116 protein-coding genes, 2 riboswitches and 1 other annotated feature (1 of these 119 only partly in view) are annotated in these 115343 nt (G+C 53.8%); of the genes, 45 read left to right on the forward strand and 71 right to left on the reverse strand.

Annotation, left to right across the window (positions count from 1 at the left end; all coding sequences use genetic code 11):
- Positions 1-35: 35 nt before the first annotated feature.
- The gene (locus ACAF76_RS17175) at positions 36-905 is read right to left on the reverse strand and encodes a hypothetical protein (protein ID WP_400164695.1); all 870 of its coding nucleotides are present in this window, start codon (positions 903-905) and stop codon (positions 36-38) included.
- 125 nt (positions 906-1030) lie between these two features.
- On the opposite strand from ACAF76_RS17175, the gene ACAF76_RS17180 reads away from it, so the two are divergent.
- Entirely contained in the window at positions 1031-1402 is a 372-nt protein-coding gene (locus ACAF76_RS17180; RefSeq protein ID WP_400164696.1) for a YgzB family protein, read from the forward strand.
- Positions 1403-1509: 107 nt separating this feature from the next.
- Here ACAF76_RS17180 and ACAF76_RS17185 read toward each other — a convergent pair whose 3' ends face one another.
- From ACAF76_RS17185 to nth, 3 genes are all read right to left on the reverse strand, one after another.
- A complete protein-coding gene (locus ACAF76_RS17185) occupies positions 1510-3246 on the reverse strand; it encodes a glycosyl hydrolase family 18 protein (RefSeq protein WP_400164697.1) in 1737 nt (578 codons plus the stop codon).
- A gap of 211 nt (positions 3247-3457) precedes the next feature.
- Positions 3458-3892, reverse strand: a complete 435-nt coding sequence (gene perR, locus ACAF76_RS17190) for a peroxide-responsive transcriptional repressor PerR (protein WP_400164698.1) — start codon at positions 3890-3892, stop codon at positions 3458-3460.
- Between the two features lie 132 nt (positions 3893-4024).
- Positions 4025-4729, reverse strand: a complete 705-nt coding sequence (nth, locus tag ACAF76_RS17195; protein WP_400164699.1) for an endonuclease III — start codon at positions 4727-4729, stop codon at positions 4025-4027.
- A 149-nt stretch (positions 4730-4878) separates the two neighbouring features.
- Here nth and ACAF76_RS17200 point away from each other — a divergent pair, with 149 nt between their 5' ends.
- Entirely contained in the window at positions 4879-5787 is a 909-nt protein-coding gene (locus ACAF76_RS17200) for a complex I NDUFA9 subunit family protein (RefSeq protein WP_400164700.1), read from the forward strand.
- 73 nt (positions 5788-5860) lie between these two features.
- Here ACAF76_RS17200 and ACAF76_RS17205 read toward each other — a convergent pair whose 3' ends face one another.
- The 5 genes from ACAF76_RS17205 to bcp are packed head-to-tail and all read right to left on the reverse strand — an operon-like array spanning position 5861 to position 9590.
- A complete protein-coding gene (locus tag ACAF76_RS17205) occupies positions 5861-6670 on the reverse strand; it encodes a GNAT family N-acetyltransferase (RefSeq protein WP_400164701.1) in 810 nt (269 codons plus the stop codon).
- The gene (locus ACAF76_RS17210; RefSeq protein ID WP_400164702.1) at positions 6663-7214 is read right to left on the reverse strand and encodes a cob(I)yrinic acid a,c-diamide adenosyltransferase; all 552 of its coding nucleotides are present in this window, start codon (positions 7212-7214) and stop codon (positions 6663-6665) included. The genes ACAF76_RS17205 and ACAF76_RS17210 overlap by 8 nt, the downstream gene beginning before the upstream one ends.
- A 40-nt stretch (positions 7215-7254) precedes the next feature.
- Positions 7255-8019 (reverse strand): class I SAM-dependent methyltransferase, encoded by a 765-nt coding sequence (locus ACAF76_RS17215; RefSeq protein ID WP_400164703.1) that lies wholly within the window; start codon positions 8017-8019, stop codon positions 7255-7257.
- A gap of 13 nt (positions 8020-8032) precedes the next feature.
- Positions 8033-9082 carry a M42 family metallopeptidase gene (locus ACAF76_RS17220; protein ID WP_400164704.1) on the reverse strand — a complete coding sequence of 350 codons (1050 nt, stop codon included), beginning with the start codon at positions 9080-9082 and terminating at the stop codon, positions 8033-8035.
- Positions 9083-9125: 43 nt separating this feature from the next.
- Positions 9126-9590: a thioredoxin-dependent thiol peroxidase gene (gene bcp, locus ACAF76_RS17225; protein ID WP_400164705.1), complete on the reverse strand. Its 465-nt coding sequence runs from the start codon at positions 9588-9590 to the stop codon at positions 9126-9128.
- A 166-nt stretch (positions 9591-9756) separates the two neighbouring features.
- On the opposite strand from bcp, the gene ACAF76_RS17230 reads away from it, so the two are divergent.
- Positions 9757-10377 carry a helix-turn-helix domain-containing protein gene (locus ACAF76_RS17230; protein WP_400164706.1) on the forward strand — a complete coding sequence of 207 codons (621 nt, stop codon included), beginning with the start codon at positions 9757-9759 and terminating at the stop codon, positions 10375-10377.
- Between the two features lie 99 nt (positions 10378-10476).
- Complete coding sequence (locus ACAF76_RS17235; protein ID WP_400164707.1) at positions 10477-11130, forward strand: HAD family hydrolase; 654 nt, start codon at positions 10477-10479, stop codon at positions 11128-11130.
- Between the two features lie 353 nt (positions 11131-11483).
- Here the strand turns inward: ACAF76_RS17235 and ACAF76_RS17240 are convergent, their stop codons facing one another.
- The 9 genes from ACAF76_RS17240 to ACAF76_RS17280 form a co-directional block, all read right to left on the reverse strand.
- Entirely contained in the window at positions 11484-12881 is a 1398-nt protein-coding gene (locus tag ACAF76_RS17240; RefSeq protein WP_400164708.1) for a sodium:solute symporter family transporter, read from the reverse strand.
- Positions 12865-13857 (reverse strand): agmatinase, encoded by a 993-nt coding sequence (gene speB / locus ACAF76_RS17245; protein WP_400164709.1) that lies wholly within the window; start codon positions 13855-13857, stop codon positions 12865-12867. Before speB ends, ACAF76_RS17240 begins: the two co-directional genes overlap by 17 nt.
- An 86-nt stretch (positions 13858-13943) precedes the next feature.
- Positions 13944-15311, reverse strand: a complete 1368-nt coding sequence (locus tag ACAF76_RS17250) for a sigma-54 interaction domain-containing protein (RefSeq protein ID WP_400164710.1) — start codon at positions 15309-15311, stop codon at positions 13944-13946.
- A 155-nt stretch (positions 15312-15466) separates the two neighbouring features.
- Positions 15467-16933, reverse strand: a complete 1467-nt coding sequence (gene proS, locus ACAF76_RS17255) for a proline--tRNA ligase (RefSeq protein WP_400164711.1) — start codon at positions 16931-16933, stop codon at positions 15467-15469.
- 299 nt (positions 16934-17232) lie between these two features.
- A complete protein-coding gene (locus ACAF76_RS17260) occupies positions 17233-17838 on the reverse strand; it encodes an ECF transporter S component (RefSeq protein WP_400164712.1) in 606 nt (201 codons plus the stop codon).
- 227 nt (positions 17839-18065) lie between these two features.
- Positions 18066-18216: riboswitch (FMN riboswitch) on the reverse strand.
- Positions 18217-18243: 27 nt separating this feature from the next.
- A complete protein-coding gene (locus ACAF76_RS17265; RefSeq protein ID WP_400164713.1) occupies positions 18244-20319 on the reverse strand; it encodes a molybdopterin-dependent oxidoreductase in 2076 nt (691 codons plus the stop codon).
- 121 nt (positions 20320-20440) lie between these two features.
- Positions 20441-21247, reverse strand: a complete 807-nt coding sequence (locus ACAF76_RS17270) for an ABC transporter permease (RefSeq protein ID WP_400164714.1) — start codon at positions 21245-21247, stop codon at positions 20441-20443.
- A gap of 3 nt (positions 21248-21250) precedes the next feature.
- On the reverse strand, positions 21251-22045 hold the full coding sequence (locus ACAF76_RS17275; RefSeq protein WP_400164715.1) for an ABC transporter permease: 795 nt from the start codon (positions 22043-22045) through the stop codon (positions 21251-21253).
- Positions 22038-23048 (reverse strand): ATP-binding cassette domain-containing protein, encoded by a 1011-nt coding sequence (locus ACAF76_RS17280; protein WP_400164716.1) that lies wholly within the window; start codon positions 23046-23048, stop codon positions 22038-22040. Before ACAF76_RS17280 ends, ACAF76_RS17275 begins: the two co-directional genes overlap by 8 nt.
- A 158-nt stretch (positions 23049-23206) precedes the next feature.
- Between ACAF76_RS17280 and ACAF76_RS17285 the strand changes: the two genes are divergently transcribed.
- From ACAF76_RS17285 to ACAF76_RS17300, 4 genes are all read left to right on the forward strand, one after another.
- Entirely contained in the window at positions 23207-24499 is a 1293-nt protein-coding gene (locus ACAF76_RS17285) for a glutamate-1-semialdehyde 2,1-aminomutase (RefSeq protein WP_400164717.1), read from the forward strand.
- Between the two features lie 87 nt (positions 24500-24586).
- Positions 24587-24727, forward strand: a complete 141-nt coding sequence (locus tag ACAF76_RS17290; RefSeq protein WP_400164718.1) for a hypothetical protein — start codon at positions 24587-24589, stop codon at positions 24725-24727.
- A 241-nt stretch (positions 24728-24968) separates the two neighbouring features.
- Positions 24969-29495: a glutamate synthase-related protein gene (locus tag ACAF76_RS17295; RefSeq protein ID WP_400164758.1), complete on the forward strand. Its 4527-nt coding sequence runs from the start codon at positions 24969-24971 to the stop codon at positions 29493-29495.
- 226 nt (positions 29496-29721) lie between these two features.
- Positions 29722-30402, forward strand: coding sequence for a zinc metallopeptidase (locus ACAF76_RS17300; protein WP_400164759.1), 681 nt, complete (start codon positions 29722-29724; stop codon positions 30400-30402).
- A gap of 95 nt (positions 30403-30497) precedes the next feature.
- On the opposite strand, the gene ACAF76_RS17305 is transcribed toward ACAF76_RS17300, so the two are convergent.
- Positions 30498-31034, reverse strand: a complete 537-nt coding sequence (locus tag ACAF76_RS17305; protein WP_400164719.1) for a sugar O-acetyltransferase — start codon at positions 31032-31034, stop codon at positions 30498-30500.
- Between the two features lie 202 nt (positions 31035-31236).
- Between ACAF76_RS17305 and ACAF76_RS17310 the strand changes: the two genes are divergently transcribed.
- Both ACAF76_RS17310 and ACAF76_RS17315 read left to right on the forward strand, forming a co-directional pair.
- Positions 31237-32058: a pyrroline-5-carboxylate reductase dimerization domain-containing protein gene (locus ACAF76_RS17310; protein ID WP_400164720.1), complete on the forward strand. Its 822-nt coding sequence runs from the start codon at positions 31237-31239 to the stop codon at positions 32056-32058.
- Between the two features lie 23 nt (positions 32059-32081).
- A complete protein-coding gene (locus ACAF76_RS17315) occupies positions 32082-32939 on the forward strand; it encodes an NAD(P)-dependent oxidoreductase (protein ID WP_400164721.1) in 858 nt (285 codons plus the stop codon).
- Between the two features lie 94 nt (positions 32940-33033).
- Here ACAF76_RS17315 and ACAF76_RS17320 read toward each other — a convergent pair whose 3' ends face one another.
- The 5 genes from ACAF76_RS17320 to fabL form a co-directional block, all read right to left on the reverse strand.
- A complete protein-coding gene (locus ACAF76_RS17320) occupies positions 33034-34248 on the reverse strand; it encodes an MFS transporter (protein ID WP_400164722.1) in 1215 nt (404 codons plus the stop codon).
- Between the two features lie 72 nt (positions 34249-34320).
- Positions 34321-36096, reverse strand: coding sequence for an ABC transporter ATP-binding protein (locus ACAF76_RS17325; RefSeq protein ID WP_400164723.1), 1776 nt, complete (start codon positions 36094-36096; stop codon positions 34321-34323).
- 60 nt (positions 36097-36156) lie between these two features.
- Positions 36157-36693 (reverse strand): DUF402 domain-containing protein, encoded by a 537-nt coding sequence (locus ACAF76_RS17330; RefSeq protein WP_400164724.1) that lies wholly within the window; start codon positions 36691-36693, stop codon positions 36157-36159.
- A 48-nt stretch (positions 36694-36741) separates the two neighbouring features.
- Positions 36742-37155, reverse strand: coding sequence for a GNAT family N-acetyltransferase (locus ACAF76_RS17335; RefSeq protein ID WP_400164725.1), 414 nt, complete (start codon positions 37153-37155; stop codon positions 36742-36744).
- A 103-nt stretch (positions 37156-37258) separates the two neighbouring features.
- Positions 37259-38017, reverse strand: a complete 759-nt coding sequence (gene fabL / locus ACAF76_RS17340) for an enoyl-[acyl-carrier-protein] reductase FabL (RefSeq protein ID WP_400164726.1) — start codon at positions 38015-38017, stop codon at positions 37259-37261.
- Positions 38018-38229: 212 nt separating this feature from the next.
- Here fabL and ACAF76_RS17345 point away from each other — a divergent pair, with 212 nt between their 5' ends.
- The 3 genes from ACAF76_RS17345 (at position 38230) to ACAF76_RS17355 (ending at position 39451) form a co-directional block, all read left to right on the forward strand.
- Positions 38230-38454 carry a hypothetical protein gene (locus tag ACAF76_RS17345; protein ID WP_400164727.1) on the forward strand — a complete coding sequence of 75 codons (225 nt, stop codon included), beginning with the start codon at positions 38230-38232 and terminating at the stop codon, positions 38452-38454.
- A 550-nt stretch (positions 38455-39004) separates the two neighbouring features.
- Positions 39005-39157, forward strand: a complete 153-nt coding sequence (locus ACAF76_RS17350; protein WP_400164728.1) for a hypothetical protein — start codon at positions 39005-39007, stop codon at positions 39155-39157.
- A 135-nt stretch (positions 39158-39292) separates the two neighbouring features.
- Positions 39293-39451 (forward strand): YrzI family small protein, encoded by a 159-nt coding sequence (locus ACAF76_RS17355; RefSeq protein ID WP_400164729.1) that lies wholly within the window; start codon positions 39293-39295, stop codon positions 39449-39451.
- 113 nt (positions 39452-39564) lie between these two features.
- Here the strand turns inward: ACAF76_RS17355 and mutY are convergent, their stop codons facing one another.
- Both mutY and ACAF76_RS17365 read right to left on the reverse strand, forming a co-directional pair.
- Positions 39565-40650: an A/G-specific adenine glycosylase gene (mutY, locus tag ACAF76_RS17360; RefSeq protein ID WP_400164730.1), complete on the reverse strand. Its 1086-nt coding sequence runs from the start codon at positions 40648-40650 to the stop codon at positions 39565-39567.
- Between the two features lie 17 nt (positions 40651-40667).
- A complete protein-coding gene (locus tag ACAF76_RS17365) occupies positions 40668-40955 on the reverse strand; it encodes a hypothetical protein (RefSeq protein WP_400164731.1) in 288 nt (95 codons plus the stop codon).
- 193 nt (positions 40956-41148) lie between these two features.
- Between ACAF76_RS17365 and ACAF76_RS17370 the strand changes: the two genes are divergently transcribed.
- A complete protein-coding gene (locus ACAF76_RS17370) occupies positions 41149-42138 on the forward strand; it encodes a metal-dependent hydrolase (RefSeq protein WP_400164732.1) in 990 nt (329 codons plus the stop codon).
- 181 nt (positions 42139-42319) lie between these two features.
- Positions 42320-42865 (forward strand): pyridoxamine 5'-phosphate oxidase family protein, encoded by a 546-nt coding sequence (locus tag ACAF76_RS17375; RefSeq protein ID WP_400164733.1) that lies wholly within the window; start codon positions 42320-42322, stop codon positions 42863-42865.
- Positions 42866-42917: 52 nt separating this feature from the next.
- Here the strand turns inward: ACAF76_RS17375 and ACAF76_RS17380 are convergent, their stop codons facing one another.
- The 5 genes from ACAF76_RS17380 to ACAF76_RS17400 all read right to left on the reverse strand — a co-directional run bounded on the left by ACAF76_RS17380 (position 42918) and on the right by ACAF76_RS17400 (position 49166).
- Positions 42918-43718, reverse strand: coding sequence for a dioxygenase (locus tag ACAF76_RS17380; RefSeq protein ID WP_400164760.1), 801 nt, complete (start codon positions 43716-43718; stop codon positions 42918-42920).
- A 160-nt stretch (positions 43719-43878) separates the two neighbouring features.
- Entirely contained in the window at positions 43879-44472 is a 594-nt protein-coding gene (locus ACAF76_RS17385; protein WP_400164734.1) for a YdeI family protein, read from the reverse strand.
- Positions 44473-44697: 225 nt separating this feature from the next.
- Entirely contained in the window at positions 44698-46827 is a 2130-nt protein-coding gene (locus tag ACAF76_RS17390; protein ID WP_400164735.1) for an RNA degradosome polyphosphate kinase, read from the reverse strand.
- 58 nt (positions 46828-46885) lie between these two features.
- Positions 46886-48403 (reverse strand): exopolyphosphatase, encoded by a 1518-nt coding sequence (ppx, locus tag ACAF76_RS17395; protein WP_400164736.1) that lies wholly within the window; start codon positions 48401-48403, stop codon positions 46886-46888.
- Positions 48404-48557: 154 nt separating this feature from the next.
- Positions 48558-49166: a superoxide dismutase gene (locus tag ACAF76_RS17400; RefSeq protein WP_400164737.1), complete on the reverse strand. Its 609-nt coding sequence runs from the start codon at positions 49164-49166 to the stop codon at positions 48558-48560.
- Between the two features lie 207 nt (positions 49167-49373).
- Between ACAF76_RS17400 and ACAF76_RS17405 the strand changes: the two genes are divergently transcribed.
- A complete protein-coding gene (locus ACAF76_RS17405; protein ID WP_400164738.1) occupies positions 49374-50141 on the forward strand; it encodes a sulfite exporter TauE/SafE family protein in 768 nt (255 codons plus the stop codon).
- Positions 50142-50207: 66 nt separating this feature from the next.
- On the opposite strand, the gene ACAF76_RS17410 is transcribed toward ACAF76_RS17405, so the two are convergent.
- The 11 genes from ACAF76_RS17410 to ACAF76_RS17460 all read right to left on the reverse strand — a co-directional run bounded on the left by ACAF76_RS17410 (position 50208) and on the right by ACAF76_RS17460 (position 60377).
- Positions 50208-52244 carry an ABC transporter ATP-binding protein gene (locus ACAF76_RS17410; RefSeq protein ID WP_400164739.1) on the reverse strand — a complete coding sequence of 679 codons (2037 nt, stop codon included), beginning with the start codon at positions 52242-52244 and terminating at the stop codon, positions 50208-50210.
- Positions 52241-54004, reverse strand: a complete 1764-nt coding sequence (locus ACAF76_RS17415; protein WP_400164740.1) for an ABC transporter ATP-binding protein — start codon at positions 54002-54004, stop codon at positions 52241-52243. Before ACAF76_RS17415 ends, ACAF76_RS17410 begins: the two co-directional genes overlap by 4 nt.
- A 379-nt stretch (positions 54005-54383) precedes the next feature.
- Positions 54384-54569 (reverse strand): hypothetical protein, encoded by a 186-nt coding sequence (locus ACAF76_RS17420; protein WP_400164741.1) that lies wholly within the window; start codon positions 54567-54569, stop codon positions 54384-54386.
- Positions 54570-54589: 20 nt separating this feature from the next.
- Positions 54590-54820: a YneF family protein gene (locus ACAF76_RS17425; RefSeq protein WP_400164742.1), complete on the reverse strand. Its 231-nt coding sequence runs from the start codon at positions 54818-54820 to the stop codon at positions 54590-54592.
- A 94-nt stretch (positions 54821-54914) separates the two neighbouring features.
- Positions 54915-55736 (reverse strand): metallophosphoesterase, encoded by an 822-nt coding sequence (locus ACAF76_RS17430; RefSeq protein WP_400164743.1) that lies wholly within the window; start codon positions 55734-55736, stop codon positions 54915-54917.
- 97 nt (positions 55737-55833) lie between these two features.
- Positions 55834-56463: a response regulator gene (locus ACAF76_RS17435; RefSeq protein ID WP_400164744.1), complete on the reverse strand. Its 630-nt coding sequence runs from the start codon at positions 56461-56463 to the stop codon at positions 55834-55836.
- Positions 56460-57623: a histidine kinase gene (locus ACAF76_RS17440; protein ID WP_400164745.1), complete on the reverse strand. Its 1164-nt coding sequence runs from the start codon at positions 57621-57623 to the stop codon at positions 56460-56462. The genes ACAF76_RS17435 and ACAF76_RS17440 overlap by 4 nt, the downstream gene beginning before the upstream one ends.
- A gap of 15 nt (positions 57624-57638) precedes the next feature.
- Positions 57639-58520: a cell wall-active antibiotics response protein LiaF gene (gene liaF / locus ACAF76_RS17445; protein ID WP_400164746.1), complete on the reverse strand. Its 882-nt coding sequence runs from the start codon at positions 58518-58520 to the stop codon at positions 57639-57641.
- 34 nt (positions 58521-58554) lie between these two features.
- A complete protein-coding gene (locus ACAF76_RS17450) occupies positions 58555-59112 on the reverse strand; it encodes a class I SAM-dependent methyltransferase (protein ID WP_400164747.1) in 558 nt (185 codons plus the stop codon).
- A gap of 95 nt (positions 59113-59207) precedes the next feature.
- A complete protein-coding gene (locus ACAF76_RS17455; RefSeq protein ID WP_400164748.1) occupies positions 59208-59903 on the reverse strand; it encodes a PspA/IM30 family protein in 696 nt (231 codons plus the stop codon).
- Between the two features lie 66 nt (positions 59904-59969).
- Positions 59970-60377: a LiaF transmembrane domain-containing protein gene (locus ACAF76_RS17460; protein WP_400164749.1), complete on the reverse strand. Its 408-nt coding sequence runs from the start codon at positions 60375-60377 to the stop codon at positions 59970-59972.
- A gap of 311 nt (positions 60378-60688) precedes the next feature.
- A riboswitch (cyclic di-AMP (ydaO/yuaA leader) is annotated at positions 60689-60834 on the forward strand.
- Positions 60835-60838: 4 nt separating this feature from the next.
- Between ACAF76_RS17460 and ACAF76_RS17465 the strand changes: the two genes are divergently transcribed.
- The 3 genes from ACAF76_RS17465 (at position 60839) to ACAF76_RS17475 (ending at position 63686) form a co-directional block, all read left to right on the forward strand.
- Positions 60839-61339, forward strand: a complete 501-nt coding sequence (locus tag ACAF76_RS17465) for a C40 family peptidase (protein ID WP_400164750.1) — start codon at positions 60839-60841, stop codon at positions 61337-61339.
- 256 nt (positions 61340-61595) lie between these two features.
- A complete protein-coding gene (locus tag ACAF76_RS17470; protein ID WP_400164751.1) occupies positions 61596-62315 on the forward strand; it encodes a response regulator transcription factor in 720 nt (239 codons plus the stop codon).
- On the forward strand, positions 62316-63686 hold the full coding sequence (locus ACAF76_RS17475; RefSeq protein WP_400164752.1) for a sensor histidine kinase: 1371 nt from the start codon (positions 62316-62318) through the stop codon (positions 63684-63686).
- Between the two features lie 198 nt (positions 63687-63884).
- Here the strand turns inward: ACAF76_RS17475 and ACAF76_RS17480 are convergent, their stop codons facing one another.
- The 3 genes from ACAF76_RS17480 to ACAF76_RS17490 all read right to left on the reverse strand — a co-directional run bounded on the left by ACAF76_RS17480 (position 63885) and on the right by ACAF76_RS17490 (position 66520).
- The gene (locus ACAF76_RS17480) at positions 63885-65228 is read right to left on the reverse strand and encodes a cytochrome P450 (RefSeq protein WP_400164753.1); all 1344 of its coding nucleotides are present in this window, start codon (positions 65226-65228) and stop codon (positions 63885-63887) included.
- A gap of 65 nt (positions 65229-65293) precedes the next feature.
- Complete coding sequence (locus tag ACAF76_RS17485; protein WP_400164754.1) at positions 65294-65863, reverse strand: biotin transporter BioY; 570 nt, start codon at positions 65861-65863, stop codon at positions 65294-65296.
- A gap of 87 nt (positions 65864-65950) precedes the next feature.
- Positions 65951-66520 (reverse strand): hypothetical protein, encoded by a 570-nt coding sequence (locus ACAF76_RS17490; protein ID WP_400164755.1) that lies wholly within the window; start codon positions 66518-66520, stop codon positions 65951-65953.
- A gap of 143 nt (positions 66521-66663) precedes the next feature.
- Between ACAF76_RS17490 and ACAF76_RS17495 the strand changes: the two genes are divergently transcribed.
- Positions 66664-66963, forward strand: coding sequence for a hypothetical protein (locus ACAF76_RS17495; RefSeq protein WP_400164756.1), 300 nt, complete (start codon positions 66664-66666; stop codon positions 66961-66963).
- 111 nt (positions 66964-67074) lie between these two features.
- Here the strand turns inward: ACAF76_RS17495 and yhfH are convergent, their stop codons facing one another.
- From yhfH to ACAF76_RS17510, 3 genes are all read right to left on the reverse strand, one after another.
- On the reverse strand, positions 67075-67239 hold the full coding sequence (yhfH, locus tag ACAF76_RS17500) for a protein YhfH (RefSeq protein WP_400164757.1): 165 nt from the start codon (positions 67237-67239) through the stop codon (positions 67075-67077).
- Positions 67240-67423: 184 nt separating this feature from the next.
- Positions 67424-68671, reverse strand: a complete 1248-nt coding sequence (ilvA, locus tag ACAF76_RS17505; RefSeq protein WP_400164761.1) for a threonine ammonia-lyase IlvA — start codon at positions 68669-68671, stop codon at positions 67424-67426.
- Between the two features lie 85 nt (positions 68672-68756).
- Positions 68757-69037: a binding site (T-box leader), on the reverse strand.
- Positions 69038-69248: 211 nt separating this feature from the next.
- The gene (locus ACAF76_RS17510) at positions 69249-69590 is read right to left on the reverse strand and encodes a hypothetical protein (RefSeq protein WP_421616965.1); all 342 of its coding nucleotides are present in this window, start codon (positions 69588-69590) and stop codon (positions 69249-69251) included.
- Positions 69591-69747: 157 nt separating this feature from the next.
- On the opposite strand from ACAF76_RS17510, the gene rlmD reads away from it, so the two are divergent.
- Positions 69748-71148 (forward strand): 23S rRNA (uracil(1939)-C(5))-methyltransferase RlmD, encoded by a 1401-nt coding sequence (gene rlmD / locus ACAF76_RS17515; RefSeq protein ID WP_421616966.1) that lies wholly within the window; start codon positions 69748-69750, stop codon positions 71146-71148.
- 249 nt (positions 71149-71397) lie between these two features.
- A complete protein-coding gene (locus ACAF76_RS17520) occupies positions 71398-71913 on the forward strand; it encodes a VanZ family protein (RefSeq protein ID WP_421616967.1) in 516 nt (171 codons plus the stop codon).
- Between the two features lie 215 nt (positions 71914-72128).
- On the opposite strand, the gene ACAF76_RS17525 is transcribed toward ACAF76_RS17520, so the two are convergent.
- A complete protein-coding gene (locus ACAF76_RS17525; RefSeq protein WP_421616968.1) occupies positions 72129-73040 on the reverse strand; it encodes a helix-turn-helix transcriptional regulator in 912 nt (303 codons plus the stop codon).
- A 100-nt stretch (positions 73041-73140) separates the two neighbouring features.
- Here ACAF76_RS17525 and ACAF76_RS17530 point away from each other — a divergent pair, with 100 nt between their 5' ends.
- Together ACAF76_RS17530 and ACAF76_RS17535 are read left to right on the forward strand one after the other, a co-directional pair.
- Positions 73141-73611 (forward strand): VOC family protein, encoded by a 471-nt coding sequence (locus ACAF76_RS17530; RefSeq protein ID WP_421616969.1) that lies wholly within the window; start codon positions 73141-73143, stop codon positions 73609-73611.
- A 213-nt stretch (positions 73612-73824) separates the two neighbouring features.
- Entirely contained in the window at positions 73825-74373 is a 549-nt protein-coding gene (locus ACAF76_RS17535) for a cupin domain-containing protein (protein WP_421617924.1), read from the forward strand.
- A gap of 91 nt (positions 74374-74464) precedes the next feature.
- Here the strand turns inward: ACAF76_RS17535 and ACAF76_RS17540 are convergent, their stop codons facing one another.
- Complete coding sequence (locus ACAF76_RS17540; protein WP_421616970.1) at positions 74465-74875, reverse strand: GNAT family N-acetyltransferase; 411 nt, start codon at positions 74873-74875, stop codon at positions 74465-74467.
- A 50-nt stretch (positions 74876-74925) separates the two neighbouring features.
- Entirely contained in the window at positions 74926-76047 is a 1122-nt protein-coding gene (locus ACAF76_RS17545; RefSeq protein WP_421616971.1) for an NAD(P)/FAD-dependent oxidoreductase, read from the reverse strand.
- A gap of 181 nt (positions 76048-76228) precedes the next feature.
- Here ACAF76_RS17545 and ACAF76_RS17550 point away from each other — a divergent pair, with 181 nt between their 5' ends.
- On the forward strand, positions 76229-76729 hold the full coding sequence (locus ACAF76_RS17550; protein WP_421616972.1) for an RNA polymerase sigma factor: 501 nt from the start codon (positions 76229-76231) through the stop codon (positions 76727-76729).
- Positions 76726-77772, forward strand: a complete 1047-nt coding sequence (locus ACAF76_RS17555) for a hypothetical protein (RefSeq protein ID WP_421616973.1) — start codon at positions 76726-76728, stop codon at positions 77770-77772. Before ACAF76_RS17550 ends, ACAF76_RS17555 begins: the two co-directional genes overlap by 4 nt.
- Positions 77773-77899: 127 nt before the next feature.
- On the opposite strand, the gene ACAF76_RS17560 is transcribed toward ACAF76_RS17555, so the two are convergent.
- A complete protein-coding gene (locus tag ACAF76_RS17560; protein ID WP_421616974.1) occupies positions 77900-79360 on the reverse strand; it encodes a copper amine oxidase N-terminal domain-containing protein in 1461 nt (486 codons plus the stop codon).
- A gap of 214 nt (positions 79361-79574) precedes the next feature.
- Here ACAF76_RS17560 and ACAF76_RS17565 point away from each other — a divergent pair, with 214 nt between their 5' ends.
- The 5 genes from ACAF76_RS17565 (at position 79575) to ACAF76_RS17585 (ending at position 83589) form a co-directional block, all read left to right on the forward strand.
- A complete protein-coding gene (locus tag ACAF76_RS17565) occupies positions 79575-80210 on the forward strand; it encodes a restriction endonuclease (RefSeq protein ID WP_421616975.1) in 636 nt (211 codons plus the stop codon).
- Between the two features lie 173 nt (positions 80211-80383).
- Complete coding sequence (locus ACAF76_RS17570) at positions 80384-81274, forward strand: hypothetical protein (protein WP_421616976.1); 891 nt, start codon at positions 80384-80386, stop codon at positions 81272-81274.
- A gap of 33 nt (positions 81275-81307) precedes the next feature.
- The gene (locus ACAF76_RS17575) at positions 81308-81766 is read left to right on the forward strand and encodes a GNAT family N-acetyltransferase (RefSeq protein WP_421616977.1); all 459 of its coding nucleotides are present in this window, start codon (positions 81308-81310) and stop codon (positions 81764-81766) included.
- A 66-nt stretch (positions 81767-81832) separates the two neighbouring features.
- Positions 81833-82828, forward strand: a complete 996-nt coding sequence (locus tag ACAF76_RS17580; protein ID WP_421616978.1) for a MerR family transcriptional regulator — start codon at positions 81833-81835, stop codon at positions 82826-82828.
- A gap of 74 nt (positions 82829-82902) precedes the next feature.
- The gene (locus tag ACAF76_RS17585; protein ID WP_421616979.1) at positions 82903-83589 is read left to right on the forward strand and encodes a class I SAM-dependent methyltransferase; all 687 of its coding nucleotides are present in this window, start codon (positions 82903-82905) and stop codon (positions 83587-83589) included.
- 98 nt (positions 83590-83687) lie between these two features.
- On the opposite strand, the gene ACAF76_RS17590 is transcribed toward ACAF76_RS17585, so the two are convergent.
- The 3 genes from ACAF76_RS17590 to ACAF76_RS17600 all read right to left on the reverse strand — a co-directional run bounded on the left by ACAF76_RS17590 (position 83688) and on the right by ACAF76_RS17600 (position 86465).
- A complete protein-coding gene (locus ACAF76_RS17590) occupies positions 83688-84425 on the reverse strand; it encodes a GNAT family N-acetyltransferase (protein ID WP_421616980.1) in 738 nt (245 codons plus the stop codon).
- A 73-nt stretch (positions 84426-84498) separates the two neighbouring features.
- Positions 84499-85500, reverse strand: a complete 1002-nt coding sequence (locus ACAF76_RS17595) for a zinc-dependent alcohol dehydrogenase family protein (RefSeq protein ID WP_421616981.1) — start codon at positions 85498-85500, stop codon at positions 84499-84501.
- Positions 85501-85553: 53 nt separating this feature from the next.
- Positions 85554-86465 (reverse strand): GNAT family N-acetyltransferase, encoded by a 912-nt coding sequence (locus ACAF76_RS17600; protein ID WP_421616982.1) that lies wholly within the window; start codon positions 86463-86465, stop codon positions 85554-85556.
- Between the two features lie 129 nt (positions 86466-86594).
- Between ACAF76_RS17600 and ACAF76_RS17605 the strand changes: the two genes are divergently transcribed.
- From ACAF76_RS17605 to ACAF76_RS17615, 3 genes are all read left to right on the forward strand, one after another.
- Positions 86595-88301, forward strand: a complete 1707-nt coding sequence (locus ACAF76_RS17605; RefSeq protein WP_421616983.1) for a methyl-accepting chemotaxis protein — start codon at positions 86595-86597, stop codon at positions 88299-88301.
- Positions 88302-88402: 101 nt separating this feature from the next.
- Complete coding sequence (locus ACAF76_RS17610) at positions 88403-89296, forward strand: putative RNA methyltransferase (protein ID WP_421616984.1); 894 nt, start codon at positions 88403-88405, stop codon at positions 89294-89296.
- 94 nt (positions 89297-89390) lie between these two features.
- Positions 89391-89933: a superoxide dismutase family protein gene (locus tag ACAF76_RS17615; protein ID WP_421616985.1), complete on the forward strand. Its 543-nt coding sequence runs from the start codon at positions 89391-89393 to the stop codon at positions 89931-89933.
- A gap of 47 nt (positions 89934-89980) precedes the next feature.
- Here the strand turns inward: ACAF76_RS17615 and ACAF76_RS17620 are convergent, their stop codons facing one another.
- Entirely contained in the window at positions 89981-90823 is an 843-nt protein-coding gene (locus ACAF76_RS17620; protein WP_421617925.1) for a 1,4-dihydroxy-6-naphthoate synthase, read from the reverse strand.
- Positions 90824-90825: 2 nt separating this feature from the next.
- On the reverse strand, positions 90826-91485 hold the full coding sequence (locus ACAF76_RS17625) for a futalosine hydrolase (RefSeq protein WP_421616986.1): 660 nt from the start codon (positions 91483-91485) through the stop codon (positions 90826-90828).
- Between the two features lie 203 nt (positions 91486-91688).
- Here ACAF76_RS17625 and ACAF76_RS17630 point away from each other — a divergent pair, with 203 nt between their 5' ends.
- The 3 genes from ACAF76_RS17630 (at position 91689) to ACAF76_RS17640 (ending at position 93743) form a co-directional block, all read left to right on the forward strand.
- On the forward strand, positions 91689-92288 hold the full coding sequence (locus ACAF76_RS17630; protein ID WP_421617926.1) for a nitroreductase family protein: 600 nt from the start codon (positions 91689-91691) through the stop codon (positions 92286-92288).
- A 234-nt stretch (positions 92289-92522) separates the two neighbouring features.
- Positions 92523-92723 carry a cold-shock protein gene (locus ACAF76_RS17635; RefSeq protein ID WP_421616987.1) on the forward strand — a complete coding sequence of 67 codons (201 nt, stop codon included), beginning with the start codon at positions 92523-92525 and terminating at the stop codon, positions 92721-92723.
- 138 nt (positions 92724-92861) lie between these two features.
- Positions 92862-93743 carry a YitT family protein gene (locus ACAF76_RS17640; RefSeq protein WP_421616988.1) on the forward strand — a complete coding sequence of 294 codons (882 nt, stop codon included), beginning with the start codon at positions 92862-92864 and terminating at the stop codon, positions 93741-93743.
- 140 nt (positions 93744-93883) lie between these two features.
- On the opposite strand, the gene ACAF76_RS17645 is transcribed toward ACAF76_RS17640, so the two are convergent.
- Positions 93884-94285: an acyl-CoA thioesterase gene (locus tag ACAF76_RS17645; protein ID WP_421616989.1), complete on the reverse strand. Its 402-nt coding sequence runs from the start codon at positions 94283-94285 to the stop codon at positions 93884-93886.
- Positions 94286-94565: 280 nt separating this feature from the next.
- Between ACAF76_RS17645 and ACAF76_RS17650 the strand changes: the two genes are divergently transcribed.
- Entirely contained in the window at positions 94566-95486 is a 921-nt protein-coding gene (locus ACAF76_RS17650; protein WP_421616990.1) for a DMT family transporter, read from the forward strand.
- Positions 95487-95589: 103 nt separating this feature from the next.
- Here ACAF76_RS17650 and ACAF76_RS17655 read toward each other — a convergent pair whose 3' ends face one another.
- The 6 genes from ACAF76_RS17655 to ACAF76_RS17680 all read right to left on the reverse strand — a co-directional run bounded on the left by ACAF76_RS17655 (position 95590) and on the right by ACAF76_RS17680 (position 101740).
- A complete protein-coding gene (locus ACAF76_RS17655; protein ID WP_421616991.1) occupies positions 95590-95904 on the reverse strand; it encodes a hypothetical protein in 315 nt (104 codons plus the stop codon).
- Positions 95905-96050: 146 nt separating this feature from the next.
- Positions 96051-97499, reverse strand: coding sequence for an ATP-binding protein (locus ACAF76_RS17660; RefSeq protein WP_421616992.1), 1449 nt, complete (start codon positions 97497-97499; stop codon positions 96051-96053).
- Positions 97499-98194 carry a response regulator transcription factor gene (locus ACAF76_RS17665; RefSeq protein ID WP_421616993.1) on the reverse strand — a complete coding sequence of 232 codons (696 nt, stop codon included), beginning with the start codon at positions 98192-98194 and terminating at the stop codon, positions 97499-97501. Before ACAF76_RS17665 ends, ACAF76_RS17660 begins: the two co-directional genes overlap by 1 nt.
- A gap of 179 nt (positions 98195-98373) precedes the next feature.
- A complete protein-coding gene (gene brnQ, locus ACAF76_RS17670) occupies positions 98374-99699 on the reverse strand; it encodes a branched-chain amino acid transport system II carrier protein (RefSeq protein ID WP_421616994.1) in 1326 nt (441 codons plus the stop codon).
- An 88-nt stretch (positions 99700-99787) separates the two neighbouring features.
- On the reverse strand, positions 99788-100717 hold the full coding sequence (locus ACAF76_RS17675; protein WP_421616995.1) for a DNA-3-methyladenine glycosylase family protein: 930 nt from the start codon (positions 100715-100717) through the stop codon (positions 99788-99790).
- A gap of 102 nt (positions 100718-100819) precedes the next feature.
- On the reverse strand, positions 100820-101740 hold the full coding sequence (locus ACAF76_RS17680; protein WP_421616996.1) for a proline dehydrogenase family protein: 921 nt from the start codon (positions 101738-101740) through the stop codon (positions 100820-100822).
- 213 nt (positions 101741-101953) lie between these two features.
- On the opposite strand from ACAF76_RS17680, the gene ACAF76_RS17685 reads away from it, so the two are divergent.
- The gene (locus ACAF76_RS17685) at positions 101954-103642 is read left to right on the forward strand and encodes a sigma-54 interaction domain-containing protein (protein WP_421616997.1); all 1689 of its coding nucleotides are present in this window, start codon (positions 101954-101956) and stop codon (positions 103640-103642) included.
- A gap of 78 nt (positions 103643-103720) precedes the next feature.
- On the opposite strand, the gene ACAF76_RS17690 is transcribed toward ACAF76_RS17685, so the two are convergent.
- Positions 103721-104341: a PilZ domain-containing protein gene (locus ACAF76_RS17690; protein ID WP_421616998.1), complete on the reverse strand. Its 621-nt coding sequence runs from the start codon at positions 104339-104341 to the stop codon at positions 103721-103723.
- A 116-nt stretch (positions 104342-104457) separates the two neighbouring features.
- On the opposite strand from ACAF76_RS17690, the gene ACAF76_RS17695 reads away from it, so the two are divergent.
- Positions 104458-104631: a DUF5325 family protein gene (locus tag ACAF76_RS17695; RefSeq protein ID WP_421616999.1), complete on the forward strand. Its 174-nt coding sequence runs from the start codon at positions 104458-104460 to the stop codon at positions 104629-104631.
- A gap of 14 nt (positions 104632-104645) precedes the next feature.
- Here the strand turns inward: ACAF76_RS17695 and ACAF76_RS17700 are convergent, their stop codons facing one another.
- From ACAF76_RS17700 to ACAF76_RS17710, 3 genes are all read right to left on the reverse strand, one after another.
- Positions 104646-105701, reverse strand: a complete 1056-nt coding sequence (locus ACAF76_RS17700) for a tetraprenyl-beta-curcumene synthase family protein (protein WP_421617000.1) — start codon at positions 105699-105701, stop codon at positions 104646-104648.
- Between the two features lie 77 nt (positions 105702-105778).
- Complete coding sequence (locus ACAF76_RS17705; protein WP_421617001.1) at positions 105779-106693, reverse strand: response regulator; 915 nt, start codon at positions 106691-106693, stop codon at positions 105779-105781.
- An 8-nt stretch (positions 106694-106701) separates the two neighbouring features.
- Positions 106702-107988 (reverse strand): ATP-binding protein, encoded by a 1287-nt coding sequence (locus ACAF76_RS17710; protein WP_421617002.1) that lies wholly within the window; start codon positions 107986-107988, stop codon positions 106702-106704.
- Between the two features lie 136 nt (positions 107989-108124).
- Here ACAF76_RS17710 and ACAF76_RS17715 point away from each other — a divergent pair, with 136 nt between their 5' ends.
- The 3 genes from ACAF76_RS17715 to ACAF76_RS17725 all read left to right on the forward strand — a co-directional run bounded on the left by ACAF76_RS17715 (position 108125) and on the right by ACAF76_RS17725 (position 111643).
- Positions 108125-109156 (forward strand): TAXI family TRAP transporter solute-binding subunit, encoded by a 1032-nt coding sequence (locus ACAF76_RS17715; protein ID WP_421617003.1) that lies wholly within the window; start codon positions 108125-108127, stop codon positions 109154-109156.
- Positions 109157-109279: 123 nt separating this feature from the next.
- Positions 109280-109696: a DUF1850 domain-containing protein gene (locus tag ACAF76_RS17720; RefSeq protein WP_421617004.1), complete on the forward strand. Its 417-nt coding sequence runs from the start codon at positions 109280-109282 to the stop codon at positions 109694-109696.
- Positions 109697-111643 carry a TRAP transporter permease gene (locus ACAF76_RS17725; protein WP_421617005.1) on the forward strand — a complete coding sequence of 649 codons (1947 nt, stop codon included), beginning with the start codon at positions 109697-109699 and terminating at the stop codon, positions 111641-111643.
- Positions 111644-111706: 63 nt separating this feature from the next.
- Here the strand turns inward: ACAF76_RS17725 and ACAF76_RS17730 are convergent, their stop codons facing one another.
- Positions 111707-112549 carry a S1 RNA-binding domain-containing protein gene (locus ACAF76_RS17730; protein ID WP_421617927.1) on the reverse strand — a complete coding sequence of 281 codons (843 nt, stop codon included), beginning with the start codon at positions 112547-112549 and terminating at the stop codon, positions 111707-111709.
- A 240-nt stretch (positions 112550-112789) separates the two neighbouring features.
- On the opposite strand from ACAF76_RS17730, the gene ACAF76_RS17735 reads away from it, so the two are divergent.
- Positions 112790-113569: an undecaprenyl-diphosphate phosphatase gene (locus ACAF76_RS17735; RefSeq protein ID WP_421617006.1), complete on the forward strand. Its 780-nt coding sequence runs from the start codon at positions 112790-112792 to the stop codon at positions 113567-113569.
- 19 nt (positions 113570-113588) lie between these two features.
- On the opposite strand, the gene ACAF76_RS17740 is transcribed toward ACAF76_RS17735, so the two are convergent.
- Both ACAF76_RS17740 and ACAF76_RS17745 read right to left on the reverse strand, forming a co-directional pair.
- Positions 113589-113795: a hypothetical protein gene (locus ACAF76_RS17740; protein ID WP_421617007.1), complete on the reverse strand. Its 207-nt coding sequence runs from the start codon at positions 113793-113795 to the stop codon at positions 113589-113591.
- Positions 113796-113851: 56 nt separating this feature from the next.
- Positions 113852-114193: a toprim domain-containing protein gene (locus ACAF76_RS17745; RefSeq protein ID WP_421617008.1), complete on the reverse strand. Its 342-nt coding sequence runs from the start codon at positions 114191-114193 to the stop codon at positions 113852-113854.
- 153 nt (positions 114194-114346) lie between these two features.
- On the opposite strand from ACAF76_RS17745, the gene ACAF76_RS17750 reads away from it, so the two are divergent.
- On the forward strand, positions 114347-115343 hold the 5' portion of the coding sequence (locus tag ACAF76_RS17750; RefSeq protein ID WP_421617009.1) for an ammonium transporter. 338 nt of this gene lie beyond the right edge of the window; the window shows 997 of its 1335 coding nt (coding positions 1-997); its start codon is at positions 114347-114349; its stop codon lies off the right edge, out of view.

A 115343-nucleotide genomic window follows, 5' to 3' on the forward strand; every position in this document is an offset into this window, starting at 1 on the left:
TTTGCTACCAAGAAGTCAACAGTATTTAAAAACTTTTACTCCGACAATATAAAGCCAATTTCCTTGTACGCAGCATCATCGCATGAAATCACGACTTCCTGCACCAAGGAGCGCTGCACCATTTTTTCAAGCAAAAGTGGTATTTCCAGACCAACCCCTCGAATGTCCTGATGCTGAAGCAGTTCGGACAGTCTCCACGGGCTGGTCTTGGTCGCCATCACCTTTACCAGGAAACAGGCAGACTCCTTGACATTGGACGACAGCCAGAACTCAATTGCCAGCACCAGCAAATCAATTCGCTTGTGCAATGCTTCCGTACTATGCGACAGCTCTTCGTACAACTTATAGACGGACGGCTCGAGCTGCTTTACCTGTGACCAAAGCGCTGCTGTCGGCTGCTGCCCTGCCTCGTAGACGATATGCCTCGCCCACGCCTGCATCGACTTGACCAAAGAATCGTAGGCGTCCAGCAACATACCTTGCTGCACGTACTCCTTTGTCTCATAAAAAAACCGCAGCACCCGGGAGTATTCGCGGCAGATGTGCTTCTTTTGCCTGTCCTTGCTGACACTGCACAAACGCTCCCGCACGCGACTGATATACTCGTCCTTTTCCCAAACGATGACAGCCTGTTGCAAGAGCGCTGCCACCTGTTCGTCCAGTCCCTCGACGATCCCGCGCTCCACATGCCAACTGCTGATGTGCTGCTCAACCACCAGCTTGTCCTGAACATGAAGACAGCGAATCACGAAATCGTCCAGCGGCTGGTTCAACACAAGCAGGTAGAAGGTTCCTTCGCGATACGTCATATGCGGACCCGAATCAGGCATCATCAACACTGCCTGGACATCGGTACGGCTATGAAGCATTTCCAGATAGGTTTTTTCGCTCTCATCCGGTCGCATGATGATCTCGCACCCCTTCTCCCAAAAAATTGATAGTTGTATGGATTCTACAGATTCTTTCTCTTTCCTGCTTGTCAACAGATCAATCCTTTCTGTGCTATACTAAGGGGCAGGAGGAATGATGAATGAAAAAAACGGAACGTCTGAGTAAAATCAAACGCATGCGTACGTGGGGCAACTGGAGCATGGTAATCGGTCTCGTGCTCATGTACGCCGGTTACGCGTTTTTTGCTGGATACCTGGACTTTATCCCTTTGCTCGGCCCATTGTTGAAAGGCTCCTACTTCTTTATGACTTGTCTGTTGATCATCGGTTTTTTGCTCACAATGGCCAGCACGGTACTATTTATGATTTCCGGCATGATCTCCACCTCGGCGCCACAGGTAACTTGTCCTTCCTGCCAAAAGGTGACCAAAATGCTTGGAAAAGAAGACGCCTGTATGTTTTGCGGACAACCGCTCCTGTTGGAAGACGAACAGCCGCAAAAGCAGACGTAGCGATCCTTTGAGACAAATAAGCGGCTTTCGCGACCGAAAGCTGTACAAAAAAGCCACCGCTGTCATTCGCATGGGCGAACCAGCAGGTGGCTTTTGTCTTGTCTTCCTCAGTTGCCGGACAAACCGGCGTCAATCGTCGTCCAAATCTCCGGCAGTTCAAATCCCCGGCGCCATGCTGCTACTCCGGCCAGATCGTACTTGTGAACCAATTCGATTCGCTTTTCCATCGACATCGCATCTTCCAGCCACATCTTGTACGTATTTCCGTCTGCGGGGTCCTTGTACTCGACGTAGTGCTGGCCTGACGCTTCATCCAAAACAGGCGTGAGATTGCGCTCCTTGATCCAGTTTTGGGCACCGCTCATATACAAGGCACGCGAACTTACCTTGACGCTGCCATCTGCCTGCGGCGCCTCCGTCCACAAACGGGTGTAAAACGGAACCCCGAGCAACAGCTTGTCGGCTGGCACTTCCTCCAAAACTCCCTTGAGACCATTTTCCACCCACGGAAGTGAGGCGACCGAACCTGCCTTGGGACTGGCAGCCCAGTGCTCGTCATAGGTCATAACTGCCACGTAATCGACCACCTCGGCGAGCGCCTTGCGATCCAGGAACATCGACCACGTCTCCGCCGTCGATTTGATCGTCACATCAATGGAAACGGTCAGCCCTTGCTCATGCAAGTACGGAGTCAGCTCCCGCACAAACTGCACCAGCCGCTCCTTGTCAGCCAAATAGACGTTTTCAAAGTCGATATTGATCCCGTCCAGATTGTAAATATGCGCATAGTGGATCAGTTGCGCGGCGAGCTTTTCCCGCTTTTCGTAGTTGCTGAGCACGGCTGTCGTCCAATCCGGGTTGAAACCGTTTGTCACCAGCCCCCAGACCTGATACCCCCGCTGATGGGCCCATCTCACGTACGCCGGATCGGCTTTGTTCAGCAATGTTCCCTCGGCGTCCGTCAGCTCGAACCACGTAGGCGATACGACGTTCACTCCCGGCATCGGTCCGATCTCCGCCGTATTCGGGTTGCGACTGACGACTTGCTCCCAGACCAGGTTGATCTTTTGCCCGACTGGCTTCCATCCGGCTGTTTGCTTTCGCGGCTCGGCCTCCAGCTTCACCTGGCGTACCTGTGTGAGAGCCACTGCATCCTTGGGCAGAAAGCCGACGATGCCTTTCGCCGTAAACACGCTGTACCAGCCGTTTTCTTCGCGCAGAAGATCGACTGTCTCCCCTGCGGACAGCTTTGCCACAATCGGTTCCCGATGGGACGGACCTGTTCGCATCTTGACCTCGTCTTCGCCAGTCACCTGCGCCTGCTGTACGGCGTACCCTTCTTTTTCAATCGCCAGTACGCTGCCTTCTCCCAGCAGGGTAAAGGCGTAATCGTACAATGCTTCGAGCGGTTCCAGCGGCACGTAGCGCACGCCGTCTATTTCCTGGACCGGCACTTGCAAATCGATCGGCTGTTTGTTCAAAAACGCGGTGACCTGATCGCTTGGCAAGCGCAGCACCTTGTCCTTCGTCGTGATGATGACTGACTGCGTCGGTTCGTCCCAAAACAGGTACGGATCGATCACTTCCTTTACGAAATCAAAAGGCAGCAGCACCTGATCCGACTCCAGTACATAGGAACCTTCAAGCGGAGTGCCTTCGTAAACAATCACACGGTCGGCACCGTCGTACGCTTTCACTTGTGCATTGGACGGCTTCCATTCCAGAAACCAGAATGCGGCACCACACAGTACGATCGTAAAGAGCAAAAACGTGAGAAAAAATTGTCGCAGACGCTTGCGCTTTCTGCGCGGACGAATGGTCACATCCCGTTCTCTGGGTGACATCGCTACACACCTCCTGTCCAAAAATCATGCCGAAAACTGTCAACTCGTTCACATCATATAAGAGATTAGAGCGATTCACAACCTTTGGCCTGTTACAAATTATGTGAAAAGACGTGCCACTCGACAAAATGTTACACCTGGACGCAAAAAAATACTCTCCTCGCCAACGGATCGATCCGTCAATGAAGAGAGTTCCATGGAAAAATGAGGCCTAGTGGGGTTTGGTCTGACATGATTCGCAAATTCCATAAACCTCCATACGATGGCCGGTAACTTGAAATCCTACGTCTTTTGCGGCTGACTCCTCCGCATCACGCAAATACGGGAAGTGGAAGTCGCTGATCGAACCGCATTTTGTGCAAATCGCGTGGTAGTGATCTTCTTCTACGTTTGCGTCAAATCGGCTGGACGCATCACCGTACGTCAATTCCCTGACCAAACCTGCGTCCTTGAACACGCGAAGGTTGTTGTATATGGTAGCAACACTCATATTGGGGAATTTCCCTTCCAATGCTTTGTAGATCTCGTCAGCAGTCGGGTGGGTCATCGTATCAAGCAAATACGTCAAAATGGCGTGACGCTGAGGTGTCATCCGAACCCCGGTATTTTTTAGGATTTCAACAGCTTTTTCTACGCGCTGTGTCATTGTTGTTGCACCTCACAGTCTTTCGCAAGACAGAACTTGTGTCATTGATTAGAATTACTTTAAATAAGTGTACGTCTAACTAACGAAAACTGTCAATATGAATTAGGCGGATTTTTTCTGGATGGCCCGTCCCTATACTTGCGATCGCGCCGATCCTGCCGCCTTTTTCTTTTTCGGTGCAGCCTTTGGTTTGGCCTTTTTCGCTTCATTCTGCGCAAAGCGGCACATCGACTGCAACGGACAGACGCCGCACTGCGGATTGCGCGCGGTACAGATTCGGCGCCCGTGCCAGATCAGCCAGTGGTGGGCATCCGACCATTTTTCCTTGGGGATCCGCTTCATCAGTTGCCGCTCGACTTCATCGACGTTGTCGCTTTTCGCCAGACCCAAACGGTTGGCGACGCGAAACACATGGGTATCGACGGCGATCGCCGGAATTCCGAAGGCGTTGGAGAGTACGACATTGGCTGTCTTGCGGCCCACGCCGGGCAGCGCTTCCAGCTCCTTGTGCGTTTGCGGGACCTCGCTGTTGTACTTCTCGTACAGAATGCGACAGGTCTCCAGGATGTTTTTGCTTTTATTTTTATACAGCCCAAGCCCCTTGATGTGCTCTTCCATCTCTTCCTGAGTCAGATCAAGGTAATGCTCAGGCTGATTGAGGCGCTCGAACATGGGGGCTGTAATTTCATTTACACGCTTGTCGGTGCACTGGGCCGACAGGATCGTCGCGATCAGCAATTCGAACGGTGTCCGGTAGTTCAACTCGCAATGGGCATCCGGGTACAGCTGATGCAAGGTGTCGAGAATGTCCTCGACGGGTACTTTTCGTTGTGCCATTGGTATAACCCCCTTCCTCTATCATTATACAGCTAGAAGTCAACACGACAATCTCCCGATGCGACGGCTCCCGACCTCGAAAAAATCTGCCTTGGACAAATGGTGTATAATGGAAGGAACACAAACGATCTTTTGGGGAGGGATGCCAGGTGAAAGTATTTCTCACAGGGGGAAGCGGTTTTGTAGGAAAAGGAATTCGCGCCCGGCTGCAGCAGGCCGGAATCACCACGGTCTGTCTCGTCCGGCCAGGCTCGGAAGCAAAAGTCGCGGGCGATGCAGTGGACACAGAAGGTCTGGAACTTTCTACGGGCGATCTGTTCGACCTGCCTTCCCTGGTTCGCGGGATGCAGGGATGCGATGCAGTGATTCACTTGGTCGGGATCATTCGCGAGCGGCCTTCCAAAGGGGTTACGTTTCCCCGCATCCACGTGGAGGGGACGCGAAACATCCTGGAGGCAGCCCGCCAAGCGCAAGTCAAGCGCTTTGTCCATATGAGCGCTCTCGGGGCACGCGAAAATGCCACCAGCGACTACCACAAGACAAAATACGAGGCTGAGCAGCTCGTGCAAAACAGCGGCATCCCGTACGTAATCTTCCGTCCATCGGTCATTTTTGGACCAGGAGACGAGTTCGTCAACATGCTCGCAGATCTGGTCCGTCTCCCGCTGACACCGGTAATCGGAGACGGCTCCTATTTGCTGCAGCCGGTAGCGCGCGAGACGGTCGCTGACGTATTTGTCCAGGCGCTGACCTCGGACGCAGCGCTTAATCAAGTCTTTGAGACAGGCGGACCGGAGCCGATCTCCTACGGACGGATATTGGACGAAATCGGTGCAGTGCTGGGCAAGCCGCGGGTCCGAAAAATGCACATCCCGCTTCCGCTGATGAAGCCTGTCGTCAATCTCATGGAGGGCTTTTCCTTTTTCCCGATCACCAACACCCAGCTTACGATGCTCGTGGAGGGCAATTTTTGCCGGGACGACCAAAAGCTGTACGAGACTTTTTCCACGGACAAAATTCCGTTCGGTCCGGGTATCGCTACCTATCTGAAGCGATAAAATGTGCAAACAGACAGCCCCTGCACCTTTTTATGCGCAGGGGCTGTGATTTGCCGGTATGTCTGTCTATCCTTCAACGAAGCTCCAGAATGCCTTTTCCGCCGCGAAAAGCGTGTACCATCGAAAACTTGCCGACGGTGGAAAATCCATAGCGGCTGTACACCCTCTCCACCCGCTGATCGATCGGGGAGACCCATAACCGGCTGCCGCCTTTTTGCACAAACTGCTCCTGGGCGTGGCGGATGAGGTGGCCGACCAGTCCCCTGCCCCGATAGGCTGGCAGAGTAGCCACATTCTCGATGCGAAAGACACTTCCTTCCTGCAGCAGACAAAGAGCAGAAGCAGGCTCTCCCGCTACACGCAGCAGGAAGTGTGAAAAAGCTGGATGAGCGAATTCACACGCAAACGACTCCTCCCTGATTTCCCTTCCGCCTAGCTCCGGCACGGATTCGACCAGCAGGCAATCTTCGTAGTTGCCACGGGTGACAGGCTCGATGCTCATTCCGGGTACAGGTGGCGCTTCTGCCAGCTTCCCTTGCCATACTTGCACGATAGAAGGGAGTGTTTCCGTGCGAAAGCCATGCCTTCCGAGGACGTCCAGCAGTGGCCCCATCCTCTCGGGTGCATACAGGTACAGGCGCGGTATGATGGCTTTGGAGGCAAAAAAGGCAACGATCTCCTGAACGATCCTCTCAGCCTCCTCCTCATCCGACACCGTGCCGGACAGATGGGCGTGATTGGCATCGTAGTGTCCGGGGTTTCCTTCATTCCAGAACAAAATGCCCCACAATCGCCGCTCCATGCGTGAAAAGGCACGCTTGTACGCGATGTCGGAGGCTTCGACAAAAGCAAGCAGCTCCGACGCTTCCATACTCCTATTCATGCAAGTACTGCTCCGCTGTTCCGGTCTGCACATTGACATGCCGTGCCACGACAAACAGGTAGTCGGACAGGCGGTTCAAATACTTGACGACAGCGCTGTTGACCTGCTCCTGCTGTGCCACATGGACCGCTTTTCGCTCGGCTCTGCGGACGACGGTGCGAGCGACGTGAAAAGCGGCGGCAGCAGGATGGCCGCCAGGGAGGATGAAATTGGTCAGCGGCGGCTGGTCGGCAGCCAGTTTGTCGATACTCTCTTCCAGGTAAGTGACGTCCTCTTCGGCAATCGGCCAGCCCACCTCTTTGCCCTCAGGCGTAGCCAACTCGGCTCCGACGTGAAACAGCTTCGTCTGAATCACGTGAAAAGTCGAACGCAGGGAAGCTGCCCATTCCTCTCCCGCAGGCAATAGCGACAGCGCCAGACCGATCTGCGAATTGGCCTCATCGCACGTGCCGTAGGCGTCTACGCGGTCGGCAAACTTCGGTACGCGCACTCCGGAAACGAGTGACGTCTCTCCTTTGTCCCCCGATTTCGTATAAATTTTCATGGAACACCCTCCCTTGTTTCAATTTGGTACACTCCATCAATTACGGAGTCGCTTCGGCAACCAGAATCAATTCCGTACTTTTGGCGTCAAACGCCGCCTTGCCAAAGCTGCCGTAGCGCTGCAGTACCTTGAAGCCGTTCAGGCGCAGCAGATGATGCAGCTCTGCCGGATAGATGTAGCGCAGCGTAAACCGCCCCTGTACGCGCTCTGTCACGACGCCGTTTACATCGCAGCGCTCGTAGATGCGCGTCACCTCCGCCAACTGCTGGAAGTGGTCGTAGCGAGTATAGTCCCACATCGTCACTTCTTCCCCGGATTCCAGGCGATACGTTCCGCGCAGGGACATTTTTTCCCGCTCTTCTACAAAATGCTCGATCTTGGGCACGAACACGTTCATCACGAATTTGCCGCCTGGGGCGAGATGCTGGCGAATACAGCGCAACGCTTTCATCTGTTCATGGATATGCAGCAGGTGCAAAAACGAGCGGAACGGAATCATAATCAGCGAAAAACGCTCCTCCAACTGAAAGTTGCGCATGTCGCCCTGCATAAGCCGCAGGTTGTCGCCTGTGCCGCTTTCCGACGCTTTGGCACGCGCCTTTTCCAGCATGTCAGACGACAGGTCGAGACCGGTCACCTCAATTCCCGCCTGCGCCAGCGGAATGCTGATCCGCCCCGTGCCGCAGCCCAGCTCCAGCACCTTTCCCCCCGCCTGGCGGGCCATGTCCAGATAAAAGTCCACGTCGCCGGCAATCCCTTGCTGCGTCAAATCGTAATAGTCCGTCCACCGGTACATGTCGCTCATCGCTTTTCCCCTCCTACGCCTGCATCACGTCGGAGTACAGATACGCCAGCACAAGCCTGGCCGTATTATCCAGCGCATCGCGATGAGTCCGCTCATGCGAATGCGACGCATCTACGCCAGGGCCGATCAAGCCGTGTACAATATCGTAGCCGGAGCGCAGAGCGGCGCTGGCGTCCGAGCCGTAATACGGGTAGATGTCGACCTGGTAGTACAACTTGTTCTGCTCGGCGAGCTCGGTCATATGCTGGCGCAGACCGTAGTGGTACGGGCCGGAAGAATCCTTGGCGCAGATCGAGACGCAATACTCATCTGTCGTCTGACCCTCTCCGATCGCCCCCATGTCGACGGCCACGTACTCGACGACTTCAGCCGGGATGCTGGAATTGCCGCCGTAGCCGATCTCCTCGTTGTTGCTGATGAAAAAGTACGTCGTGTAGGGCAGCGCTTCCTTTGTTTCCTGCAAATGCTTGAGGACGCCGAGCAAAATCGCGACGCTGGCCTTGTCGTCGATGTGGCGGGATTTGATAAACCCGCTCTCCGTCACGGTAACGCGAGGATCAAACGAAACGAAATCGCCGACGCGAATCCCGAGGTCGAGCACATCCTGCTTGCTACTCACCTTTTCATCGAGGCGCACTTCCATGTTCGCTTCGTTTCGCTCCAGTTTCCCGGATTCGCGGTACACGTGCACGGAGGCTTTCGTCGGCAAAATCGTCCCGGTAATGGTGCGGCCGCCGGATGTCTCGACCAGGCAGTGCTCGCCTTCGATCGCGTTGTACGTAAAGCCGCCGATCAGGGTGATTTTCAATCGGCCGTTTGCCTTGATCTCCTTCACCATCGCGCCCAGTGTATCGACGTGGGCGGTGAGCAGACGTGCCTTCTTGCTGTCGCGTCCGGGCAGCGTGGCGAGAATCGCGCCTTTGTTCGTGCGCTTGTACTTCACGCCGAGCTTGTCGAGCTCCTGTCCGACCCAGTTCATCACGTTGGCGGTATGACCGGACGGACTCGGAATGTTCGCCAACTGGCAAAAAGTATCGATTATGTACGGTACAGATACACTCATTCTCTTTTCCTCCTCAGCAGAGTGCCTTTGATTGCGGGCTGGCTTACAGCTCCTCTTTGATAAACTGGAGCACTTCCTGCACATGCCCTTTCACTTTTACTTTGCGCCACACCCTGGCGATATTCCCCTCTTTGTCGATCACGAACGTGCTGCGCTCGATGCCCATGTACTCGCGGCCGTACATTTTTTTCAGCACCCATACCCCGTAGGCTTCCGCGACCTGGTGCTCGGGGTCAGCCAGCAAAGGAAACGGCAGCTCGTGCTTGGCGACAAATTTCTCGTGCGACTTCACTCCATCCGGGCTGATCCCCAGCACGACAGTATTCAGCTCGGCAAACATCGGGTGGTAATCGCGGAAATCGCACGCTTCTGTCGTGCAGCCAGGCGTCATGTCCTTTGGATAAAAATAAAGTACCACATTCTTCCCGTGATACTGTGAAAGTGATATCGTCTGGTTGTCGTTTGCCTGCAAGGTAAAGGCAGGCGCCTTTTGACCGGTTTCAATCATGCTATCCCTTCCTTTGTGTGCAATCTCGTGCTTCCATTTTATCACAAGCTGATTGCCACTTCATCCTGTCTATACGTTGCGCTTTTTGTCAGAAAACGATAGAATTGAGTGATAAAGTTAAGAATTATAAAAATTGTTCTGGTCAGTTGGATGGTGATTATACGGCATGAAAGAAATTTATGAAGTAACAGACCCAGAAGCGCTGAAGTCGCTGGCGATTCCCGAACGCGTGAAAATTTTGGAACTTTTTGAAGACCTGGAGCCTCGCACGGCCAAACAAATTGCGACTGAGCTGGGAGAGAACGCCGCCCGTCTGCACTATCATGTAAAAGAACTGGTGCGCGTCGGTTTGCTCGAACAGGTCGATACCCGGGTAAAGGGCTCGATCGTCGAGAAGTATTACGAGCCGGTTGCCAAGGTCATTCAGGTCAAGCTGCAGGTGATGATTGAAGAAAATGCACAGCAGCTCAGCGACGTCATGTTTACCCCTTTTCGCACTACGGAGCAAGACCTCCTGCGTACACTAAACCGCTTTGTGCAAAGCGATGAAGATATGCGCAAAGAGTACAAGAACACTTTCGCTTTTAATATTACCGAACTTTATCTGAGTCAAGATGAAAGAAACGAAATGGTTACCGAATTGAACACAATTATCAAGAAGTACAAGGGACTGAAAAACGAACCCGGAAGACGGAAAATGAAGTATTTCCACGTGATTTTTCCGCTCACACCCGCCGAACCTGTCAATGACAGTGACGAAGCGTTTGAGGAACCGCTCGACGAATAGGAACAAACACATAATCGCCACGCAGACAGTACAGACAGCAAGAAAACCATCAGCAGGCGAGATGGTTTTCTTTTCGTCTAGGAAAAGGGAGGACCAAACGTGCGCCATATCTTGTTCGATTTTGACGGGACGATAGCGGATACATTGCCGCTTATTTTCACCTCGTTTCGCTCCACTCTCCAACAGTTCCTGGGCAAGCACTACTCGGACTCGCAGATTCTCTCATTGTTCGGCCCTACTGAAACGGTCATTTTGAAACAGTTGCTGCCCGCTGACCAGTTTGATACGGGACTCGCTTATTTTTACGACAGATACACAGAGGAGCATCATCGCGTGACCAATCCGCCCGAGATTGTGGAGATGCTCGCGCTGTTCCAATCAAAAGGAATTCGCATGGGTGTCGTCACCGGAAAAGGACGCAATAGTGCAGATATTTCGCTGCGGGAATGGGGATTGGACTCGTATTTTGAAGTGGTCATTACCGGTGACGAGGTATCGCAGCCAAAGCCGCATCCCGAAGGAATCCTCGCCGCCATGCAGCAAATGGGACTGTCTCCGAATGAGACGATGTACGTGGGCGACAGCAACGCCGATGTGCTCGCCGGAAAAGCAGCGGGTCTTGTCACTGTAGGTGTCAACTGGCTTGACGTGACGCAGGATGCAGGTTCATTTGATCCCGAACCGGATCATCGCTTTACCGACGTAGCCCGTTTTCGCGACTGGGTGCTGGGCATGGAATCCACCAAAAATTGAAGGTTTGACAGAACGCGTCTTTGCTTGAGGGAAAGGCGCTTTTTTTATGCCATCAAGCGTCAGGGAAGGGCTTGCCGAACGCAGAGAATAGGGCAGCTTGCCGCCAGCGAATACTAGGAAAAACGACAATGGGGTGAGCTGCATGGGCATGTTCAATCTGTTTGGCGATCGAAAAGAAAAACGGCGGGAGAAACGAATCGAGAGGGGAATATGTCCGGACTGTTCAGGCAGAGGCTTTTTTGCGCCTGGTTTTGAATCTGTTCACGTACTGGACTGCACGGCTTGCCAAGGGACGGGCAAAGTCTGAGGCTTTAGGGACAGCAGGTATTCTCTCCACTTTTTCTACTTTTTCTCTATATCGATGCGTTGTCGTCCACTGAACGCCTTGACGTGATCCACGTCCCGACCAGCATCGTAATACCGCAAGCCGCTATGCCAAACATGATCGCATTGAGCGAAGCCAGCCCTTCGATGCTCAAATCAGCGATGACGACGACGGCGCTGACTGCCATTGACCACAGTGTGACCCGTGCCGTTACGCGTTTCCAGAAAAAGGCGGCGAGGATCGGGATGAACACACTGCCCGTCAGCAGCGCGTAGGCTACATCCAAAGCGACGACAATATCTTTCAGCCAGGCAGCAATCATAATGGCGCAAGCTCCGGCGATCAGCAAAACGAGGCGCGTCAGGTTGAGCTTGGCGCGGTCGCTGTACTCCTTTTTGGCATACGGCAGGAACAGGTCATTGACGATGACCGTCGCCGAAGCCATGATCGTCCCGGAGGCGGTCGACATCACCGCCGAGGCAATGGCTGCCATCACCAGACCGAACAGACCGACAGGCAGGTACTGGAGCGCCATTTGCGGGATCGCCTGCTGCGGATCAGCCAAGCCGGGGATCAGCACGCTTGCCGTCATCCCGATCAAAGCGCCCGCCACTGCGTAGACGATGCAGTACAGCCCGGCGTAGATCGTACCTCTCCGCAATACCGTTTCACTTTTCGCCGTAAAGGCCCGCTGCCAAATGTCCTGGCCGATCATCATACCGAAAAAGTACAGAAGAAAATAAGCAAAAATGCGAGACTCTCCCAGATTCAAAAGCTGTACGTGCGCCGGATCGACTTGCTGCAAAAGGCCGCCAAAGCCGCCAACATGATACAGTCCGATCGGCAGCAGCAAACCTATCAGGCCGAGCGTCATCACCCAGAACTGGATCACATCCGTCAGCGTCACGGCCCACATCCCGCCGACAATCGTATACATCAGGACGACGAAGCCGCCGAGGACAATCGCTGTCGTGTCAGACAGCCCGAACAGTGTCGACAGTACAATTCCCATCGCGATTACCCCGGTCACGCATACCATCAGGTCGTACACGGCCATGATTACCGCGCTGATCATCCTGCTGCCCGGGCCAAACCGATTGCCCAGCAGTTCGCTGACGCTGTATACCCGCACCCGGCTGAGCGGTTTTGCGAAGAGCACACCCATGCCGGTAATGCCAAGCCCGATCATCAGCACGAGCCACATGCCGGAGATGCCGTACGTGTATCCCAGGCCGGAGCCGCCGAGGGTGGATGCCCCACCCAGGACAACGGCAGCCATCGCCGGCACGTACAGTCCATAGCCCAACCTCCCGCCGGCGACCAGAAAGTCATGGTGGTTTTTTACCGACCGGACGCTGGCAAAGCCGATGATCGCCAAAACCGCCAAATACACGAGCATGACGGAGACATCAATTCCGCTGACCATGTACATCCCCTCCCGTTTGTACGCCGGTCTTTGCCCGCTTGTTCCAGGCAACCAGCGAAATAAATTCGTAGGCGATATTGGCTGCGGCCATACTCGTCACCCGCGCAGGGTCCCTGTCTGGCAAAACCTCGACGAGATCAAAGCCGACGATATGCAGCCCTGTCAGTTGGCGGACAAACTGCTGTGCATCGTAAGTAGTAAACCCGCCGATCTCCGGTGTTCCTGTGCCCGGCGCGTACACCGGGTCGAGAAAATCAATGTCAAAGGAAACAAACACCCGGTTGTCGCCGACGCGCTTGCGAATTTCTTCTCCCAGCCTTTCAGGCGTCATCTGCTTGAGCTGATCGGTGGTGATAATGCGGTAGCCCAATCCTTCCCCGTCCTTCAAGTCATCCGGTCCGTACAGGCTTCCCCTCATCCCGATCTGGATCGAGCGAGACGGATCGACCAGTTCTTCTTCGGCAGCCCGGCGAAACACGGTGCCGTGGTTGTACTTTTTGCCAAAGTAGGAATCCCACGTATCGCCATGAGAGTCAAAATGGACGAGGCTTACTTTTCCGTACTGTCTGGCCATCGCCCGCAGGTGGGGCAGCGAGACGGAATGATCGCCGCCGATCAAAATCGGAACGACCTGATGTGCAAGCAGCTTGCCGAGCTGTTCCACGATCCATTCGTACGACTCTTCGATATAGCCGGGATTGACTGCCAGATCGCCGTAGTCCACGCCTGAGCAGTAACGGAAAATATCGACTTCGAGCCCCGGATTGTACGGGCGCAGCAGCGCAGACATCGAGCGTACGGCTTCTGGCCCAAAGCGCGTCCCGACGGCGAAGCTCGCTCCCGTGTCAAACGGAACGCCGACGACGGCAAAGTCGATGTCCTCCTCTGTCCGGACATGAGGCAGCCGCATAAAGGTTTTGACCCCGGTAAAGCGCGGTGATTGCTGTGAATCGACCGGAGAATACTTGTGGTTCATGCAATAATCCCTCCTTTTTGGACTGCCATACTCAGTAGCAATCACCGTGCCAATCGGGATATTGCGGAAAATTCAGATATTCGTAGTCATGTTTGACTACCCTGTTTGCGAACGTAGGCGTTGATTTTGCGGTTGGCCGTCGACTGGCTGATGCCCAGATGCTTTGCCAACAGCACGCTGCTCGGGTACTTTTTGTACATCCGGGAAATAAATTCCCGCTCGATCGCTGTCATGTACTGGTGATAGCCGATTTCTTCCTCTCGTACCGCTTCGTTTCTGTCCTCCAGCAAATCCTGGGGCAAATCGATATACGGACCGTTTGCGGTAATCATCGCGTTTTCGATACAATTGCGCAGCTCCCGCACATTCCCCGGCCATTCCTGCTGTGTCAGCCAGTCGACAAAGCCCGGCGCAAGCTGCTTGTTGATCTTGTATTTCGCCTTGCACTCCTCGGTGATCTCGTAAATGAGCGGAACAATTTCATTGCGACGCTCGCGCAGCGGCGGGATCGTGAGCTTGATGACGTTGATCCGGTAGAACAGGTCTTTGCGAAATTTTTTCTCTTCCACCAGTTGTTCGAGATTTTGGTTTGTGGCGCAGATGATCCGGCAATGCAGCCTGATCTTGTCCGTTCCGCCTACGCGAGTGACAGTCTGGTTTTGCAGGACCGACAGCAGCTTTACCTGTAGATGCAATGGCAGTTCGGCGATTTCGTCGAGAAACAGCGTGCCGCGTCCGGCTGCTTCAAAATAACCGATTCTGCCACCCTTTTTCGCTCCGGTAAATGAGCCTTCCTCGTAGCCAAACAGTTCCGCTTCGATCAACGATTCCGGGATCGCCCCGCAGTTGACCTCGACAAACGGCTCACCCCTTCGCTCCGACATCTCGTGAATCATGTGCGCCAGACGGTTTTTGCCCACGCCCGATTCGCCTTCCAAAAGCAGCGTGACATCGAGGTCGGCCACCTTCGATACGACCTCCAGCACTTTTTTCATTTTGCCTTCGGGGAGAAACAGTCCCTGCACCTGCTTGGTCCGCAGCTCCTCGATCTCTTTCTGGTAGTGCAGTATCGTTTGGGCGACCTGGTCATTTCTTTTTTTCAACTGCTCCAGCTCCGTAATGTCGCGGGAAAAGCTGACCGTCCCAAGCAGACTTCCCGCCTCGTCAAAAACCGGAAAAGCGGATACGACGACCTGTCTGCCCGTCTTTGTTTGCTGCACGAGCGTCTGCCTTTTTCGCGTGGTGAGGACGAGCGCCGTGACCGATGGGCGGAGCACCCCCGCTTCCTCCAGGCGGTACACATTTTGTCCCAACAGGTCCTGAGCCTCGACACCGTACAGCTCGCCGCAGGAAGGGCTGACTTCCCGCACATTGCCACGATCGTCCGTAATAAAAATCTCGTCGAAGGTATGATCGATAATAAATCGCAACAGCAGCTCGGCATGTTCCCTCATCCGGCAACCCCCTTAGTCAGAAATGGGTAGCTATTAGTCAATTATGACTACATTGTAAGAGAATTGCGGAAAGAAGAACAGGGCAGATCGAAACAGAAAAAGCTGCTGAGCCAGATCGCAGCAGCTTTTTTGCGCTTCCTATTGAAACTGGCAGATCAATACGCCCGGGCAAACCAGACCGTATGCCTGGCCACTTCGCCGCAGGTGATGCATGTGTGCTTTTGCTGCGGCGGTTCAAACGGGATATTGCGCGAGGTAAACTTCGTCTCTTCCTTTACCTTCGCTTCGCAGGCGTCGTCGCCGCACCAGCCGGCGAGAACCCAGCCGCTCACCTTGTTGTCCTGCTCGCATGCGGCGACGTGGGCGACCAATTGCTCCAGCGTATCAATCTCCAGATGCGAGTTGGCTTCGCGGAACTCGACTGCGCGCTGGTACATATGCTGCTGAATGTCTGCCAGCAAATTCGTCACAGCCTCGACTGCTTCTGCCAATGGCACTGTCACCTTCTCTCCAGTGTCGCGGCGGGCCAAAATGACCTGACCGTTTTCCACATCGCGCGGACCGATCTCCAGCCGTACTGGCACCCCGCGCATTTCCCATTCGTTGAACTTCCAGCCTGGCGTCTCCTCGCGCAAATCGGCGCGGACGCGAACGCCTGCCGCCTTGAGCGCGTCAAACAACGGATCGAACGCAGCCATCACCTGTTCACGCAGCTTGAGCGGCCCGACAGGAATCATAATCACTTGTGTCGGTGCGACGCGCGGCGGGAAGGCAAGCCCCCTGTCGTCGCCATGCACCATGATCATCGCCCCGATCAGCCGCGTCGAGCTGCCCCAGGAGGTCGTATGGACGTACTTGAACTGGTTGTCGCGATCGAGGTACTTGATCTCGAAGCCGCGCGAGAAATTTTCTCCGAGGTAATGGGAGGTGCCAGCCTGGACTGCCTTGCCGTCCTTCATCATCGCTTCGATCGAATACGTATCGACAGCACCGGCAAACCGCTCGCTCGGCGTTTTTTGCCCCTTCCAGACCGGGATGGCCAGTTCCTGCTCTACCACGTCCCGGTAAATCTCCAGCATCTGCATCGTCTCTTCGCGCGCTTCCTCTTCCGTGGCGTGGGCGGTGTGTCCTTCCTGCCAGAGAAACTCGGAGGTGCGCAAAAACGGCATCGTCCGCTTCTCCCAGCGGAAGACGTTGGCCCACTGGTTGATCAGCACAGGCAGGTCGCGGTAGCTTTGGATCCACTGGCTGTACATATGCCCGATCATCGTCTCCGAAGTAGGACGCAGGGCCAGCTTTTCCTCCAATTGCTCGCCGCCCGCCTCCGTGACCCAGGGGAGCTCGGGGTTGAAGCCTTCGATATGCTCCTTTTCCTTCTGGAAAAACGATTCGGGAATGAGCATCGGGAAGTAGGCGTTGCGGTGGCCGGTCTCTTTGAAACGCTTGTCCATCGCGGCCTGAATCCGCTCCCACAGCTCATAGCCGTCCGGCTTGAACACGATGCACCCGCGCACAGGCGTGTAGTCCATCAGTTCCGCCTTCTTGATCGCATCGATATACCAGCGGGAAAAGTCCTCTGACTGCGGGGTGATCTCCTTTACAAATGATTTTTCCTGTTTCATCGACTGCTCATCTCCTTTGCTCTGCAAAATGCAAAAAATCCTCCATCCCACATAGGGACGGAGGATCAACTTCCGCGGTACCACCCTGATTAACCGCAACTGTCGCTGCGATTCACTCATTGTTCCCGGTAACGGCGGGCACCCGGCACGGCTCATCGCCGGCGGCTTCAGGATGGGGTACAGTCACGCCTGTGTATCGGCCTTGCAGACGGGGGCCGACTCTCTGGGACAAGGCTGTGTGGCTGCGGGTCCTGTCATTGCCTTTCTATCTGGCATCTTAGCAAGTCTTTTGCGCATTGTCAATTAATGGTTCGCGCCAGCAGACGGGGAGCCAGCTTGACGTACAGCGGATAGGCGACGGCCGCCATCAGCACACCTTTTACGATATTGAACGGGGCGATTCCGTACAGCACCAGTGACCAGACACTGCTTGCGCCGAAGCTGGCGAGCAACTGATCCAGCGGCATCTGGTACAGGGCAGCGTAGGCTGGCAGCAGGAACCAGGCGTTGAACAGTCCCATGATAGCAGTCATCAGCAACGTACCGGCAGCCAGGCCCAGTACAAAACCGGCTTTTCCTTTTCGCAAACGATGCATGATCACCGGAATCAGGATAAAGCTGCCCCCTGCTAGAGCGTTGGCAACCTCCCCGATAATCAGCCCGTCAGTATTTTTAAAGAGCATGTGCAATGCATTTTTCATCACTTCAATGATGACCCCTGCCGCCGGTCCGTAGATCAGCCCCCCGATCAAAGCCGGAAGCGTGCTGAAATCCAGCTTCAAAAAGGACGGCATCAACGGAATCGGAAACTCCAGGTACTGCAAGACAAAGCCGACTGCAGCGAGCATAGGAATCGTCACCAGGCGCTGGGTTGCGCGCGTCTGGTGCAAAGCTGTTTCTTTCATGTTTACCATCTCCTCATTTTGACTACTCCTTCTTGAGGAATGGCAACAGGTTACATTTTTTCACGTGAATGTTGCTTGCCAGACAAAAAAGCCCTGAGGAAAAAAGAATCCTCAGGGCTTTTGCGTTCACAGGCGTATGACAAAGACAGGGCTGGTTGTACACAGACTGCCCCCGTCGTGTTTGCCGGTTTGCATAAGCAAACAAGCACGTGTCAAAACGTACTGTCGTCATCCTTCTCCCATCCAGACTGTACTGTCGGCTCTGGAATCTCACCAGATCCTGCACTCCGTCGCATCGCTGCTCGGGAGGCTCGCGGGCTTGCCGTGTTTTCCACGGTCACCGCCGGTCGGGAATTTCACCCTGCCCCGAAGGAATGTGTAGTTGTATGCTTATTATACTGCGGTTCATTTTCCGTTGACAATAGCAGATTGCACTTGCCCTTTCTCTACGGCCACCCGCCCTGAGAAGAAGGTAGCCCCTCCGCCCATGTCGGCGACGCGATCCGGGGTAAGCGCATTGACGAAGTGGCGGGCTCCAGTGCCCGGCACGTCGGCCCACAGTCCCTGGGTGACGACGACGCCTGGCAGAACGCTGTCTCCTACCGTCGCCACAAGCTCACATTCTCCCCTGTCGTTGAACACCCGGACGAGATCGCCGTCCGCAATCCCTGCCGCCTGGGCATCCTGTTCATTCATGTACAGGCGCGGAACCTTCTCCATGCTGACATGCTTCTCGTTATTGGAAAACGTCGAGTTGAGGAAGTTGTGGTTCGGTCCGGGAATAAACAGGTACGGATAGCTGCTGTCTTCCGGCAAGGGCGTATACGTCGGCAGCGGCGGGTATCCGGCTGCTTCCATGCGGCTCGAATACAGCTCGATGCGTCCGCTCGGCGTCGGCAAATTTTCGATAAAAGGCGTCGTTACACGCGCTTTGGCAAAATGGTTCGCTGCCAGCGTCTCGTAGCTGATGTCCTGGATATACGGGTTTTGCGGATGATCAAGCGCCTGCCGGATCAGCTCTTCATCGCTGTCGGCAAACATCGGATCGGTGAAGCCCATCGCTTTTGCCAGCAGGCGGAACACCTCGACGTTCGACTTGCTCTCGCCGTACGGTGCAATCACCGGCTGCTGAAGCTGCATGTAGAGATGCCAGTAGGATGTGTACAAATCGGTGTTTTCAAAGGACGACGTAGCCGGCAGCACGATGTCTGCATATTGCGCCGTCTCGGTCGCAAACAAGTCGTGGACGACGGTGAACAAATCCTCGCGTGCCAGCCCGCTTCGCACCTTGTTTCCTTCCGGCGCGACGAGAGCGGGATTGCAGTTGTAGACGAACAGCGAGAGCACAGGCGGGTCCAGCTCTGTGAGCGCCTGGCCGAGCTGATTCATATTGATGCTGCGCGTCGCGGGATCGGCGAGCACATCCGGGCGCTGCAAGGCAGGCTTGTTGTACAGCAGGTACGCACTGTTGCCTTTGAGCGCTCCGCCGCCCTTGACCAGCCATTGGCCCGTAATCGCCGGCAGACAGGCGATCGTCCGGATGCACATCCCGCCGTTGTCGTGATGCTGCAGCCCGTTGCCGATGCGGATAAAGGAAGGAGACGTCTCCCCGTAGAGCCTCGCCAGCTTGACGATGTCCCCTGCGGGCACCCCGGTAATCGCCGATACTGTCGCCGGGTCGTAGGCGCGCACGTGCTCACGCAGCTTGTCATGCCCGACTGTGTACTTCTCCAGAAAAGCGGTATCCTCCATGCCCTCGGCAAACAAGACGTGCATCATGCCGAGCGCCAAAGCCGTATCGGTGCCCGGACGGATCGGGATAAACCAGTCGGCCCACTGCCCCGTACGGTTTTTGTGCACGTCGATGACGACGATTTTCGCCCCGTGTTTGCGGGCTTTTTCCGCCAGTACGACCTGATGCATGTTGGTGCTGATCGTGTTGATGCCCCACATGATATGCAGCTTCGCGTGGACCGTATCCTCCGGGTCCGTCCCCAGGGCAGCGCCCATCGTATAGCTGTAGCCGACACCGCCAGCCGAATTGCAGATCGTCCGCTCCAGGCGGCTCGCTCCCAGGCGGTGAAAAAAGCGCAAATCCATCGACTCGGCGTTCAGCCGTCCCATATTGCCGTAAAAGCTGTAGGGAAGGATGCTTTGCGGTCCTGCTTCGGCAATCAGCTCCTTCCATTTGGAAGCAATCGTCTCGATCGCCTCGTCCCAACTGATCGGCTCGAATTCCCCTTCGCCCTTTTTGCCGACTCGCTTGAGCGGATACTGGAGGCGCTGCGGGTCGTACAGCCGTGCCGGCATGTTGCGCACTTTGTTGCAAATGTTCCCCTGTGTCACCGGATGATTCGGATCGCCCTCTACCTTGACGATTTTTCCATCCTGCTTGTGTATAAGCAGTCCGCACTGGTCCGGACAATCCAGTGAACAGACAGACGAAAATACTCCATTTGGTTGCTCTGCGTACGATTTCATAAGCGGTCCACCTCTCACGAACGGTTGTCGGGACATGAATGATTAATAATTCCTATCTATTTAATATGAAATAGATTAAATGACCCTCGATGCTGATGTCAACGTAAAAAGAGCAGGATCATCACGATCCCGCTCCTCTGTATTTGCTGACGCCCCAGTTCCAGACCAAAATACCCAGGGTAAAGAAAATGACACCCATCAACGGAGTCAGTGCCGCGTAGCCATACCAGGTCTCCTTGCGCAGGAAGTACGCGGCGGGATAGACCCCGACGAACGCAAACGGCAGGATGTAGGTGAGGACAAAGCGGATCACTTTGTTGTACACATCGACCGGGTAGCGTCCGTACTGCTGGATGTTGTAAATCATCGGCGCAATCCCCGTCCGCGAGTCGGAGAAAAAGCTGATCGCGGAAATTGCCGTGTAGACCCCGCCGTAAATCAGAACCGCGCTGATCACCAAACCGATGAACAGAAACGGATCGTACCAGGTAAAGGTAAGATCAAGCTGAATCGCCGCGTAGCCCATGATGATCAGGCCCGTGATCACGCCGAATATGCGGTCCGGCGCGATCGACTCCAGACATACCTGGGCCAGGTTGTAGATCGGCCTGGTCAGGATGCGGTCCATCTCGCCGCGGATGATATATCGCTCGTTGAAGTCCCAAAAGCCGAAAAACATCGAGAACAGCGCGTACGGAATCAGGAAAAATCCGTAGATGAAAATGATTTCGTCCCTCGTCCAGTCATTCATCAGAGGAACGTGCTGAAACACGACGACAATAAAGACCAGATTGATCAATTCGGAGATCAGGTTGGAAGCGAGGTCTCCCAAAAAGTCCGCCCGGTAGGCCAGCCTCGTTTTAAAATACTGCCCCAAATAGGTGGCGAAAATCGTGATGATGTGCTTGGCATTTTGTATTGCTTGCATCTGTTACCCTCCTTGCACGACGAGCCGGTTGCGCGCCTTCCGCCAGAGCAGCGCGATTGGCACGAGAATCACCAGCACCCATACGCATTGCAGGCCGATCAGTTCCCAGGCGCGTCCCGGAGCGACCGCGCCGGTAAAAATCAGGCTGGGATAGTAGTTGATCGCCTGGAACGGCAGAAAGCCCATCGCCGTCTGCGCCCATCCCGGAAAAAAGCTGATCGGCAGCACCAGACCGGACATCAGGTCGATCACTACCCGTTTGGCCCGCATCATGCCGTCGTTGCGGAACAGGAAAAAGGTCAACAGGCCGGTAACCAGATTGATCTGCGTGTTGATCAAAAACGCGAAGCCGAGACTGATCAGATACAGCCCCCAGTCCGCGGCTGTCGCCGGAAAGTGAAACGGAATGACCAGACTGATCAAAAAGATGCCCGGGGCGGCAAAAAACAGCAGGCGGAAAATCCCTTCCCCGAAAGCCTGCGCCGTCTTCACCGACAAGTAGTTGTAGGGGCGGATCATCTCGATCGCCACCTTGCCCTCGCGTACATCCTGGGCGATTTCCGTGTCGATGTTGTTGAAGTAAAAGGCGCGGGACATCCAGGCGATCGCCACGTAGGCCGTCATCTGCTCGACGGACAACCCGCCCAGCTCCTGCCGCTCCCCGTAGATCGCCCCCCACAAAAAGTAGTAGGCGCCGATATTGATCCCGTAGATGATCACGCCGCTGTAGTAGTTGACCCGGTAGGCGAGCATCGTCAGGAAGCGCATGCGGATCAATTCTCTGTACAGTTTACCCATGGTTGGCCACCTCGGCGTCCTCCGAATAAATATTGCGGACGATATCCTCGGTGCTCGCCTCCACAATTTTCACGTCGCTTACTTCAAAGGTGGACATCACCGTAGAGAGCACAAATGGCAGCATCTCTTCGCTGCGCATCACTTTTACGCGCAAGGCGTAGTCATTCACCTGCTCGATCTCACACGGCATCTCGCCCAGCGCCTGGCGGACCTCCTCGGCGCGGGTGCGCTTTTTCATCTGGAAGGACACCTCTGTGCCATTGCCCCACTTGTCCTTCAGATCGGTCAGCAGCCCGTCGAAGATCAGCTTGCCTTTGTCCATCACCAGCACCCGTTTGCAGAGCGCTTCAATATCGGTCACATCGTGCGTAGTCAGCAAGATGGTCGTATGCTCCGTCTCATTCAAGCTGAGCAAAAACTCGCGGATTTTTTGCTTGACCAGTACGTCAAGTCCGACAGTCGGCTCGTCGAGAAACAACAGACGCGGCTTGTGTATCAACGAAGCCGCGATCTCACATCGCATCCGCTGGCCGAGACTCAGCTTGCGCACGGGCTGGTTGACGAACGGGCCGATGTCCAGCTCGTCGATCAAACGCTGCAGCCACTTTTCTCCCTCTTCGTCGTCGACCTTGTAGACGTTTTTCAGCAGCCGAAACGACTCCAGCGGGGACAAATCCCACCAAAGCTGCGAGCGCTGTCCGAAAACGACACCGATGGAGCGTACGTACTCCTCCCGCTGCTTGTAGGGAACGTAGCCGTTGATCACGATTTCGCCTGCGCTCGGGGTGAGAATCCCGGTCAGCATCTTGATCGTCGTCGATTTCCCCGCTCCGTTTTCCCCGATCAGCGCGAACATCTCTCCCTCCGCGACGGAAAACGAAAGTCCGTCAACCGCTTTTACACTCTTGTACTCGCGGCTGAACAGGTCGCGAAAAGCTCCGCCAAGACCTGCTCTGGCCTGGTGGATTCGAAATTCCTTTTGCAATTGCTGTACCTGTATCATCGAATGGAATACCTTCCTTTTCTTTCTCTTCTTTAGATCCGCCATCTGTTAGTGTAAATGAGGGCACTCATTTGTGCAAAAGGCAAACTGCCAAAAAAACAGTTTTGGTGTGGTAAGATAATGAAGGACTTTTTGTACAGAAAAGGGGAATCCATATTATGAAGCGTGAACAATCTGCCCGCATCCACGAGCAGGCAATGGACGTTATTTTAGGCGGCGTGAACAGCCCTTCCCGCTCTTTCAAGGCAGTCGGCGGCGGAGCACCGGTCACGATGGAGCGAGCCCAGGGCGCCTATTTTTGGGACGTCGACGGCAACCGGTACATCGACTACCTGGCGGCCTATGGTCCGATCATCACCGGACATGCCCATCCTCATGTGACCCAGGCGATCGTGGAAGCGGCGCAAAACGGGACACTGTACGGCACACCTACCCCGTGGGAAGTGAAATACGCGACGATGATCCGCGAAGCGATCCCGTCGATGGAACGCATCCGCTTCAACAACTCCGGCACGGAGGCGGTGATGACCTGCATCCGCGTCGCCCGCGCCTATACCGGACGGGTAAAAGTGGTAAAATTCGCCGGATGCTACCACGGTCACTCCGACCTCGTCCTCGTTGCAGCCGGCTCCGGTCCGTCCACGCTGGGTATTCCCGACAGCGCGGGCATTCCGCAAAGCATCGCCAACGAAGTGATTACCGTCCCGTTCAACGACGTCGATGCGTTCGCTGAAGCGATGCGCGTCTGGGGGGCGGAAACAGCCTGCGTGCTGGTCGAGCCGATCGTCGGCAACTTCGGGATCGTCGAGCCAAAGCCAGGCTTTCTCCAAGAGGTAAATCGCCTGGCCCACGAAGCGGGCGCACTGGTCGTCTACGACGAAGTCATTACTGCGTTTCGCTTCTGCTACGGCGGCGCGCAAAACCTGCTCGGCGTCGAGCCTGACCTGACCGCATTGGGCAAAGTCATCGGCGGAGGACTGCCGATCGGCGCTTATGGCGGACGCCGCGAGATCATGGAGCAGGTGGCACCGCTCGGCCCTGCCTACCAGGCGGGCACGATGGCCGGAAACCCCGCCTCGATCCGCGCCGGTATCGCCTGCCTGGAGGTGCTCCGGGAGCCAGGCGTCTACGAAGAGTTCGAACGCTTGGGCAGCATGCTCGGCGAAGGCATTCGCCAGGCGGCGGACAAGCACGGCGTCCCGGTCCAGATCAACCGGGTAAAAGGCGCCCTGGCTGTCTATTTCACCGACCAGCCCGTGTACGATTACGATACGGCGCAGCAGGCTGACGGCGAGCTGTTCGCCCGCTTCTTCCGCCTGCTGCTCGACGAAGGCATCTGCATCGCACCGTCCAAGTACGAAGCCTGGTTCGTCACAACGGCGCACACCGAAGCCGACATCCAGGAGACGATCGCTGCCGTCGACCGCTGCTTTGCCGCTCTCAACGGCTGATCGAAAGAGGAAGGATTTTGCCTGCGCGTCAAATACCCGCGTTGGACATACTACAGATGTTCGGATAGCCAACAAGGGGGGATTTTGATGTCAAAAGGCGGCAACATCTACCCGCAAGCGCCGGAAAAGACCCTGGACTCGAAGATGAGCTCCAAAATGCTGGAGGTAGTCGGGTTCCAGCACCCGCGCAAAACCGAACATCACAAAACCGAGAAACACGATCGCTAGGCAGCACACAGACGCCTCCCATGGGTACATTCCTGGGAGGCGTCGATTTTTGATGCTGAAAATCCTGAGTTTTTGTCGATAAAATTAATTTTTTGAAAATTAAAACGCTTTCATCTGCCAAATGCTTTCCAGCTTTATTGTACGAAACCGATGTTCGTGTTATTCTAGGATTCAAATCCTTTTTTAGAAGTTTCAGAATTGTTTATAGGAGGTGGATGGTCAGGTTACACTGACCGAAATCATGCTAAACAGAGAGAAAAAAGAAACCATCGAAACATTCCAGAACTACCAGCGAATCGAACACGATAGCTGTGGCATCATCTGCATCATCGAAAAAGCTGGTGTGCCCACGCGGACCAATCTGGATGAGACCATCCGCTCCCTGATCCAAATGGAACACCGCTCCGGGTTTATCGACGGCGAAGGAGACGGCTGTGGCGTGCTTACCGACATTCCCCGCGCCCTGTGGTCCCATTACCTCCAACAGGCCGGACTGGACGGCGCGCTCGTCAATGACAGCCGCTTTGCCGTAGCTCACCTGTTCGTTCCCCGGACCGGACATGACGCCAAAGACGTGCAGGAACAGATTCGTTCCCTGTTTGCCAAGGAGGGCGTCTCCATTTTGCTGGAGCGCGAAAATTGCGTGAATTCCTCCGTCCTCGGCAAAAACGGAAAACGCGACGAGCCGATCTTCTGGCAGCTCGCTGTATTCGCCCCCGAAGGTTTGACCGGTGCTGCGTACGCCAGCCGCCTGTTTGATATTCACACGGCAATCGAGGCAGCCCATCACGTACACGTCGCCTCCTTGAGTCCGGTGACGACGTCGTACAAGGTCATGGGCGCAGCGAATATTTTGCCGCTCTATTTCCATGATTTGGCTGATCCGCAATTCCTCTCGTCCGTGACGATCGGCCACAACCGCTACTCGACCAATACGCTGTCCAACTTCTTCCGCGTCCAGCCGTTCTCCCTCTTGGGCCACAACGGCGAGATCAACACGATCAGCAAGCTGGAAGAAGAAGCGCTGATGCTGGGCGTGCCGCTTGTCGACGGCGGCAGCGACTCGCAAAACGTGAACCGGACGATCGAAACCTTCATCCATCGTCATGGGCTGAGCCTGTTCGAAGCGATGGAAGTGGTCTTCCCGCCGATTCACCACGAAATGAAAAACCTGCCGCAGCACCTGCAAGATTTGTACGTATACTTGCGCCAGGCGTGGGGTCATTTTGCCCAAGGTCCTGCGGGGATCGTCTCGCGCTACGCCGACGAGTGCGTATTCAGCGTCGACGCTCTCGGCCTGCGTCCGCTGTGGATGGTGGAGAGCGCGACTTCCCTGTACTTCTCCTCGGAGCAAGGAGTCATCACCGCGCAAAACATGGTGAGCGAACCGAAGCCGCTCGCTCCTGGCGAAAAGGTCGGGGTGGTGCTGCGTCCGGGACAGCAGGTGGAGATCGTCCCTCACCATCAGTTGCAGCAGGCTGTCTACGATCGCTTTGCGGGCAAAGTCCATTTGCAGGATGACCACAAGCATCTGCACTACAGCTACGATCTGGAAATCCTGACGGCCGAGCCGGATGCGGACACGCCGACCTCTTCGGTGTACAGCGCGTTTGGCTGGGACCGCGAGCAGATCCAGCTCATCGAGCAGATGGCTTCCAACGGTGTGGAGCCAATCCGTTCGCTCGGACATGACGGCCCGCTCGGAGCGCTTTCCAGAGAGCGCCAAAACCTGGCTGACTTCATAAAAGAAAGCGTCGCCGTCGTCACCAACCCGGCAATCGACCGCGACCGCGAGATGGAGCATTTCTCCACCCGCGTTTTCATCGGTTCCCGCGTGCCGCTCGCAGGCGAAAAAAGCGGCTTGAGCATGGAGCTGCCTTCCCCGCTGCTGATGGAAGGGCAATCGCTGCAAGCAGAAGCGAAAAAGCATGGCACGTACACGCTGGAGCAGGTCGTTCACTACTTTAACAACCATCCGCGCAGCATCGCTATCCTGTCCACCTCCTTTACGGAAGAAAAGGGCATCCAGGCGGGGCTCAAAGATTTGCAGGATGCAGCTCTCGCCGCTGTGCAAAACGGCGCGCTGCTGTTGATCCTCGACGACACGGACACGCACCAGGACGGCAAGCTCTGGTTTGACCCGCTGCTCGCTGTAGCCGCTGTCGATCAAGGTTTGAAGGCGGCGAGCGACGAGCAGGGCATCAGCCTGCGCCGCAAAGCCAGCATCATCTTGCGTTCCGGTGCGGTGCGCTCGCTGCACGACCTCGCTTTGTGCATCGGCTCTGGTGCTGATGCCGTTTCGGCCTACCTGATGTTCGCGACAGCGACTGCCAAGGATGGAGCCGTCTCTGCGGGCAATCTGTACGCAGCGCTGAACAAAGGACTGGAAAAAGTAACGTCGACGATCGGTATTCACGAGCTGCGCGGCTACGGCAAGCTGTTCTCCGCTATCGGGCTGCGCCAGGATGTGGCCGATGCGCTCGGCATCGTCAACTTCTGCGGTTCGGAGCAAGCAGGACTGTCCTTCGACGACCTGCAGGCAGACAGTGTGCGCCGCGCCGAGGATTACAAAAATGAATCTGCGCGCGAAGCGAAGACATTCCATATCTTCCCGCGCCTGTGGAAAGCAATCGGGCAGTTGGCTGCGGGCGACATCCCGTATTCCGACTACGACCTGAAAATTTCCGAAAACGAGCGCGAGAATCCGATCGCGATCCGCCACGTCGCCGACTTCGCCTTCGACAAGGCAAGCGAAAAAGTCGCTCCCGAGAACGTGGACATCAGCGTCGGCGAACACTCCCTGCCGTTTTTGATCTCTTCCATGTCGTTTGGTTCGCAAAACGAAACGGCATTCCGCGCCTATCCGGAAGCGGCTGACCAGCTCAACATGATCTGCATGAACGGGGAAGGCGGAGAAATCAAGGATATGCTCGGCCGCTACCGCAAAACGCGGGGCATCCAGGTAGCCTCTGGCCGCTTCGGAATCAACGTCGAACTGGCCAATGCTGCCTACCTGCTGGAAATCAAGATCGGGCAAGGGGCAAAACCGGGCGAGGGCGGTCATCTTCCTGGCTCCAAAGTGACGGAAAAAATCGCCGCTGCACGTAACGCCACGGTAGGATCGGACCTGATCTCGCCGTCCAATAACCACGACATTTACTCGATTGAAGATTTGGCACAGATGATTACCGAGCTGAAAACCGCCAACGACAAGGCAAAGGTTTGCGTCAAGGTGCCAATCGTACCGAACATCGGAACGATCGCAGTCGGGATCGCCAAAGCAGGAGCCGACTACATCACGCTCTCCGGCTTTGACGGCGGTACTGGTGCGGCGCGTGTCCACGCCTTGCAGCACGTCGGATTGCCTGCGGAAATCGGCGTCAAAGCGGCGCACAACGCGCTGCTCGAAGCAGGACTGCGCGATCGCGTGGAGCTGTGGGCGGACGGCGGCGTGAAAAGCGCAGCGGACGTCGTCAAACTGATGTTGTTGGGCGCCAACCGCATCGGCTTCGCTACACTGGCGATGATCGCAGTCGGCTGCACCACTTGCCGCGGCTGCCACCTGGACACATGCCATGTCGGGATCGCCACCCAGATCGACTCGATGGAAGAAGCCCATGAAAAGGGCCTGCGCCGCTTCGTGCCGCGTCAATTCGATCTGGCCGTCTCGGGACTGAAAACATTCTTTACGACGTTTGGCGACGAGGTGCGCCGCATCACCGGCGAGCTCGGATTTACCCGCACGCAGGATCTGGTCGGACGTTCCGACCTGCTCGTCCAGGCGCGCATGCTGGAAAAAATCGACCTGACCTCTCTGCTCACGGTGCATCCGCTTTACAAGGCTCCAGCCGCTACAGCGGTAGAGGCGGAGGAAAAAGTGCTGGTGGCAGCAGGCTCAGTCAGCACGGCAGAGCAATCCCGCTACTACAGCCCTGATCGTCCGATCAAGGAGACCTTTACCAGCATCTTGTCGGATGAGCGCGTCCTCGGCAGCCGCTGGGCAGGAGCGCGCGTGGAAAACCATCTGGACGGCAGCTACAACTCCTTGCCGGAAGTATCGCTCGACTTCGTGGCAGGCAGCGTGCCAGGCAACGGCCTTGCCGCCTACAACGTGGCAGGCGTGAATATCCGCGTGCAGGGCGGTGCCCAGGACGGCGTCGGCAAAACCAGCTACGGCGGCCGCGTCTCCATCCTGAAAGCAAAAGGCGTACACGGGGAGTACATCAACGGCTCCGTGGGCAAGAGCTTCTGCTACGGTGCGCAAAAAGGCCTGTTCATTGTACAGGGCAATGCCGACTCCCGCGCCTGCATTCGCCTCTCCGGGGCAGACGTCGTCTTCGGCGGCGAAATTGCCGAGCCGATCAACGATGAACTCGGCGGCATCGGCGCACGCGCCAACCTGAAAGGATTCGCCTTTGAGTACATGACAAACGGCCGCGCTGTCGTCTTGGGTGATCCGGGTCCGTGGATTTGCGCGGGGATGACCGGCGGTGTCGTCTACGTCAAGCTGACGCCGGAAATGGGCTTTGACCGGGCTGCGCTCGAACGCCGGATCGCCAAAGGCGCGAAAGTGTCCCTCTACAATCTGGATGAAGCCGGAAAACGGGATGTTGCGGAACTGCTCGGCGCCTACAAGGAAGAATTGCTCGCCACCGAACAGTACGAGACCGCAAGCCGCGTCCAGACATGGATCGATGAGGCAGCTTCGCACTTCATCGTGATCTCGCCAACCAAAGAACAGGCTGATCCGTCTGTATCGACTGAGTAACGAAACATTTGTGTCAATTTTGGTACACTCTTCCCCACCGCATGGGGAAGAGTGTTTTTTTGCATATATAAGCCGTCGATAATATTGTCAACGCAAGCGCAAAGATAGTACAATAAAAACAGGCTGAAACCACAAGCCAGCCTTTTCGTAAACAGTAATGTGGGTCAAACTATAACCTATGGAACAAGCAAGATGCTGACATACATGAAAGGAGCGATTTCTCGTGATTTTATTTCACCCGATGGACTTTCTGATTTTTATCGCTTTTGGTCTTTCTATTTGGGCTCAATTCCGGGTTAAGGGAACCTTCAAAAAGTTTGCGGAGGTGCCTGCATCTTCTGGCATGACCGGTGCCGAAGCAGCTCGTCGCATGCTCGACGCAAACGGCCTGACCAATGTTCCTGTCGAACACATCCCGGGTACGCTGACAGACCACTACGATCCGACTGCTCGCGTCGTCCGCCTGTCTGATCCGGTCTACTTCGGCAACTCGATTGCATCGCTGTCTGTCGCCTGCCATGAGGTCGGCCACGCGATCCAGCACAAAGTTTCCTATCCGATGCTGGTAGCCCGCCACCGCATGTTCCCGGTCGTCAACCTGGTGTCCGGCTCTGCCCCATTCCTGCTGCTGGGCGGCCTGCTGTTCCAATGGTCGGGACTGCTGCTTCTGGGGATTATCTTCTTCTCCGGTGCCGTGGCGTTCCAGCTGGTCACGCTGCCTGTCGAGTTCAACGCCAGCAGCCGTGCAAAAGACCTGATGATCAAAATGGGCTTTATCCGCAACGACGAGGAAAGCGGTGCCAGCAAGGTGCTTGGCGCAGCAGCCCTCACCTATGTAGCTGCGGCTCTGATCTCCGTCCTGGAGCTGATCAAGTACATTATGATCTTCCGCGGCTCCGACGAATAAGCAATTCCGCTGCTTGATTGACAAAAGCGCGGCAGGCGAACCTTAGACGAGGTCCTCGACTGCCGCGTTTTTTCGTGCGTATAAAAGTCATCTGTTTATATCGTTTTTATCGGTTTGGCAGGATTGCCTGCTACGATCGTATTTGCCGGAACGTCCTTGGTCACGACTGAACCGGCTGCAACAATGGAATTGTCTCCGATCGTGACTCCGGGCAAGATAACGCAGCTGCCGCCAATCCAGACGTCATTTCCGATGATGATCGGGATGGCAAAGCCGCTCTTGTACCTGTCCTTCGGTTCGATGGCATGGCCCGCCGTATAGATCCCGACATTTGGACCGATCATGCAATTGTGGCCAATCCGTACCTCTGCCATATCCAGAATCGTGCAGTTGTACCCGGCGTAGAAATTGTCGCCAACGTGAATATTGTAGCCCAGATCGCAATGAAAATTATGCTCGACAGAAGGGTTCTCGCCTACGGTGCCAAACAGCTCCCTGATTATCTCGACTCGCTTCCTGGAATCCTCGGCTGCGCTGTTGTTGAATGCCTGCACGAGCCTATACACACGCTGCGCCTTCATTCTCAGCTCTTCCGTTCCACGTTCGTATACGACCTTTGTTTTTTCGCTCATACATAGTCCCCCCCTCTTGGCTCATGCCTCGGATCGGCATGGTTTTTACATATTTTTCTTATTCGGCACTATCCGCTTCCTCTCCTTGCTGTCTACAATAACGAAACCAAGCCTGGCAATTTCGAGAAAAAGCGATTCGGCTTTACCAGGAAGCATGTGCTTTTTTTGTGAACTGCGCTACAATAGGACAGGGGTGTTTACCATGAATATCGGAATAATCGGATTAGGAAATATGGGGCAAATGCTCGTTGCCGCCTTGTGCAAAAGCGGCACGGTGGAGCCCGAGCAGTTGGTCGTCTACAACCGCACCCGGCAAAAAGCCGAGCAATTGCAAGCGCGATACCCGTTTGCAATCGCCGAGTCGGCCCAAGATGTGCTCAATCGTACGGAGCTTGCGTTCGTCTGCACCAAGCCGCTGGATGTACTGCCGCTGCTGCGTTCGCTGGACATTCCCGCAAGCACGCATCTCGTCTCTGTGGCAGCCGGAGTCAGCGTCGCTGATCTGGAGAAGGTACATACAGGTGCAGCAAGCAAAGTCATCCCGACGGTAACTTCGCAGGAGCTGCGCGGCGTCTCTCTCTACACCTGCGGCAGCAGACTGACCGAGGTGCAGCGGGAGCAGTTTCTCGCGCTGCTCGGCTCCATCGGCCAGGCAGAAGCAGTAGACGAAGCACAGATCGAGACGGCGACGATTTTGACCAGCAGCGCCCCTGGTCTATTGGCTGGAATCATGGAGGCATTTGCCCAGGCTGCTGTGCGCAAGACGCCGGCACTTTCGGTCGAGCAAGCCCGCAGCATGCTCGTCGAGACTATGCTCGGCACGGCTACGCTGTTGCAGAAGGAACAGCTCGGCTTTGACCAGTTGATCGAGCGGGTGGCGACCAAAGGCGGGATCACGGAAGAAGGGCTTCGCGTCCTGGACAAGAGTCTGCCCGGTGCGTTTGACGAGCTGTTTGCGATGACGGAAGCAAAACACGCAGCGCTGAAAGAACGCGTACAGCAGGAATCATCACCACAAGCATGATGACAGAAAAGGAGAATGTACCAATGAAAATCGGATGGATTGGTCTGGGCAACATGGGTATCCCGATGGCGGGCAACCTGCTTGCTGCAGGCTATGATGTATACGTATGGAACCGCACCGCGGAAAAGACGGCACCCCTCGTCGCCCAGGGCGCAACACGGACAGAAACGCTCGCGCAACTGGTCGCGACATGCGATGTGCTGTTTACGATGGTAAGCGACGATGAAGCGGTCAAAGCAGTTTACGGCGGTCCCGAAGGAATCCTCGCCTGCCCGGGAGCAGACGGCAAGCTGGCGATCGACATGAGCACTGTCTCTCCTGCTACCTCGCGCTGGATCGCAGAGCGCTGCCAGCAGGCGGGCGTGCGCTTTCTCGACGCTCCTGTCTCCGGCAGTGTCGGTCCGGCAAAGGAAGGCACACTCGTAATCATGGTAGGCGGCGAGCCAGGCGATTACACACAAGCCAAGCCGCTGCTGGAGCACCTGGGAAAAATCTCCCTGCACCTCGGAGCCAATGGAGCAGGCACTTCTGCCAAACTGGCGATCAACCTGCTGCTCGGCATTACCGTGCAGGGCGTGGCGGAAACGCTCCTGTTCGCCCGTTCGCTCGGAATCGAGAGCGAGCAGATGCTGAAAATCATTTCCGAAAGTGCGGTCGGAACACCGCTGATCCGTGGAAAAGCTACCTCCATCCTGGCGGACGACTACCCGGCGGCATTTGCCCTGAAGCATATGGCCAAAGACTTGCGGCTGGCCCGCGAAGCCGGCGTCTCCACTCCGCTTGCCGAGTCGGTCGATGCCAGCTATCGCCACGCACTGCATGAGGGGCTGGGCGAACTGGATCTGATGGCGATTATTCGGCATCTGGAGCAAAAGTCATAAAGCGCAAGCAGCGCAAAAAAAGAGGCAATCCCAAGCGTCAGTTGACGCGGGAATGCCTCTTTCTTCTTTTTCGTCCGCACTTCCCATGCGAGTTTTATGCCCCCGCTTCTTCCTGCTGCCTGTTGCGCTTGTAGAAAAAGCTGTAGTACACCCAGGCGGCATTGAGAAACAGGAAGGCACTGGTCATCATAAAGACAGCATTGATGCTGATATAGCCCGCAACGAAACCGCCGATGATCGGACCAAACAGGCTGCCCATGCTGACAAAGCTGTTGTTGTAGCCGTAGACGCGGCTGACCATATGCACCGGAGTCGCCCGGCGCAGCAGCGCGTTGACCGACGGGAGCAATCCCCCGAGCGACAATCCGAGCAAGAAACGCAGCAGCAAGAGCTGCCAGACAGCCCCGACCAGCCCTTGCGGAATAAACAGCACGGCGGCGAAGAGCAGACAGACGAGCAACACTTTTTGCGAACCGTAGCGGTCTCCCAACCGTCCCAGGCGCGGTGCCGCGAATACGTTGGCAATCCCCATCCCTGCCTGGACGATCCCCGCCCACAGCGCCACGCGATTTTCCGAGCCGAGTAGCTGCAAGATGTAAATCGGCAGCACCGGGAAGATGCTGAACAGCGCAAACTGGATCATCACGGTGACGAAAAACAGCGTCGGCAGTTCCTTGGAGGAAAAGATCATGCGGAAGTCTTCCCGCAAGCTGGAGCGCTCTGTCTTTTCCGGCGGCGTAAATTTCTCATGCACCGTAAACGCGATCACAATCGTCACCAGCAGCAGCAGACCGCCCGTGACGAAAAAAATCTTGCGGTAGCCAATCGAATCGGCCAACAATCCGCCAAACAACGGCCCCATGATCGAGCCGGCGGTTATAAAAGACTGGAGCATCCCTTGTGCCCAGCCGATTTTTTCCTTGGGTACCGAGGAGGCAACCAGCGCGGTACTGGCTGGTACAATCCCTCCGATCAGGCCGTTTAGCAGCCGCAGCCCGAGCAGCTGCCACAGGTTGCCGGCCAATCCGGTCAACGCCATCGTAATCGACATGAAAAAGCCGGAACGCAAGATCATAATCTTGCGTCCATGCTTGTCGGCCAGGTTGCCCCAGATCGGCGACACCAAGCCGGCGGTTAAAAAGTTGGCGCCAAAGACGATGCCTGCCCAGGTCGTCACCTTGGCCGGATCATCAATGCCAAAATCCTCGTGGATAAAGAGCGGCAAGAAGGGCATGATCATGCTCATGGCTACCATTGCCACGAACAAACTCCCGCACAGTACGTATAAATTGCGTCGCCATGTTTCCAACGGCATCTCCTCCCATCCGCTGCACGACGGGCCCCTCGCAATCGGGGACCTGCAGCGTGTTCAGCCAAAAGGCTACTGTTGGTCGGCTGTTCCTCCTAGATCCTGCACATGCCACAAGCTATGGTATACCCCTTTTTGTTCCAGCAATTCCTCATGCCGGCCCTGTTCCACAATTTCTCCGTCTTTCATCACGACGATTTTGTCGGCGTGGGTAATCGTCGACAGACGGTGTGCGACGATGATCGTCGTGCGACCTTTGGTCAGACGGGACAGCGATTCCTGGATCATGTGCTCCGATTCCAGGTCGAGCGCGGAAGTCGCCTCATCCAGAATCAGAATACCCGGGTCGCGCAAAAAGACACGGGCGATAGCGATCCGCTGCTTTTGTCCGCCGGAGAGCTTGACGCCGCGCTCCCCCAGCTCCGTCTCGTAGCCGTCCGGCAGCTCCATAATAAAATCATGCGCATTGGCGGCTTTGGCGGCAGCTTCCACAGCCTGCTGGTCCGCTTCGGGATTGCCCATCAGGATGTTCGCCTTGGCCGATTCACTGAATAAAATGTTGTCCTGCAGCACCATTCCGATGTGATGGCGCAGGTTACGCTGTTTCAGCTCGCGAATGTCGATGCCGTCTACCGTGATGCGCCCTTCTGTAACATCCCAGAAGCGAGGCAAAAGGCTGATCAGGGACGACTTTCCTCCCCCGGACATACCGACGATCGCGACCGTTTCTCCGGGTTGAATCGTCAAATTGACGTCTTTTAGCACGAACGGTCCATCCTCGCGATAGCGGAAGGACACCTGTTCAAACCTGACCTCGCCGCGGATGCGCCTGGTCACTGGATCAACCGGCAGCTCTTTGGCATCGGGGCGGTCGACAATGTCGTAGGACTCATCGAGAAATTCGAACATCCGATCCATCGAAGCGATTGCCTGGGTAAGCGTCGTCGACGAGTTGACCAGCCGACGCAGCGGCGTGTACAGCCGGTCGAGATAGACGTAAAAGGCTACCAGCGTCCCTACTGTCAATGAGCCGCCGATGACGTTGTAGCCAGCGTAGGCGATGACGAGCAAAGGCGCGATGTCGGTCACGGTGTTGATAACGGCAAATGTTTTGGCATTCCAGCGGGTGTGATCCAGCGCTCTCTCCAGAAAATGCTGGTTCTCCCGGGCAAACTGGCGGCTCTCATGCTTTTCCAGCGCGAAGCTGCGGATCAGCGACATGCCCCCCACACGTTCGTGCAAATGCCCTTGCAGATGGGCGAGCGCCGCCGAGCGGTCTCTCGTCAATTGCCGCAGCCGCTTGTAGAAGTACTTGACGGCAAAGCTGTACAGCGGAAACACGATAATCGCAACGATCGTCAGCTTGACATCCATGTAAAACATGATGCCTAAAGTCAGCACGATCGTAATCAGATCGAGCCAGAGATTCATCAAGCCAGTCTCGATAAAGCTCTTCGTCGATTCCACGTCATTGATGACACGGGAAATCACTTCCCCGGTCTTGTGGTTGTTGTAGTAGCGCATCGACAGCCTTTGCAGATGGGCGAACAACTGGTTGCGTATATCGTACAAAATTCTGCTCGCCACCCACTGGGCGAAATACTGCCGCGTATACTCGACAGGCACTCGCACTACCGTAAAAAGCAAAAAGGCTCCCAGCATCAGCCAGGCCAGTTGTTGCAGTTTTTCTTCCTGCGGAAGCGGCGAGGGCAACAGATCGTCAATCACGTATTTGATCAGGAGCGGAAGCAGCAACGGGATGGCAAACTTGATGATCCCGATCAAAACCGTACCGACGATTTGTTTCCAATAAGGGCGCACATATCGCATATAACGCCTGATGCTCAAGGGGCCAATCCTCCTTTTCAATCAAACAAGGAAATCCCTCCCCCGCATCCGGGAAAGGGATCATTCCTCATCGTCACGTACCAAAAGATATCTGTCATACCAACGCTGTACAAATCCGTTTTGAAAAGGACCCCGTCTGGCTCGCACCCATTCGATCACTTCTTGCAAGGCCAGTTGTACTCGCTCGACGACAAATGGAGGGTATTTCATCTGTTTGCTGTGCATCAGAAATTCCTCTTCATCGAGAATCGTATACGTCATATCGGGAAAAACCTTGACGTCCAAATCGTAATCGATGTAACTGAGAAGCTGTCCTTTCAGGGTAAAGGGGGACCCGAGATTGCAGTAGTAGTAAATACCGTCATCCCGAATCATGGCAATGGTATTGAACCATTGGCCGCGCCCGAACGTACAAATAGCCGGTTCGCGCGTCCGCCACTCCCGCCCGTCTGCCTCAGTCACTTTGACTCGATTGTTTCCTCCAATCACCACCGCATCACTGGTATGAATCAAGGTTGATTTGTCCCAGATGCGGTGCAGCGACTGGTCGTGTTTATAACTTTCAATGCGGATAGTGGAGCCTGGAACTGGCGTCATAACTCTCCCCTTTCTTCTCTTCTCTCTTTGATTGGGGGGAAGACTCCCTTAGGAAGAGAGTTTTTTGGAAAGTGTAACATATTTTTGCACTTCATAGCCAAGCGCATGGTAAAAAGGAAGAACTTCCGGGTTGTTCTGGTTTACCATGATCAGTACGCGATTGACGCCTCGCTGCCGGAAGCGCTTTTCGATCGCTTCCACCAGTTTGCGGCCTATGCCCAGGCCTTGTTTGCTGGGGAGAACGGCGAGCCGGTGAAAATAGGCACGAGAACCATCAATCGTGCCCACTACAACGCCTACCACTGTTCCGTCTTCCTCTGCCACCATGACCAAATCGCTGTCCCATGCCAGTTGCTGGGCTAAATCATTCAATGAGTCAGTTTCCGATTGGTCCAACCCTGTTTCCTGCCAGATGCTCGTAATCGCCGAATAGTCACCGAGTCGAAACGGACGAATCAGCATATGCTGCCTCCTTCGTAGCCTTCTACTCCCTATTGTACACCAGTTGGACAACTTTGTCTTCTGTATGCGATGATGCAGCTTCCCAGGCGGCGCGGAAAACCGATCAGGTCAACAGCGAGATACCGCCGTCGACAATCAGCGTCTGACCGCGCACCATCCATGCTTTGTCGGACAGAAGGAACATGACAGCGTTGGCCAAATCCTCCGGCTCAACGATGCGTCCTGCCGGCGTACGTGCGGCTGAACTGTTCAGCAGCTCTTCCCGGTTCGGGAAATGGCGCAGGGCATCGGTATCGACTGCACCGCCCGACACGGCGTTGACGACGATGTTGTGCGGCGCAAGCTCAACAGCGAGATAGCGGGTCAGTGCCTCGACTGCTGCCTTGGACACTCCGACAGACGTGTAGTTTTCCAGTACGCGAATTGAACCCAGGCTGGACAGGGAGACGATTTTGCCGCCGTTTCCGCCTTTGATCATTAGTTTTGCCGCTTCTTGGGCACAAAACAACAACGCTTTGCTGTTGATCTCCATCGTCCAGTCCCAGTGGCTTTCTTCCAGCTCCATCAGCGGCCGCAGCACACCGGATGCAGCGTTGTTCACCAGCACATCGAGACGGCCGAATTCCTGGTCGATTTCCGCAAACAGCTCCTTGATCTTGGCGACATCTCCGACATTTGCCTTGACCAGATGCACGCGCGCCCCTTTTGCCTCCAGCTCTGCAGCCGTCTCACGCGCCGCCGAACGGTTGCGCAAGTAATTCAATACCAGGTCGTATCCTTGATCGGCCAGTTGAAGCGCGATCGCTCTGCCGATTCCCCGGGTTCCACCCGTTACCAGCGCTACCTTTTTTGTTGTATTCATGTTCTTGCAGCCTCCCATCACACCAACTATTAGTATCTGGTACTAATCTAAAAAATCACTTGTTTATTATACCTCTCTCTTCACCGTTTTACCATAAGATGCTTTTCCTCGTAACGACTGGATGGGTCGCCGGCAGGCCATACTAAGCGTGAAAATGCCAGCAAAAGAAAGCTGCACGCGACCAAAAAAGTCAGGCACGAGGAGGACAACCCATGTACGTAGGGCGCGATCTGGCCGCATTGACAATGACCCGGATGAACGACTGGGAGACGACGGAGTTGATGTATTACCACCACGTCTTTTCGCAACTGGCAGCCTACCTCAGCGCAGAAGGGACTTCCCTGCATCATAAAATCATTCACGAGCTGGAATCGCGCGGACCGATTGGCACAGACAGCGGGGGCTGGGACCGTTCCTCCTCCCCGTTGTACGACTAGCCACGAAGAGAGGAGGAGCAGCGTGAAAACCACAACGAGACAGATCAGCGCGATCGTCGCCATCGTCGTGTTCAGCGTGATCGCCATGATCGGCATGCTCTACATGTTCTTCTAACCCGAATGTCCGGATCGTTTCGAGTCGACGGCACCAGCGCGTACGGTGCCGTTTTGTACAGGTTGCACATGAAGCCTTCTATACGGAATATTTATTTTTTTAAAATAAGGAAAAAAACGCTTTACATCAAGAAAAAATTGCCATATCCTATGTATGTAACAAAATCCAAGTAGGGAAAGGAGGCTGCAAAACATGATGAAGGGATTTGCAATGACGCAACAGCGTGTACAGATTGTAGGACAGCAAGCAACTTCATACAGCAGCGCCTCCTGGACGGACGATCATCAGTAGTTGACGCAATCCGTGTCTTCCCTGTACCCAATTCGTCACATACCAGACCGCAGGCGTATGCTTGTGGTCTTTTCATTTCTTTTGGACATGAAAAGACCACGGTTTCGCCCGCGGTTTTTTTATTTGAAAGGAGGTGAATCGGCAATGGTACTCAACTTTTTGTATTTTTCGATCAGGATCGAACGTGTGCAAAAGACAAAAGAACAACGCATCGCCATGTATGAGCAAGAGCGCTACCTGGAAGAACGCGCAGCCGCCCACGCAGAGGAAGCGGCAAGATTCATTACACGCATGTAAATTTGCCTGCGGGCCAATCAGAAGGAGTGATGTTTTATGAACAAGAAAGAAAAACGTCAAAGCATGAGATTTACAGGTGTCAAATCGATAGATGGCGGCTAACAACCCTACATGGAACGGAATGGAGGTGTATCCATGTACATTCCTTTGCTCTTTTTTACGATTACGATTGAACGGCGGAAATTGACCCCCGAGCAAAAGCTGGCTGAGTACAAGAAAAAGCGGGCGTATGCAGAATGGGAACAGGAAAAAAACTATCGCATGTCGCAATATCCGGAATACTGGATGCGGTAAGAGTATTACGTTATCACGGACATAAATCCGCTTCGTGGCTGCATGTCATGCGGCCGTGTTTTGGACGCAAAGAAGACCACCTCGCTTCAGGCAGGTGGTCTTCGCTTTGTTGTTCAAGTCCGGGGCAAGAGTGGGCGAATTTTGTGATGCGCCACCGGGAACGTATACTCGTCCAGCTGCTCTATGCTGACAAAACGGGCCGATGGCGGCAGCTCCTGCCCGTCGATCCAGTCGCACAGCCAGACACGCATGTTCCACTGCAAATGAGAAAACGTGTGCTGGACCTCCCCCAAGCTGTGCAGCACTTCTGCCTCGACGCCAAATTGCGCCAACAGTCCTTGGGCGAGAAGCTCTTTCTGATCGGCTTCGCCCCAGGCGTCGCCCTCTGCCATCGGGAACACCCACATTCCTGCCAGCAAGCCTTGCTCCGGCCGCTTGTGGATCAGCACCTGGCGATCGCGCAGCAACACCGCTACCTGGAGATCTACCGGACGGGGCGGCTTTGCCTTGCCCTTGTTGGGCAGCTCCTCCTGAACGCCTTCACGCCGCGCCAGACAATAGTCAAACACCGGACAGGTCAGGCAGTGGGGCGAACGGGGTGTGCACACCATGGCACCCAGCTCCATCAGCGCCTGGTTGAAATCACCGGCCCTGCCTTCGGGGATGACCTGGCGGACGAGCTGCTCGATCTTGATGCGGGCAGCGGGCTTGGCTATATCGTCGGTGAGGTAGAGCAAGCGGGAAAAGACGCGCATCACGTTTCCGTCTACGGCTGGCTCCGGCTTTTCGTAGGCGATGCTCAAAATCGCGCCTGCTGTGTAAGGGCCGATTCCTTTCAGCGTGCGAATCTCCTCTGGCTTATCAGGGACGACACCGCCGTAGCGGGCCTGCACCTCGCGCGCCGCTGCCTGCAAGTTGCGCACGCGGGAATAGTAACCGAGCCCCTCCCACGCTTTCAGCACGTCCTCTTCGGGTGCTTCCGCCAAAGCCCGTACCGTCGGAAATTTTTCCATAAAATTCATGTAGTACGGCTTGACCGTCTCGACGCGAGTTTGCTGCAGCATGATTTCCGATACCCACACCCGATACGGGTCGCGGTTGATCCGCCAGGGCAAGTCGCGCTTTTGCGAATCGTACCATTCCAGCAAATCGCGCGCAAAACCAAAGACGTGAAACTCTTCCGGCAATGAATACTTCATCTTCTTCTCCTTTTTCTTTACAGCGAGGCATTGCGAAACGCCCACACATGCAGCTTGGCGGCACCGCCTGCGACACAGTTGCAGAACGGCTGGTCGGCGAGACGAGATTTCTTCACCTGTTCGTACTCGTGCATCCCTGCCACCTCGAAGGCTTCGACGAACAATCCCGGCTGGTCTACGCCTTCCCAGCATCGGTAGTGACTGGCACCGAGTGCTGTCATTCGCTTTTCCATCCCGGCGAGCAGGCGGATGCCCTCGTCCCGCTTGTCGGGCTCCAGTTTGTATTCGATAAATACAGTAATCATTTACGATTCCTCCCTTGCGAGGATAACCCTTTTCATCATACAATCCATACATAACGGGGAACAAGCAGATAATGTGTTCCATGCCGGATGGAGAAATCCAGACCGATTGATTCAAAGCTGCAACGAAAAACAACAGGGATGATACCGATCAGATGAAAAAAAGCGATCAGTAAGGAGTGAAAACGAACATTCGATGGATACCGCCACACATTTTGCCATGGGCTTTGGGTTAGCCGGGCTGGCGCATCTCGACCCTGTCGTGGCTTCCTCCCCGGGTCTGCTGGAGGCAGTCATGCTAGGTACGGTAATCGGCTCGCAAGCTCCTGATCTGGACGGAGTCGTTCGCCTTCGCGGCAGCGCTGCCTACATCCGCAACCACCGAGGTGTGTCCCACTCTGTACCGGCCTTGTTTCTCTGGACGGGAGCGATTTTTGCCCTGATCCAGCTTTTCCTGCCGCAAAGCGACTGGCTGCATCTGTTGGGTTGGATTTTTCTCGCCGTCTGTCTCCACGTCTTTGTCGACTTGTTCAACTCGTACGGTACCAAAGGCATGTATCCGTTTCGCGACAAGTGGATCGCCTTCAATGTCATCTTCATCTTCGACCCGCTGATCTTCGCCATGCACCTCGTCGGCTTTATGCTGTGGGCGATCGGATTGGACCCGGGCAAAGTCTTTCTCGCCATCTATCTGCTCATCGCCTGCTACTACGTCTGGAGATGGCAGGTGCAAAAGCAGACGACGGAGCTGGTCCGCCAGCATATCGGCCGTCCCGGACGCTATACGATCATTCCGACGCTGTCCTGGAACCAGTGGACCTTCGTGGTGCGAACAGAGCATCACTGGTACGTGGGCGAGGTCAACGCCGGTGAAGTGATGGTGCTGGACACCTTTTCGGTCAAACCGGAGAACGAGATCATCGCTGCTGCCCGGGAGAGCTTCAGCGTCAAATCGTTTCTCGCCTTCACCCACCACGTCCATGTGGAAACAAAGGAACGTCCCTTTGGCTACGAGGTGAAGTGGATCGACCTGCGCTACCGTTCCCGTTTTCAAGGAAAAAGCCACTATATGTTTGTCGCGGTCGTCTATCTCGATTACGACCTGAATATCCGCGATTCCTTCGTCGGCTGGATTCACCGCGGCGAAGAACAGCTCAGCAAAAAGCTCGATCCGAACAAAACGTAATTCGAAGTGGGGCGATCCTGACTCGAGTTCCGCCAGAGAGGGGGTTGCCCCTTTTGCTGTCTTCCCAAAGAACGCAAAAGCATGCAGAAAAATTATTTTTATCAAATTCCGAATTTTCCAAATCACTTGCACGCGCAAGTGAAAACATTCATGCCGAGATGGCCGACAGGAGGACATGCCCATGATGCCGATTCGTTACTCCAAACGCACGATTACCGATTCCGAACAGATCGACCGCTTTCTGATGCAGGCCCAGACCGGATTTTTGGGACTGGCAGACGGTGCAGAGCCGTATGTGATCCCTTTGAACTTCTGCTGGCTGGACGGCAGGATTTACTTTCACGGCGCTGACTCCGGCCGTAAAATTGCGATCATCGACGCCAACAACCGCGTCTGCTTCAGCGTCTGTGAAGAGTACGGGACGATTGCCGATCCCGTCCCGGCGATGACCGATACTGCCTATATGAGCGTCTTTATCTCCGGGACGATCGAGCGCGTGGAGTCCCCGGAAGAAATGCGGGACGCGATGCAGGCGATGCTGGACAAGTACGTGCCGGGCTATTATCCGGAGCCGCTCTCCATGCAGCATGTGCAAAAATACCGCTCCAGCATGGGCAGTGCCACTGCCGTCTTTCGGATTACGCCTGATTCATTGTCGGCAAAAGGAAATCCGGTGTCAGACGAAAAGCAGTTTTACCCGGGAAGAACTCTGTCGATGGATTTGTAAAAACGCGACGACACACCACGTAGCCGGTGTGTCGTCGTTTTGTATGGCTGTATTACAAGCGCGCAGGACCGCCGAATTCCCAGATGGTATGGCTCAGGCTGTTGTAGCGAAAGCTCATGTGCAAGCGTCGTGCCGTACGCGCATCGTCAGCCGCACCCATAGCGTAGACGAGCGGAACAAAATGCTCGCTGCCGTATGCCGGGACCGCTTTTTCGGCGTGGGGCGCTGCCGTGCGATACTGTTCCAGATCAGGCAAATTCCACGATGTCAGCGTATCCTGCAGCCAGTCCTCGAACTCGATTGCCCACGCGTAGGCGTTGCCTGACTGCTCTCGCATGTCCAGATAGGAAAAGTTGTGGATTGTGCCGCCGCTGCCGACAACCAGTACATCCTTGGAGCGAAGCGACTGCAACGCCTTGCCGATCTCGTACTGCTCGGCGATCGGCAACCGCGGATTGACCGACATCGAGATGACGGGAATATCTGCCTGCGGGTAGAGCAGGCGCAGGACGACCCAATGTCCGTGATCGAGCCCGCGCGTTTCGTTCAGGCGGACGGGGATTCCCGCTTGTTGCAATAGCTCCACGGTCTCCCTGGCAATGTCGCGATCCCCTTTTGCCGGGTACTGAATCTCGTACAGCTCGCGGGGAAAGCCGCCGAAGTCGTGAATCGTCGGAAACGTCTCCATCACGCCGACCTCTTGCACGCCTGCCTCGTAATGCGCGGAAAACATCACAATCCCGCGCGGACGGCGAGGCAAAAGCGCCGGAAGCTGGTTGACGGCCTGCGTGTAGGAATTGTGTTCGATCGCCAGCAGGGGAGCCCCATGCGCAATGAACAGGGATGGCATCATCATATATCTGCTCCTTTACAAATTACATCAGGTTACTTTTTGTAAGTAATTATACTGGATGCAGTCTCTTTTGTGAATGGAGTAAGATGCAGCTCCGCCACGAAAAAAACAGGCGCCCACGTTTTGCACATAAGCCCCCGTTTGAATCAGGAAGGACACGCTAATCACGAAGTCCCTTTCCTTCAAGAATTTGCGGCACACATTTTTCTACCCTTGCCACACGCGTTTTGGCTTGTTTGGGCTCCGAAAAATACAGGATGTAAGCTCTCTGCCGCCCCGGCGTCAACGCATCAAAAGCCGTTTTCAGGTCAGGGATTTCATCGAACCTGGTTTGCAGCTCTTCCGGAATACTGTATTCCACATGCTCTTTCAAGTTCACTTGCAAGCCTGCTTTTTCCGCTTCAATGGCTTGCTGAATATACGTTTTCAGGATCGGCTCCAGCTCGACGATTTCTTGTACATTGGTGAACCGAATCTGGCGCGCCGCCTGTACATTCTTCGTTTGCTGGACGAGAATCCCGTGGGTGTCCTGCAACAAGGCTCCTTTGTGAAACAGCAGTGCGCAGAAGTCTTTAAAGCCGTGTATCAACACGATGTTTTTATTCTCATATGTGTAACACGGATGCATCCATTTGAAGTCTTCGGTCAGCTCGCAGTCGAGAACGATCTCTCTTAACTTCTCGAATTCTTCCTTCCATTTTTTCTCTTGCCGTAAAAATCCGTCCACCTTGGGATTCATACGATCAGTTGTCATCTGGGAACGCCCCTTTTCACAAATTCGATCCGTTCACTGTCAAGCAAACCTCGGGCGCGGAAAGGTTCCGGGAGCTTGTCTGCGCTGTTGTTGCCCGTTTTATCCGTAATTATACAGGATTACCCAAAGAGCAACAATTGCAGTATCGCGTGCAGGCGAAAATAGAAAAAGCTCGCCAGGTTCGCACCGGCAAGCTGGTCTCTCTTTTTTGCAAATGTCGTTTCGTCAGCGCGAGGGATTGGATGCATCCGGAAGTATTCGCCCTCCCAGCGCAAGCAGATTCAAATTTCCTTGCACCGCCGCCTGGAAGGCTTCCTCCAGGAAGTACGACTGGCTGCTCATCGGCACCGAATGTTTGGGCGGAACGGGGATATATGTCCCGTCCGACAGCAGCATGCGGGCTTTGGCGTCGTCCTCCAGGAGCCGATCGAGAATTCCCTTGATCCTCTCCTGCAAATTAGCCTGCACGACCGGGAACAACAGCTCTACCCTGGCAGTCATGTTGCGCGTCATCCAATCGGCGCTGGACAGATAGATTTTCTCTTCCCCTGCGTTGGAAAAATAGTAGATGCGGCAGTGTTCGAGAAAACGTCCGACGATGCTGAAGACGCGTATGTTTTCGCTCACTCCCGGGATACCCGGACGCAGGCAGCAAATTCCCCGGACGATCAGGTCGATCTTGACCCCGGCACTCGACGCCCGGAACAACGCCTCTATGATCTCTTTGTCTGTCAGCGAATTCATCTGCGCGATGATGCGGGCGGGTTTTCCTTGTGCGCTGTTGTTCATTTCGTTTTCGATCAACTGCAAAAAGGTTTCCCGCAGGCCAACCGGGGCTGTGGAGATGACGTTCCAACTGGGCGGATGGGAATAACCGGTCAAATGATTGAAGAAAATGGTCGCGTCAATCCCGAATTCCTCCCGTGACGTGAACATTCCGATGTCGGTGTACACCCGTGCCGTAGAATCGTTGTAATTGCCCGTGCTCATATGTACATAGCGGCGGATGCCATCCTCTTCGGCACGCACCACAAGCGTGATTTTACTGTGCGTCTTCAAGCCGTACACGCCGTAGATGACGTGGCAGCCCGACTGCTCCAGCGTCTTCGCCCAGGCGATGTTGTTCTCCTCGTCAAAACGCGCTTTTAGTTCGAGCAGTACGGTGACTTGCTTGCCGTTGTCCGCGGCCCGAAGCAGCGCCTTGACGATCGGAGAGTCGCCGCTGACCCGATACAGCGTCTGCTTGATCGCCAGAACCTTGGGATCTTCCGCCGCCTGCTGGACAAACTCGATGACGGGGTCAAACGATTCGTACGGATGGTGCAGCAAGATGTCTCTTCGCTTGATCGCATCAAAAATGTCGTCTACCCCTTGCAAATCCTGCGGAGGTTGCGGCACAAACCCTTCGTGGCGCAAATGATCGTACCCTGGCAAGGCGTAAAACTTGAAGAAAAAGCTGAGGTCGAGCGGCCCGTCGACTCTGTAAATCTCCCAATCCTCCAGCTCCAGCCAGTCCTGCAACGTCTTCTCCAGCACTTCGCTCATGGAAGCATCGACTGCCAGCAGCACCGGCTCTCCCATTTTTCGCTTTTTCAACTCCTGCTGGATCGCTTCCAGCAAATCCTCGGTCTCGTCTTCATGTATCGTCAGATCGGAGTTGCGGGTAATGCGAAACGGGCTTGCTTCCAGCAGCGTATACCCCTGGAACAGGCTGTGAATATGCTCCTGGATTACGTCTTCCAGCAGGATAAAATGGGCTTCGCTCTCCGGAGACGGAAGCTGCAGAAAACGGGGAAGCACCGCCGGGACCTGAACAACAGCGAACAGAGGCGGCTCCTCTTCTTCCGGGTTGTCCAATAAAACGGCAAGGTTCAGACTTTTGTTCAGCAGCGCAGGAAACGGATGGCTGGCGTCGACAGCCATCGGAGTGAGGACCGGATACATATGGTGATAGAAGAAATCCGTAACGAACGCCTGCTGTACGGTGGTGAGCTGTTTCGGATTCAAAAAGCGAATACCGACCTTCTCCAGTTCGGGCTTGATCTCGTTTTTCAACAGGCTGAACATCCTGTCCAAAACGATGCGGGTACGCGCCGAAACCGCTGCCAACTGCTCCTTGGGGGACATCCCCGATTTATTGTCCGGCTTGGTCAAACCAGCCTGAACCTGATCCTTGAGTCCTGCCACTCTGACCATGAAAAACTCGTCAAAATTGCTGCTCGTAATGGCGAGAAACTGCAAACGCTCAAACAGAGGGTTGGCCGGGTTGGCTGCCTCTTCCAGGACCCGTTCGTTAAACGCAACCCAGCTCAGTTCGCGATTGATGTAGTAGTCAGATGAACCGAAGTCATACATGCCGTATCAACCTCTTTACTGAAATCAGATAACAGGATAAAAGGAATGTCTTTTTTCCTTACGAGACTTCATAGGAAAAGGGGCGTTTGAACACCTTGGTGAGCTTTGCCAGGATGTCTTCCAGCAGGGAAAACTCCAGCAGCTCATCCCGTTCGCTCGTACATTGCAGCACGATGCCCTGGGGAGTATCCCGCCAGCGAAGCTCTTTGATTCGCTGTGTCTTGGAGCGATCGAGCGTCTTTGCCAGCAAGAGCAAGTGACCCAGCTTTTCTATCGTCTCTTTGTCTGATTTTATCATAATATCCTTATGTTTTAAGAGCTGAGACGTCAGTTGTTTGTTATTTTTATATGAAGATATCATGGAGATTAAGAGACGCTCCCGGTGACTGAATCCTAAGAGCAACACATTGGAAAGCAGGTAATAGGTATGCTGCGAGGCTTCATAGAGATTGATCGATCTGCCTACGTCGTGCAGCAATGCCGCTGTCTCCAAAAGCTCCCGCTCTTCGTTGCCGTATGGGTGCAGCTGAAGGCGCCGGCCCTCGTCGAAGGAGCGGACAGCCAGATCGGCTACGTGGCGGGCGATTTGCTTGTCGACCTGATAGCGGGACATAAACAGCTCGGCACTGTTGCGGCGTATGTCTCGCACCGCCGGAACAGGCTGGTCCTGGCCCACGGTTTCGTACAGCACGCCGTCGCGCAGTCCTTTGTTGCTAATCAGCAGGCTGTTGCTGCCGACATACTCCAGCAGGCAGGAAAAGACAGCGATCCCGGCCACGATGACATCGGCCCGATCTTTGGACAGCCCGGGAATTTGCTTGCGCTCCTCGCAGGGTAAGGCGCTCAACTGTTGCAAAATGCGAGCGGTTTGATCCGGAGCGATACTGTACTGATGCACGCTGCCGAGTGAGTAGTTCCGCTGCCGCTGGTCGACCTTGGCCAAATTGCGGGCTGTCCCGCCAATGGCAATCACCGGACATTGCTTGTCCTTGATCCAGTCGAGGACGGAAAGCTGGTCTTTGATAAACTGGGAAAGCCGGGCGAGCTCGTACGGCTGTGGCGGATCGTCGTTCAAAAACAGTTTCGTCAGGCTGACGATGCCAAATGGCAAGCTCGTACAGTGCTTCAACTGGCGGTTTTGAAAGTATGTAACCTCCGTGCTTCCTCCGCCGATGTCTACCGTGATGCCTTCGTTTACGCTCATGCTGTGCATGACAGCCAGATAGCCATAGCGGGCCTCTTCTTCGCCGGACAAAATCTTGATCGGGATGCCCGTCTCTGTCTCGATCCGCTTCGCCAGCTCCGCCCCGTTTTCTGCCTGGCGGAATGCCGCAGTGGCTACCCCCTTGATTTCCGTAACATTGCTTGCGTCCAGCATATCCTTGAATTGGCGCATGCAGGCAAGCGTCTTTTCGATACCGGCTTCGTCAAAACGGCCTTCCTGCAAATGCCCGCTGAGACGAAGCACTCGTTTGATATTATCCACCTCATAAAGCTGGCTGTGTTCGTACTGTTGGTAAATGACCAGCCGAGCCGTGTTGGAACCCAAGTCAATAATGCCTACTTTCTTATTCATCACAAACCCTACTTTTTCCCACTCTGTTCACCGCCTGAGATAGTTCATTCCATAAACAGATTACCTTATGTAGGGACCAAGGTAAATCTGCGTACAAAAAAAGCTTGCCGCATATTCCATGCGACAAGCCTTGTACTGCCACAAACGCGTCTCGTTACTTCGCAGCAGCGTAGCGCTTGCTTACTTCATCCCAGTTCACTACGTTCCAGAAAGCACCGATGTAGTCAGGGCGTTTGTTTTGATATTTCAGGTAGTATGCATGCTCCCATACGTCCAGACCGAGGATTGGCGTTTTGCCTTCCATTACCGGGCTGTCTTGGTTTGGCGTAGAAGTGATTGCTACTTTTCCGCCATCTACGATGAGCCAAGCCCAACCGGAACCGAAACGGCCGGTAGCTGCTTTGGCAAACTCAGCTTTGAAGTTGTCGAAGCTGCCGAACGCTGCGTTGATCGCGTCAGCCAGTTCGCCAGTTGGCGCGCCGCCGCCATTCGGGCTGAGGATTTCCCAGAACAGGGTGTGGTTTGCATGTCCGCCACCGTTGTTGCGAACTGCCGTGCGGATAGACTCTGGCAGAGCGTCGAGGTTGCTGATCAGCTCTTCCACGCTTTTGCCTTGCAGGTCTGGGTGTGCTTCCAGTGCTGCGTTCAGGTTGTTCACGTACGTAGCATGGTGACGTCCGTGGTGAATCTCCATCGTTTGTTTGTCGATGTGCGGTTCGAGTGCATCATGTGCATAAGGCAATTCAGGAAGTTGATGTGCCATTGTACAGTCCTCCTTTTAATATGTATGGGGTCAAGCCACACCTACTATTATAGTTCAAGAGGTACACTTTTACAACAAATCGGTATGCTAAGTTTCATAATCTAGTATCGATCCATTATATTCTTTCAATTCTCTCTTGCAAATCGATGCGAGAGTGCTAGACTTTGAATATTAGTTTACATTCATAGAAAATCAGGTGATCCGAAAATGGAAATGGACTTATCTACGATTCTCTTTCTCGCAGTCTTTGGATTCATCGCCGCGTTTATCGACAGCACCGTTGGGGGCGGAGGACTGATTTCGCTGCCCGCCCTGCTCGGTTTGGGGATTCCACCTTACATGGCACTGGGGACGAACAAACTGGCCGGGACCATTTCTTCCGCTACCAGTTCTTTCACCTTTATCCGCAGCGGCAAGTTTGACAAGAAGCTGATGCTGATCCTCTTTCCTGTCTCATTGGTCGGGGCGTATTTTGGAGCCAAGACGGTCCTGTTTGTACCTCAGGAATTGCTGAAAATTCTCGTCGTCATTATGATGGCGCTGATTTTTGTCTACACCTTGTTCAACAAGCGGTTTGGCCAGGATTCCAACTTCAAGGGACTGACCCGTTTCTCCCTCGGACTCGGCATCCCGATCACGTTTCTGATCGGTTTTTACGACGGCTTCTTCGGGCCGGGAACCGGTTCGTTTTTCGTCTTTTTGATGGTTTTGTTGTTCGGCTATGATTTCGTCATCGCGGCAGGGAACGGGCGTATCCTGAACCTGGCCAGCAACATCTCCGCCCTGTTCGTTTTCGCCCTGGACGGCAAAGTGATCTTCCTCACGGGTCTGGTGATGGGGGTAGCCATGCTGCTGGGAGCAAGCATCGGGGCGAGAGTGGCAATCAAGACAGGGGTTCGCTACGTCCGTCCGCTCTTTTTGATCGTCTCGATCGCCTTGATGGGCAAAATGATATACGAACTGATCTTTACCTGATCGAACACACATGCAAGACAAAGCTCAAGGCTCCTCCCCACTTATCGGGAGGAGCCTTGCTTGTTGTTAACCGGAAGCAGGAGACAGCGCGTCAGCGACGGACAGCTCCCCTTGCTGAAACCGATACATGTGATAGTATCTGCCGCGCTTGTTCATCAATTGCTCGTGGCTGCCCCGCTCGACGACCTCTCCGTGGTCGAGGACGAGGATCTGGTCGGCGTTTTTGATCGTGGACAGGCGGTGTGCGATGATGAAGGTCGTTCTGCCCTCTTTCACGACCTCAAGCGCCCGCTGGATGATCTCCTCCGTCTCCGTATCGATGCTCGCTGTCGCTTCGTCCAGCACGAGAATCGCCGGATCAAAGGCGAGTGCCCGGGCAAACGAAATGAGCTGGCGCTGACCGGCTGACAGCGTGCTGCCCTTTTCCAGCACCGGCTCGTCACAGCCTTTGGGCAAGGTGGCGAGGAACGGTCCTGCCCCGACGTCGCGCAGCGCCTGTTCGACCCGCTCGCGGGAGATTGCCGGCGAGTCGAGACTGACGTTGGATGCGATCGTGCCAGTAAACAAAAACGGGTCCTGCAGGACGATCGCCATATGCTGCCGTACAAGCTGCTTGGGCATTTCCCGTACATCCCGCCCGTCGATGAGGATCGCTCCCCGGCTGACATCGTAGAAGCGGAACAGCAAGTTGATAATCGAGCTTTTGCCTGATCCGGTATGGCCGACCAACGCTACCGTCTCGCCCTTTTTCGCTTCAAAGGTAATATTTTTGAGCACGTACTGTTCATCCTGGTAGGCAAAGGAGACATTGTCAAAGCGCACATGTCCCTCGTAGCGGGGGATGCTCCCCTCGCCTACCTCTGTACCTGGCTGATCGAGCACCTCGAATACGCGCTGGGCTGCTACCCGCGACTGCTCAAACATGGTCAACTGCCGCATGATTTGCGTGATCGGCTCGAACATCCGGTTGAGGTAATCGACAAAGGCGTACATGACGCCGAGCGAGAAAATCGTCCCTATCCCGAGTGACGCGCCGCCGACGTACCAGATCAAAACGATAAAAGCGGCATTCCGCAGCAGCATGGACAGATTGAAGGAAACAGTCGCATTGAAGCGCTGCAGCTTGTTTTGATAGGCGAAATGCTTGTCGTTGTATTCGGCGAATTCCCGCATCGTTTCTTTTTCCCGGCGAAAGGCCTGGATTATCGGCATGCCCTGGATCGCTTCGTTGATCATGCCGTTGATGTCGCTGATGAGCGAGCGGATCGTGTAGTTGTAGCGGCTGGCATACTTTCTGTAGAGTGCGATCCAGGCGACCATGATCGGCAGGATGAACAGACAGGCTACAGCCAAACGCACATCCAGCAGGAAGAGCGCGGTGAAAATCCCGATCAGATACACGCTGCTCGTAAAAATGGCTCCGAGCACATTGGCGAACAGCTCGCGGATCGCCTCGGTGTCGTTGGTGATGCGGGCGACGATTTTGCCCGCCGGCAGGTTGTCAAAATACGTTACGGGCAAGCGCTGGATGTGGGCAAATACATCGGTGCGCAGCTTCAGGATGACCTGGTTGGCTGCTTTTTGCAGGTTGTACTTTTGGCCGTAGTGGAAAAAGGCGGCGATCACCTGCAGAAAGAAATAAATGGCGGCAAGCGTGAGCAGCCCCTCTACCTCCGGCCGGAAAAAGGCAAATACCTGCTCGGCGCTCAACTTCTCCGCCGGGTAGACGGCGCGATCTGCTCCGTACGCAATCACAAGCTGCGCGTCGGTGACGGAGCGCTCCCCGTCAAAGGCGACGGGTCCCGGTACGAAGTAGTAGGAGCGTCCCACCTGCAAAATACGTACTTCCTGCCCGCTTGCCCCCGCCTCTGGCATATGATCCTCGCGCGTATACCACTTCCCCTGATACTCGACCGCATACGGCTGCTCGCCCGTCTCGTACCAGGGCAGCTCGATGCCCATGATATGGGTGTCAATCAGTTTTTTCGCCAAAAAGGGCCCGCTCAGCTCCGCCGTTACCGCCATCGACAGCATCAACAGCGATAGCAGAATGGTCTTTTTGCACTGGGCCGCAATGGCAACCAATCGTCTCATCGTACTCATGCGTTCACCTGCCTGTCTGTCTGGATCGCAGCCTCCACCTGCTGCCGCTCGTACTGCTCCCGGTACCAGCCCTCCTCGGCGAGAAGCTGTTCATGCGTTCCCGACTGGACGATTCTCCCTTCGTCCAGCACCAGGATCAGGTCTGCATGCTGCACAGCCGAAAGCCGGTGCGTCGTAATCAGCGTCGTTTTGCCCGCCCGCTCGCGGCGCAGATTGGCGATCATCTCCGCCTCTGTCCGTCCGTCTACCGCAGACATGGCATCGTCCAAGATGAGAATTTCCGGCTGGATGAGCAAAGCCCGGGAGATGGACACCCGCTGCTTTTGACCGCCGGACAGGGCGACTCCCTTTTCCCCGACGAGCGTCTCCAGTCCTTGCGGCAGAAAGTGAACATCCTTGGCAAACGCGGACAGTTGCAAGGCTCGCTGCAACTCCTCTTCCGCCGCATCCCGCTTGCCGAACTGCACATTTTCGCGCACGGTTTTGGAAAACAGAATCTGCTCCTGAGGGACGTAGCCGACCCAGCTTCGGATGGTATCCACCGGTATGTTCTCCAGCGGCTGTCCGGAAATGGTAATCGATCCGCTCCCCAGCGGATAGTACCGCAAAAGCTGGCGCACGAGCGTCGTTTTGCCGCTGCCGGTACGTCCGACGATGCCCAGCGTCTGCCCCCGGCGCAGTGTGAACGAAATGTCGCGCAACTGCTCGGACGCCGCCAGCGGATAGCGAAAGCTGACCTGCTCGAAGCAAATCGTCTGAGGCACCTCGACATCGACCGGTTTTTCTGGATCTCGCACCTCCACCTGATAGGACAGGGTCTCGTTGACGCGATCCAGCGAAGCGCTGCCCCGCTGCATGATGTTGATCAGCTCCCCGATCCCGAACATCGGCCAGATCAGCATGCCCAGGTAGACGTTGAAGGTGACCAGTTCGCCCAGCGTCAACTCCTGCCGGAAGACGAGAAATCCGCCATAAATAAACCCGAGCATGTAGCTGATCCCGACCAGCAGCTTGATCGTCGGTTCAATCAGCGAATCGATCTTGGCGACCTCCATATTTTTCGCGTACACTTCCTCGGCCATCTCGCCAAACCGCTTCTGGTCTGCCGCCTCCTGTACAAACGCGCGGATGACGCGCACACCGGCGATTGACTCCAGCACGCGGTCGTTCAACTGGCCGAAGGAATCCTGGGCACGGGAAAAACGTGTGTGTATTTGCTTGCCGTAGCGGTTGATCAAGAATGCCATCAGCGGCATCGGCAAGATCGAGACGAGCGCCAGCTTCCAGCTAATGAAGCCGAACATCATCACGAGAATCGCTCCGGCGAAAGCGACCACGTCGACCAGGCTCAAAATTCCGTTGCCCGTCGTCATCGATACCGCCTTCAGATCATTGGTCGCCCGCGCCATCAAATCCCCTGTGCGGTTGCGCTGAAAAAAGACGGGGGTCATGCTCAAGAAGTGATTGACCAGCTTCCGGCGCAGGGTGCGCTCAGCCAAAAACGCGCCGCCAAACAGAGCCGTGATCCACCAGTAGTTGATGATATACAGCCCGATGGCGACCGCTACGTAGAGCCACAGCAGGTTGGAAAGACCTTGTTCCGTCAGTGTCCCCAGGTAAATTTCGTCGATGGACATGCCGATCAGCCGGGGCGGCACCAACTCGATGAAGCTGGCCACGACCAGAAAAAAAATGGCTATGGTATACCGCTTCCAATGCTCCTTGAAAAACCAGTCAAGTTTCCTCAAGACGGAAAACATCCGCTCATCTCCTCTCTTGTTCACCACCTGCGAGCCTGACTGCGCGCTTTCGATAGCTTGGCGCGATGAGAAGCAAAAAGACATACTGCCCTGAAGCAATATGCCTTCTCCTGCCAAACATGAAAAAGGCCCGAGTCATAACCATAACCCGCGCCATTGTATCGTACAGGCTGTCTGGAGCAGACAACCCGCCGTTATCGCTGCGTAAATGGAGTGGTTACGTCATGTATGCAATTGCCTGCGTATGCCAAACGATTGCTTTTCACGACGCATTTCTCCCTTCGTATGTAAGTATCTGCCAAAAGCACATTTGAACTTTACCACTTTTCCGACGCCGTTGTCAATCAAAAAGCAAAAAGCCTGGCATGCAGCCAGACTTTTATTTTTCGTTTCCTTTTTGCTGTCTCACACGAAGGATGATCCCGTCAATCAGCAGGCCTATGCCCGCCCCGTAAAAGGGCGCTGCGAACCGAACGCCGTCGGCCACAGGCAGCTCTTTCATATAGACAAAAAATACCCCGATGATAAATCCGATCATCGTGTAGCGCAGACGAGTCCTGCTCATTACGCGACACCCTTTCGCCGTTACTTGCCGAATTTATTAGGCATTTTCATATTTTTCATAGTCCGGCTCATCTGTTTCAATTGCTTCTGATTCAAATTCATGCCCATAGAACGAGCCATTGCTTGCAGTTGCTTTTCGTCCATCTGCATGTTCGCCATTTGCTTTTTCAGATAATAGGTCGCTCCGTAGAACCCTCCGACGAGCCCCAGGAGCAGTGTGACGATGGGAATCACCCAATTGTACCATGCCATGTATGCATTACCATCCTCTATTTGTAAATAATGTACACCCTCTATTGTACCATAGATGGAAGCGAAGTACATTCCACGATTGAAAATGATGTGATTACTCCGCCATGTAGCGGGTGAGCGGAGTGTCGTGCAATCCTGAGTAATTGCTCTGCGCGGGCACGCTGATCAGCTCGTCCTCCGGAAAGCGATAGGCGGTGAGCATGCCGCCGAACACGCAACCCTGGTCGATGTTGACAGTTCCGTTTTTCCTCTCCGGCTGCGGCCTGGGGTCGTGCCCCCAGACGATCAACGGCCGTGATACCTTTCGTTCCTGTGCCCAGTCGAGACGTATCGGGCGGCCATCCGGTCCGACCCCGGCCACATTGCCATAGCGGCAAAAGGTGTGAACAACCGGGGCGTCGACCCCTATGTAATCATCGAGGATGCCCGCATGGACGGCGACCGCGACAACCTCTTCGTTTTGTTTGATCATCATGTGCGAGGGAGAAGAAAAGAGCAACCTGCGGCTTTGGTCTTTGAGCATCTCCGCTTTTTTGCTGCCGTGCTCCTGCTGGTATTGGCGAAACTCCTCTTCCACTTTTTCATCCCCGTGCGCCAGTGTGACAGGCCTGCCATCCAGCCAGCGGGCAATCTTCCAGCCGTGGTTGCTGTCGACCATTTCCGCTGCTTTGGCCGCGGTGTGGCGAATAAAAAATTGCAGCATTTTGATTGAGTACGGACCTCTGCTCGTGATGTCGCCCAGTGAAAGCAGCTTTCTCCCATCCTTGTGCCGATAAATATCGCTGCGATCCGGTTCATACCCGAGCTTGTGCAGCAACTGAATAAATTCATCGTAGCAGCCGTGCACGTCTCCGATGATGTCCACGCCGCTTCCTGCCTGCATAACCTTGGAGCGCGATTGCGGCCTGTGCCTCATTCATCTCCCTCCTTCCTCCGATCTGTTACTTACTATCTTTACCACATCCCGAAAAAAAACTCACCCCTTTTCAGGAGTGAGCCAGCCGCCATGCAGCTTACAGCAGATTGTGCGTGTGAACGTAGATCGCCGCTTGCGTGCGGTCTTCCACTTGCAATTTCGCCAGGATATTGCTGACGTGGGTTTTGACCGTCTTGATTCCGATGATGAGCTCATCGGCGATCTCCTGGTTGGACTTGCCTTTTCCGATCAGCCGCAGCACCTCCATCTCTCGGGCGGTCAACTGCTCATGCGGGAACGATTCCTGCCCGTGCCGGAAGCGGGCCATGATCTTGCCCGCGACGCGTGACTCGAGGATCGGCTCCCCGGCTGCTGCGGCGCGAATCGCCCGGACGATCTCGGCTGCCCGCGACGTTTTCAACAAATAGCTGAAGGCACCTGCCTCGATCACCGGGTACACCTTTTCATCGTCGATAAAGCTGGTGAGCACAATGACTTTTGCCGACGGGCAGGCTTCCCGGATGCGACGGGTCGCCTCGACACCGCCAATCCCGTCCATCACCAGATCCATCAGCACAACATCGGGTTTCAGCTCTACGGTCAGCTTTACCCCTTCCTCGCCTGATCCCGCTTCTGCCACCACTTCAATATCGTCCTCGGTGGACAAGTAGGCGGCGAGCCCCATTCTCACCATTTCATGGTCGTCTACCAGTATCACTCGAATCACGGATTTCCCTCACCTTCCATGTGTTCCGTCTGGATCACCAAGGGAATCCGCACTTCGACTTGCGTTCCCTTGCCTACTGCCGAATATATATCCAAGGAGCCGCCGACTTCTGCGACCCGCTCTTGCATGCTGCGCAGTCCGTACGAAGTCAGCTTTTCTCCGTCAGGGTCAAAGCCGACGCCGTTATCAGCGATTCGCATGCGCACCTGTCCTTCCAGCGTAAACAGCTTCACCACGATCTGACTGGCTTTGGCATGGCGAAGCGTATTGGAAAACGACTCCTGCAAGATACGGAACAGATGGTCCTCGATTCCACTCGACAGCCCCTGTACGTCTTCAATTTCGGAAATGATCTCCAGGCTGTTTTTGCGGGTCAACTCCTCCAGCAAATCCTGGATCGCTTCCTTCAAGCTTTTGTTTTGCAAGGTTGCCGGACGCAGATGCAATAGCAATGCTCGCATCTCTGCCTGGGCCGCCGCCGCCATCTCCTCGACCAGTTCGATCTGCTGAGCGGCACGCTGCGGATTTTTCTCAACGAGTCGCTTGAGCGCTGCCGTCGTCATGGCGATCGCAAACAACTGCTGGCTGACAGCGTCGTGCAGCTCGCGCGCGAGGCGCTGCCGCTCCTCGGTCACCGCCGTATGCTGAAGCTGCTCGGCCAACGCCGCATTGTGATTGGACAGGCGCTGCAAGGAGGCAACCTGCTCCTGCCATTGTGAGGCCAGCTTGTTGAGCTGCCACCCCAGCTCGCCGATCTCATCCGCGCCAAGCTCCGGGACGCGGTACGACAGGCTCCCCCGCCCCAGCTTCATCGCCGCTTCGCCCAGCACGTTCACCCGCTTCTTGAGCATGTTCCCGTGAATGTAGAAGCCGATCAGGCCGGTCAGTGCCCCTACCAGCAGCGAACCCGCCCACGCGAGCAGCGTTACCAGCCAGGTCGGCTCCTCCGGCAGCAAAAACGGCAGGTAGCTCTCCAGCCAGTACGCCGCCTGCGAGTGAAAGATGTGCTCGCTGTACCACCGGATGATGTGCGGATCGTCGCGCCATATGAAGAATATGATGGCAAATGCAACAGAGGCCAGCAGCACGGAAAAAAACACCATCATCAGGCCGTAGCGCATCGTCTGCCATTGAATACTCGCTAATCGCTGTCGTCGCATTTTCGCCAGTACCCCCTAGATGTACTTGACTTTTACATCGCCGACTAGCAGCGAGATATGGAGATGCACTTTATGCAAGGCCTGATCAAACTGCTCGGAGCGAAGAATGATGCTGCGGCTGATCCCGCCTTGCCGATGCCCGAAAACCTCGAGGTCGCCAATGCTCACATCCGCGGATACCGATACGGGGAGATCGACGGGCACGTAGATCGTCACATCGCCGATCCACCCTTCCACTGACAGCATCGCTTCTTCTTGTTCCAGCACGGCACGCGACAGGTCGATCACCACGTCGCCAATGCCGTGCCAAATCTGCATATGATGCAGCTCGAAGCGGCCGGAAGTGAGATGGAAATCGCCGATCAGGGAACTGCGAGACTCCTTTGGCCGCAGGACGCCCCCTGGCGACGCTGCTTTCTTCGCGTGAGACGAGGACGTCTGGTCGTACCTGGACCAGTCGTCCCGCTGCTTCGGTTCCGCCATCGGCTCTGCCTGCCGCACTGGCTCTTCTGCCTCGGCGCGCCAGACTTCGTGTATAGCATCGACATCTGCTTCTGCCTGCCGCTCCGGCGGGACGTCCTGCTTCTCCCGGTTTCGCGCCCGGAGCAAGCGAAAGCCCAGATAGATCAGCAAGATCGGTATCGCATAGTCGAACAAATCAAACAATCCGACGGAAAACCATATTTCGAGGGCAATCCCGATTCCGAGTACCAGCAAGACGCCCCCGCGGATTCGTTTGTTCTCGCTCCACAGGCGGGCCCCGAAATAGACGAGCACCATCGGCCACAAATCAAACAGGCTGAACGAAATCAGACCCAAGCTATCCAGTAAAAGCCCAATGCCAGTCAAAATGATCACGACACCGGCTATCATTTTGTGCAAGCGGGACAGTTTCACAAAAGTCTCCTCTCTTACGCCCCATGTTGACCTATCACGTATGCTTGTTTCGACAAATATAAATGAATGCAGGAGGAATATTAAGCAGCGTGAAGTCAATCTGTACAGGCGCAAAACGAGCCTTCAGCTCGGCATGAAGTTGCAATGAATATTGAAACGTGATGAAAAGCCCGCCCGGTGCAAGTACAGACTGGATTTCATCGAGTATCTTCGTGCGCAGATCTTGCGGAAAATTGGCAAACGGAAGACCTGACACGATCACATCGACTTTCTCAAAACCCAATTCCTCTACGTATTCACCAAGCCTCGTCGCCTCTTCCCGAATCGGCAAATTTGGAAAGCGCGATTGCAGCAGGGCTCGAAACTGCGGGTCTCGCTCCACGAGTACATACCCGGTACCTGGGCGTAACTGATCGTAAATTTCCTGTGTAAACGGACCTGTACCTGGTCCCAGTTCAAAAATGACGTCTGTCTCATTCCATTGAATATGACTCATAATTTTTTTGCACAAAAAGCGTGAGCTGGGGATTACGCTGCCTACCTGTCCCGGTTCAGCGATAAACCGACGAAAAAAGGCTAAAAAATCTGCCAAGAATCTGTACCTCCTAGTGGGAAAAGCAGCCTGAGCTAACAGGCTGCCTACTTGCCACAATCTATTCACTGCACGTCTCCGCCGTTCCTCCAGGCTTACACCTGCTCAGAGCTGACGGTCTCCGATTTTTTTTGTTTCATTTCTTCCTTGATTCTTGCCAATTCATCATCCAGCTCGTCTTTTTCCAACGCCGTGAAGGCTGAGTCCAGACCGATGCTGCTGCTGCGCCATTGACCGCTGATTTGTGCTTCCGTTTCCATCCGGATCACTTTTTCTTCCATGCGGGCAAAACCGCGTCCTGCTGTATGTTTCCCCATGCCTACGACTGCGTCATTGACGCGCTTTTGGGTGCGAGCCACTTGCGCTCGGGCCATCAGCGTGTACTTTTTGGCACGCATTTTATAGAACTCTTCCTTCAGCTCCGCCAACTTCTCGCGCATTTGACCGGCTGCCTCGGAAGCAGTATGGTACAGTTGCTCGTATTCCTCTACTCTGGCTTCATAGAGCTTCTTGTCAGCCAATGCTCTGCGCGCCAATTCCTCTTCGCCTTCTACGAGGGCGAGCTTCACCTGGCGATCGCGTTTTTCCACTTGTGCCTTGGCTTCCTCCAATTGCTGGCGGAATTTCTTCTCCTGTGCCACCTGGCGGGCGACAGCTACCTCGGCCTGACCGATTTCCACTTCCATGTCACGCATGTACTGATTCAGCATTACAACCGGATCTTCCATAGAGTCCAGCACGTCATTTACCGAAGCTACTGTCAAGTCACGCAATCTTTTAAAAATACTCATCTCATTTTCCTCCTCATCATATCACATCGGATTCTCGATTCAAAAGACTCTTGCTTAAACCTGTTGCTACTGTTTGTTTCGGGTCAGTCGTTCTTCCCACTGATCGAGTGATTCGGATTCCCGCAATACGCGCTTGGCCCATTGCCGCTCCCATTCAGATGGAGCCTGTTCGGAGTCGTCCTGAGAACGAATCAGCTTGTAACCGATGTAGATGACACCGATCGCCAGCAAGCTGGTAAAGAACAGATTCAGCTTTCCGATCAGCATCAGGAATCCAAAGAGAAAGATCAGCACTCCCCATATGCGGGAGCCGGTGCTTCGCATCATTTTGCGGATCCCGTACACCATGATCACAGCCGCGATCAACAGGCCGATGATGCGCCCTCCGTCGATCCCGATCAGGTCCAGCAATATCAAACCGCCGACCATCAAAAGGACTAGCCCGAGCAGTATCTTTCCAGACCGCTCTCCCATCTTATCCTTCCTCCTAACGACATCTGCTGGTGCATTTGCCAGGTTATCAACCTCATGGCCTTATTGTAGCCTTGTCTCCCTGTCTCCCATAACGGGCGGGCGATTGGTTTTTTTCTCCGTCCCTGGACGGATCGCCCTTCCAGCCTTGATCGGACAAGCTCCTTTACGCTCAGATATGTGCAGTCCACTACGCTTGTCAAAAAAATAGGTTACACATTTCGACGGAATATTGTGACGAAAATGTGAACGAAACGATAAAAAAGAAGGAAATGCCTCTTATGCATGGAATACGTAGGGCTATGTGTAAAAAAATATCGAAAATGCCGAATTCCATTTCTTCTATATGGAAGCGGGGGAACCATGTTTTTGGGGTGAATGGCTGTGGAAACCGCACAGTCTAGGGAAACCTTTCTACCGAACCCTTCAGCTAACCTCGTAGGCCGATGAGAGGAGCAGTATTCTTGCGTAAGGTTCTCGTTTCATTCGTCATTGCCGGAATGCTTATTGGGGGAGCTGGCACAGCGCATGCAGCTGAGCAGACAGCACTGATGCAAGTAGTCGATGAGCTGTATGGCGTCCCTTACAAGAGTGCTGGCAAGACTACAAAAGGGTTTGACTGCTCTGGATTTACACATTACGTCTTTGAGAAGCTCGGTGTAGAGCTGCCGCAAAATTCGGCATCCCAGTATCAAGTGGGGACGCCCGTCGAAAAAAAGGATTTGCAGCCGGGTGATCTGGTATTTTTCAATACCAACGGCCGCAGCATCTCTCATGTGGGCATCTACATCGGGGAAGGAATGTTTGTACACTCTGAATCAGGCCGTGGCGTCGTCAACACCAAGTTGAACGATCCGTACTACTGGAGCAAGCGTTACGTGGGAGCGAAGCGAATCAGCATCCCCGCTCTGGAGGAAAAGCCGGAAGCTGTGGCAGAACCAGCCACTGAACCGGCGGCTGAGTAAGAGTGGAGCCTTGCCGAACGAGGCAAAGGCTTATGGTTGGCTACATAAAAAAAAGCCAGGGACGCATGTCTCTGGCTTTTTCTGACTTTATTTAGTACCTGGTGTCAAGACGTGGCAGTGATCAGCAACCGCTTATCCAGTTGCCACTTTTCCTTGATTCTTCTACCGACGCTTTCCGGGAAAGCATGATATGATAGGAAGAAACAAGCTGACTGGATACGATTTACGATTATAGAAGGCATGGGAGGTTATAGCAGTGCGCGAACATATTTTCATCGTGGATGATAACCGTGAGATCATCGAGCTGCTGGAAGATATTCTGGAAAACGAAGGATTCCAGGTATCCTCCGCAGAGGATGGCGCAGACGCTCTCGTGCAACTAAAACAAGGCAGCACGCCAAACCTGATACTGCTCGACATTATGATGCCGAATATGAGCGGGTACGAATTGTGCTCGCAGATTCGCCGCGAATGGGATGTGCCGATCTTGTTCTTGAGTGCAAAAGGCAAAGCAGTCGACAAGGTGGTCGGCTTCGAAATCGGAGCAGACGATTACATCACCAAGCCTTTCGACACAGAGGAATTGCTCGCTCGCATCCGCGCCCATCTGCGCCGCTATGAACGCATCCGCAAGCAGTCCGAAGAACAGGTGGAAAGCGACACAAAGACAGCGCCGATCACTGTCCTCCGGTTCAAAGGGCTTGACATCCACAAAGAGACGTATTCGGTCTACGTCGATTCGCAAAAGGTCGAGCTCTCCACGAAAGAATTTCAACTGCTGACGTTTCTTGCCGAGAATGCGGGGATCGTCTTTACGCGGGAACAAATCTACGACCGCGTCTGGGGATACGGGTACGGCTCACTCAACACGGTTACCGTCCACATCAAAAATTTGCGGGAGAAGCTGGAGATGAATCAGCAGTTCATCAAGACACAGTGGGGAACAGGCTATGTGTTTATCGGGGAGAAGGTCTAAATGAGCCTGCGCAACAAACTGTTTCTCTCTTTTATCGGCCTGATTGCCTTGAACTTTTTGCTGTTCCGCTTTGTCTTTGAAGATTTGATTGTGGAGCAGTTGAAGACGGATCGGCACATCCAGTACCAAAATGAGAAAAAAGCCGCGGAAAAGGTGCAGATGATCCAGATGCTGCGTTCGCTCAACTACAAGGACCCGGAAGAGCTGAAGGAATTGGAGGAAGCCCTGCCGGAAGACCTGATGTATCGGATGATCGTAAAGGACGCCAACGGCAATGTGATCTTTTCCAAGACGTCATACAGCTTTGACCTGAAGATCCCGCCGTCCAGCACACCGCTATACATGGATCAGGGGCACGATCTGACTATCGTCGGCGAGTACCACTACCAGCACGACTCCCGCGAGACGATCATCTACTTTTACACCGACGTGTACGACATCATGGCGAGCAAAGGCGTTTCGATGATGATCTGGTTTATCTACGGAACCCATCTCTTGATCGGTCTGGTGCTGGTCTGGCTGTTCGTCCGTTGGATTTTAAAACCCGTCAACGATCTGTCCCGTGTCACACAGGAAATCCGCGATGGCAAACGGCTCGTCTCCTTCTCATACCGCAAGCACGACGAGTTCGGCCAACTGTTCCACTATTTTCGGGCAATGGTCGATGAGCTGCGCATATCGGAGGATCGCCAGTCGGAATTGATTTCCGCAGTCGCACACGATTTCCGTACGCCTCTGACCACGATCAAAGGGTACGCTTCCTACATTTCCTCCGGGCGCGTCACAGACCTGGAACGAATCCAGAAGCAGATGAAAAAGATCGAGCAGAAGACGTCCGATATGGAGCTGCTGCTGGACGAGCTGCAGGATTTTACCCAGAACAACTCGGAAATTTTGCTCAATGTCAGCCGTATCCACGTAAAAAATTTTATGAAGAGCATCATCGAGGACTATCTCGTGCGCATCAAGGAAGCCGGCCTTTCCTTCCACTGGAAGCTGCGCGTGTCCAACGAACTGCACATTGAAGCGGATGAAGGAAAGCTGCGGCGGGTCATGGAAAACCTGATCAACAACGCGATCTACTACAACAAGCCGAACGGCTCGATCCTGATTACCTGCGACCAGCGGGATGGCCATGTGCTGTTCTCCGTGATCGACAAAGGCGAGGGCATCTCCCAGGAGGACCAGGAGCGAATCTTCACCAAGTTTTACCGTGCGGACAAATCGCGCAATCGCAACAACGGCGGAACCGGTCTCGGGCTTTCCATCTGTCAGAGCATTGTTCGCCGCCACGGCGGGGAAATTAGCGTAAACAGCGAGTTGGGCGTGGGCAGCGCATTTTCGTTCACGATTCCGTTTTCCCCCGCATAGTTTATTTACGTTTATTGTTTATTTATCGTTTTTTAATAATTAGTTGATAAAATATTTTTTGTAAACATTTGCTTTCCAGTGATAAATAACCCCCAGTTTGGTATCTGGCACTTGAGCGGCGCAACCGTAAGTGAGTAGATGCCTTTTTTTTTGCCTGTAAACGAAACGATGCCAAGCCTTCGCAGCTTGGCATCTTGCTTATGAGCGTTTCTCCAGCCGCATCGGCAGGCCGTTTTTTGGCCTGAGCGTGACCAGCGGCTCCGGTTCTACGACTTGTCCCGGTTCTTTTAAATGCAGCCGGTAGCGCTGGGCGATCGTCGCCAGGAGCAGCGCCGCTTCCATCAAGGCGAAGTTGTTGCCGATACAGATGCGCGGTCCGCCGCCAAACGGGAAGTAGGCGAACGCCGGGATACGCTTGAGCAAATCCCCGGCGAAGCGCTCGGGCATAAAGCGTTCCGGCTCGTCGTAATAGCGCGGGTCGCGGTGCATCACGTACTGGCTGATCATCAGCGTGTCCCCGGGCTCGTAGACATGTCCGCCGATCTCCACTTGTTCTGCGACCTCGCGATTGATCGTCCATGCTGCCGGGTACAGACGAAGTGTCTCCTGTACGATCTGGTTGGCATATACCAACTTGGGCACATCTTCAGCGGTCGGCAGCCTGCCCTCCAGTACCGCCTCCAACTCCTCATGCAGCTTTTGTTCCACCTCGGGATGGGTAGCCAGCAAATAGAAGATCCACGACATCGTATTCGCCGTCGTCTCGTGGCCTGCGACAAAAATCGTCATCACTTCGTCGCGCACCTGCTCATCGGTCATGCCTTTGCCGTCGTCCTCGTCCCGAGCCATCAGCAGCATGCTGAGCAAATCGGTGCGACCCTTGCTTTCGTTTTTACGCCCTTCCTCGATGAGATCGTAAATCGTCTTGTCCAGTACCTCGCTCGAATCCACAAATTCGCGGTTGCTTTTCGTCGGCACCGACAATGGAATGTCGATAAACGACGTCGCCTTGTTTGACACGTACTTCAGTCCGACGTCAATGGCCTGGCCGATTTTGTCGGCTTCCTCCTTGACCGTCTTGCCGAACATCGTTTCCGTAATAATCGCCAGCGTGACTTTCATCATATCGTGATGGATGTCGCGTATTTCGCCGTCCTTCCACTCTTCCATCAGGTCCACAGTCTGGCGGACCATCACCTGCCCGTACTCCTTGATCCGGTCGCGGTGAAAGGCGGGCTGCATCAGCCTGCGCTGACGCATGTGCTTCTCCCCTTCGCTGGTGAGAATGCCGTCCCCGACGACTGCTCTGGCTACCTGCAATCCCTTCGCTTTGCGAAAGTGGGCTTGCTTGGTGACGAGCACCTCCTTGATCTGATCCGGGTTGGTCAGCAGGTACACATGTCGCTTGGGTCCGAAGCGAAAATGGACGACCTCGCCGTACTCCCTGGCCATCTTTTGTATGTAGTGCAAGGTATCGCGGCGAAAGGCAAGCAGATTGCCGGAGATGGGAAGTCCTTTTGGTCCAGATACTGTCAGGTTCATGGTTTCCTCCTATGGGGTGATTGCCCACATAGTATTTGGCAGTGGAGGAACTCTATGCAAACCGCTCAAACGATTTTGGCCTCGGAATTCCCGCCAGGCAGCAGACGGCCGGCAATCAGACGCTGGCGTACCTTGATGCCGATGACGGAAGCGAGGACCGCTTTCACTACGCCTACGAGCAAAAACGGCGTTACGCCCAATGCCATCGCTTCCGCCCACGGCACTGCCAGCACGTATTTGAGCTGCACGGTTCCGAAGGCCAGCGTGACGACCATGCCGGCCAGGTTGGCGATCACCGCGTTTTTTATCGTAAACGTCGTCTTTTCCAGAATCAGTCCGGTGACGTAAGCAGTCGCCACAAACCCGAAAATATAGCCGCCGGAAGGGCCGATCAGGACAGAGAGCCCGCCCTTTGCTCCGGAAAAGACAGGCAGTCCGAATGCCCCGAGCAGGATGTAGATCAGCATTGCCAGCGTACCGTAGCGGCTGCCCAATATCGTCGCGGCCAGCCCGACGGCGAGCGTCTGTCCGGTAATCGGGATCACCGGCAACGGGATCGTGACCTGGGACAGCACAGCCGTAATCGCAGCAAAAATAGCGGATAAGAGCAACCAGCGCAGACGTTCGTTTCGCATACTTTTTTCTCCCTCACTTTTTGTTAACCTATTTTGTATTTTAGTTAACAAAATAATAAGCGTTGTGGACAAAAAAGTAAATGCCTATTATTGCGCCCTGTATCTGTGATCCGCAAACTCCTGCAAAGTCTGCAAGGATATGACCATGTGATCGAGCAAATCGCGCAAATCCTCGATGTTGCCTTCCGTGATTTTGCGCTGGAAGTCGAGCGTTACCTGGTTGGTGTAATAGCCCGGCGGCCAAGGCTGCAGTTCGTGCCAATCCGCTTTTACCGTCTGCGTGAGGGTAGGACGGTTTCCCCACACGCGGTTGAGAAGCTCGGCGATCTCGGCAGCTTCCTTGGGCACATCGCGAACACGCAAGAAAAAATGAATGCAAATCGTGCAGCCGATCACCTCGGTCAACCGCGGCTCCTGCAACTGCTCGGCTGCAATATCGGACAAGGTGGTAGCAAGCTGCAGCCGCGCCTGCACCGTCGCCGGGTCTTCCCCTTCCCTGTTCGCGAGCCGGAATTCCACCTGAAAGCGACGCTCGTATATTGCCAAATCCATCGTGTCGGAACGGCCGGTGATCGTGATCTCCCCGTCGAAGTCACGCTCGTACATCCCGCCCTCCAGGACGACCCTTATGTTGTCAAACGCTATCGGATGAAACATCTGTTGCTCCTCCTCTCCCAATCCCTCCTGGCTTATCCTTAGGATGCCCGCCTTTTCCCTTTTTTGCAAGCTGAAGCGCAAGCGTGGCGCTCCTCCCCGCCGAGTGTTACCATGAGAGAGAATCCAGCATCGAGGTGACCGCCATGTTTTTGATTGCCATACTCGTCGTCGTCGCGATCGCGGCAGAAATCATTCATCGTCTCAATCCATGGAAAAAGCCGGAGCCTGCCTACGAGGAGCTGGTCGCGCAAATCAAAGCCGCCGACTGGTACCGGAAGCTGGCAGAAGACGACGTATGCCGCGACATTTTGGAAAATGATCCGCATGTGCAGGCCTTTTTCCCCGGCCCCTACGAGGCACAGCGCCTGTTGACGCAGGAAGGGTACCAACTGGGCCTGATCGATTACGTCACGGAACAGGCTGCCAAGCGCAAGCGTACATAAGCGGTTTGGTTTGGACATAGCACTTTTTCCGCAAACAAAAAAGCATACAGCAACGGGGGATTATACCCATGCGGTATGCCTGTTTCACATCTGTATCAGGACAGTTTGGTCTTACCCATTCTTTTTGTAGTAGTGTTTGTACGAATCAGTGGATGCCTGCTCCTGGCAGGTGAAGCACTCGGTAGCGTACGATTCCGCCTGTTCTGTCATAACCTGGCCGCAAGAAGCGCAGCATTTTGCTTCGAGACTGCGAAAAAAGCTGGTGATCGGTGTCATCCTTTTTCCCTCCAGAGCTGTTGTTGACTGTATTGTAATACAACAGCGTCTATTTTATAAAAGTTTGTTATAGTACATTACGTGCCATTAGCACGACCGGACACCGTTTTTTCTTCCGATTGCTCCTTTTCTCTCTGTATTCATACATTTTCGTAAATTTATCATCTGTTGTAACACAATATTCTCAAATGAGCAGGTTAAACAGGTACGGATCATGCGTAATCTCTACATAACCGACTCCATGCTGCTTCATCCGGCGGATCAGCGGCTCGTAGTCATCCTTGCATTTCAGTTCGATGCCGACCAGCGCCGGACCGTTTTCCTTGTTCGTCTTCTTGGTGTATTCAAAACGGGTGATATCATCGTGTGGACCGAGCACCTTTTCCATGAATTCGCGCAGCGCCCCTGCACGCTGCGGAAAATTGAGCACGAAGTAATGCTTCAATCCTTCGTACAGCAGCGAGCGTTCCTTGATTTCCTGCATCCGGTCGATGTCGTTGTTGCCGCCACTGATGACGCAGACGACGTTTTTGCCGACGATCTGGTCGCGGTAAAAATCGAGAGCGGCAATGGAGAGCGCTCCCGCCGGTTCGACGACGATGGCACTGCTGTTGTACAGTTCGAGAATGGTCGAGCAGACTTTGCCCTCCGGCACGAGGACGATGTCATCCAGGACATCCCGGCACATCTCCATCGTCAGATGCCCGACCTGTTTTACCGCTGCCCCGTCGACGAACTTGTCGATCTCCTCGAGCGTCACCACGTCGTTTTGCTCCAGTGCCGCTTTCATCGACGGCGCTCCCGCAGGCTCCACCCCGATGATCCGGGTGTTGGGGCTGATCCCTTTTACATACGTGCCGATTCCTGCCGCCAGGCCGCCTCCGCCGATTCCCGTAAAGACAAAATCGACCTGTTCCTCCATGTCGTTCATAATTTCCAGCCCGACAGTTCCCTGTCCCGCTACGACCAGCGCATCGTCGAACGGATGGACGAAGGTGCGGTCTTCCTGCACACAGTAGTTCATCGCCTCGGCAAACGAATCGTCAAAGGTGTCGCCGACGAGCACGACCTCCACGAAAGGGCCGCCAAACAGCTTGACTTGCGACACCTTTTGCCGCGGCGTCGTCGTCGGCATGAAAATCGTGCCCTGGATTTCCAGGTGATGGCATGAATAGGCTACTCCCTGCGCATGGTTGCCCGCGCTGGCGCAGACGACGCCCTTTTTTCGCTGTTCCTCGGACAGGCTGCGAATAAAATGGTACGCTCCCCGTATTTTGAACGAACGCACGACCTGCATGTCTTCCCGCTTGACATAGACATGGCAGTTGTACCGTTCGGACAGCAGCTTGTGTTTTTGTAGCGGCGTTTTTTCGATCACATCCTTGAGGACGTGGTTGGCTACGACGATTTCCTCTACTCTTACTTTTTGCATGATCCAGCTTCCTCCGTTCACGAATCCATTCTTTCCAAATAACAAAAAGCCCCCGCCTCTCCAGCCGTGCCCAACAGGCATGGCTGGCTGAGGCGAGAGCATCGCGGTACCACTCAGCATTTTCTGTTTCCCTCACGAAAAACAGACTCACACAGTTCGAAAACAATACGAACTGGCTGTCCGGTAACGTGGACAAATCCGTTGTCCTGTACTCGGCAGCAGAATCGGGCGAACCCGTTTACTGCGCGTTTCCAGGGCAAGGCTCCAAGGTGATTTTCAAAACAAGCTGGCGTCCGTCCTTTCAGCACTTCAGACGGCTCTCTGGGCACCACGTCCTGTTTTTACTCTCCTTATCGACGCCTTTGTTTACCGTTGTTCGAATGTTAATAAAATATTGTACGGGGATTTGTCCGGGTTGTCAATGACAGCCAGACTCATTCGGCTCATATCCTCCAACCGCATCAGGCGCATGCAAGCGGGCTTTCCCCTGGGAAATCGCGACCGTCCCGCCATTCGGGCAAACAAAAAAGGCATGCCACATTGCCTCGTGAGGGAAATGGACCTGCCTTTTCTATAATTACACAGCTTCGTAAATCGCTTCGTAGCGCTTGCTGATCTCTTCGTCGTTCAAGCCAGCCTCGCGCAGACGCTTGATCAGGGCGTTGGCCCAAATCTCGGTGCGTTGCGCCATTTTTGCGTACTTCTTCGCTTCCTTTTCCTTGCGCTTGGCGCGGTCTTCCGCGTTGGACTTGAGGTTGTCGAGGATGAACAGCATATGCATGGTGTCATCTTCGTTCAGGCCCGTCCAACTGTCGTTGAGGAACTCGACCACCTTTTTATAGTAATCATCAAACTCCGTGAAGGAAATCTCGGTATCCATGTTGAGATATTCTTTCATTTTTTCAAATAGCTCTTGCATCTAGGCACAACTCCCTCATCCTATTGTTCCGCATTATTATATCAAAAAGGTGGTGGCGGAGGAAGTTGCCATTATTTGAGACCGCATGCACATCCGTGCCCGATCTTTTATAATAGAGTGACAATATGAGCAGCAGCCTGAGGTGAACGAAAGCACTATGAAAACGCCACTTTCAAAAAATGAGGAAGCAAACATTCGCGTCGGCCAGCAAATGACGCTGACAATCAAAAGTCTTGGCATCAACGGCGAAGGAATCGGCTACTTCAAACGGAAGATCGTGTTCGTGGACAAGGCGCTGCCCGGCGAGGTCATTCACGCCGAGGTCACCGAGGTACGGGAAAGGTACGCGACGGCCCGGCTGTTGCGCATCGTGGAACGCTCGGCGGCACGGACGACTCCCCCCTGTCCGGTATACGCGGAATGCGGGGGCTGCAGCCTGCAGCATATGGACTACCAGGCACAACTGGCGAGCAAGCAGGAGATCGTCGTCGAGTCACTGCGCAAATACGCCAAGCTGGACAATCCTCCGGTCGCTCCCACTATCGGGATGGACCATCCATGGGGGTACCGCAACAAGGCGCAGTTCCAGGTCGGCAAGCAGAACGGCAAGCTGGTGGCCGGACTGTACCAGGCAGGCAGCCACAAGCTGGTCGGGCTGGAAAGCTGCCAGGTCCAGCATGAGGCAACGACGAAAATCGTGCAAGCGACCCGCGACATCCTCGAAGAACTGCGCATCCCCGCCTACGACGAGCGGAAGCGCACAGGCGTAGTCCGCACCATCGTGGCTCGGGTCGCGTTTGTGACAGGGGAGGCGCAGGTGACGCTGGTAACGGCGACACCAGACATTCCCCGGGTGAAGGAGCTGATTCTGGAGCTGCGCACGCGCCTGCCCGAATTGATCGGAATTTCGCAAAACGTGAACGCGCAAAAAACGTCTGTCGTCTTTGGCGACAAGACGGTGACCCTGTGGGGCAAACCGTCCATTGCAGAAAAGCTGGGCGAACTGTCCTTTGACCTGTCTGCGCGGGCTTTTTTCCAGCTAAACCCGGAGCAGACGAAAAAGCTGTACGACCAGGTCAAACAAGCCGCCGGTCTGACCGGCACGGAGCTGGTGCTGGACTTGTACTGCGGGACGGGAACGATCGGGCTGTGGCTCGCCCCCTATGCGCGTGAGGTCCGCGGTATCGAGCTGATCCCCGAAGCGGTCGAGGACGCACGCCGCAACGCTGCGCGCAATGGTGCAGCCAACGCGAGCTTCCACGTCGGCCGTGCCGAGGTGCTGATGCCAAAGTGGGCCAAGCAGCAAGGCATCCGCCCCGATGTCGTCGTGGTCGATCCCCCGCGCACCGGGTTGGACGATGCCCTGATCCGCTCGCTCTTGCAGGTCAAGCCGAAAAAGATCGTGTACGTCTCCTGCAATCCGTCTACGCTGGCAAAGGATATGGCCCGGATGCTCGGAACGTATGAACTGGTGAGCGTGCAGCCGGTGGATATGTTTCCACATACGGCGCATGTGGAGGTGACAGTAAGACTGGAAAGAAAAGATACAGTTCAATAAACCGTATCTCGTTAGAAATCGTTAGGGTGGGAAAGATTGTAGTAAATTATAATCTTTCCACCCTCGAATACTTCAATTTTGTGGATAAGCCTTTGGGGCAGGAAAAAATTGCGATGAAATTTTCAATAATGCAATAAAGATTTTATAAGCTGTGCAAGATATGTCCGTAACTTGCAACATCACTGAAAAAGGGATTAAAATAACTTAATATTATCACGGCAAACTTAGAAAATTTCGAGGAGAGTTTCTTTGGACTATTTCATTGATTTTTTATTGTTAGTGTTAGTTTATTTTTTGTTCTTCTATAGAAAATGGAAAAAGAATCCGAAAATGCAATTCGTAATGAAAACACTTATGTATGCTTATATTGTAATGGTTTTATTTGTTACATTAATGCCATTTACTATGCCATTTGGTGGAACGAATAATCTTTTTATGGAAACGGCGAATTTTGTTCCTTTTAGGGATTTCATATTAGACCACAAAGGTGCGATTAGAGAAATAATTCTAAATGTAATAATGATGATGCCTTTCGGCTTTTTATATCCAACAATTACCAAAAGGGGTATTCTAAGCACGGTTGCTTTAACCTTTTTCTTTAGTTTAATTATTGAATGCTCTCAATTACTTAGTGCATGGTGGGGCGGCTTACATTCTAGAACTTTTGATGTAACTGACTTGATTACAAACACGCTGGGAGGTTTAATAGGCTTTCTAATCTTTATAGTTTTAAGACCAGTCGTTAACAAGATACTAAAAGCATAGATAAACATTGGATGATTAATTATTCCCTTGTATTTACTGTCTAGTGTCATTGTATTTGTATAAGGAAACTCTACTCCCCCCTTAAAGGGGGAGAGTAAAGGAAACAGATGGATTGGGGGAACTATCCTACGGGGCAAGCGAGGATAAACGTAACTCAATAGTAGAATAATGATTCATTCGGCACTGGGGGGCTGTATTGCCGTTTCGGGACCTTATCAAGAATAGTTCTCCAACATCTGGCGCACATAATTTCGAAAGTCTTCAACATAGGTTTTGGGCTCTACGATTTTCAGATGGGTGCCGAAGCTGGCTAAAAATTGAAATCCTGTATGGTTTTGAGGAACATGAATGGTTGCCATTAAACATTCCGAATTATCGTTCTCGATACTATTCCGACCATACCTTTCAATGAGTTGATCTTTTATGCTCGGTGATATCAAAGCCTTGATCGCGACGAGTTGCGATTGATAACCTGTTTCGTGTCCTTGTTCTGACCAATCATCTCTAGGGTGAAATGTATCGTCATCCACCGTAAGATGATCGATCCGGGATAATTTGAATGTTCGGTATCCCTGTCGATGCAAACAAAATCCTTTCAAGTACCAACTCGATTCGTGAAAATGAAGCTCATAGGGCTCGATCATTCGATTCGTTACAGTGCCGTTTTGATCTGTATAGTCAAACGAAACGAGTCTTTTCTTTACGATGGATTCTTGACATTTCTTTACGGTTTCAAGAATCTCGGACCGACCCTCCCAATCATAAAACGAAAGTTGAACCGAGCGATTCAGAGACAATGGCCTGACCATTGCCTCTATTTTTTTTATCGTCATTTGGACTTCTTCAGTAAGGAAGATTTGTTCCAGTCCGCCGAGGGCAGTTAGGATATTCTCCAAATCGGAGCTGCTTAAAAGACGTTTATCGACCTTGTATTCCTCCATGATGCCATAGCCTCCGTTCACCCCATGGACAGAGTAAATCGGGATGTTGGATACACTCAGCGTTTCCATATCGCGGAGGATCGTTCTTTTGGAAACATTGAACAGTTGCGAGAATTCTTTCGCAGAAACGACCTCTTTTTTCAGCAATATCATGATAATCGAAATGAGTCTCTCAACCTTGTCCATATTTGCCCTCTTTTTTTCTACATGATCTCAGAATGGTGACAATAAGCCGTCACCTTTTCTCCATTATACTACATGTATCTCAAGAAGGAGGTTTTGCCAGATGTCAGCTATTGCGTATTTGAACTTTGATGGAGTTGCCGAACAAGCGATTGAATTTTATTCGGAGGCATTACAAGCGACTAAAGTGAAAAAAGTGACATTCAAGGATTTTCCGCAAGATCCAAGCTATCCGCTGCCCGAACATGAGTTGAATATGATTATGGAGTCTTCGATCGAATTCGCGGGCGGGAAAATCATGTTGTCGGATTTGCTGCCTTCCATGAAGAGCGTAACAGGTGAGTTGGTGAAAGGAAGCAACGTATGGATTAGTGTAGTCAATGAAGATAAACAAATACTGGAAGGGCACTTTGCTCGTTTGTCTGTTGGCGGCCATGTGATCATGCCATTGTCCAGCACTCCGTGGTCTTCGTGCTTCGGAATGTTGGTAGACAAGTTTGGGGTTTGCTGGAAGTTCAATGGTGACGCCGATCAGTTTCTTGATGAAGTGATTTCCCGCAGCCATGGAGATTAAACCTGCTCGAGATATGTGGAGTGCTGTTCACTGTTAGTCAGGAAAGACTAATCGTTTGAGATAGATTGACGAATCTCGTAAGGAAGCGGGCAAAAGGCCGCTTCTTTTTTCATCGTTGCGAACCAGTGGACTCTTGCCCATTTTGCTCACCTGCAACTAGGCTTTTGCATAGGATAAATGGTCAATGAGAAAACCACGGAGAGGAGCATGAGTATGTACCCTGCCTCATACTTTCACCATCAATGGCATCATCCCATGCAATGCAACTGGTATAACAATTGGAATCCCCACTATTACAGCTGGAACAACAGCAACTATAATCCAAATGGAACCATTGCGTTACAAGATTACGGAACAAGGCCATTTGTAGTAAATATTCACCAGGCAAGCGAGCAAAACAACAATTATCGCACCGCTTTATGGACGGGTAAGTATTTACAAGTAACATTGATGAGTATTCGTGTTGGTGAAGACATCGGCTTGGAAGTCCATCCGACAACTGACCAATTCATCCGGATTGAACAAGGTCAGGGACTTGTTCAAATGGGTGATAGCAGACATAACTTAGATTTTCAAGTAATGGCGTACGAAGACTATGCAATACTGATACCTGCCGGAAAATGGCACAATGTAACCAATACAGGTAATCGCCCCCTTAAAGTGTCCGTTATCTATGCCCCGCCCGAGCATCCATTCGGTACCGTTCATGAAACGAAAGCAATCGCTCAAAGAACGAGCGAAGTATATCCCAGTCGCCCGTAACTGTCACTGCCGGGATAGAATGGACCAAGGCGTGCCACCCGTTTATACCTTTCCCGCAGAAATGGCTCCAAGAAGGAATCTGCAGTCATTGCTATGTATTCTTAGAATAGACAAAGAAACCGCTTCTTTTTTCCCATCCTTCCGAAGCCCAAAAGGCATTGCCGACTGTATTCTCTTCAATCACAAAGATGTGGCACTTGCCGATTCCCTCTTCGCGCAATTTTGCCAAACTCTTTTGCACCAACCGGTTACCGATTTTTCGGTAACCGGGATCTACCGCTACGTGATAGATAAAACCTCTTCTTCCATCATGTCCGCATAAAATGGTCCCAATGATCGTACCATCTTGTGCGCATACGAAACTAAACCCTTTGTTTCTTCGCAAGTATGCCTCCACGTTTTCCTTTGAATCGGCGTCGCTTAGCGCCAAGCCCTCAATCCGATTCCATAACGCAACCATCGGTTCATAATCATGTATGGTCATCTCTCGAATTTCACTCATGCTCTGTTTCCTTCCTCTCATGTCTCTCTATTTCTATCTCGAGTGCGAGCTCACTCCCCCAAAGCTCCCGCCACACGGTAGTTGTCCAGCTCGATGTCCAGCTCCAGTCCGAGAGCGAGCTTGGCCAGTTGGTATCCGATATAGGGCCCCATGGTCAAACCTGACGCCCCCAGACCATTTGCGACGAGGATGCCTTCCCAGCCGGGCAATGCCCCGATAACAGGAAGGAAGCCCGGGGTGAAGGGACGAAAGCCTGATCTCGCTTCGATAAACGTGGCATTGTCGAGACCGGGCGCCGTCTCCAGCGCTTTGTTGAATACCTCCTGCAAGCCGCCGGCGGTTATGCGCGTGTCATAGCCTTCCGGGTTATTTTCATGCGTTGCGCCGACGACGATCCGATTGTTTTCAAACGCCAGCAAATACTGATCGCTCGGCGGCATGATGACGGGCCAGTCCCCCGTGTCCGCGCCAGGCCACTCCAGGTGGATGATTTGCGCTTTTTGGTAGGTCACCCGAAAGTCTACGCCCAAAGGCTGCAGCAGTTGGTTCGCCCATGCGCCGGCGCAGACGATGACGGTATCGGCTGCGAGTGATTGTTTGCCAACCTGTACTCCTGTAACTCCTGAACCGGCGTATTGCAAGACCGCCTCGCCGTGTACAAGCTCAGCCCCATGCTTGGCAGCGGCGTGCAACAGCGCATCGCGGAGGGCTCGTCCATCGACACGGGCTGCCCCCGTTACCAATACAGCCGTGCAGTCATCGGCGAGCGGCGGAAACAACGCCTTGGCTTCGCTTGCTGCAAGCAGGCGGATTTCTCCGATTTCCGGAGCGTACTCTTTGCGTTTTACCGCCCGTTTTTCCAGTTCGCCCAGCTTTTTCGGGTCCTTCTGTATGCTGATCGCGCCGACGCGGGCATATCCGGTTTGGGTTTCCCCGTCGCGCTCCAGTTCGTCGATCAAGGAGGGGTAAAAGCGCGCCCCCTCTTTCGCCAGCGTATACCACGCCTGGTTGCGTCTTTGTGACAGCCACGGACAGATAATCCCCGCAGCGGCATCCGTAGCTTGTCCTTTGTCTTTGCGGTCGACGACGATCACCTTCGCGCCCCATTTCGCCAGTTGATACGCCGTAGAGGCGCCCAGAATCCCGGCACCGACAACGATAAATGTTTTCATCTTTTGTCATCCTTTTCGTTGAAACAATGTCCAGTCCATTGTATTCTATCTGCGCTACAATCCAAAAGCCCCATTTGCCAGAGCGCTGGACACGCAGTCTTTATACACTGTTGCAAAAAAGGATACCAGGCAACGGGATATTTTCGAGACGCCGATCGTGTTGTATGTAGGAGGCGAAAAAGTGGAGAACGATTCTTTCTTGCATACAGGTACAGAATGGGCCGAACTCTATCAACGGCATGCCGATCTTGTTTACCGGCTGTGCTATCTCTATTTGAAAAATCCCGTTGATGCAGAGGACGCTGTTCAATCTGTATTTCTGAAACTAATCAAATCGCAAATGATTTTCAACGATTACGAGCATGAAAAAGCCTGGCTGACGGTTACCACCCGAAATACGTGCAAAGACCTGCTGAAAAGCTGGTGGAAAACACGTCGCGTTGCTTTAGACGCTCTACCGGAGATTCCTTCTTGGGATGGCGATGAGCCGTCGGGAAAGTTGCTTGCCAGATTGCTGTCCCTTCCTGAAAAATACAAAACCGTTTTGTATCTGTATTATTTCGAGGACTACGCGGTAGCTGAAATCGCATCGATGCTCGGACAGAAAGAAAGCACGATCCAAACGCAATTGTTCAGAGGACGCAAACGCCTGAAAATTGACTTGGGAGGGGACCATCGTTGACTGACAAAAAAATACATCAATTGTTTGCAGCGCTCACGCCCACGACCGAACAAAAAAAGAGAATGTACCAGAACATTTTCGTACAAAGCCAGGTTGACAAGAACCGAGACAGCAAATGTACTCCCGCGCAACGACGATACCGATTCGCCGTTCCTGTTGCCTTATTGCTGATTTGTTTTACGACAACCGCTTTTGCAGCGACCTATATGGGATTGGAGGAAGCCTTCTTCCGCTTCTTAAACCCGGTTGACCATAAGCAGACGCAATATTTGTCATCGGGGGCCGGTACGGTTGGGAAGCAGATAACCAACGAGAACGGGACGCTCGAAATCAGACAAGTGATCGGCGACCGGAACCTGACTTATCTCTTGCTGGACTTTACTGCCCCGGATGGAACGATTTTAGATGCAGCTAGATACCGTTTTGAGCATGTCAGGATTAGCTCGGATCAACCGTTTTACAGCACAGGTTTTACGGTGGTAGACGATGGAAATACAAATGACAATACAATTCGCCTGATCATGTGCATCCTGACCGAAGATTCGCTAGCGGGACAAACAGTGGCTTTCACATTCGAGGATTTGCAGGCGGCCGATCCGCTTCCCGGAATCTTTGAAACGGTCATACCGGGTATGTGGGAAACAGAGGCCACACTGGCTTTCCAGGACTTCTCCAGCCTGTACCAGGTCGATCAAGAAGTGAATATGTTCGGCTATCAGGCAACAGTAAAAACGATCGCCATCTCGCCAATCTCCATTTCGTTGCAGGTTGAAAGCGAAGCGTTGAAGGAGATCAGCGAAGCGGCTAGGGGATTGGAGGACATAGGTGAACATGAATATTTGGACCGCTACCCTGTCACAATCAACTTTGCCGATGGCACCTCATCGACGACAAGTATCTTTACCGGATTGACGGTGAGCGATCATCTCCGTAATCAATTGCTTACGATCAAGACATTCGAAAATGCCATTAATGACAAAGAGATCGCGAGTGTCGTATTTTTTCATACAAAAATTCCGATTGCAGATACATCTGCGCAATAATAACCGAGCAAGCGGCTTTTGCAGCCGCTCTCCCTCACTTTTGGCAAGCGAAGACCGTACGCCGTTTGCCGATGCAACCAAAAAAGCGTTCCCCCATGCCAATCAGGGGAACGCTCCCAGGTTACTTCTATTGTGTGATGACAACGGAACGGGAGTAAGGGTCCCACTGTACTTTCGCTCCGAGTGCCTCGGATACAAAGCGCACTGGCACCAGCGTCGTATCTCCGTTGAGCAGTTGTGCCGGCACGTCGAGAACAATCCGTTCGCCGTTTTTATACGCGATCTTGGAGCCGATCGTCAGTTGGATCACATTCCCATCCTTATAGGCAGTCACAGTCTGTGTGGCCTCATCCCACTCTACGCGTGCGCCAAGCGACTCGAAAATGGCGCGCAGAGGAACCAGCGTCCGTCCATCGATTTCAATCGGATTTTTCGGATACACCTGAAGCTGTCCATCGATAAACACCGCGATCTGGTTCGTCAGATTGACCGTGAATACGGCTGGCAATGAATGAGCTGCCACTCTGCCCTGCTTGTCCACGATTTCGATGTAGACACTGTAGCTGCCTGTGAGAAGCTTCAATTCGGCAATCGAGATTTGCGGTTTGGCCAGGTTGAGCTTGATCCGCTGCACTTCTTTCCCGTAATGATCGGTTGCGACCAGGAACACATTGTATTGCGTCAACCATTCCTGGGACTGCAGCACAATCGTAATCGTCCCGTTGGTATTCACTGTAATGCCACCCGGGAATTCCGCACCACTCGGAATCACAACGGTACCGGTTGAATCCGGCTCCCCGATCACCCAGCGAACGGATTTTGTATGCGCTGTCTGTCCTTCATTCGTAACTTCCAGTCGAACTTCGTATTTGCCAGCAGGCAAGTTCAGGCTGCTGCTGGAAATCCTCGGATTTTTGGTATTGATCGTGATGCGTTTTACTTCTTTTTCTTCTTCGTTGTAGATCACGAGATAAAACTTCGCTTTGGCATACGCTGCCGTAATATTGATCGTGATTTCAATATCTCCGTCCTCATCGATGCTGATGCCGCCCGGAAAGACGAGATCGTCTTTTTCGCTCTCCCCGCCTGTGATATAGAGAGAAACAGCGTCTGACTCCAGCGTAATTCTGCCGCATGGCGGCTCGATGCTCAATCCGCCTTTGGCAGTCTCGCTTGGATCAAAATCACGGACGACAAGCGAGACGAGGTATTTATCATCCGGAATATCCCGGAACTCCTTCGCCGCAATCGTGATCGCTCCCGTGCGCACTTCTACCGCGAACTCCCCTCCGCCAAACGCAGGGACGTATTCGGTCACCAGCTTCGCTTTCGTGATGCTTTTGACCGGGATTTGTTTGATTTGCTCCCCGCGGCTGTCGGTAATGACCAGATCCATATGCTTCGTAAAACCAGCGTCCACTTTTACCCATGCAGACAAATTCCCGTTTTCTGCAAATCCGACTTCTGTCAGAACAGGGGAAAACGGCATGGCAATCCGGGAACAGGCACTCGCTACTCCCCCCTCAAAAGACAGCGACAACGCCAAAGAAAGCAACAATGCATATAATACCTTTTTGCTCCAGTTCATGGTGCCCTTCCTCTCTTTATGTAGGAATATTTTCCTGTAGTATACAGCCTCGTTATGAAATAATCATCAATTTTATTAAAAATATTTAATCATATTAAAAAGTGCGCATATGATGATATGCGGTTTTTGCAGCGAATACAGCAAACAGGTTTTCCGTGGCCATTTGCAGGGAATAGGTAGAGACAGACAGTTTGATCGTATTGGAGGATACTACATGATCTATGTTTTCCTGGCTATCATACTGGCGGCTGTTATCGCCGGTATTGTCATCTACAAGAAAAAGAATACCTCCGTTGAAACCGTCTCATTTGCCGACCAGGACCTCGATCCGCTGCACATCGACATCACCCAGATCGATCAGATGGCGGACGGTTCCGAATTCGAAATGTACTTGTATCGACTGTTTCTCGCGTTGCGGTACGAAGGCGTGTACAAAACAGTTGGCAGCGGGGACTTCGGAGTCGATCTCGTCTTTACCGATCGCGAAGGCGTTCGCACTGTCATACAAGCAAAACGCTACAGTGTCGAGAATCCGGTCGGGATCAGCGCGGTGCAGGAAGTCTATTCCGCGATGCGCTACTACAAGGCGAAAAAATCGATCGTCATCGCTTCCTCTTCTTTTACCGCTTCCTGCGAGACCCTCGCCGGAGTCAATCATGTAAAATTGCTCGACCGCAGCGATCTGATTGAAATCATCCGTCTGTTCAAAGAAGGAAACCACGAAAAAGTCAAAGATGTGATCGAAGCGGAGCCACGAATGATACTCGATTCCTGGACGGAGTACACGAACCAGATCAATCCGGAAATCAAAAAGGACAAAAAGGCGGAGAAGATCGTGCAAAACCTGTGACTCGGTACGCACGCACAATCGCTTTCGCAAGAAAAACAGCATAGTCCTCTCCCCCAAAATCCAGGTTGCCAACACAAAGAGGCAACCTTTTCCCGTTGCCTGATGGGATATTATGGAACAAACAAAGCGGTTTGTGTTATTCTGATGACGACATCCGATGGGAGGAAACGAAAATGAGCACGACGACAATTCTGTATGTTATCACCCTCCTTTCCATCCCCCTGCTCGTCCTCGCTTACAAAAAGCGGGAAGAAGATGAATCACGACTCGGCTGGAAAATTGCAGGCTATTACCTGCTGGGAAGCTTCACCCTCAACCTGAATGATCTGGCGCTGCCTCTCGGTTTTTTGCTGTTTCTCCTGTTTTTCCGCCCTGTAAAAAACCGCGCCACCAAACAAAATGCAGCGTACCTCGGGCTTGTACTGTTTTTGTCGCAGCTCATCGTCCCAGCCATTGAAGAGTACATATATGAACGCCCGCGAGAAATAGCCGCTTCGAGCTCTCATCCCTTTCAGGTCGACTTCAACGAGGATTGGGCCATGATCCAGAAGAAGTTCGAGGTCAATCCCGATGCCCGTCTGGACGATTTTCGTGCCGAGTATCAAAAGAACGGCCAACTCGAAGAGCTGTCCTATGATATCGTTGCCCGCTCGGAAAACGGCTTCGTGCTTTACGATGTTGTCTATTCACCAGAGAAAAATCGGTACACCGTGCGGCGCCGCAATGTAGGCGATCAATGGCTGCAATACGAACGCTCCGTACTCGCCTCCCGGTTTTTTGAGGTTGTGGATGACGTTCAAAATCGCGCCCTGTCCCAACAACAGTCATCCCAGGCAACCATCCTCATAGACAGCGATGGACAACTTGTTTCTTATGGCATCAGGCATCGTGACAAATACCGAATTGATGATGACGACATACAGCCGATTGCAGATGATTCCCTGCCCGTCACCGGCTATACGATCTCCACCTGCGAACGGATCGACATGTCCGACAGCACGACTGGTGTTACTCGTTCGCGCGGTTGCATCCATCCGGTCGATTACGTATTTGATGCGATGTGATCCTTATATCGAGTCAGGAGAGGAGAGTTTTGCATGAACATTCGCAAAGCAATGACGCATGAAGCTGACGATCTCAGTAACCTCGTCTTACGTTCAAAGGCTTACTGGGGATACAGTGAGGCATTTTTGGAAGCATGCCGCGAAACGCTGAAGATTACGCCTGCGCAGATCGCTTCGTCACATGTCGTTGTCGCAGAAGAAGATGGTCTCGTCAAGGGCGTCTACATCCTCAACAAGGAAAGTGACAGCAGCGGCTTGCTTCACTCTCTGTTTATCGATTCCAGCGCGATCGGCAAGGGCTACGGAAAAGCATTGTGGAACGACATGATCGAAACAGCGGCCGATTGGGGGCTTCGTACCATTCTCATCCACAGTGATCCGTATGCAGAGCGATTCTACCTGCTGATGGGCGCAAAGCGGATTGGCGAAGTCGCTTCAGCGGTATCCCCGGACAGAAAGCTGCCGTTGATGGAGTTCGCGATTCGGCGTTGATGTGTCCTTTACCTGTACGCTGCGTCAAGGTATACGATGAAGAAGCGAAGCAAGGAGGTTCTCAACATGAAAATCAAAGAAGTCGCAGACAAGCTGAACATCTCCCCTCGCGCGATTCGCTTCTACGAAGAAAAAGGACTGATCGCGCCTGGCAAGCAGGAGCAGAATCAGTACCGCTCCTTCTCGGAAAAGGACATCTGGCGCCTGCAGACGATTCTCTCGCTCCGCGAAGCCGGGATGAGCATCGATGATATTAAAAAAGTCCTCTCCGACATGGACGGAGACGACTACCACCAGTTGCTGTACTATTTGGAACTGCAACGCTCCGTCATGTTCTCCAAATGGCTGGAGCTGAAACAAACGATCGACACGACAGAGCGTATGATCGAAATCGTGAAGCGGGAACAATCACTGCCGCTGGAAGATATTTATCAGCTCGCGGAAGGCTCCAAACGGCTGCGGGACCAGCGGAACAACTGGCGTGACCGCTGGAATTTCGACCGATTGGCGGACATCCACGACCAACACGTCACCGATGATTCCCACAAGTACAGAGACTACGAAAAAGCTCTGGAGCTCACAGTCAAATGGATCGCCCCCATCGAGGGCGAAACCGGCCTCGACATCGGGACAGGAACGGGAAATTTGGCGGGGAAATTGATGCAGCGAGGAGCGGTCATGGCGGGAGTCGATCAGTCCAAAGAAATGCTCGCCCAATGCCGGAGAAAATTTCCCGATATGGAGACGAAGCTCGGCAATTTTCTCGCACTTCCGTACCTGGACGAAAAATTTGACTTTGTGGTTTCCAGCTTTGCCTTCCACCACCTGACGGACAGGCAAAAGCTGCTGGCGATTGAGGAGATGCAAAGGGTACTGAAGCCTCGCGGGCGCATCTGCATCGCCGACCTGATGCTGGCAGACGGACAAGCAGCGCCCGATCACGGCGAGCATTATGCGAGACTATCCGACCTGCTCCACTGGCTCGAAGAAAAAGGGTACTTTGTCAAGCATCAGCAAATCAACGACATGCTGTGTGTCGTCTGCGCTGTTCCGCTCCGCTGAAAAAAGCATTGACCTTCTCGTTACGTCACCTTTTATGATCCGGATGAAAGGCTGAAAAGTGAAGGAGGATCAATATGCCCGATCACACAAGCATTTACCGACAGGAAGCCGAGAAGTATCACCTGCTCATCTCCAGGCAGCCGAATCTCGCCCTGTATATCGAGGAAATCCGGCCGTTTGCGGGCCTGGACATCGTCGATCTCGGAGCGGGTACCGGCAGACTCGCTACCGTTCTTGCCCCGCAAGCAAAATCGCTCGTCGCTCTCGATGCTTCACAGCCGATGCTTGACGTCACCGCGGCCCGGCTGAAACAGGCAGGGCTTGCCAACTGGTCGACCCAACAGGCAGACCACCGCCACATCCCGCTGCCCGAGCAAAGCGCCGATCTGCTTGTAGCAGGCTGGACGATTTGCTACCTTGCCAGCTCCAACGATCCGCGCTGGAAGCAAAACCTGGCGGACGTGATCGCAGAAATGAAGCGCATTATCCGCCCTGGCGGCACCATCATCATTTTCGAAACGATGGGAACAGGGACCGAAACCCCGAATCCGCCCGACTTTTTGCGAGACTACTACCGCGAACTGGCGGAGACATACGGCTTTGCCCATACCTGGATCAGGACGGACTACGAGTTTGACAGTGTCGAGCAAGCCGTGGAGTTGACCCGCTTTTTCTTTGGCGAGCAGTTGGCGGACCGCGTCTTCGCCCAACAGAGCAGGCGTGTAGCGGAATGTGCCGGCATCTGGTGGCTGCACGTCTGAGACATTCGTCTCTCTTCAGTGGAGGGATTCTTTCGTGAAATCAATTTTTGGCGAAAGAGTCCCGCGAACTTTTCTGGCACACTCACTGCCTCACGCTTCTAGCTCTTGACTCTGTACCAATATGTATACACCTCTTCGTAGCCCAGCTTCGCATAGAGCCGATGTGCGGGCGCATTGTCGCGCAGAACCGCCAAATAGCTGAATTTTGCCCCGTTTTCTTTTCCCCAATGCAGCAAATGGTGAACGAGCTGTGTCCCATACCCCTCGTTTCGAAAGCGGGCATCCGTCACAATGTCGTACAGCCCGATATAGTCCCGCTCGATCACCCCGAGTCCGCATGCCACCGCCACCTGATCCCGATACAGCGTCACGAACGCTTTTTTCGTCCTGATATTGGCCAGCATACGCCGCATCGCATCCCGATGCCCTTCCGCAATCTGGTTCAGTCTGCACATATTCCCGATCCACTCATCCTGTATTGTGTCGTCGATATGGACAGCACATGTGGGCGGAGGACTGATCCCGTCCAACGAGACGGTTTGCACGCTCGTGTGGTCGACAAGCACGTAGCCCTTTTTCTCCAGAGAAGCATCCAGAGCATCCGGCTGGGCAAAAGGCGTGATTTTAAACGCAGCCCGAAGCTGGTTGGCGGCGTACAGCTTTTCACAATACGCCACTTTCTCGTCCAGGTCGAGTGACGATCCGTAGAGCGGATTGATCGAATTGGCGCGCTTCGTATAGCCATCGGCAAACCGCAGCAGCCATCCGTCATACAACAGCGTCGACAAAGACTGCCAGTGATTCAGCGACAGTTCCTCGATCATTTTGCCAGACATGCGAATCCCTCCATACCGGTTGCAGATATACGCATAAATATACAATATTTCGTTTATTTATACAATTGGAGGTTTATCGGTTTGCAAGCGATGCGCCTGTGAGCAACACTTTGCCCACTCCTCCAGCCTCAGCCAATCGAACTGCCTGCTGCACATCAGCCAGATCAAATCTGGCTTTCGGCTTGTTCATCTTCACCGCACCGTCTCGCATCAGGCTCCACACGCGATGAAATGTCTCCTGCCACGTCTCGACCGACACCCGTTCATTCCAATGACGCAAATGAAACATGCTCACCGCGATGTCTCCTCTGCCCGCGATGCTCGCCCAGTCTACCGGGATGCCGGACAAGAGGCCGAGCGCCAAAAACACGCCATGCGGCTGCAAGCAAAACGCCAATTCTGTCCCTGCCGCACCTCCTACCGAATCGATGGCCGCTTTTGCCCCCATCCCCTGACTAAGCTCCCGTACGGTCTGCTGCAACGGGCTGACCGCCGTGTCGACCACCCGCCATGCCCCCAGCCGCAGCAGTTCTTCTGTATGCACGCCATTTCGCGTCACGGCGATCAGACGAAAGCCCATATGCTTCGCCAATTGCGCAAAGATGCGGCCAATCGCCGAACCGCATGCGTTGACCAGCACGATGTCGTCCGGCTTCAACTGAAGCACCCCGGTACAGATGACCCAGGCTGTGACCGGATTGATATACGCTTGTGCGGCAGTGTCGTCATCGATCTCGGCAGGTACGGAAACGACCCACTCCGCCGGCGCCCGGACGTACTCCTGCCACGTCCCTTCTCCCCGCAGCGGCAGTACGCGCTTGCCGAGCAAGTCCTGGACGACGCCAGGGCCGACATCCTCCACGACGCCGACTCCTTCATAACCGGGCACACCGGGCAGCGCGATCCGATGTGCATATGCTCCTGTGACCGGAATCAGGTCTGACGGGTTGATCGGACTTGCCAGCATGCGGACCGACACCTCTCCGTATGCTGGCCGCTCCCTGTGCTGGCGCTCCACCTGCAGCACCTCCGCCGGGCGTCCAAAGGCGTAAAAGCGCACACGCCTGTTTTCCACTGGCACCACTCTCCTTTTTTATCCATTGTACTGCGTGAACTTCCGGCTCCACCTCAGGCAATCGACGTCAGGGGATGCTTGAGAGCAGCAGGATACCGACTGCCGCCCTCGGCAATGACAAACAACCCGCTCGAAAACGGCGCGTCCTCCACTGCAATCGCCGGATCGTCGGGAGTAAAGTGAAAGACGACCTGCCCGGTATCCGGACCAGCCATTTTCGCCAGGACGTCGCGGATGCGAACCTCTCGCTTGCTGACGAGATCGAACAGCTCCAGCCGGTTCTCCGCTTGCTTGCAGATGACAACGGCGTCCTCCTCCGGCAAATAGTAGAGATCATCCGGGAAAGCCTGCAAACAGTGGAACATGAAAATCCCCTCAGCGCGTTCGGTAGCAAAGCGCCGGGATACAGGCATCCGCTCGCAGGCATATGTGTATAGGAGACGAAGATCCTCTTCTTTTTCCACGTCCAGCCTTCGGACCCCCGCTCGCCCTCTGCCCGCTACAGTTGGTGTATAGGCAAGCGTGAACAGACGTTCCTCTACCGCCTGAAAGCCAAATCGCGGATAAAAATCGAGCACACTTTCATTGGCAAAAAGATACATGACATCATACCGCCCCTCATATTCCGCCATCACCCGGTTCATCAGCTCCGTCGATAAGCCTTGATTGCGATAGTCGGGATGTGTCATAACCGTTCCAATCTGTACAGCCCTCTTGCGCTCTCCCTCGATCACCAGGTCGAGCAGGTTTGCCGATACGTTGGCGATCACTTGCTCTTTGACGGCAAAGGAATACGGGATATACCGCTCATTCCAGAAGCCTCTTTCATGCCACTTGTCAAACCGGATGCCAAATGTGCTCGCCGCCAGAGCGAAAAAGCTGTCGCGCAGTGCTGCATCATCTTTGTAGTTGTGATGAAACCGCATGTCTGCCAAAGCATTTCCCACGCACTTCCGCTTATCCATGTCATTTCCCCTCGCTTCGCTGCCAAAATTTGTTTATACTGAATTTTCATATGTATCTTAATACTAATCTCCTTCGATATAATTGCCGACAAAGATAAAGTATACAACTATGTAATTGGGGAGATAGACATGCAGTTTAGAAAAAGACTCACGTTAGGCAATAAAATCAACCTCATTGTCATCGCCATTTTGCTCCTGTTGAGCACAGCGATCGGTTTCACTGTGGTTGACCAGCTCACCAAAGGAATCAAGAATGTCGCGATCGAAAAAGCAAAAGGAGATTTGGAGATCTCCTATCGTTATCTCTCCACCCTCTATCCCGGCGATTGGCACATAAAAGACGGGAAGTTGTACAAAGGAAACCACCTCTTCAATGAAAAGTTTGACATTGTCGACGAAATTGGTCAATTAACAGGTGACACCGTCACGATCTTCCAAGGCGACACGCGTATCGCCACCAATGTCCTGACTCCTGAGGGGGAACGGGCCATCGGAACCCAGGTATCTCCTCACGTCGCGGAAATCGTGTTGCAAAACCGGTCCAACTACTACGGAGAAGCAAATGTAGCCGGGCATAACTACCAGACCGCCTACAGACCGATCGTGAACGCTGCCGGGGAAGCCATCGGGATTTTCTATGTGGGCGCCTCTCAAGCCATGATCGACGAAACGATCCAACAATTCCGCTTTACGTTTTTGCTTTTGCTTAGCGTCAGTATCGCGCTCGCCTTGGTGATCCTGCTGTTGTTTACGCGAGGGCTGAGAAAGCGGTTGGCCGCCGTATCCACCGCTTTGGAACAAGCCGGAAAAGGCAATCTCACCATCGTCATGGACGATCGATCCTCAGATGAACTCGGCGATCTGGCACGCAGCTACAACCACATGCAGCAAAATCTGCGCGAAACGATTCAACAGGTTATCCATATGTCGGGGCAAGTCGCTGCATCCGCAGGACAAATCTCTTCCGGGACAGAAGAATCCAAACATGCTACCCAGCAAATCACAGCCTCCATGCAGGAAGTCGCCAACAGCGCGCAATCGCAGGCGACAATGGTGGCGGAAAGCGAAAAAGCCCTGGAGGAAGTCAGCCACGGAATTCAAAACATCGCCGAAAGCTCTACACTGGCTGCTGAAAAAGGAACTGACGCGACCAATCACGCCAGACAAGGTGGACAGTTTGTCGAGCAAACCGCCCAGCAAATCCAGGCGATCTACCACTCCGTCAAAGAAAGCGGGGAAGCGATCCAGGCGCTGGACTACCGCTCCAAAGAAATCGGCGAAATCTCTACGTTGATCAACGAGATCGCCAATCAAACGAATCTGTTGGCCTTGAATGCAGCTATCGAAGCGGCACGGGCAGGCGAGCACGGTCGAGGTTTTGCCGTCGTAGCCGACGAAGTACGCAAGCTGGCCGAGCAGTCACAGCAGTCGTCCGCACGCATTTCGCAGTTGATCCAGGAAGTACAGCTCGATATCATCCGCTCCACCGATTCCATCAATCGGGTGGCAGACGACGTCCAGAGCGGGCTTGAAGTCATCTCCCTAACGCAGCACAGCTTCCGGGAAATTCTCTCTTCCATGGAGCGGATCGGCGAGCAGATCACGGATGTAGCCGCTACAGCCCAGCAGATGTCAGCCAGCGTGGAAGAAGTGACGGCGTCGGTGTCCGGTATTACTTCCATCTCGGAAGATACGTTGCAGATGATGCAAAACGTCTCCGACTCTACCGAAAAACAGCTTGCGACCGCCGAGGACATTTCTCTTGCCAGCTCCCGTTTGTCGGAGATGGCAGCCAATCTGGAAAAACAGGTCAACAAATTCCATATCGGTTCTTAAAGCATGAGAGGAGCACTGGCTGCTCCTCTTTTCTTGCCCCTGGGAATTCATCTGTTCTACAATAGGCATGGAAAAAATCTCATTGTGAAAAGAGCGTATCTATGTCCAAAAACAAGAAAAAAACCGAAGCGGCACAGCTATTCGCGGCGTGGGAGGAGCTGTTTGTCTGCCCGCTGTGCGCAAGCCCGATGCACGTGGTGCAAGAGAGCAGCCTGGTTTGCTCCAACCAGCATTGTTTCGATCTTGCCAGGCAGGGGTACGTCAATTTGCTGACTCACCCGGTAAAGGCTGCGTACGCCAGGGAGATGTTTGCCTCGCGCAAGCTGATCAGCAAAAGCGGCTTTTTCGATCCGCTGCTCAGCAAACTGAGTGAGGCTATTCTGTCACGGCAGACGCATACGCGAGAGCCGATTCGCATCCTCGATGCCGGTTGCGGCGAAGGCTCACACCTGGCGCACATCCAGCACATGATCGGCGACAGGACGAGCAGTGATGTGATAGGCGTCGGGATCGACGTGTCCAAGGATGCGATCGCACTGGCGACCAGCGAGACTTCGCGCTCCCTCTGGTGTGTGGCTGATCTGGCCAACTGTCCGTTTGCCGACAAGCAATACACAGCGATCCTCAACATCCTCTCTCCGGCCAACTACGCCCAATTCCAGCGGCTGCTCAGCGAAGACGGGATCGTGCTCAAGGTCGTCCCGGAACAAGACTACCTCCGCGAGCTGCGGGAGAGCCTGTACGTCCTGGATGAGCGGCAGACGTATACCAATGAAGAGACGACCGCGCTGTTTCGCCGCCAGTTTGCATTGCTGGAAACGATACGGGTCCAGTACACGGCACAAATCGAGCCGAGCAATCTGCCCCACCTGCTCCAAATGACCCCGCTGTCCTGGGGAGCGACGGAGGAGCAGCGCGAACGGCTGTTGCAGACGGGGCTGTCTGCGGTCAGCGTCGACTTTTCGATCTTGGTCGGGCGCAACGAGCAGGCGTAATACACGCACACTTTCCGGGTGGGCTGGGCATGCACCTGCCGCCCTCCTGGCACATACAATAAGCCAAACAAACACGACAAGGATGATCGAGTGAATGTATGGCTTTCTACCCAACGCGTATATGCCACTGTCCTTTCCGCATCCCGTATCCTCCCAGTACGGGCGCGGCCCGAGCGAAGCCGTGGCCGAAATCCACGGCGGTCCGCTAGCTCCTCATATCCGTGGCTACGTCGTCTTCACCGACGTGCCCTACGGGTGCGATGTGTTTATCGAGGTGAGCGGCCTTCCTCCTTATCAGCCTGCCAGAGATGGTCAGCAGCCGATCGGACCGATCAGCTTTCATCTGCATGAAAACGGCTCCTGCGCCGTCGGCGATCCCAACAATCCGTTCCTGGCAGCAGGAGAGCACTGGAATCCGACCCGTCAGCCCCACGGCAACCACGCCGGCGACTTTCCCGTCCTGTTCTCCAATGACGGGTACGCCCGCATGACCTTTTTCACCAACAAGCTGAGCGCCGCCGAAGCGGTGGGCAAAACCGTCATTTTGCACCAAAACCCTGACGACTTTCGCAGCCAGCCGTCCGGAAATGCAGGAAAACGTCTCGCCTGCGGTCTCGTACAGGCGAGCTATATGTAAGAAAAGACGCAGATTGATTTCGCCAATCTGCGTCTTCGTCTGTTTCGCTATTTTTTCAGCAGCGCCAAATCGAATGCAGGGACAAGCCCTTGCTCTGCCGCCCGTCCCAGCAAAGCGGTAATGGCGGCATATCCTTCGTCGCCCAGATTTCTCGTAAATTCATTCACGTACAGATCGATGTGGGCCTTTGCCACCTCAGGAGACATCTCCTGGGCGTGGCTCATTACGTAGTCGAGGGAAGCGTCCGGATTCGCCCAGGCGTATTCCACAGAAGCGCGGGTCCAGTTGGTCAAAGATTGCACGTCGAGATGTCTGCGGGCAATGATCGCACCCAACGGGATCGGCAGACCGGTATCCTGCTCCCACCAGTTCCCCATGTCTTCCAACAGGTTCAGCCCGTAGTTCTGGTACGTAAAACGGGCTTCGTGAATGACCAGCCCTGCGTCGATCAAGCCGTCGCGAACGGCTGGCATGATCTGGTGAAACGGCATGACCACAATTTCGCCTACGCCGCCCGGAACATTTTGGGCAGCCCAGAGACGAAACAGCAAATACGCCGTGGAGCGTTCGCTTGGCACTGCCACCCGCTTGCCTGAAAGCTGAGCAGGATCGTTCGTGTCCGCACTGTCTCCTTTGGTCAGCACCAGCGGACCGCAGCCTCGGCCCAAAGCGCCGCCGCAGGGCAATAGCGCGTAATCGGACAATACCCAGGGCAGGGCTGCATAGGAAATTTTCATTACTTCCGGACCTTCCCGACGGTCGGCCAGGTTGTTGGTAATATCAATATCCGCGTACAGGATGTCCAGTTCAGGGGCACCCGGAATCAAGCCATGCGCCCAGGCGTGAAAGACAAAAGTGTCGTTCGGACATGGAGAAAACGCGATTTTCATCATCATAATACCTCCCGTAATACTGAGCTTGCTCTCTGAAGCATCTGCAACGCTTCCTTGATCCGCCACGCCGACTTGTCACGCGGGCCGATCAGGTTGGAGACCGTACGGATTTCCAGGACAGGGAGCGACTGTTGCTGTGCCGCGCACGCCACACCGTACCCCTCCATCGCCTCGGCTGCCGCATCCGGTACGCGTGCCAACAGCTCTTTTGCAGTCTCGGCACTGCCCGTGACCGTTGACAGCGTCAGCACAGGCGCCTCTGTCACCGGCAGACCGGCCTGCTGCATCCCCGCAGTCACCCGGGAGACGAGTGTCTGATCCAATGCCACGCGGGCAGAGCCAAACCCGAGCTCGTCCAGACTCAGGAAACCTTCTGCCGTCTCCGCGCCCAGATCGGCACAGATGATCTCGCTTGCTACCACGAGCGAGCCTACTTCGGCCACTCCGGCAAATCCGCCGCAAATCCCCGCGCATACGACCAGGTCGTACTCCTCTTGTGCCAGGTGTCTGGCTGTACTGGCTGCGGCTGCCATCGGGCCGACTCCGCCGACGACGACTTCAAACCTGCTGTCACCTGCAAGTCCCTGCAATAGCGCTTCCCGCTCTGCCTCTACGGAAGCGACGACCAGCACCCTTGTATACTTCTCGTCTGCTGCCACGATTCCACCTCTTTTTTTGTCCAGCTTTTCTGGTCCAGTTTCGATACGATTTCCCTTCTCCACGTTACTGCTACTTTCGTTTTGTGTAAAGTCCTCGCAGCACGCCGGACTGCCGTCGCCTGCATTTGGCATAAAATGGGCGGCATCCACCCATACTTTGTAGTAGCATGGACCAATACACAGGAGGCAACAGCATGGGAACGATGACGAATGACTTCTTTTCTGCCGTGAAAAAACGGCGCACCTACTACGGAATCAGCAAGGAACCGGTGGCATCCGACGAGCGCATTCACGAGCTGGTCAGAGAGGCCGTGAAGTACACGCCCTCTGCCTTTAACTCGCAAAGCGCCCGTGTAGTCTTGTTGCTGGGCGAGCATCACGATAAACTGTGGACGATTACGAAAGAAACCTTGCGCAAAATCGTTCCGGCCGAACACTTTTCCTCGACCGAAGAAAAAATGAATGCCTTTGCCAGCGGATACGGCACCGTCCTTTTTTTCGAGGACACCAGCGTCGTGGAGAAGCTGCAGCAGCAGTTCGCGGACTACAAGGACAACTTCCCCGTCTGGTCCAACCAGTCTTCGGGCATGCTGCAGTACGTCGTCTGGACCGCCCTGGAGGCAGAAGGCTTCGGCGCTTCCTTGCAGCACTACAATCCGCTGATCGACGCTGAAGTGAAAAGCACCTGGAACATCCCGACCTCGTGGGCGCTGATCGCACAAATGCCATTTGGCAAACCGACGGCCGAACCAGGTGAAAAGCAGTTTATGTCCCTGGACGAGCGCGTGAAACTGTTCTCCTAGAACCAAACCAAACGGCGGTGGGAGAAAAAACTCTGCACCGCCATTTCCAAAAACCAAAACTGCCCAGTTGTAATTGTAAGTGTGCTGTGCTATGATGAAAGCAATAGAAAAGGTATGCGAGTGTTCACATATTGTAAAGGGTTTACACGTATGTTTGAACCTTTTCCAATGTGTGATTTTTTATTTTTACCAAAATAAAAGTTGCATATTATTTTATCTTTTGGAGGTAACACCATGCAAACAGGTACTGTAAAATGGTTCAACGCAGAAAAAGGCTACGGCTTCATCGCAGTTGAAGGCGGCAACGATGTATTCGTTCACTTCAGCGCAATCGTAGGCGACGGCTTCAAAACCCTTGAAGAAGGTCAACGCGTTGAATTCAACGTGGTTGAAGGCAGCCGCGGTCCACAAGCTGAAAACGTAGTAAAACTGTAACTGACATGAAACGGCCCTGCTTCTTGCGGGGCTTTTTCTCATTTCAGGAGAAATACATTTGCACTTTCATTTCACCCGCATTGTTCCATGAAATGCTATAATAAAGGGAGACGACGAAACGAAACTAGGGAGGTCGCGATGGAACAATCATCACATCCTATCAAACACAAAAACGTGTCTATCGGCAAAATCCTGAAAAGAGCTTTGTTCATTATGTTTGGCGCGATCCTGGTATCTGTAGCTTTGGAAATTTTCTTCGTTCCGAATGAGATCATCGACGGAGGCATTACCGGGGTCTCGATTATCGCTGCGCATGTTAGCGGGATTCCACTGGGCGTTTTTTTATTTATCCTCAATCTGCCCTTTCTGTTCATCGGTTACAAGCAAATGGGGAAAACCTTTGCTCTCTCGACGCTGTTCGGCGTCACCGTCATGTCGATTGGCACCGTTTTGCTTCACTCTGTCCCTCGCCTGACAGACGATCCGTTTCTCGCTGCGGTTTTCGGTGGGATCATTCTCGGCATCGGAGTAGGAATCGTCCTGCGCTACGGCGGCTCGCTGGACGGTACGGAGATCGTGGCTGTTTTGCTGAACCGAAAGTCTCCTTTTTCTGTCGGTGAGATCGTCATGTTTATCAACCTGTTCATCCTGAGCAGCGCCGGATTTGTGTACGGCTGGAATCATGCGATGTATTCCCTGATCGCCTACTACATCGCCTTTAAAATGATCGACTTGACCATCGAAGGGTTCCAGGAATCCAAGTCTGTCTGGATTATCAGTGAAATGTACAAGGATTTGGGCGATGCGATCGTTGCCCGACTTGGCCGCGGCGTCACATACCTGCAAGGCGAAGGCGGCTATTCAGGCGAGGACAAGAAGGTCATCTTCTGCATTATTACCCGCCTGGAAGAAGCAAAGCTGAAAACGATCGTCGAAGAACTAGACCCTGCTGCCTTTCTCGCTGTCGGCAATATTCACGACGTTCGCGGAGGGCAATTTAAAAAGAAAGCGATCCACTAGCACTTGGGGCCGCACCCCAACCAACCGGTCGACTCGCTGGATTACAGCGAGAGACTGGTCCCCTCACCCGGGTTGCAAAGTGCCTTTCGGTCGGCGCAGAGGCGCAGACACCAGCCATCCCGCTACACGCAACCCTCCATCTACATCTCGTCCTTCATCGCCTGTACGATCGCTTCCGGCAACGGCACCGCTTTTCGCAGCTTGGCGTCGATCATCACCATCGTCACATCGGCGTCTGACGCCAATTCCTGTGCCTGGTTGAACAGCTTGTGGCGCAGGACAAAGCTCTTCTCCCCGTGCTTGATCAGCGAAGTTTTGATCTGTACTTCTTCGAGCATCCGCAGCTCTTTGCGATAGTTGATCGTGATGTTGACGACGACAGGCATGACTCCCAGCCGCTTTAGCTCCTCAAGCGTAAAGCCTTTGCTGATAATCCAGTCAAACCTTGCCCACTCCATGTATTCCAGGTATTTGGCGTTGTTCACGTGGCCGATCGAATCAATGTCGGTCGATCGAACCGTCAAATGGAACAGATGTGGCATGCTGACCCCTCCTACGCTTTTTTACGCTTTTGCACCTAGTATACCTTACATCACGACTATGAGTGAACATTCATTCACATCTTATTCAAAATAATATGACTACTCTCTCTGCCAATTTCCTCGTATAATAGCGCTATATGTCTCACAGGAAGAGGTGAAGCAGATGGCTCGACGCTTGTTTGAACGCGATGTGCCCACACTCGCCTAGCAGCGGGTGGCACCAGTCAGTCCCCCTGCTGCGGAATACGAAGAAACATTTTATTCCGAGAGGGGCACGTACATGATGGGTACAGCTTGGAAGCAACAACTGTTTGGGGCAATCTGCCTTACCTTGGCGGCCGCAATCTGGGGCGGCGTCTACGTCGTGAGCAAAGTGGTGCTGGATGTGATTCCGCCCTTTACGCTCCTGATCATGCGTTTTGCCATCGCGCTTATCGTCCTGGGCGCTTTTGTCGTCGTCCGCAAAGAATACATCGCCAGAAAAGACTATCCTCTGCTGATGGCGGTCGCCTTCGTCGGGGTCACGATCTCGATTTCCGCTCAATTTGTCGGCACCAAACTTTCCACCGCACATATGGGAGCGCTGATTACCTCCGCATCCCCGGCGTTTATCGCGCTGTTTGCCGTCCTGCTGCTGAAAGAACGCTTGAACTGGCGGCAATCGGCTGGCATCCTGCTGGCGACCGTCGGCGTCGTCAGCGTCGTCGGCATCCCTGGGGAAGAAGCTAGCGCCTCGTCTGTGACGGGCAACCTGATTCTGCTCGTCGCTGCTGTCAGTTGGGGGCTGTACACCGTATTGAGCAAAAAAGCGACACAGCTTTACTCTTCGCTGTCCGTCACTACCTATGCTGCTCTGTTCGGGCTTGTTTTTACAAGCCCGGTCATGGTCTGGGAATTGGCTGTGACCCCGGTGAACTGGCATGTCGGCTGGGAAATATGGCTGGGCATTCTCTACATCGGGATCATTTCCACGGCGGGAGCCTTTTACCTGTGGAACAAAGGCTTCGAGCTGATGCAGGCGGGAAGCGGGGCGGGATTTTTCTTTATCCAGCCGGTCGTAGGCGGCTTGCTCGGCTGGCTGCTGCTAGACGAGCATTTGGGAGTCGGCTATTTCATCGGCGCATGCTTTATTTTCTCCGGTGTCGCCTTGTCGACCATGCAGCCGCACACCCATGAGGTGGCAGAAAAGCAGAGCACATAACGCATAAAAAAGGAGCTGTCCCACGCATATGCGGCGGGACAGCTCGATCTATGAGAACCCTAAATGGGGTAGGGAGTGAACGCGGTGTAATCCGATTGCTTCGTTATGGAGTTGTGGTTTCAGCGTCAGCTTCACCTTCGCCGGAGGCATCAGCATCGGTGGAAGCGTCTGTGTCAGTAGATGCATCAGTATCCAAAGAAGCGTCAGCATCTGTAGAAGTATCTGCGTCAGTGGAAGCATCTGCGTCTGTCGAAGCGTCAGCGTCAGTAGAAGAATCGGACTCACCTACTGGAGCTGTTGCTGGAGTTTCTACACCATCTTGTGTTGCTGGCTCAGGAGATTCCGAGCTGGAGCAAGCCACCAAGCTACCAGACAAAAGCAATGCTACTGCTGCAAGAGAAAACCATTTTTTATTCATTTCGATTAACCCCTTTCGTATTCTCTAAAGTGTCGTGACCGTATCACCGTCACACCTATATCGTAAGGGGGAAAGATAATCAATCTGTGTGCGATTTGGGAAAAAAGCATGATCAAAATATGAAAAAACGATGACCATGTTTCCCTTCAGGAGGATACAGGGCGATAATACGCCACTGTCGGCAGCCAGACAGTAAACGTGCTTCCTTCGCCCGGCACGCTCTCTACGCTGCATTTTCCCTCGTGCAGCTCGACCAGCTCCTTGACGATCGCCAGGCCGAGTCCGGTTCCTTTATCCTTGCGCGAACGGCCGCGATCCACTTTGAAGAAACGCTCCCAGATCCGGTGCAAGTCCTCCGCGACGATGCCCATTCCCGTGTCCTGCACACGAATACGGACGTATTTGTCATCGACATCGGCGATCAGGCGCACCTCTCCCTGTTCGGTAAATTTCAACGCGTTCTTCACCAGGTTTTTCATAATTTGCGCCACCCTGTCCGGATCAGCGTAAATTTGCGGCAAATCGTCTGCCGTTTCCACGGCCAGGTCGATCCCTTTGTCCTCCGCTTCGGGAGTAAAGGAAAAAGCGATCTTGTTGATCAGCTCTGCCACATTGACAGGGAAGCGAGCGAGCGTGACCTCGTTGTTTTCCAGCTTCATCAAGTCCATCAGATCGTCGACCAGCCGATTGATCTGCATCGTCTCCGAATACATCACGGCGTAATACTTTTGCCGCGCCTCTTCCTCTTCCACCAATCCGTCCTGCAACGCCTCCAAAAAGCCCTGGATGGCGGTCAATGGCGTACGCAACTCATGTGACACATTGGCGAGAAAATCATTGCGCACCTGCTCCAGATGGTGCCGCTCCCGCTCGACCTTTTCCAGCTTTTCCGCCAGTGTGTTGATCGTCTGGGCGAGGTCATTGATTTCGTCGGAAGTGTCGACCACGACCCGCTCAGAGTAATTCCCCCTGCCGATCTCCGTCGCCGTCCGTTCGATCGTGCGCAACGGACGTGAAATCGACCAGGACAAATACGAGACCATTGCCGTAGACAAAACGACGCCAAACAGCGTCGCCCACAAGATCGTTTCCCGCATTTGCGCCGCCGTGCGCTCTACCCCTTCGATCGGGGCGTGCAGGATGATTCCCCCGTACACTTTTTCGCCTTCCCCCCAGGGAACAGAGACGGACAGCATCGGGTCTTGCAGTCCTTCAATCTGCAATTCCGACACCGCATTTTTCCCCTGCAATACCGATTCGGTGATCGAGACCGCCACGGATTTGCCGGTAAACACTTCATCCTGCATCGAGGTAGCGACGATTTTTCCGTTTGTATCGAACAGCCAGATGCGCGTATCAAAAGACTGGTCGTACGAAATCAGCGTGTTTTGCAGGCTGCGGGTAATGCGCGGACTGTTTTTGATGGCGGCGTTTACCTTTTTGGCCATCCGCAGCAGTTCTTCTTCCTTGGCATCGTAAATATAGGTTCGGGCAAACGAGGATACGAGGATCCCGGACAATCCCAAACCTAACAATACAGTAGCCAAAAAGCTGAACAACAGGCGGCGAAATATGCTTTTGGACATTCCCAGCATCAGTCGCCCACCCCAAACTTGTAGCCGATGCCCCACACGGTATGAATACATTCGTATGGCAGCTTATCGAGCCTCTTGCGGATTTTTTTGATATGAACATCAATCGTACGGGCGTCGCCGTAGTAGTCAAACCCCCACACCTGCTCCAGGAGCTGTTCGCGGGAGAAGACGCTGCCCGGCGATTTTGCCAGTTGCACGAGGAGGTCGAATTCCTTGGGACGAAAACTGATTTTTTCCCCGCAGCAAATGACCTCGCGCTTGTCGATGTCGATCGTCAATTGATCGAAGACGAGCGGACCGCTCGCCTCTTCCTCCACTCGCGCTTTCGGCTGCATCCGGCGCAGGATCGCGCGAATACGGGCAACCAGCTCACGCGGACTAAACGGTTTGGTTACATAATCATCAGCGCCCAGCTCCAGGCCGAGGACGCGGTCAAACTCTTCGTCTTTGGCAGTCAGCATAATAATCGGGGTATCCCATTTTTTCCGAATTTCCCGACATGCTTCGAATCCATCCATCTCCGGCATCATTACATCCAGTACAACGACATCCGGCGTCTCTTTCTCTACCATTTCGATTGCTTGCTTTCCGTTCGCGGCGACGACCAACTCGATTTGCTGCTTGGAAAAATACAAGCGGATAATCTCACACACATTCGGGTCATCGTCAGCGACGAGCACTTTTGTTTGGCTCACAATCTCAACCCCCCAACTGTAAAACGGCGTATTGTGTCCAAAGGTTTCAACCTTTCTATGGTAACACAGATTTACATAATTGTTGACGGGAGATGATTGGCATCTGTACACCCGCAAAAAACAGGGCGATCCCGCGCGCTAACCACTCGCAAGACCGCCCTTTTCCGGCTGGTATTTTTTTAGTCGATTCGTTCCGGGGCGGGCGTCAAGATTCCCCAGAAAAGCCCGATCACAGCACCTGCCAGAGCCGGGAAGATCCAGCCCACACCTTGCTCGTACAGCGGCAAAAAGCTGTAAAACTTCGTGATTCCTTGAACCGGCAGCCCCAGCATCACCGCTCCATCGACCAGGCTGATCGCAGCAGTCAGCACGATCGCTCCGATATAGACGGCTGAATAACCCCTGAACCACTTGTGGAAGAAGGACAAGAGCATCAGTACAATCCCGATCGGATAAATCATCATCAGCATCGGCACCGAATAGGCGATCAGCTCCGTCAGGCCGACGTTGGCGACGGCAGCGCTGAACACACTCAAAATAGTGACCATGACCGGATACGAGATGCCGCGAATATTTTCCGAGAAAAAGCGGCTGCACGCTGTCACCAGTCCGACAGAGGTAGTCAGACACGCCAACAGGACGGCTGTTCCCAAAATGGCAGAGCCCAGCCCGCCGAACAGGTATTGTACGATCGACGTCAAAATTTGCCCGCCGTTTGCCGACTGTCCCAATGTATAACTCGTCGCCCCCATGTAGCCGAGAGCCAGATAGACCAGTCCCAGACCAATGGCAGCGATCACGGCAGCCTTGATCGTCGACCACATAATGCTCCTGGGCTCCGTTACGCCCATGTTTTTGACAGAAGCAGTGACGACGATCCCGAACACCATCGCAGCCAGCGCATCCAGCGTCAGATAGCCCTCCAGGAAGCCTTTGATAAAGGAAGAGTTAACATATGCCTCGGTAGGTTCGCCGATTGGACCGATCGGATTGAGGAAAGTAGCAATGTACATAATGACGATGATGATCAGCAAGGCTGGCGTCAAAATTTTCCCGATCCGGTCAACCAGCTTGGACGGATTGAGCGCGAGCCAGTACGTGATCGCAAAATAGACAATCGTGGTAATGAAAAGCGGCAACCGGCTTTCTCTCATCTCTTCGCTCAAAAACGGAAGGACAGCCATTTCGTAACTGACTGTACCTGTGCGCGGGATCGCCAGCAGGGGACCAATCGCCAAATATACAATGAACGTAAAGATGATGCCAAACAGAGGATGAACGCGCCCTGCCAGCGCCTGCAAATTCCCGCCGCCGAGACTGACCGCGATAACGCCCAACAATGGCAACCCGACACCGGTGATGACAAAGCCAAGCATCGCTTGCCAAAAATGCTCCCCTGCTGCCTGTCCCAAAGCAGGAGGAAATATCATATTGCCTGCTCCGAAAAACAAGGCAAACAGCATCAAGCCTACAGTGAACGTCTCTCTTTTTGTTAAATCTCTCATGTTGTCTCTCCAATACTTTTAATTATTTGAAATTTTATTTATTATAACTACACCTTTTTGCGTTGATCAACTGCTGTTTCGCTTGTAATTATTTCTTGTTTTTTGCCTTCCGCTTTTCCTCCCCTATTATTTCCCAAACATAGAGCGAATAATAGCTCCGCCACGGCGCCCAGCTTTCGCCAAGCTGCCGGATTTGCTTTTCGTCTGGTTTTTCAGCCATCTCATACAGGAGGTGAATCCCGTTGCGCAACCCGACATCTGCAGCAGGCAGCAAATCGAGCCTGCCCATGCCAAACATCATCAGGCACTCTACCGACCACCTGCCGATTCCACGCAGTTTGCCCAGGTAGGCGATAATCGCTTCATCCTCCATGTGCCACAACCGTTCCAGATCGATTTGTCCGGTCTCGATTGCCCGCGCAAAGTCGATGATATATTCGGCCTTCCGTTGGCTGAACTGCAACGGGCGCAAATCCTCGGGCTTCAGGCGGGACACAGCCTCTACGGTCGGAAACGAGAACTGTTTGCCACCTTCGCTGTCTTCTATATAATTGCCTGCCAGCTCCATAAAGCGGTACGTCAGCGCCGTCGCAAAAGCGAGATTCACCTGCTGCCCGATAATCGTCCGGACCATCGACTGGAACAGGTCGGGATCGAGCAAAAAGCGAAGTCCGCGAAATTTATCCGGCAGATGCGCGAGTTTTTCGTGTTCCCGCATATGACGATAGATCAAAGTCAGGTCCACATCGGCACTGAACATATGGCGCACTTTCTGCTCCAGCAGTTGCTGCTCCGCAATGGTCAGCGCGGCGTCTGCAGACAATCGGATCGCCGGATTATCCACTCCGCCTGTAAACTGCATGTGAGCCAATACAGGTTTTGTTCCGAGCACGTACATGTAACGGATCGTTCGGTTGGTCGGATCAAGCGTGAGCAGGGGATCGGGATGGGTTTGCAGCCTGTACATCAGCCTTTCAAACGAGTACGGGGGACACATCGAGATCGTGGTGGCAAACACGGGTACTTCCCTCCTTGCGAAAACACATCCTTCATATCCTACCAAAACCTCCTCAAAGAAAAAAGTGTCACCTTCAATCGGTGACACTTCGCTTCGACCCGTTTATTTGCTAAACATTCCTTTCAGCACAAAGGCGACATTGGCCGGACGTTCCGCCAAGCGGCGCATGAAGTATCCGTACCAGTCTTTTCCGTACGGGACGTAGACGCGCATCTTGTAGCCTTCGCGGGCCAGGTCGATCTGGGATTGGGTGCGAATCCCGTACAGCATCTGGAATTCAAACTGGCTGCGGGGAATGTTGTGCTCCTCGACCAGTTGTTTCACGTAGGCAATGATTTGTTCATCATGTGTCGCTACCGCCGCGTAGCCTCCATTGAGCAAATGCTGCCTGATGATCTTCTTGTAGTTCTCATCCGTGTCTGCCTTTTCCGGAAAAGCCACCTCAGGCGATTCCTTGTAGGCTCCTTTCACCAGACGGAAGTTTACCTTTTTGTCCTTCAGCTTCTCGATGTCATCCGCCGCCTTGTAGAGATACGCCTGAATCACGGTCCCCACATTGTCGTACTCGTGCAGCAGTTCTTCCAGAATGTCCATCGTCACCTGGTTGTGGGCGTAATCCTCCATGTCGATGCGGACGAAAATGTTGCCATACTGCTTGGCGGTGTCCAGAATCCGCCGCATGTTGGTCATGCACAGCTCGCGGCTGATGTCCAAGCCAAGCGACGTCATTTTCAGCGACAGGTTGCAATCGACGCCGGACCGGTGAATCGCTTCCAGCGTTTTGATGCAATAATCGGCAGACTCGTTTGCTTCCTCCACGCTGAAGACAAACTCGCCCAGGTGGTCCAACGTGCAAGTCAGCCCATTTTCATTCAGTTGACGAACGACAGCAATCGCCTCGTCAATCGTCTCGCCAGACACAAAACGGTTTGCCCCGAAGCGCAGACCCCATTTTTTGGCCGCTGCATTCAAGGTTTGATTTTTGGACAGAAACAGAAAAAAGTTCTTCATGGCTTGTTCCATGGCTACGTTTCCCCTTCCCAAACGTGCTCTCAAGTAGTCTTGCCCTTTTCTCTAGCATGAAGCGTGCCAATGAAGTAACGGCGTATTCGATCCAGTCCCGTTCACCATGCTGCGACATCTGTTCACATTATTTATACATATATGTACAAAATATGTTTATTCGTATACACTTTTGATCAAGAAGACCACTGTACATGACAGGAAGTGATGAAAATGAACCCGCTTTTCTCGCTCGACCAGACCGTACAACAGTTTGCCCGGCCGCTCTCCTCACCCGAACGGCAGGCTGACGATCCGCTTACGCATCCTTCCCCAAGCGAGGCGAAGCAACGGGAGGAATGGATCGTGCAGGAGACGGAGCCTGTACGAGAGACGATCTGGAAGCTGTTGAACAAACTCGACGGCAGGAGCTTGCCGCACATCGTCACTGTCGACGAGCACGGCGATCGCAGCGGCGTCTACCAGGCCAGCGAGCTGCTCGCCCTGTTTTTCCAGACCGCGCAGTACCAGTCCGCGCTGCTCGGCACGCTCATGGATACGATGAGCGAAGCCATTACCGTCGTCGACGCCAACAACGTCGTGCAGTTCTGGAACCGGTCCGCGGAAGCGATCTATGAGATCGACCGGGAACACGTCATCGGCACGCCGCTGGACCAGCATTTTTCCAGCGACTCCTTGCGCTTGCTCGATGCCTTGCACCAGGGCACTACGGTTCAGCGGGTGTACCATATCCCCCGACCGGATCGCCACGTGCTGATCAATTCTGCGCCCGTCCGGATGCAGGACGAGATCATCGGTGCGATTTCCATCGAGCAGGACATTACCGAGCTGGTCAGGCTCAACGAAGAATTGGCCCACACCACAGCCAACTTGCACAATTTGCAGCAAGAGATGAACCGTTTTCAGGCTGCGGATGATCCATTTTATTCAATCAAAGGCCACTCTGCTTCTATTCAATCAGCCATCCAGGCGGCGAAAAAGGTCGCTTTGACGGATGCGACTGTCCTCATCTACGGTGAGAGCGGCGTGGGCAAGGAACTGTTCGCCAAGGCGATTCACCAGGCGAGCAGACGTCGGGAAAAGCCGTTTATCGCCATCAATTGCGGGGCGATTCCTGCGGCGCTGTTTGAATCCGAGCTATTCGGCTATCATCGCGGAGCGTTTACAGGAGCGGAAAAGGAAGGGAAGAAAGGGAAGCTGGAGTTGGCGCACGGCGGAACGCTGTTTCTCGATGAGATCGGCGAACTGCCGCTGGAACTGCAGGTAAAGCTGTTGCGCGCGTTGCAGGAGAAGCAGTTTTACCGGGTCGGAGGAACCGAACCGATTACGGTGAATACGCGCATCATCGCTGCTACCAACAGGCAGTTGGAGCAAATGATGGCGGAAGGGCGTTTTCGCGAAGACCTGTACTACCGGCTCAACGTCTTTTCCCTGGAAATACCGCCTCTGCGGGAGCGGCGCGAGGACTTGCCGGAGCTCGTCCAGCTTTTCCTGCAGGAGTATTCGGTTGCGCACGAACAGGCTGTTCCGCGCATCACACCGGAAGTGATGCAGGCGCTTGTCTCCTATCATTGGCCGGGAAATATCCGCCAGGTGCGCAACGTGATCGAACGGCTGTCGATCTTGCAGGAAAACGGGTACATTTTGCCCGAGCACCTGCCTGCTGTAATCCGTCCTCACGCGGAGGCTGTTCGTCCTGCCAATACACTACCGGATGAGCCGCTCCCACCGCTCGCATATGCTCCGCGCACCGCTGATTTTCCGCTTGCCGAACCCGAGCGGATCAAAGCTGCCCTCGAGCGTACCTACGGCAATAAAAAAGCCGCAGCAGAGTTGCTGGGCATCTCTCGCGGCACGCTTTATAACAAAATGAAAAAATACGGCCTGGACGACTTCAAGTAGCAGCAGTCCGAACCGCTTGTACCAAAAATAATTCCCGGCGGCATTATGCTGTCCGGGATCTGGGTGCGCTTATGAAGCTCAGTTGTCACGGCAGTGCTGGCGTCGCTCGTCGAGCTGCCGCTGAAGGAGGTACTTGCGCAAATTGTGGAGGTAGCGTGAGGTCAGTCCCCGAAACTTGCAGCCGTACAAGAAATAGGGGCTCTTATGCTGCTCGTGGATAATGACGATCTCCCCGCTAATGACACCGTCGGGGCGGTTGCGTCCATACAGCTCTGCCGAAAAATAGAGCGGAGCTTCGGAAGGCACCTGTCTGTCGCAACGAAACGCCATTCCGCCCAGACTCAGATTGACCAGATCGACCATCAGGCTGTTGATTGAAAACAAGGTAGGCTCTTGCGCCGGGTATTGCAGCCATCCCCTGAGGTCCATATCAAAGCGCGGGTAGCGCCGCCGTTGTTCGCGAAATTCCGCAACCGTCGGGGAGTAGAAGAAAAACAGACGGTTGTTTTCTCTCGCCAAGACGACACCCTGAAAGGTGACAAAGGTCTCGTAGTCAGAAGTGAGCAGACAAGGAAGCTGATCTCCTACCACCACCTCGGGGGCAGTTTCAAAAAGGGCTTCAATCAAATCTCCTTCTTCATAGATAACGGTTCCTTCTATCGTTTTCTTTTCTTTTTTAATCTGTATAATCCTGTCCATCTACGGTCTCCACCAATTCGCTCAATAATAAACCGGGGTTTCCCGAATCTTGCTTGGGTTCTTCCACAAAAAATCAGGTATAATGATTGTATTGACAGATTAGGAGGTACAGACGGATGAATCGTTATCAAGTGGTGACATTGGCTTTGGCATTGTGTGTAACCATCTGCCTCATCGGAGTAGGCATCTCCATCGGAGAGCACAGCGTCCTCGGTATCGTCGGATGCCTGGTAACGGCCTTTTTGCTGATGGGTTTCGGCTTTTCCTACAGGCGTAAACACATGCGCTAGCGTCTACGCTGCATTTATCGGCGTACCCGCAAGCTGTTGACGTAAAAGAGCACGGATGGCAAGCCTTTTGCCTGGCGCAGCAATTTTTTTGCAATGGTGTAGCTGGTCGGCTGAGCGGGATTTACTTTGCGGTCTGCCAGGTAAAAGGCAACCAAACCATCTACGATCATACGGTGAAAGGCAGGATTGGGCAGGCGTCTGACGCTTGCCTTTGCTTGTTTGTAGAAGTATTGCAAGCGATTCGTCGCCTCTTGCTCGGATTCGTAGTAGCTGACGAAATTCAGATCGCCCCCCAGCCTGTCTTCCTCCAGGTCAATCAGGTAGTCGAGCAAAATATGTAGTCCGCATAGCCAGGGGAAGTACGCCTCGCATACGGCTTCGATCTGTTTTGGCGTGACTGCTTCATCGGTTGCCAGGCAAAACAAGGCAAAAATTCCGATCGTAGAACCGGTAACAGCGGCAAATTCCTGCCATTTCAAATCTGGATACCCTGCTTTGTACTTGTCCCACCAGGCGAGCAGCTCGCCTTCCCGCAAACGGGGTTCAATGTGCTTGTACACTTGCAGGTCGCTGTACAGGGTGGAAAACTCCAAAACCTTTTCCTGCACATTCGCGTATGCAGGCAGCCTGGCCGCGAAATGCTGACAGGTTTGGACGAGGCTGGCCAAATAGCCGCCGTCCTCCTTTTCCAACCGATAATGGTAGTAGTCTTGCAGAGGGGCGCCGGGTGTCAATGCGTCCTGCATGGACCGGTGCAATTGACGAAAGTCTTGGGGGTCCAGCGACGTGCTGCGGTCGCACAAATTGTCCAGGTAGTCGCTAATGGTCTGGTACGCCACAATGAGCGGCACAATCGTCTCCACGTGAGGAATGACTTGTGCGGCGTATACGCTTCCTCCCTGACAATGAAACTTTTTCGTCTCGATGCTGGCTAACGCTTGTTTTTTCAATTCCGGGTCGGGAATCGCCTCTGCCCGCCGTTTCCAGGCAGCAAACTCCCTTTCCAACACAGGCTGTACATAGCGGTATACCCGAAAGAGCAACTGCCAGGGATTTCGTAGTTGACTCACTTGTTTCCCTCCAAACAGACAACAATAGTGTTATCTTACCACAATTGTTGCGGGCAACCAAAATGATGATGCTTTCGCTACATCTCGCTGTACCGCTTTGCCTCCATAAACAGGACGAGCAAAAATTTCTTCGTGTTGATTCGCGCCGTGGAAATGACCGCTTGCTCGCTGCTCTCCATCTCCATCATCCGTTTGCGCACCTCGGTAAAATCGAAGAAAGTCGTGGCGTAATTCTCAAATTTCGGATTTCCGTAATCAGCAAGTCCGAGCGATGCGATGTGGGTCAATGCCTGATCGATCGCCCGGCGCACGCGCTGCTCCGTCGCCTTGACTTCCTTTTGGATCTGCACGTCGTCCGTCGTATTCAACTTGGCTGCCGCCACGCTGGAGAACATCTCTTTGAGGGAGGGAAAGTGGCCGCTTCCTTCGTGCGCCCGCTCCCAAAGCTGCAAATAATCGATCACAGCGAGCAAATCCTTGCTGCCGCTTTCACTGATCATGCCCAGCTCGGTCAGCAGAAATTTGGCTGCCGAGCGTATGCCGCTCTCCGTATTGACGGCTCTCTTGCGGCCAGGGGCGACCGACAAGACACGCAGGGAACGCTGGATGTCCTCGATCGACTGCTGCAGCAACAATCGCTCGCACACCTTTTGCAGGACGCTGATGATTTCCAGCCGATTGATCGGTTTGGTTACATAATACTCGATTCCGAGCGAATACGCCTCTGCGATCATTTCCTTGGATTCGATTTGCGAGATCATGACGATTTTCCCTGAAAAAGACTGCAACGTACGGATCGTCTCGATTCCGTCCCGTTTCGGCATCAGCAGGTCAATCAACAGGATGTCTATTCGCTTCCATTCCAGGTAGTCGCCATCGATCATGGAACCGTCTTCCGCTTCGCCACACACCTCTCCCAGATCAGCATCCTCGATAATCTGGGTGAGCATGGAGCGAACAGCAGGATCGTCATCAACAATAAAAAAACGCATGTACCTTCTCACCCTTTTTGCACGAGACTTGCTTGTGGCAGGCGAATCACAAAACTTGTAGAGGCGCCGTCGACTTTCTCTGCGATCTCAATCTGGCCTTGCAAGCTCTCCACAACTTCCTTTACGTAGCTCAGACCAATTCCGGTGGACGGGCGGCCAGACTCATCGTATTTTGTCGTAAATCCAGGCATGAACAAGATCGACTTGTCCCTCACGGAAATCCCGGGTCCGTCATCGGCTACTGCAAACTGGAGCCACTGTTCCGTCTCCGACGCCGTTACCGTAATCCAGACGTGCCCGCTGTCTTCAATTGCTTCGACTGCATTGGCGACGAGGTTGTTGACCAGGGAGAGCGTCGTGTAGATGTGGCAAGGAAAATTCGGTGCATCCAAGGTGCTCGTAAACGATATGTCCTTGTCCAGCATTTGCGCGTACTTTTCATGGGCGCGCACGACGATGGAGAGCAGCTCGGCAAGCGGCATGTTGTCCCGCTCGTTCTCGTCGGAAATCAGCTTGGACAGACCTGCGTAGATGCGCTGATTATCCTTTTTGACTTCATGGACCTGCCCTGCGATCATCAGCATCTGCCGGGAATAGCGCTGATCCCGTTCTCCTTGCCCCTGCTCCTTCAGCTCCCGATAGAGCTCGTAGCATTCACGCGTAATATCCTCTACTTGCTGCAATGTTTTTTTCAGGTGGATCGATTCTTCGTACAGGTTGGATACCAGAAGCAGCACGCGCTCGTTGCGATGGCGCTGTTGTTCTTCCATCCAGACGGCTTGCCTGAGCTTGATAATATTGAAAAAGCTGAGCACAAAAAAGCTGCGAATCAAGGCGATGACAGCGATCGGCCCGATGACGGAAAACTGGAAGACGTTTTCCCAGACGGGCGAACGGAAGAACAGCTCGACCAGGTTGGCCGCGATTTCCACGACCGTCCCCAGCAAGCCGACCAGCAACGGCCGATGATGCAAGTGGTTGACGCGAAACAGCGCGAACAGCGAGGCAAATGTCGCATAGAAGAAAAATGCAGGCAGGTGGAGATAGAGCGAAATATCCCAGACGAAGTGTTCCGCATACAGCCAGTCAAGCCCTACGCGAAACAGGACTACAACCGCTCCTGTCAGAACCCCAGCCAGCAACGAAGGCCGCAGCCAGAGCAAAAAGAAGAAAAACGCAGTCGTTCCGAAGCTGATGCGAAAATCATCCTGAAAGGGATGGAGCTTCAGCTCGCCGGCGATCGGCACCGATACCAGCATGATGATCAAAATCAAAACACTTTCTCGCATTCGCATGTTCATTCCGGCTCTTTCATGTAGTGATTGTTCTTATTTTACTATAAGTTTGTATAGTTTTTTGTAGTTTTTTATAGGCATATACATACAATTACGTAGTAACAAAGAAACAGATGATAAGATAGGGGGAATTCAATTGAAAAAGCGTGGTTTGTTACTCTCCTTGACCCTGCTTCTTACCGCAGCCCTGGTAACAGCATGTGGCGGCGGCACAAGCAACAACGCTAACGGTGGCAACACCAACACGGAAGCCAACGGGGGCTCCAGCGAAACTCCAGCTCCAGCCAACAACGATCCGAGCCAACTGATCGTCGCAACTGGCGGTACAGGCGGAACTTACTATCCTTTGGGTGGCGGTATGGCTGATCAAATCACCAAAAATGCAGGCGTAACCGCAACTGCCCAATCTACTGGCGCTTCTGCGGAAAACGTCCGCCTTCTTCGCGACCAGCAAGCAGATATCGCTTTCATCCAGAATGACATCGCAGAATACGCGATCAACGGTACAGCCATGTTCGAGCAAGATGGAAAAATCGACGCGTTCCAGGCATTGGGCGCTCTGTACGATGAAACCATCCAAATCGTCGTTTCCGCTGACAGCAACATCGCAAGTGTAGCGGACCTGCAAGGCAAGCGCGTCTCTGTAGGTTCTCCAGGCAGCGGTACGGAAAAGAACGCAGAACAAATTCTCGAAGCATACGGCTTGACTTTCGACGATATCCAACTGCAACGCCTCTCCTTCGCTGATTCGGCAAAAGCAATCCAGGATGGACAACTGGACGCTGCTTTCCAAACAGCGGGTACGCCAACTGCTGCGATTACCGAGCTGGCAGTTACCAAAGGCGTAAAAATCATTCCGATTGATGCGGACAAAATCGACGCGATCATCGCAAAATATCCGTTCTATGTAAAAACCACCATTCCAGCCAACACATATCAAACTGTGCCGGAAGAGGTTGAAACCGTATCGGTCAAATCCATGCTCGTGATTCGTTCCGATCTGAGCGAAGATTTGGTCTACAAGGTAACCAAAGCCATCTTCGAAAACATCGACCAACTGGGACATGCAAAAGCAAAAGAAATCAAACTGGAAAACGCCCTGCAAGGTGTGAGCATTCCTGTTCATCCAGGTGCAAAGAAGTACTTTGACGAACACGGCGTACAATAAGGTTTGATGCTTGTGAGGCCAGAACATAGTGGCAAGAAAAGGCGGAGTCAGCTCCGCCTTTTCTCCATACTACTCCTCCTGCTCGCAGGTACGATTTGCATCAGCATTCCTGCAATCCCCTCCTTGGTCATTCGCGATACTCATTCACTGCAACTGGTGTGGAGCAGCCGCATCAGTGAAGACAGCACATTCGGCCTTCGCTGGACTCATTCCATCCATCGCTCTTTGGTTGAAGAGAAATACCGCATACACGACGGACAGATCATCTTGACGGAAATGTCCTTTCACGATTACGGTATCGGCATGGAAAACGAATTAGCGCCGGGTGAGAAGCTGGACATCCAAGACGGCCAGTTTCACATTCGGAACATGAACCGCCATTTTCCCGCCCTCCATCTGTTTATCGGACAGGTACGGGCTGGCCATACATTGCTTTTTTCAGGAACGGAAATTCCGCTCGGCTCCCTGCACGCGCCGGGGGCGGCGATTACGATTCAGGTGGAAAAGCGATCGATTCTAAATGAGATTGGAGGATACTAGATGAGTACAACCAACAACATGACACAGCAAGAAATGGAAGAAATGATCGCCAAGTACGACAAAGAGTCCGCGGTAAAACAGTACGATGGACCGATGAAGTGGATCGTCTTTGGACTGCTGGTGCTTTTTTCCGTCTATCAGCTCGCCTACACCCTGTTTCTTACCCTCCCGCCGCAAATACACCGCCCTATTCACCTGGCATTCGGACTGGGCTTGATCTATCTGCTCTACGCGGGAAAACGCGGCGGCAATAAAGGAAAAATCGGATTGCTAAATCTTGTGCTCAGTTTGTTAAGCGTTTTTGTGACGCTCTACTGGGTTTTTGACTACGAAGGGCTAGTCACGCGTACAGGCAACTATACCACCATGGACTTAGTTGTCGGGGGCATCGCCATTTTGCTCGTCCTGGAAGCAGCACGTCGGGTTGTCGGTCTGCCTATCGCCATCATCGCCTCTATCTTTTTGCTGTATACGTATTTCGGACCGTACATGCCAGGCTTCCTCGAGCATCGCGGAAGCGGCGTGACACGGATCATCGGTCACAGCTACTTCACCCTGGAAGGCATTCTCGGCACGCCATTGGCCGTGTCCTCCACCTTTATCTTTTTGTTCGTCCTGTTCGGCGCATTTTTGGAAAAGACAGGTGTGGGCGAATACTTCAACGATCTCGCCTTGGTCGTCGCAGGACGGCGGATTGGCGGTCCAGCCAAGGTAGCGGTCTTCTCCAGCGCCTTGCAGGGAACGATCAGCGGAAGCTCAGTCGCCAACGTCGTCACATCCGGAGCCTTTACGATTCCCTTGATGAAGCGTTTGGGGTATCGTTCGGAATTTGCCGGTGCCGTCGAGGCTTCCTCCTCTACCGGGGGACAAATCATGCCGCCGATCATGGGGGCAGCCGCCTTCCTGATGGCAGAATTTATCGGTGTTCCGTACATGGAAATCATCAAGGCTGCTGCCTTGCCTGCGATCCTGTATTTTACCGGTATCTGGATTATTACGCACTTTGAAGCAAAACGCCTTGGTCTTCGCGGATTGACCAAGGATGAAATTCCGAACAAAAAAGAAGTGTTGAGAAAATCGTATTTGTTGCTGCCGATCTTGATCATTATCGGTGCGTTGATGACGAATATGTCAGCGGAGAGGGCTGCGATTATCGGGATTGTCTCCACTGTCGTCGTCGGTGCTTTTCGCAAGGAGACGCGGATGTCTATCGCGGACATCCTGGCAGCACTTGCCGCAGGTGCCCGCGTATCGCTGGGAATTATCGCCGCTACCGCCTGTGCGGGTATTATCGTCGGTACGGTAACACTGACCGGCATCGGGCTGAAGCTGGCCAACGGTCTGATCGATCTGGCAGGAGGAAACCTCTTCCTGACATTGCTCTTTACGATGATCGCTTCGCTGATTCTCGGGATGGGTACACCGACCACGGCAAACTACATCATTACGTCGACTGTGGCTGCTCCTTCCCTCGTTCAACTGGGCGTTCCGGAAATTGCTGCTCACATGTTTACATTCTACTTCGGGATCGTGGCAGACATTACGCCTCCCGTCGCTCTGGCTGCTTTCGCCGCCGCAGGGATCGCCAAGTCGAAGCCGATGCGAACCGGTGTCGAATCGACCAGGCTCGCCATCGCAGCCTTCATGGCCCCCTTCATCTTTGTCGTCTCACCGGCTCTGCTCTTGATTGATACTACATTCCTCGAATCTATGTGGGTGATGCTCACCTCCATTCTGGGCATGATCGGTGTAGGTGCTGGATTGATCGGATACTGGATGACCAAGATGAATGTAGCGGAGCGTCTTCTCGCCGTAGCTGGCGGCGTCCTGGCTGTCATCCCTGGCTGGCAGACTGATGCAATCGGAATTACCGTATTGGCAGCCGGCTTCTGCTTCTCTCTGTATAAAAACCGTAAAGTGAAACAATCGGAACAAATCCAAGCGTAGCACTATCCAGCAAAAAACCTCCCTTGCGCCAAGCCGGTTCAGCCTGGCCGCAGGGGAGGTTTTTCAATCGGTTTTGACGATTTTTGTCCAACCGTCCTTCTGTTCAATTCTCCGCTCTTTCATCAATTTGCCCAACGCCCGCTTAAAGCTGGATTTGCTCATCTGGAACTTGTCGCGAATCACTTCCGCAGGCGTGTCGTCCGTATAGGGCATAGCTCCGTCGCGGTGGAGCAGGTAACGCAACAGCTTGTCGGCGTCTTCCCCGTACTGGACTTCCTTTCTCTCCCGCATCGACCCGTTCATTCTTCCGTCTTCGCGGACGAAGCTGACGCGGCAGCGGATCGTCTGTCCGAGATGGAGTCGCTCCGTCATTTCCTCGCGATGGACAAACAAAATTTGCTCATCCTCTGTCAGCAAAAACGCGCCGGCCTGAATGACCTTGTAGACTGTGCCCTCCACCTGCCTGTTTTTCATGCTCGCATCGGCTGGCTGGGCGATTTTGACGACCTCTTCCTCTGTGACTGGCTTGGCCAGCAGCCTTCCCAGCTTGTCGCGCTTCAGTGTCACCAGCAGCCGATCTCCGGGGCGCGGCCACTCGTCCTGCAGCTTGGGCAGGTCGTCGACGAACACGAGCAAGTCCTTCTTCGTCCCGTTGTCCAAAAACACGCCCAATCGCGCGGACATGTCGACGACTTCCAGCCAGCCGTACTCGCCAAGCGCCACATGCGGCATCGCCATCGTCGCTGCCAAGCGATTCTCGTGGTCATGGTACAGGAACACCTGCACCCGATCTCCCTGGCGCAAATCATCTGTCGCTTCGCTTTGATGGAGAAAGACCTCTTCGCTACCGTCGGTCAGAAAGTATCCGATTTCTTTTTTCCGCGCCACCTGCATCTCCACGATCATCCCGGCCTGGAGCTTGCCTGCGGCAGCGTTCGTTCCCTTTTGTTTGTTTGCTCTCAACATCGCTTCCTCACTCTCGTCCGATTGATGCACCCTTAAATATACCTGTAGGCACAGGGAAAATTCCACAACTTTTTCGCGCAAAGCCTGCGAGCGTTGTGTCATCAAAAGAGGCAAGTCCGGAAAAATCGGACATACATATGACAGTAGCGGACTCATATGCCGATAGGAGTGATCCTCACTATGACACTTTTGCTTGAACACATTTTCCTCGGAATCGTCCAGGGCCTGACCGAATTTTTGCCCATTTCCAGCACGGGCCATCTCGTGCTGTTTCGCCAGCTGTTTGGCTTGCAGGAAATCGGGTTGTTGTTTGACACGATGCTGCACTTCGGAACCTTGATCGCCATCGCCATCGTCTTCTGGCCGCACATCAAGGAGCTGGCCACAAATCCGTTCGGCAAAATGGCTCGCCTGCTCATCGTCGGTACGATTCCCACAGCAGTCATCGGCCTTGCCTTTGAAGATTATTTTGAAGAGATCTCCCGCACCGGAGCAACCATCGGCTGGGAGTTCCTCGCCACCGGGGTCATACTCTGGACGGTCGAATCGATGCCCAAAGGCAAGCGTACCCTCGATCAGATCAGCTACACCGACGCTTTGTTCATCGGAACCTTGCAGGGAGCTGCTATCCTGCCCGCTATTTCCCGCTCCGGCTTGACGATTGCCGGCTCTTTGCTGCGCGGGATCGAACGGGCAGACGCCGCCCGCTTTTCCTTTCTGCTGTCCCTGCCCGCCATTCTCGGCGCCTCCGCGCTGCAAACCGTCAAACTGGTCAAGCAGCCCGTCGAGACGGCTGCCTTGGCACCGATGCTGGTCGGCACCATTTGTGCCGCGATCGCCGGCTACTTTGCCATACGCTGGATGATGAAAGTCATCAGCACCGGTTCGATGAAGGGCTTTGCCATCTACGTCTGGATACTGGGCGCAATCATCCTCGCCTTGCAGTACGGCTTTTTGTAATATTCGCTGACACGGTTCGCTACCTGCTGCCTTCCCTGTCCCTGTACTTGCTTGCCACCAGCTTGCAGACCAGCAGGACGACGCCGTAAAAAGCAGTAGCCAGCAGGGATGTGGCCAGCCAGGTAGCCGTCCCGATCGCCAGGTACCACAACAGATGGGCTACGAAAATGCCCAGCAGCCACCACCATATATTCATCCGGTTAAAAAAGGACGCAAAACCATTCATGCTCATCGCACCTCCAGCAATCCATATACTCTTGTTATTGCCGAGGATTTTGGCTTTTATCCTTTTTCTACGGCAAACCCGGCCCGCTCCAAAATGTCCGCCAGCACATCCAGCGGCGTACGGGCAACTTCCCCGTACGCTTTTTGCGTATATAGATGAAGCGCGTCGGGAAAATCTTCAGCCATTTGCCGCCGCAGCTTTTTTCCACTTTCGTCCTCGTCCATAAACAGAAACAGCTCGCTGGCCTCCTCCGTCAGCTCTGCCAGACGCTCCGCTTTTTCCACGCTGTAGGAGCCGTATGTACAATAGATCGGGACGGGCTCGGCCAGCACACGCTGCAACCTCTCCCGGTCTGTCTTTCCTTCTACAATAATGATGCGATCCGCCTGTGGAACCATCGCTTTTTCCTCCTTTGAAACCAAGCTGCAAATTCCCACAATTTGTTTTTCATATTTTTTCAAAAAATATTTGCAATCCCACAATTCATGTCATATAATCTGACATAAATAAAATTGTGTTAGAATATCTGACACAAAAAAGGAGTGGATTGCATGGAACTTACCTTGGAACAACTCGCCTCTTACATTGATGCCACATGGGTGATGATCTCCGCTATTCTGGTAATTATGATGCAAATGGGTTTTGCGCTGCTGGAAGCCGGATCGACGAGGATGAAAAATGCAGGCCACATCGCAGGTAAGCAAATTCTCACCTTCGGCCTTTGCACACTCGCATTCTGGGCCCTCGGATTTGGCTTGACATTCGGGGATGGCAACGCGTTCCTCGGACTCACCGGATTCTTCTTTGACGGATCAGCTGCACAGGTGGAAGCATCGTTCTCCGCTTTTGCAGGAGGCTCTGTACCCGTCACGATTCTGTTCCTGTTTCAGCTGGCGTTTTGTGCCGTCTCTCTGGCCATTGCCTTCGGCGGTTTTGCCGAACGCGCCAAATTATCCGTATATTTTATCTTTAGCGTACTGTTTACTGTACTTATTTATCCCGTTGTTGGCCACTGGGTATGGGGTGGCGGCTGGTTGGGAGAACTGGGCAAGCAGGACTTCGCCGGTTCCACGGTCGTCCATCTGCAAGGCGCAGTCGTCGCGCTCGTCGCTACGATCATGCTGAAGCCGCGGATCGGCAAATACAACCGCGACGGCAGCTCCAACCTGATCCCGGGACACAACCAGGTGTATTCCGTACTTGGCGTACTGTTCCTCTGGATCGGCTGGTTTGGTTTCAACGCAGGTTCTACTTTGGGAACTGCTGACGGATTTTTCGGCTATGTGGCGATGACCACGAATCTCGCTACCGCAGCAGGCGCAGTTGCTGCCCTGGCTATTTCCTGGATCGTCATGGGCAAAGCGGACATCCCGAGCATGCTCAATGGCGTACTCGCCGCACTGGTGGCAATTACCGCATCTTGCGCCTTCGTCGATCCGTGGGCAGCAGTCGTCATCGGTGCTGTTTCCGGTATTCTTACATTCTATACAGCAATCTGGTTTGACCGCAAAGGCATCGACGATCCGATCTTCGCCTTCTCCGTACACG

Origin of the sequence: Brevibacillus sp. TJ4, from assembly GCF_044627595.2 — a bacterium.
Classification (GTDB): domain Bacteria; phylum Bacillota; class Bacilli; order Brevibacillales; family Brevibacillaceae; genus Brevibacillus.

Coding starts and splice junctions, on each gene's coding strand:
- ACAF76_RS17385 (WP_400164734.1), bottom strand. CDS start 44,472: ATGACAACTGATCGTATGAATCCCAAGGTGGACGGATTTTTACGGCAA.
- ACAF76_RS17285 (WP_400164717.1), top strand. CDS start 23,207: ATGAAGCGTGAACAATCTGCCCGCATCCACGAGCAGGCAATGGACGTT.
- ACAF76_RS17600 (WP_421616982.1), bottom strand. CDS start 86,465: ATGGATAAGCGGAAGTGCGTGGGAAATGCTTTGGCAGACATGCGGTTT.
- ACAF76_RS17315 (WP_400164721.1), top strand. CDS start 32,082: ATGAAAATCGGATGGATTGGTCTGGGCAACATGGGTATCCCGATGGCG.
- ACAF76_RS17480 (WP_400164753.1), bottom strand. CDS start 65,228: ATGAACCTGACAGTATCTGGACCAAAAGGACTTCCCATCTCCGGCAAT.
- ACAF76_RS17490 (WP_400164755.1), bottom strand. CDS start 66,520: ATGTTTCATCCGATAGCGTTTGACAACATAAGGGTCGTCCTGGAGGGC.
- ACAF76_RS17610 (WP_421616984.1), top strand. CDS start 88,403: ATGTCCAAAAACAAGAAAAAAACCGAAGCGGCACAGCTATTCGCGGCG.
- ACAF76_RS17545 (WP_421616971.1), bottom strand. CDS start 76,047: ATGAAAACATTTATCGTTGTCGGTGCCGGGATTCTGGGCGCCTCTACG.
- ACAF76_RS17635 (WP_421616987.1), top strand. CDS start 92,523: ATGCAAACAGGTACTGTAAAATGGTTCAACGCAGAAAAAGGCTACGGC.
- ACAF76_RS17290 (WP_400164718.1), top strand. CDS start 24,587: ATGTCAAAAGGCGGCAACATCTACCCGCAAGCGCCGGAAAAGACCCTG.
- ACAF76_RS17475 (WP_400164752.1), top strand. CDS start 62,316: ATGAGCCTGCGCAACAAACTGTTTCTCTCTTTTATCGGCCTGATTGCC.
- ACAF76_RS17410 (WP_400164739.1), bottom strand. CDS start 52,244: ATGAGTACGATGAGACGATTGGTTGCCATTGCGGCCCAGTGCAAAAAG.
- ACAF76_RS17695 (WP_421616999.1), top strand. CDS start 104,458: ATGAATCGTTATCAAGTGGTGACATTGGCTTTGGCATTGTGTGTAACC.
- ACAF76_RS17460 (WP_400164749.1), bottom strand. CDS start 60,377: ATGGGAGAGCGGTCTGGAAAGATACTGCTCGGGCTAGTCCTTTTGATG.
- ACAF76_RS17375 (WP_400164733.1), top strand. CDS start 42,320: ATGATGCCGATTCGTTACTCCAAACGCACGATTACCGATTCCGAACAG.
- ACAF76_RS17575 (WP_421616977.1), top strand. CDS start 81,308: ATGAACATTCGCAAAGCAATGACGCATGAAGCTGACGATCTCAGTAAC.
- ACAF76_RS17185 (WP_400164697.1), bottom strand. CDS start 3,246: ATGTCACCCAGAGAACGGGATGTGACCATTCGTCCGCGCAGAAAGCGC.
- ACAF76_RS17645 (WP_421616989.1), bottom strand. CDS start 94,285: ATGCCACATCTGTTCCATTTGACGGTTCGATCGACCGACATTGATTCG.
- ACAF76_RS17485 (WP_400164754.1), bottom strand. CDS start 65,863: ATGCGAAACGAACGTCTGCGCTGGTTGCTCTTATCCGCTATTTTTGCT.
- ACAF76_RS17530 (WP_421616969.1), top strand. CDS start 73,141: ATGTCAGCTATTGCGTATTTGAACTTTGATGGAGTTGCCGAACAAGCG.
- ACAF76_RS17510 (WP_421616965.1), bottom strand. CDS start 69,590: ATGCAAGAGCTATTTGAAAAAATGAAAGAATATCTCAACATGGATACC.
- ACAF76_RS17650 (WP_421616990.1), top strand. CDS start 94,566: ATGATGGGTACAGCTTGGAAGCAACAACTGTTTGGGGCAATCTGCCTT.
- ACAF76_RS17380 (WP_400164760.1), bottom strand. CDS start 43,718: ATGATGCCATCCCTGTTCATTGCGCATGGGGCTCCCCTGCTGGCGATC.
- nth (WP_400164699.1), bottom strand. CDS start 4,729: ATGGCACAACGAAAAGTACCCGTCGAGGACATTCTCGACACCTTGCAT.
- ACAF76_RS17370 (WP_400164732.1), top strand. CDS start 41,149: ATGGATACCGCCACACATTTTGCCATGGGCTTTGGGTTAGCCGGGCTG.
- ACAF76_RS17430 (WP_400164743.1), bottom strand. CDS start 55,736: ATGAGGCACAGGCCGCAATCGCGCTCCAAGGTTATGCAGGCAGGAAGC.
- mutY (WP_400164730.1), bottom strand. CDS start 40,650: ATGAAGTATTCATTGCCGGAAGAGTTTCACGTCTTTGGTTTTGCGCGC.
- ACAF76_RS17680 (WP_421616996.1), bottom strand. CDS start 101,740: ATGGAACAAGCCATGAAGAACTTTTTTCTGTTTCTGTCCAAAAATCAA.
- ACAF76_RS17605 (WP_421616983.1), top strand. CDS start 86,595: ATGCAGTTTAGAAAAAGACTCACGTTAGGCAATAAAATCAACCTCATT.
- ACAF76_RS17525 (WP_421616968.1), bottom strand. CDS start 73,040: ATGGACAAGGTTGAGAGACTCATTTCGATTATCATGATATTGCTGAAA.
- ACAF76_RS17260 (WP_400164712.1), bottom strand. CDS start 17,838: ATGAAAGAAACAGCTTTGCACCAGACGCGCGCAACCCAGCGCCTGGTG.
- ACAF76_RS17495 (WP_400164756.1), top strand. CDS start 66,664: ATGTTTTTGATTGCCATACTCGTCGTCGTCGCGATCGCGGCAGAAATC.
- ACAF76_RS17425 (WP_400164742.1), bottom strand. CDS start 54,820: ATGGCATGGTACAATTGGGTGATTCCCATCGTCACACTGCTCCTGGGG.
- ACAF76_RS17350 (WP_400164728.1), top strand. CDS start 39,005: ATGGTACTCAACTTTTTGTATTTTTCGATCAGGATCGAACGTGTGCAA.
- ACAF76_RS17280 (WP_400164716.1), bottom strand. CDS start 23,048: ATGATACAGGTACAGCAATTGCAAAAGGAATTTCGAATCCACCAGGCC.
- ACAF76_RS17405 (WP_400164738.1), top strand. CDS start 49,374: ATGGAAATGGACTTATCTACGATTCTCTTTCTCGCAGTCTTTGGATTC.
- ACAF76_RS17210 (WP_400164702.1), bottom strand. CDS start 7,214: ATGAAAATTTATACGAAATCGGGGGACAAAGGAGAGACGTCACTCGTT.
- ACAF76_RS17335 (WP_400164725.1), bottom strand. CDS start 37,155: ATGCTGATTCGTCCGTTTCGACTCGGTGACTATTCGGCGATTACGAGC.
- ACAF76_RS17220 (WP_400164704.1), bottom strand. CDS start 9,082: ATGAGTGTATCTGTACCGTACATAATCGATACTTTTTGCCAGTTGGCG.
- ACAF76_RS17615 (WP_421616985.1), top strand. CDS start 89,391: ATGTATGGCTTTCTACCCAACGCGTATATGCCACTGTCCTTTCCGCAT.
- ACAF76_RS17630 (WP_421617926.1), top strand. CDS start 91,689: ATGACGAATGACTTCTTTTCTGCCGTGAAAAAACGGCGCACCTACTAC.
- ACAF76_RS17640 (WP_421616988.1), top strand. CDS start 92,862: ATGGAACAATCATCACATCCTATCAAACACAAAAACGTGTCTATCGGC.
- ACAF76_RS17390 (WP_400164735.1), bottom strand. CDS start 46,827: ATGTATGACTTCGGTTCATCTGACTACTACATCAATCGCGAACTGAGC.
- ACAF76_RS17580 (WP_421616978.1), top strand. CDS start 81,833: ATGAAAATCAAAGAAGTCGCAGACAAGCTGAACATCTCCCCTCGCGCG.
- ACAF76_RS17275 (WP_400164715.1), bottom strand. CDS start 22,045: ATGGGTAAACTGTACAGAGAATTGATCCGCATGCGCTTCCTGACGATG.
- bcp (WP_400164705.1), bottom strand. CDS start 9,590: ATGATTGAAACCGGTCAAAAGGCGCCTGCCTTTACCTTGCAGGCAAAC.
- ACAF76_RS17685 (WP_421616997.1), top strand. CDS start 101,954: ATGAACCCGCTTTTCTCGCTCGACCAGACCGTACAACAGTTTGCCCGG.
- ACAF76_RS17345 (WP_400164727.1), top strand. CDS start 38,230: ATGTACGTAGGGCGCGATCTGGCCGCATTGACAATGACCCGGATGAAC.
- ACAF76_RS17745 (WP_421617008.1), bottom strand. CDS start 114,193: ATGGTTCCACAGGCGGATCGCATCATTATTGTAGAAGGAAAGACAGAC.
- brnQ (WP_421616994.1), bottom strand. CDS start 99,699: ATGAGAGATTTAACAAAAAGAGAGACGTTCACTGTAGGCTTGATGCTG.
- ACAF76_RS17295 (WP_400164758.1), top strand. CDS start 24,969: ATGCTAAACAGAGAGAAAAAAGAAACCATCGAAACATTCCAGAACTAC.
- ilvA (WP_400164761.1), bottom strand. CDS start 68,671: ATGCAAAAAGTAAGAGTAGAGGAAATCGTCGTAGCCAACCACGTCCTC.
- ACAF76_RS17740 (WP_421617007.1), bottom strand. CDS start 113,795: ATGAATGGTTTTGCGTCCTTTTTTAACCGGATGAATATATGGTGGTGG.
- ACAF76_RS17565 (WP_421616975.1), top strand. CDS start 79,575: ATGATCTATGTTTTCCTGGCTATCATACTGGCGGCTGTTATCGCCGGT.
- perR (WP_400164698.1), bottom strand. CDS start 3,892: ATGACACAGCGCGTAGAAAAAGCTGTTGAAATCCTAAAAAATACCGGG.
- ACAF76_RS17725 (WP_421617005.1), top strand. CDS start 109,697: ATGAGTACAACCAACAACATGACACAGCAAGAAATGGAAGAAATGATC.
- speB (WP_400164709.1), bottom strand. CDS start 13,857: ATGAACCACAAGTATTCTCCGGTCGATTCACAGCAATCACCGCGCTTT.
- ACAF76_RS17355 (WP_400164729.1), top strand. CDS start 39,293: ATGTACATTCCTTTGCTCTTTTTTACGATTACGATTGAACGGCGGAAA.
- proS (WP_400164711.1), bottom strand. CDS start 16,933: ATGAAACAGGAAAAATCATTTGTAAAGGAGATCACCCCGCAGTCAGAG.
- rlmD (WP_421616966.1), top strand. CDS start 69,748: ATGAAAACGCCACTTTCAAAAAATGAGGAAGCAAACATTCGCGTCGGC.
- ACAF76_RS17415 (WP_400164740.1), bottom strand. CDS start 54,004: ATGTTTTCCGTCTTGAGGAAACTTGACTGGTTTTTCAAGGAGCATTGG.
- ACAF76_RS17585 (WP_421616979.1), top strand. CDS start 82,903: ATGCCCGATCACACAAGCATTTACCGACAGGAAGCCGAGAAGTATCAC.
- ACAF76_RS17540 (WP_421616970.1), bottom strand. CDS start 74,875: ATGAGTGAAATTCGAGAGATGACCATACATGATTATGAACCGATGGTT.
- ACAF76_RS17270 (WP_400164714.1), bottom strand. CDS start 21,247: ATGCAAGCAATACAAAATGCCAAGCACATCATCACGATTTTCGCCACC.
- ACAF76_RS17215 (WP_400164703.1), bottom strand. CDS start 8,019: ATGAGCGACATGTACCGGTGGACGGACTATTACGATTTGACGCAGCAA.
- ACAF76_RS17250 (WP_400164710.1), bottom strand. CDS start 15,311: ATGAGGGAACATGCCGAGCTGCTGTTGCGATTTATTATCGATCATACC.
- ACAF76_RS17305 (WP_400164719.1), bottom strand. CDS start 31,034: ATGAGCGAAAAAACAAAGGTCGTATACGAACGTGGAACGGAAGAGCTG.
- ACAF76_RS17205 (WP_400164701.1), bottom strand. CDS start 6,670: ATGAATAGGAGTATGGAAGCGTCGGAGCTGCTTGCTTTTGTCGAAGCC.
- ACAF76_RS17705 (WP_421617001.1), bottom strand. CDS start 106,693: ATGCGTTTTTTTATTGTTGATGACGATCCTGCTGTTCGCTCCATGCTC.
- ACAF76_RS17420 (WP_400164741.1), bottom strand. CDS start 54,569: ATGAGCAGGACTCGTCTGCGCTACACGATGATCGGATTTATCATCGGG.
- ACAF76_RS17330 (WP_400164724.1), bottom strand. CDS start 36,693: ATGACGCCAGTTCCAGGCTCCACTATCCGCATTGAAAGTTATAAACAC.
- ACAF76_RS17455 (WP_400164748.1), bottom strand. CDS start 59,903: ATGAGTATTTTTAAAAGATTGCGTGACTTGACAGTAGCTTCGGTAAAT.
- yhfH (WP_400164757.1), bottom strand. CDS start 67,239: ATGACACCGATCACCAGCTTTTTTCGCAGTCTCGAAGCAAAATGCTGC.
- ACAF76_RS17660 (WP_421616992.1), bottom strand. CDS start 97,499: ATGCTGGGAATGTCCAAAAGCATATTTCGCCGCCTGTTGTTCAGCTTT.
- ACAF76_RS17570 (WP_421616976.1), top strand. CDS start 80,384: ATGAGCACGACGACAATTCTGTATGTTATCACCCTCCTTTCCATCCCC.
- ACAF76_RS17310 (WP_400164720.1), top strand. CDS start 31,237: ATGAATATCGGAATAATCGGATTAGGAAATATGGGGCAAATGCTCGTT.
- ACAF76_RS17690 (WP_421616998.1), bottom strand. CDS start 104,341: ATGGACAGGATTATACAGATTAAAAAAGAAAAGAAAACGATAGAAGGA.
- ACAF76_RS17560 (WP_421616974.1), bottom strand. CDS start 79,360: ATGAACTGGAGCAAAAAGGTATTATATGCATTGTTGCTTTCTTTGGCG.
- ACAF76_RS17590 (WP_421616980.1), bottom strand. CDS start 84,425: ATGTCTGGCAAAATGATCGAGGAACTGTCGCTGAATCACTGGCAGTCT.
- ACAF76_RS17735 (WP_421617006.1), top strand. CDS start 112,790: ATGACACTTTTGCTTGAACACATTTTCCTCGGAATCGTCCAGGGCCTG.
- ACAF76_RS17180 (WP_400164696.1), top strand. CDS start 1,031: ATGAAAAAAACGGAACGTCTGAGTAAAATCAAACGCATGCGTACGTGG.
- ppx (WP_400164736.1), bottom strand. CDS start 48,403: ATGAATAAGAAAGTAGGCATTATTGACTTGGGTTCCAACACGGCTCGG.
- ACAF76_RS17240 (WP_400164708.1), bottom strand. CDS start 12,881: ATGGTCAGCGGAATTGATGTCTCCGTCATGCTCGTGTATTTGGCGGTT.
- ACAF76_RS17710 (WP_421617002.1), bottom strand. CDS start 107,988: ATGCGAATGCGAGAAAGTGTTTTGATTTTGATCATCATGCTGGTATCG.
- ACAF76_RS17365 (WP_400164731.1), bottom strand. CDS start 40,955: ATGATTACTGTATTTATCGAATACAAACTGGAGCCCGACAAGCGGGAC.
- ACAF76_RS17230 (WP_400164706.1), top strand. CDS start 9,757: ATGAAAGAAATTTATGAAGTAACAGACCCAGAAGCGCTGAAGTCGCTG.
- ACAF76_RS17620 (WP_421617925.1), bottom strand. CDS start 90,823: ATGAAAATCGCGTTTTCTCCATGTCCGAACGACACTTTTGTCTTTCAC.
- ACAF76_RS17440 (WP_400164745.1), bottom strand. CDS start 57,623: ATGCGACGACAGCGATTAGCGAGTATTCAATGGCAGACGATGCGCTAC.
- ACAF76_RS17175 (WP_400164695.1), bottom strand. CDS start 905: ATGCGACCGGATGAGAGCGAAAAAACCTATCTGGAAATGCTTCATAGC.
- ACAF76_RS17655 (WP_421616991.1), bottom strand. CDS start 95,904: ATGAATAAAAAATGGTTTTCTCTTGCAGCAGTAGCATTGCTTTTGTCT.
- fabL (WP_400164726.1), bottom strand. CDS start 38,017: ATGAATACAACAAAAAAGGTAGCGCTGGTAACGGGTGGAACCCGGGGA.
- ACAF76_RS17730 (WP_421617927.1), bottom strand. CDS start 112,549: ATGATCGTGGAGATGCAGGTGGCGCGGAAAAAAGAAATCGGATACTTT.
- ACAF76_RS17535 (WP_421617924.1), top strand. CDS start 73,825: ATGTACCCTGCCTCATACTTTCACCATCAATGGCATCATCCCATGCAA.
- ACAF76_RS17400 (WP_400164737.1), bottom strand. CDS start 49,166: ATGGCACATCAACTTCCTGAATTGCCTTATGCACATGATGCACTCGAA.
- ACAF76_RS17265 (WP_400164713.1), bottom strand. CDS start 20,319: ATGAAATCGTACGCAGAGCAACCAAATGGAGTATTTTCGTCTGTCTGT.